At 27.0% G+C, this 115,343-nt stretch carries 69 protein-coding genes, 1 tRNA gene, 1 pseudogene and 1 riboswitch (2 of these 72 only partly in view); of the genes and pseudogenes, 49 read left to right on the top strand and 22 right to left on the bottom strand.

The window, feature by feature from the left end:
* The 7 genes from EXC58_RS00915 to EXC58_RS00885 all read left to right on the top strand — a co-directional run.
* A protein-coding gene (locus EXC58_RS00915) for a hypothetical protein (protein ID WP_129725193.1) crosses the window boundary here: on the top strand, positions 1-2,340 show its 3' portion. It extends 6,126 nt beyond the left edge of the window; only the last 2,340 of its 8,466 coding nucleotides appear in the window; its start codon lies beyond the left edge, outside the window; the stop codon is at positions 2,338-2,340.
* Positions 2,341-2,353: 13 nt separating this feature from the next.
* Positions 2,354-10,924, top strand: coding sequence for a coiled-coil domain-containing protein (locus tag EXC58_RS00910; protein ID WP_129725192.1), 8,571 nt, complete (start codon positions 2,354-2,356; stop codon positions 10,922-10,924).
* Between the two features lie 433 nt (positions 10,925-11,357).
* A complete protein-coding gene (locus EXC58_RS00905; protein WP_129725191.1) occupies positions 11,358-11,702 on the top strand; it encodes a hypothetical protein in 345 nt (114 codons plus the stop codon).
* A gap of 394 nt (positions 11,703-12,096) precedes the next feature.
* On the top strand, positions 12,097-19,824 hold the full coding sequence (locus EXC58_RS00900; RefSeq protein WP_129725190.1) for a hypothetical protein: 7,728 nt from the start codon (positions 12,097-12,099) through the stop codon (positions 19,822-19,824).
* 14 nt (positions 19,825-19,838) lie between these two features.
* On the top strand, positions 19,839-28,400 hold the full coding sequence (locus EXC58_RS00895; protein ID WP_129725189.1) for a coiled-coil domain-containing protein: 8,562 nt from the start codon (positions 19,839-19,841) through the stop codon (positions 28,398-28,400).
* A 266-nt stretch (positions 28,401-28,666) separates the two neighbouring features.
* Positions 28,667-29,059 carry a restriction endonuclease subunit S domain-containing protein gene (locus EXC58_RS00890; protein ID WP_129725188.1) on the top strand — a complete coding sequence of 131 codons (393 nt, stop codon included), beginning with the start codon at positions 28,667-28,669 and terminating at the stop codon, positions 29,057-29,059.
* Positions 29,060-29,240: 181 nt separating this feature from the next.
* The gene (locus EXC58_RS00885; RefSeq protein ID WP_129725187.1) at positions 29,241-30,512 is read left to right on the top strand and encodes a hypothetical protein; all 1,272 of its coding nucleotides are present in this window, start codon (positions 29,241-29,243) and stop codon (positions 30,510-30,512) included.
* Here EXC58_RS00885 and EXC58_RS00880 read toward each other — a convergent pair.
* Positions 30,509-30,817 carry a hypothetical protein gene (locus EXC58_RS00880; protein WP_129725186.1) on the bottom strand — a complete coding sequence of 103 codons (309 nt, stop codon included), beginning with the start codon at positions 30,815-30,817 and terminating at the stop codon, positions 30,509-30,511. The genes EXC58_RS00885 and EXC58_RS00880 overlap by 4 nt on opposite strands.
* A 148-nt stretch (positions 30,818-30,965) precedes the next feature.
* Between EXC58_RS00880 and EXC58_RS00875 the strand changes: the two genes are divergently transcribed.
* The 7 genes from EXC58_RS00875 (at position 30,966) to pepF (ending at position 42,663) form a co-directional block, all read left to right on the top strand.
* Positions 30,966-31,190, top strand: a complete 225-nt coding sequence (locus tag EXC58_RS00875; protein ID WP_129725185.1) for a hypothetical protein — start codon at positions 30,966-30,968, stop codon at positions 31,188-31,190.
* Positions 31,191-32,263: 1,073 nt separating this feature from the next.
* A complete protein-coding gene (locus tag EXC58_RS00870; RefSeq protein WP_129725184.1) occupies positions 32,264-34,384 on the top strand; it encodes an MIP family Ig-specific serine endopeptidase in 2,121 nt (706 codons plus the stop codon).
* Between the two features lie 196 nt (positions 34,385-34,580).
* A complete protein-coding gene (locus tag EXC58_RS00865; RefSeq protein WP_129725183.1) occupies positions 34,581-35,234 on the top strand; it encodes a hypothetical protein in 654 nt (217 codons plus the stop codon).
* Between the two features lie 2 nt (positions 35,235-35,236).
* Positions 35,237-36,067 (top strand): MAGa7180 family putative nuclease, encoded by an 831-nt coding sequence (locus tag EXC58_RS00860; protein WP_197723777.1) that lies wholly within the window; start codon positions 35,237-35,239, stop codon positions 36,065-36,067.
* Positions 36,068-36,130: 63 nt separating this feature from the next.
* Entirely contained in the window at positions 36,131-37,063 is a 933-nt protein-coding gene (locus EXC58_RS00855) for an MAG4940 family membrane protein (RefSeq protein WP_129725181.1), read from the top strand.
* 3 nt (positions 37,064-37,066) lie between these two features.
* Complete coding sequence (locus EXC58_RS00850; RefSeq protein WP_129725180.1) at positions 37,067-40,408, top strand: MSC_0775 family lipoprotein; 3,342 nt, start codon at positions 37,067-37,069, stop codon at positions 40,406-40,408.
* A 167-nt stretch (positions 40,409-40,575) separates the two neighbouring features.
* Positions 40,576-40,740: riboswitch (Lysine riboswitch) on the top strand.
* 93 nt (positions 40,741-40,833) lie between these two features.
* Complete coding sequence (pepF, locus tag EXC58_RS00845; protein ID WP_129725179.1) at positions 40,834-42,663, top strand: oligoendopeptidase F; 1,830 nt, start codon at positions 40,834-40,836, stop codon at positions 42,661-42,663.
* A 101-nt stretch (positions 42,664-42,764) separates the two neighbouring features.
* On the opposite strand, the gene EXC58_RS00840 is transcribed toward pepF, so the two are convergent.
* Both EXC58_RS00840 and EXC58_RS00835 read right to left on the bottom strand, forming a co-directional pair.
* Positions 42,765-42,857: transfer RNA gene (locus EXC58_RS00840), tRNA-Ser, on the bottom strand.
* A 110-nt stretch (positions 42,858-42,967) separates the two neighbouring features.
* Complete coding sequence (locus tag EXC58_RS00835; RefSeq protein ID WP_129725178.1) at positions 42,968-45,025, bottom strand: transglutaminase-like domain-containing protein; 2,058 nt, start codon at positions 45,023-45,025, stop codon at positions 42,968-42,970.
* 182 nt (positions 45,026-45,207) lie between these two features.
* Here EXC58_RS00835 and EXC58_RS00830 point away from each other — a divergent pair, with 182 nt between their 5' ends.
* The 15 genes from EXC58_RS00830 to lpdA all read left to right on the top strand — a co-directional run bounded on the left by EXC58_RS00830 (position 45,208) and on the right by lpdA (position 63,772).
* Positions 45,208-47,313, top strand: a complete 2,106-nt coding sequence (locus tag EXC58_RS00830) for a transglutaminase-like domain-containing protein (protein WP_129725177.1) — start codon at positions 45,208-45,210, stop codon at positions 47,311-47,313.
* A 202-nt stretch (positions 47,314-47,515) separates the two neighbouring features.
* Positions 47,516-47,854, top strand: coding sequence for a helix-turn-helix domain-containing protein (locus EXC58_RS04805; RefSeq protein ID WP_235666104.1), 339 nt, complete (start codon positions 47,516-47,518; stop codon positions 47,852-47,854).
* Positions 47,823-48,212, top strand: a complete 390-nt coding sequence (locus EXC58_RS04800; protein ID WP_129725175.1) for a DNA adenine methylase — start codon at positions 47,823-47,825, stop codon at positions 48,210-48,212. The genes EXC58_RS04805 and EXC58_RS04800 overlap by 32 nt, the downstream gene beginning before the upstream one ends.
* Before the next feature lie 19 nt (positions 48,213-48,231).
* Positions 48,232-51,174, top strand: coding sequence for a DNA polymerase III subunit alpha (dnaE, locus tag EXC58_RS00815; RefSeq protein ID WP_129725174.1), 2,943 nt, complete (start codon positions 48,232-48,234; stop codon positions 51,172-51,174).
* Positions 51,175-51,181: 7 nt separating this feature from the next.
* Positions 51,182-52,051 carry a 5'-3' exonuclease gene (locus EXC58_RS00810; RefSeq protein ID WP_223211610.1) on the top strand — a complete coding sequence of 290 codons (870 nt, stop codon included), beginning with the start codon at positions 51,182-51,184 and terminating at the stop codon, positions 52,049-52,051.
* On the top strand, positions 52,051-52,590 hold the full coding sequence (locus EXC58_RS00805; protein ID WP_129725172.1) for a dephospho-CoA kinase: 540 nt from the start codon (positions 52,051-52,053) through the stop codon (positions 52,588-52,590). The genes EXC58_RS00810 and EXC58_RS00805 overlap by 1 nt, the downstream gene beginning before the upstream one ends.
* A gap of 402 nt (positions 52,591-52,992) precedes the next feature.
* Positions 52,993-53,964: a replication initiation and membrane attachment family protein gene (locus tag EXC58_RS00800; protein WP_129725171.1), complete on the top strand. Its 972-nt coding sequence runs from the start codon at positions 52,993-52,995 to the stop codon at positions 53,962-53,964.
* Positions 53,965-53,976: 12 nt separating this feature from the next.
* Positions 53,977-54,834, top strand: coding sequence for a hypothetical protein (locus EXC58_RS00795; RefSeq protein WP_129725170.1), 858 nt, complete (start codon positions 53,977-53,979; stop codon positions 54,832-54,834).
* Positions 54,827-55,678 carry a methionyl-tRNA formyltransferase gene (fmt, locus tag EXC58_RS00790; RefSeq protein ID WP_197723776.1) on the top strand — a complete coding sequence of 284 codons (852 nt, stop codon included), beginning with the start codon at positions 54,827-54,829 and terminating at the stop codon, positions 55,676-55,678. Before EXC58_RS00795 ends, fmt begins: the two co-directional genes overlap by 8 nt.
* A 152-nt stretch (positions 55,679-55,830) precedes the next feature.
* Complete coding sequence (gap, locus tag EXC58_RS00785) at positions 55,831-56,835, top strand: type I glyceraldehyde-3-phosphate dehydrogenase (protein ID WP_129725169.1); 1,005 nt, start codon at positions 55,831-55,833, stop codon at positions 56,833-56,835.
* Between the two features lie 91 nt (positions 56,836-56,926).
* The gene (uvrC, locus tag EXC58_RS00780; RefSeq protein ID WP_129725168.1) at positions 56,927-58,672 is read left to right on the top strand and encodes an excinuclease ABC subunit UvrC; all 1,746 of its coding nucleotides are present in this window, start codon (positions 56,927-56,929) and stop codon (positions 58,670-58,672) included.
* Between the two features lie 128 nt (positions 58,673-58,800).
* Positions 58,801-59,904, top strand: coding sequence for a pyruvate dehydrogenase (acetyl-transferring) E1 component subunit alpha (pdhA, locus tag EXC58_RS00775; protein WP_129725167.1), 1,104 nt, complete (start codon positions 58,801-58,803; stop codon positions 59,902-59,904).
* Positions 59,905-59,924: 20 nt separating this feature from the next.
* The gene (locus EXC58_RS00770; protein WP_129725166.1) at positions 59,925-60,923 is read left to right on the top strand and encodes an alpha-ketoacid dehydrogenase subunit beta; all 999 of its coding nucleotides are present in this window, start codon (positions 59,925-59,927) and stop codon (positions 60,921-60,923) included.
* Positions 60,924-60,951: 28 nt separating this feature from the next.
* Positions 60,952-61,896: a 2-oxo acid dehydrogenase subunit E2 gene (locus EXC58_RS00765; RefSeq protein WP_129725165.1), complete on the top strand. Its 945-nt coding sequence runs from the start codon at positions 60,952-60,954 to the stop codon at positions 61,894-61,896.
* 1 nt (position 61,897) lies between these two features.
* Positions 61,898-63,772 carry a dihydrolipoyl dehydrogenase gene (gene lpdA, locus EXC58_RS00760; RefSeq protein WP_129725164.1) on the top strand — a complete coding sequence of 625 codons (1,875 nt, stop codon included), beginning with the start codon at positions 61,898-61,900 and terminating at the stop codon, positions 63,770-63,772.
* Positions 63,773-63,839: 67 nt separating this feature from the next.
* On the opposite strand, the gene EXC58_RS00755 is transcribed toward lpdA, so the two are convergent.
* Positions 63,840-65,191, bottom strand: a protein-coding gene (locus EXC58_RS00755) for an IS3 family transposase (protein ID WP_129725163.1) whose coding sequence is annotated in 2 segments (ribosomal slippage) — positions 63,840-64,750 and positions 64,750-65,191 — 1,353 coding nt in all. Because the reading frame shifts where the segments join, the coding sequence is not laid out codon by codon here.
* 153 nt (positions 65,192-65,344) lie between these two features.
* Here EXC58_RS00755 and EXC58_RS00750 point away from each other — a divergent pair.
* Entirely contained in the window at positions 65,345-67,447 is a 2,103-nt protein-coding gene (locus EXC58_RS00750) for a fructose-specific PTS transporter subunit EIIC (protein WP_129725162.1), read from the top strand.
* The gene (locus EXC58_RS00745; protein WP_129725161.1) at positions 67,447-68,364 is read left to right on the top strand and encodes a PfkB family carbohydrate kinase; all 918 of its coding nucleotides are present in this window, start codon (positions 67,447-67,449) and stop codon (positions 68,362-68,364) included. Before EXC58_RS00750 ends, EXC58_RS00745 begins: the two co-directional genes overlap by 1 nt.
* A 700-nt stretch (positions 68,365-69,064) precedes the next feature.
* Here EXC58_RS00745 and EXC58_RS00740 read toward each other — a convergent pair.
* From EXC58_RS00740 to lepA, 6 genes are all read right to left on the bottom strand, one after another.
* Entirely contained in the window at positions 69,065-69,394 is a 330-nt protein-coding gene (locus EXC58_RS00740) for an ArsR/SmtB family transcription factor (RefSeq protein ID WP_129725160.1), read from the bottom strand.
* Positions 69,395-72,571, bottom strand: coding sequence for a DEAD/DEAH box helicase (locus EXC58_RS00735; RefSeq protein ID WP_129725159.1), 3,177 nt, complete (start codon positions 72,569-72,571; stop codon positions 69,395-69,397).
* Positions 72,571-72,933, bottom strand: a complete 363-nt coding sequence (locus tag EXC58_RS00730; protein ID WP_129725158.1) for a PTS sugar transporter subunit IIABC — start codon at positions 72,931-72,933, stop codon at positions 72,571-72,573. Before EXC58_RS00730 ends, EXC58_RS00735 begins: the two co-directional genes overlap by 1 nt.
* Before the next feature lie 92 nt (positions 72,934-73,025).
* Positions 73,026-74,377 (bottom strand): IS3 family transposase gene (locus EXC58_RS00725; RefSeq protein ID WP_129725157.1). Its coding sequence is split into 2 segments (ribosomal slippage): positions 73,026-73,936 and positions 73,936-74,377, totalling 1,353 coding nucleotides; the frame shifts between segments, so codons are not numbered across the junction.
* 95 nt (positions 74,378-74,472) lie between these two features.
* The gene (locus EXC58_RS00720) at positions 74,473-76,371 is read right to left on the bottom strand and encodes a M13-type metalloendopeptidase (RefSeq protein WP_129725156.1); all 1,899 of its coding nucleotides are present in this window, start codon (positions 76,369-76,371) and stop codon (positions 74,473-74,475) included.
* 10 nt (positions 76,372-76,381) lie between these two features.
* Entirely contained in the window at positions 76,382-78,187 is a 1,806-nt protein-coding gene (lepA, locus tag EXC58_RS00715) for a translation elongation factor 4 (protein ID WP_129725155.1), read from the bottom strand.
* Positions 78,188-78,470: 283 nt separating this feature from the next.
* Between lepA and EXC58_RS00710 the strand changes: the two genes are divergently transcribed.
* Positions 78,471-79,430: a LacI family DNA-binding transcriptional regulator gene (locus tag EXC58_RS00710; RefSeq protein ID WP_129725154.1), complete on the top strand. Its 960-nt coding sequence runs from the start codon at positions 78,471-78,473 to the stop codon at positions 79,428-79,430.
* Between the two features lie 50 nt (positions 79,431-79,480).
* Here the strand turns inward: EXC58_RS00710 and EXC58_RS00705 are convergent, their stop codons facing one another.
* The 5 genes from EXC58_RS00705 to EXC58_RS00685 form a co-directional block, all read right to left on the bottom strand.
* Entirely contained in the window at positions 79,481-80,158 is a 678-nt protein-coding gene (locus EXC58_RS00705) for a 16S rRNA (uracil(1498)-N(3))-methyltransferase (RefSeq protein WP_129725153.1), read from the bottom strand.
* Positions 80,158-81,774 carry an ABC-F family ATP-binding cassette domain-containing protein gene (locus EXC58_RS00700; RefSeq protein WP_129725152.1) on the bottom strand — a complete coding sequence of 539 codons (1,617 nt, stop codon included), beginning with the start codon at positions 81,772-81,774 and terminating at the stop codon, positions 80,158-80,160. The genes EXC58_RS00705 and EXC58_RS00700 overlap by 1 nt, the downstream gene beginning before the upstream one ends.
* Positions 81,775-81,937: 163 nt before the next feature.
* Positions 81,938-84,760: a preprotein translocase subunit SecA gene (gene secA / locus EXC58_RS00695; protein ID WP_129725151.1), complete on the bottom strand. Its 2,823-nt coding sequence runs from the start codon at positions 84,758-84,760 to the stop codon at positions 81,938-81,940.
* Between the two features lie 137 nt (positions 84,761-84,897).
* Positions 84,898-86,883, bottom strand: coding sequence for a transglutaminase-like domain-containing protein (locus EXC58_RS00690; protein ID WP_129725150.1), 1,986 nt, complete (start codon positions 86,881-86,883; stop codon positions 84,898-84,900).
* An 80-nt stretch (positions 86,884-86,963) separates the two neighbouring features.
* Positions 86,964-90,629, bottom strand: coding sequence for a hypothetical protein (locus EXC58_RS00685; protein WP_129725149.1), 3,666 nt, complete (start codon positions 90,627-90,629; stop codon positions 86,964-86,966).
* A gap of 352 nt (positions 90,630-90,981) precedes the next feature.
* Here EXC58_RS00685 and EXC58_RS00680 point away from each other — a divergent pair, with 352 nt between their 5' ends.
* On the top strand, positions 90,982-91,857 hold the full coding sequence (locus EXC58_RS00680; RefSeq protein WP_129725148.1) for a hypothetical protein: 876 nt from the start codon (positions 90,982-90,984) through the stop codon (positions 91,855-91,857).
* 86 nt (positions 91,858-91,943) lie between these two features.
* Here EXC58_RS00680 and EXC58_RS00675 read toward each other — a convergent pair whose 3' ends face one another.
* Positions 91,944-92,711, bottom strand: a complete 768-nt coding sequence (locus EXC58_RS00675; protein ID WP_129725147.1) for a hypothetical protein — start codon at positions 92,709-92,711, stop codon at positions 91,944-91,946.
* Between the two features lie 228 nt (positions 92,712-92,939).
* Here EXC58_RS00675 and EXC58_RS04795 point away from each other — a divergent pair.
* A pseudogene (locus EXC58_RS04795) lies at positions 92,940-93,248 on the top strand (IS3 family transposase); the annotation flags it as partial.
* Positions 93,249-93,307: 59 nt separating this feature from the next.
* Here EXC58_RS04795 and EXC58_RS00665 read toward each other — a convergent pair.
* The 6 genes from EXC58_RS00665 to EXC58_RS00640 form a co-directional block, all read right to left on the bottom strand.
* Positions 93,308-97,339 (bottom strand): Mbov_0399 family ICE element protein, encoded by a 4,032-nt coding sequence (locus EXC58_RS00665; protein ID WP_129725145.1) that lies wholly within the window; start codon positions 97,337-97,339, stop codon positions 93,308-93,310.
* A 305-nt stretch (positions 97,340-97,644) separates the two neighbouring features.
* Positions 97,645-99,945, bottom strand: coding sequence for an Mbov_0397 family ICE element conjugal transfer ATPase (locus EXC58_RS00660; protein WP_129725144.1), 2,301 nt, complete (start codon positions 99,943-99,945; stop codon positions 97,645-97,647).
* A 53-nt stretch (positions 99,946-99,998) separates the two neighbouring features.
* Positions 99,999-100,310 carry a hypothetical protein gene (locus EXC58_RS00655; protein ID WP_129725143.1) on the bottom strand — a complete coding sequence of 104 codons (312 nt, stop codon included), beginning with the start codon at positions 100,308-100,310 and terminating at the stop codon, positions 99,999-100,001.
* A complete protein-coding gene (locus EXC58_RS00650) occupies positions 100,310-101,788 on the bottom strand; it encodes an Mbov_0396 family ICE element transmembrane protein (protein ID WP_129725142.1) in 1,479 nt (492 codons plus the stop codon). The genes EXC58_RS00655 and EXC58_RS00650 overlap by 1 nt, the downstream gene beginning before the upstream one ends.
* A gap of 3 nt (positions 101,789-101,791) precedes the next feature.
* Complete coding sequence (locus EXC58_RS00645; RefSeq protein WP_129725141.1) at positions 101,792-102,127, bottom strand: hypothetical protein; 336 nt, start codon at positions 102,125-102,127, stop codon at positions 101,792-101,794.
* A gap of 360 nt (positions 102,128-102,487) precedes the next feature.
* A complete protein-coding gene (locus tag EXC58_RS00640) occupies positions 102,488-103,570 on the bottom strand; it encodes a hypothetical protein (protein ID WP_129725140.1) in 1,083 nt (360 codons plus the stop codon).
* A 468-nt stretch (positions 103,571-104,038) separates the two neighbouring features.
* On the opposite strand from EXC58_RS00640, the gene EXC58_RS00635 reads away from it, so the two are divergent.
* The 15 genes from EXC58_RS00635 to EXC58_RS00570 form a co-directional block, all read left to right on the top strand.
* A complete protein-coding gene (locus tag EXC58_RS00635) occupies positions 104,039-104,761 on the top strand; it encodes a hypothetical protein (protein ID WP_129725139.1) in 723 nt (240 codons plus the stop codon).
* 277 nt (positions 104,762-105,038) lie between these two features.
* Positions 105,039-106,334 carry a relaxase MobL gene (gene mobL / locus EXC58_RS00630; RefSeq protein ID WP_129725138.1) on the top strand — a complete coding sequence of 432 codons (1,296 nt, stop codon included), beginning with the start codon at positions 105,039-105,041 and terminating at the stop codon, positions 106,332-106,334.
* Positions 106,313-106,783, top strand: a complete 471-nt coding sequence (locus EXC58_RS00625; RefSeq protein ID WP_129725137.1) for a single-stranded DNA-binding protein — start codon at positions 106,313-106,315, stop codon at positions 106,781-106,783. Before mobL ends, EXC58_RS00625 begins: the two co-directional genes overlap by 22 nt.
* Positions 106,784-106,815: 32 nt before the next feature.
* Positions 106,816-107,151 (top strand): hypothetical protein, encoded by a 336-nt coding sequence (locus EXC58_RS00620; protein ID WP_129725136.1) that lies wholly within the window; start codon positions 106,816-106,818, stop codon positions 107,149-107,151.
* Positions 107,152-107,161: 10 nt separating this feature from the next.
* Positions 107,162-107,731, top strand: coding sequence for a hypothetical protein (locus EXC58_RS00615; protein ID WP_129725135.1), 570 nt, complete (start codon positions 107,162-107,164; stop codon positions 107,729-107,731).
* Positions 107,732-107,790: 59 nt separating this feature from the next.
* Positions 107,791-107,928 (top strand): hypothetical protein, encoded by a 138-nt coding sequence (locus EXC58_RS04665; protein ID WP_165177504.1) that lies wholly within the window; start codon positions 107,791-107,793, stop codon positions 107,926-107,928.
* Positions 107,929-107,946: 18 nt separating this feature from the next.
* The gene (locus tag EXC58_RS00610; protein WP_129725134.1) at positions 107,947-108,534 is read left to right on the top strand and encodes a hypothetical protein; all 588 of its coding nucleotides are present in this window, start codon (positions 107,947-107,949) and stop codon (positions 108,532-108,534) included.
* A gap of 14 nt (positions 108,535-108,548) precedes the next feature.
* Positions 108,549-109,271 (top strand): hypothetical protein, encoded by a 723-nt coding sequence (locus tag EXC58_RS00605; RefSeq protein WP_129725133.1) that lies wholly within the window; start codon positions 108,549-108,551, stop codon positions 109,269-109,271.
* A 211-nt stretch (positions 109,272-109,482) separates the two neighbouring features.
* Positions 109,483-110,415: a hypothetical protein gene (locus tag EXC58_RS00600; RefSeq protein ID WP_129725132.1), complete on the top strand. Its 933-nt coding sequence runs from the start codon at positions 109,483-109,485 to the stop codon at positions 110,413-110,415.
* A 12-nt stretch (positions 110,416-110,427) separates the two neighbouring features.
* Positions 110,428-111,132: a hypothetical protein gene (locus EXC58_RS00595; protein ID WP_129725131.1), complete on the top strand. Its 705-nt coding sequence runs from the start codon at positions 110,428-110,430 to the stop codon at positions 111,130-111,132.
* Between the two features lie 16 nt (positions 111,133-111,148).
* On the top strand, positions 111,149-112,081 hold the full coding sequence (locus tag EXC58_RS00590) for an ATP-binding protein (RefSeq protein ID WP_129725130.1): 933 nt from the start codon (positions 111,149-111,151) through the stop codon (positions 112,079-112,081).
* Positions 112,068-112,757, top strand: a complete 690-nt coding sequence (locus tag EXC58_RS00585; RefSeq protein WP_129725129.1) for a hypothetical protein — start codon at positions 112,068-112,070, stop codon at positions 112,755-112,757. The genes EXC58_RS00590 and EXC58_RS00585 overlap by 14 nt, the downstream gene beginning before the upstream one ends.
* 18 nt (positions 112,758-112,775) lie before the next feature.
* Positions 112,776-112,994 (top strand): hypothetical protein, encoded by a 219-nt coding sequence (locus EXC58_RS00580; RefSeq protein ID WP_129725128.1) that lies wholly within the window; start codon positions 112,776-112,778, stop codon positions 112,992-112,994.
* Between the two features lie 17 nt (positions 112,995-113,011).
* Positions 113,012-113,206, top strand: a complete 195-nt coding sequence (locus tag EXC58_RS00575) for a hypothetical protein (protein WP_129725127.1) — start codon at positions 113,012-113,014, stop codon at positions 113,204-113,206.
* Positions 113,207-113,208: 2 nt separating this feature from the next.
* Positions 113,209-115,343, top strand: partial view of a type IV secretory system conjugative DNA transfer family protein gene (locus tag EXC58_RS00570; RefSeq protein WP_129725126.1) — the 5' portion only. The gene runs 475 nt beyond the window's last position; only the first 2,135 of its 2,610 coding nucleotides appear in the window; it begins with the start codon at positions 113,209-113,211; its stop codon lies off the right edge, out of view.

The raw sequence follows: 115,343 nt of genomic DNA, 5'->3' as shown, positions 1-115,343 counted from the left end.
AATGCTCAAAATACTAATGGAGCAACTAAAGAATTTATTTTAGAAGTCACTGGAATAACTCAAAATGATTTAAACAATTTTAATAACGCAGCTAACCCTAATGCAGTTGATACTTTACATACTAATGCTCAAAATTACGCTCAAAGAGCATCACAATCTCAAAGTGATATTAAAAGTTGAATAACAAACCAAAGTAATGATGTTATTGAAACTCTTGAAAATGTCGCAACCGAACTTGCCAGTTATTATCAAAATTTAATTTCAATTAAATCAATTCCTTCAATTTTACTTGCAATAAGTAATCTTGATCGTATTAAAGAAGAATTGCAAGATAGTTCCAATAATCACAATGTTCGTTTTGCTTTAAAAACTGCTAATTTAGAAAATAATGATTTAACAAGTAAAATTAATGCATACTTAACTGATATTGGATCATTAGCAACTAATGCTCAAAGTGATATTCGAACTGAAGCTGATGATTCAAATACTTCTTTTGCAAGTTCTAATAATGCTAATATTACAACTGCAAGAACTAATTACTTTAATAAGTATAAAGACATAGTTGTTGCTCTTGCAAAAGCAAAAGCTAATTTAGATAATTTAGTTTTTGGAAATACTCAAAATGACGTTAATACTTTGCAAAATGTTTTGCATAAATTTATTGAAGGTGTCACAGGGTTTGATGGAAGAGCAAGCGTTAATAACATCTTAAAATACATTGCTGATACTTCTCAACTTGCTATAAGCGGTCAAAATGATAAATTTAGTGCTGTTAAAAGCGAATATGAAAAAATTGCCAATCCTTCATTAGAAACTGAGCAAGCACTTAATAACTTACAAAAATCAGCTAGTGATTTTGACATTTATAGTACTTTAACTAGAGGATTTGGAACTGCATTACAACTTTTTGATTGAATGAATGATCAAAATAATTACACATTATTTTTTGATTGATTAAGCAAAAGTTCTCAAGGTATTTTAAATTATGAAAATATTAGTGCTAAAGATTCTACTTCACTTGAAAATTTTGCCAATGAACTTAATAATGTAAATATACCTGAAGAGAATTTAAATATTGATGGAACAACTTTTAAAGCCAAAAAACTTAATTCACAATTTAATAGTAATCTTGCAAATTCAATTGGAAATTTATTTGACAAATTTAACATTTTAAAAGGAAATGGAACTTTATTTAATACAGATAATATTGAAGTTTTTGTTTATAAATCAACTGTAGCTAATGCTCAATATGTAGTATCTCGTTTAACTGCTGATCCATCTATAAAACGTGGATTTGTGAATTTATATTTCAGATTTAACAAACCAACTTCATTAAATAATAATGCTAGTGCTTTTGGAACGGTAAATAACTTTGGGATTAAATTTGAAAATGTTGGAATTTCCTTTAAAACTTTAGATGAATTTATTATTCATAAAGAAAACATTCAAGATGTTGATCATTTAAATGAAACTCTTTTTACTGCCGAAGAAGCTGGATGAAATAACTTGCAAGCCCCTTCAAGATTATTAAGTTCATTTAATAAATACTCATTATTAAAATCAATTTCAGATAATACATATTTTTATACCGAGGATATCACTGAAGATATTAACGCCCCTTTATCAGGAACTACTAATTCTTCTCCAGATTTTAGAGTAAAAGTACAATTAACTGGTTTATACAAAGGATATCAACAAGTTGGAAGACAAATTTTCTGAAAAACTTTAAATCCAAATTTTGCTTCAGATACTGGAATTCAATATCAAAATCAAACAAGTTATTCTCAAGGTCTTATCGGGACATTTCACCAAAATCAATATCATTGAGCAGATACTTATCAATATCAATATGATGCTAATAAAGACTCGGGCAAAAATTTGTTGTTTTTACCAATAGTTATTGGAATTCCGGTCTTTAAAAATAATACAAACGATGGAACTTCATTAATGGTTATTTCATGACAAATTTTAAATAGATTTGATAAAAATCCTACGTCAGCTCCGCAAAATATCTCACTTGGAAGTGCTGATGTATTAAGACGAGTATTCTTCTTTAGAAGAACTAGAGAAGGAAAAAGAAACACTTCACCAACCTTCCAAAATGAAAGATTTTTTGAGTATGTAATGAGCAAAATTAGAATTAGAGATTTAGAAGGATTAACTTTTAAAGATTTAAGTCGAACTGCCCAAAATGGTCAAAATGGTTCAAGTTTATGAAGTGCTGATCGATATGTTGAATCAGTAGATGATATCTCTGGTAAAGGCGGAGTTGGAGATGCTGATTTTTATCAAGCAATTGGTTCAAATGGAAAATTTGATATTAAATTTAAATTACACTAATTAGGAGGAAGTTATGACTAAAATTAAAAACAAAAAATTAAGAAAAACCTTTATTTGAAGTTCAGCATTAGCAGTGCCTGCTGCCACTGGTTTGGGTGCAACTTTATTTCTAATTCACTCAAATGAAGCAGTAAATAGTTCCACTGTATACGGAAACTTCCTTGAAGGTGAAAATTTATTTAAACTCTATTCTCCATACATTAGTGCTTCAGAAAACCAAAAAAACCAAATAATTCAAGCATATAATGAAGCTAAAAATATTTGAAAAAGTAAAGATACAAAGCTTAATCAGAAATTAATTGCCCTTGACAAAGCTCAAGCAAGTGCATTTGATTTTTATATTAATAATCTTGATAAAGTTAAAACTGTAGAAAAAGAACCGTCGATTTTTTGAAACAAAATTCTTTCTAATCAAGAAGGTCGCATTAGAGAACTTGATTTAAAGGATCAGTTAACTCAACTTAAAAAAGATCAATCAACTAAGTTTTTTGATGTTCTTTATAGTTCTACAAATGAACAAAAACAAGAATATTTAAGAAACATTTCTTCTGAAATTACAAAATTGGTCGCATCTCAAAATGAGATTTTAAACCCATTTATTAATCTTCTTGAAGGAACCGCCACTAAACTTGATACCCTTCCTTTTGAAGGACTCAAAAAAGATGTTTCAAGTTCATTAACTCCACTTTATTCTCGTATTATTAGCAGCAATATTCGGTTAAATGAAGTTGAAATTGCTTCTCAAGATACCAATAAAGAAGTCTCAAAACTTGAAGAGATTCTAAATAGTTCGCAAAGTGAAATTAATGAAATAGAACAATATTTAAAATTAATAAAACCATACGAAAATAATGCCGGATATACCCAAGTTGAAAAAGATAATGTGAAAAAATTTCTTAATTCCACTCAAATTAATTTAAATATTGCTTTAAATAAAGGTGATATAAATCAAATTCGTAATAGTGTCGTTACTTTTTATGAACAAATTTCTGATACACAAAAAACTGTTGCAGAAATTAAGCAAGTAGTAAGTGGTTTAAATGTTTATGTTGATAAATTTGATTCTAAATTAAGATTTAACAAAGAATTAATTAACCAATTAATTGCTCAAGTACTATTGATAAATGACAAAAAAGCACTAATTAGTGCTAAATCAAATCTTTTTAGTGAATTTTATGCTTTAAAATTTTCAAATCAAATCATTAATGAAATTCAACAAAACGCAGCCCAAGCATTAAAAAATAACATTATCATTCCAACTAAAGAAATTTTGCTATCATCGCAAATAGATGCAATTATTAATAAAAACTTAAGGGCAAAAGAACTTGCAAATGAGTTATTCAAATTTTATAATGTTGAAAATAATGAGCTTGAAAACTTAGCATATTTAAATGATGAATTGAAATTAATTCAAGCACAGCTTTTAGATATAAATGGTTTAAAATTCACTAGTGATGATATTAAAAATCAACTTAAAGAATTAAACAATCAAGTTATTCAAACATATTCAAATTCTGTTTCTGCTGCATATTTAAATGCAGTTAAAAACAAGCTTAATGAATCTTTTAGAGAGATTTTAAAAACTAATTTAAAACAATTAATAAATTTAATGGACCAAGAAATTGTTTTAGTTACAAATTTAAATGATCCTATTAATAGCATTGTTGTTGATGAAGCTGAAAAATTAAATGCTTCTTCAAAAGTTATGATTGAAGATTTTAACCCTATTCCATCAACACAAATTATCAATCAAATCAAAACTTATGATATTAAACTTCAAAATTTAATTAATGCTAATAAACAAACAAAGGCAGAAAATGTTTCTGAGTTTACTGATAATTATTTAAATGTTGTCTTTTCAAATAATGATAATGCACATGTTTTTACAGATAAAGAACAAAAACGAATCAATTTGTATAATCAATACAAACACGATCTTGATCAACTTAGAGAAATGATTAATTCCGGAAATGGTGATGAAAAAGTTGCTTTAGAAATTGAAAAGCTTTCAAAAAAATTGCAAAATTTAATTGACACTGGAAATGATTTTCGTGCTTTATCACTTTTAGATCAACAAGCTCAAGCAACAATTAACACAAAACAAGATGGACCTACTTCGCTTATTTTAAAACCATATATTAATTCAGTAGAAAATGCTCGTTTAGAACTTAATTCTCTCTTTGCTAACCCTGATGCCAAAAGTGATCAAATCATAGCGGCCCATAAAAAGCTTCAAAAAGCTCTTAAAGAGTTAAATGAAGCTGATGCTAGAGTATTAATTCAACAAAAAATTACTCAACTTAAAAGTGAAATTGATATTAATTATCAAAATGATTTTTCTTCTCCAGGAGCTCAAGCACTTTTAAATCAATATAATGATTTATTAGCTCAAGCAAGGGATATCTCTAATGATCAAAAATCAGATATTTTACTTATTAGAGCTAATTCATTAATTGAAATTACTCCATATTTATATGATTTAGAATTAAACAAAAAACGTTTAATGAAAATTATAGGAGAGAAAAATTCAGCTAAATATACCGGTTCTAAAACAAATACTTCAATTAAACGTGGAAATGAAGAAATTCAAAATGCCAATGATTTAGTTGCAAGGTTAAATGATCCAAACAATATTCCAAATTTAGAAGCATTCAAAAACCAAAAAAGCGAATTATTCAATCGTGGGGACGAAATTTTACTTGCTTATGAGCAAGATAAAATTGAAATTCTCAATCAAGAAATCCAAAATACTAAAAATAGCCAAAGCGGTAGTGCTAATTTAAATTATGCAAATACTTTAGAGAAAGTTAATAATTATGCAATTGTACAAAAGTCTCAAATTAACTACCAAAAAGCTCAAGAAGCTGCTCAAAAAATGGAATTTCTTAAGAATTTAGCCGATCTTTCAGGAGACCTTTTAAATTCATATAATTTATATAAAGATAATTCAAAAACCACTCCTTTAGCTGATTATATTTCCAATTTATTATTAAATAATGAATTAAATACTGCTGATGAAAATGAACAAATTGTAACAAAAATTGAAAATTTAACTAAAGCAAAAAACATTATTCAAGCTAAAAAAGAGTTTTTAGATGTTTTTGAAAAACTCAAAGTTATTTTAGAAGAAAATAAAAATTGAAAAATTTATGCGCCACTAAAAAGTGAAATTAATTTAATTTTTCAACAGAGCAATTCAATAATTTTTGATAATGATTTAACTGTTGAACAAATTCAAGCTCAAAAAGATCTTTTTGAAAATAAAATTAATTTTTATAAAACTAAAAAACAAGATCTTTTAGATGCATTTAACCAAGCAATTGATAAGGTTAACCAAAAAGAAATATCTCTTGATGCTGATTTAACAACAATTAAAAACTCTAATACTACTTATAATTTCGACACTTACTATGCACAAGTTAAAGCTTCATATGCAAACGACAAAACAGAAGCTCAAAAAGTTAATGTTGATACTGATGATATAAACGCATATTTAAACAAACTTGAAGTTGGATATAACAAAGATTTAGCTCTAAATAAACTCAAAGATCTACAAGCAATTATTAATTCAGCAAGTTTTGGAAATACTAATTTACATAATAAAACCAAAATAGCTTGAAATAGTTTTGATACTTCGGTGAAAAATTCTCTTTCACTAAATAATTTAGCATTAGATAATGTTAAAGCAATTATTAATAAAATTAACCGCTCTTTAGATTTATTAGGGCTTCAAAAACGGATTGCAGATTATGTTGCAAGTCCTTCTCGTCAATCTCAAACCTTGTCAATTGAAGCATTAAAAGATGCTCTTGATACTTCTCTTCCACTTAATTCAGATAATTTTGATGAAATTAACGATAAATATAATAAGTTAAATGAGGTATATCTTAAAGAAGTTGATGCTCAAGAAATTCGTGAAAATATTATTGCAACATTAGAAAACGATAATTTAGCAAATGGGCCTTTTGGAATTGTTAAAAATCTCACTGATGCACTTGGAAGCACTTATGATAACGACGTTACAACTAAGTTAGACACTTTCATTGCAAACACCAAGGTGGTTGCAAACACTGCAACAGTCAAAGCAGATTTAGTGGATTTGCTTACTAAGGTAAATGTTATTAAAGATGAAGTTCCTTCAATTGCTCAGCTAGCAAAAGACGTTGCAAGTGCTAAAAATGTGGATTTAGCTGTAACTAATAAAAATTCAAATATTATTAATCAATTCTCACAATCACTTAATACTTTAATTAATGAAGCTAAAAATAGCTATTTTAAAGAAACTCAAAGTGGCTCAGCTAATAATATTGCTTTTTACACTAATTTAAGTAATCAGATTACTTTTACTGCTGCAAAAATTTCTGCTGCAGATGATTTGGCAACTAAGTTAAAAGAAATTCAAACAATTGTTAATAGTTCTGAATTTAATTTAAGAACATTAAATGGACAAGTGTCCTTAGATAAACTTAGTGAAATTAATGCTTATTTAGATAGTTTTGAAACTACTGCAATCAGCAATAATAACAAAGACCAGGCTGCTGTAGATCAAATTAATGTTTTAACTCAAAAAGCCACCGCATTTAAAAATATTATTAGTACTGATTTAGATGTTTTAAAATATGCTACCACTTTAGCTAATACTAACTCCACTACCGATGCAAGTGATTTAAACTCATTAATTTCAATAGTATGAGATAGCATTCCAAGAGCTAATGCATATAATAACTCTTCTCTTGGAGTTAAAGTTGGTAATACTTACAATGTTAATGATTTATTTAATTTAGATTCTCAAAATGGAATAACTTTAGACCAATACACACAACTTAGCGATAAAATCATCCAAGAAATTAGTGATTTAAAAGCTTTAATTTCAACTAAAAATACTTATCGAAACTTAACTCATACAAAAATTGAAGCTTTAAAAAACCAAAACTTTACACCAATAATTCAAAATGATTTAAAAAATGCTTTACTGACATTTTTAGAAACTTTAGATCATTCAAATAATACCGCCAATACTTTCACAATCGCTCCTGATGGAAGTGGAAATTTAAATACAATTCGCAATAAAGTCACTATTATTGAAAATAAACTTAATGCACTTAAAGATCTTGCTACTCAAGCTTATGAATTAAATAATTTAAACAGCACAATTGTAAGTAATGATCCATTAGTAACTGCAGCAAAGGCAAATATTGATCAATTAATTAATAAAGCGAAAGAATATTTCAACGACACTGATAAAATGTCTTTAACTGGTAGTGAATCTATTGAAAATGTTACTTTAAATCTTCAAGCACAAAAATTTAGATTAACACTACTGAGTGCTTATGATGAAGTTAAAGCTGAAGTTGATAGCGATGCAGTTTTACCTACTCAAGCTAAAAATGTTCTTTTAAGTAAATTAAACGAATTTAAAACTGCTTATAATGCTCAAAATGCTAATTTAGAGCAACTTTATGATACTTACTTTAAAAATGCTGCTGATGTAACTGATGTTAACGCACGAAATTCGATTATCAAATACATTCTAGAAAATGCTGTTAGTTTACAAAGAGAATTTAATAAAGCTTTAAGTTATGTTGCTTTAAAAAATACTAATTTAGATAATAATGCTGTTGAAACTAGTTTTAATCAACTTGAAGCTTTAATTAATAATGTCCAAAGCGGAGTGCAAGTAACTTTAAATAATACCCAAAATAATGAAGCAACTAAAATTCAATTGCGTAATACCATTGAAAATAATATTAATCAATTAATTAGTGCTAAAAAAGATCAACTAACTGAACAAAAAGATACTGATAATGAAGTTAAAAACTTCTTTGATACAGTTAATAATACTTTAGCACCAGGAACTGCTCCAAGTTATGTTGATAATTTCATTCAAAAAGGAATTAATGATTTAGAAAGTGCTATTAACACTAAAGACACTCTTTCTTATTCGGATGTAAATGTCTATTTAGCAAGTGCTAAAGCAGTTGCTTCATTACAAATTTTTGATTTATATAATCGAGCAATTAATGCTGTAGATAGCATTAAAACAACAGTGGCAGATTATTATAATGATTTTGCTTCAAGTAAAACTATTGTTCGATCTGGTTCGCTAGTTGATGATACTATTTATGCACCAATTTTGCAATTAAAAGATTCAATTGACCACGCTTTAAATGATAATGACTTTAATAATATTGAAAATTATGCAACTAAAATTAATGCTTTATTAGCCATTATTAATGGTAATTATCAAACTACAATTAATAATTTTGTAACTGCTATTAAAGATAAATTTGCACAAAAATTTGCTCCAACCCCTCAACAAGGTCAAGTTGGACAAGCTGGGTTTTATGTAAAATTAATTAATAAACTCGATCCACTTAAACAAAATATCAATGGTCAAACTTATAATTTATACCGTTATAATCAAGCTGAGGAACTTGAAAACCAATATGATGCTTTTAAAAATGAATTTGAAAATGTTAATCAAATTTATAATTCAATTATTTCAAAAAATGATTCAGGATCACTAGCTAATTTTGCTACTTTAGTTGATCATTTAAATAAAGAATTCTTAAAATTAGAAAATGGAATTAAAGATGCTATTAGCAAAGCTCTAAGCAAAAATCCTCTTGAAGAAGTTTTTGCTGATCTTTTTGAAACTATTAGATATTCAGATACTTCAAATGATACCAATGCTATTAAGGTTAAGTTCGATACTTTTAAACAATCAATTCAAACCCTTTCAAATAGCGTTAATGCGACTAATAGTTTTAATTTTGCAGACTTAAACCAAACTTCTTCTTTGGATCAAACTTTATTTGATTTAATTAATAAATTAACTGAATATAAAGATTGAGTTAAACAAGCTGAAAATAAAAACTTACTACTTACTCAACTTGATGATAACCCTAATAAAGCTAATCTATTTCCACCAATTGAAGCAAATTTAGATCGTGATTTTGATAAAAAGTATAAAGTTATTTCCACAAATAAAGAATATACACGGAAAAAATTCGTTCAAAATTTTGATGCAATTGTTGGCGCAAATCCAAATGCTAATACTTCTGAATTAGTTCAAATTGATAATAATGATGCTTTTTTAGCAATGTTTGATCAGTTTGCTTTTACTAAAAAAGATCTTAAAGATACAGGAGACTTAAAATCAATTTATTCACCAATTAAACTGAAAGTTTATATTAAAAAATATAATCAAAATGGATGATTTGATTTAGTTGCTCCAACTGCTGATGAAGTAGATCGCCAATCGCTTCGAGCTAAAGTTGTGTATTCTTATGAATCAAGTAATGTTGATATTGGTGGTCTTAAAACTGAAAAAGATGTGGTAATTACTTTTAAAACACTTGATAAAATTGAAGTTGCAAGCGGAACCTCAAGTATCTTTATTAAAGATGCAACTGATGTAGGTACTAATGCTAAATATGAAGTAATTGATGTTGATGAAGCCGGATGAAATATCCCACAAGTAGCTAATGCTCAAGATCCTAATTATCAAAGTGTTAAAGAACAAGTTATTGCTAAAGTTTATAACAAAATGAAGGCGTCAATTTTTAATTTAACTAATAATTCAACTGCTTTAAGCACTAATGTTATTAATCCGGATCAAAATTATTTAAATGCTCTTAATACTTCAAATGATCCAAATCTACAAAATGTTAGATACGTAACTTCTTCGCAAAACAATCGATTAAGTGCATATTTAGACCAAAATAATCGTAATAGTACCACTAAATATGGATTTGATTTTGATAATCAAGCATCAATTCCAATTACTTACAATGTGACTTTAACAACTAAAAAACAAGATGAAGTTTTAGATATTATTCCTGTTGATAGTGAAAAAGGATTTGCTTTTTTACAAATGCAAGCGGGATTTATTACCGGAATTGCTCCATATGGAAAAGATACTGCTGAAGTAGGGAGACCACAAAAATATGATTACACTCTAACAAAAGCCGGAAGTGGATTTCTAAATATTTATAATAATACTACTGATTGATGAACTGTAACTAATGACAAAATTCCTCCTGGTGTAAACTTTAACTTATATTCATTTAATTTTGATTATGATCCAGTAGCTCGAAAAGTGTATGTTTATAATTCATGAACAGAAAATATATTATTTGTTATTAACAACAGTTCTCTTAATAATAGTTTAAATTCAAATAGAAATAATGCTACTTTTAAACAAAGTGATCGAGATTTTTTAACAAACTTAAAAAATAAATTTGGAAATAATCCTCAAAATTATCGACCACTACCAAGTGAATTAGTTAAAGCATTTTCGCTTTTTGCTTCGCTACCTAATGCAATTTTTAATAATAGCGATAATTCACACTGACTTCCTTGAAGTTCGAGTTCTTCGTTTGGAGGTGGTCCTGTCTTCCCGCTTTCAGGAGGACAAAGTACCGTTTTTAGAACAAGTAGAACAACTCCAAATACTGCAACTTTAAGAAATGTTCCAGCTTCAGATTTTCCAAGAAATTTTGGAAATAATTTAATTAAAGCTTCGGCTCGTCAGGCCCTTTATTCAGCTTCAATTAATAAATTCTGATTTAAAATTAGATAATGATTTTTACAAAAAATATAGGATATTATATTCCTATATTTTTTTATACTTTATTTTAAGTGAAAATCTTATTTTTTACGAATTTTACTTATTTAATCTAAAAACGTGAATAAAATAGCTCATTTTAAAATAGCTTGTATAATTTACTAGTAAGTTATTATTTACCATTATTTATTCTATTTATTTTCTTAAAAATCTGTCCATATAATTCACAGAATTATATTTCAAAGAAGAATTTATTTTAAAGATTTGTAATTTAAAAATATTGGAAATATTTTTATTAATTGTCAAAAAATGCAATTTTTTGACTGTTTATGGTAAATTTATGACTAAAATCAATAAATTTAGTATTATATTAGTTAATAATATTCTTATTGTAAAGCATAAAAATGCTAATTAATATAATTGTTATAAATAATTTTGAGGTGTATTTATGAAAAATCCAAAAAAAGCAATTACTGCATTAGGAATTGCTACTGGTGCAACTGCAGGTGTAGCGCTTATATCTGTGGGAACTTTATTGTCACTGCACAATTCTTACCAAGTTCCTCGTGAACAAAATTACTTTTTTATGGAACTTAAAAATCAAGTAATCAAAACTCAAAATGCGTTAAAAAGTCTTTCACAAGAACAATTAAATAATGAACAGATTCAAAAGCTTTTCAAGGAAGTTGATTTTGCTAATCAATTACTAGCTAACGAAGATTCAAGTATTGCAAAAATGCTTCAACAACGAAACGAACTAAGGCACTCTACGCCTAAGGCACTCTACGCCTAAGGCACTACTTAATGTTTCTAAGGATCCACAAGAGAAAAGGAATTTAATTAATGAATATTATTCATTAGTTAAAGATGTTGATTTTCAAAATGCAATTAAAGGTGCTAAGGAGACAGTCCTTAGTGCTGTTTCGGATTCTTCAACCGCAAATAAAGCACTTGAAAGCTTTTATAAAGTTGTTGATCCGCTCATTAAAAAGCAAAATGAATTTTCGCTTGTTTTAGAAAATAAAATCTGAAATAACCATGAACAACTTATTAAAAATTCACAAAACCTTTTTAGCGCACAAGAAAAAAGTGCATTACTTTCAACTATTGATCAAATTTTATCTTTACTTGCTCAACCACAATATTCAAGAGATGCAATCGTAGAATATGAAAAAGTCTATGATCAAATGATTGATAAACTAAACATAACTAAAAATGAAGAAAATAAATCTTTGAATAACTTTTTAGAAAATGTTATTCGGGTAAAAAATGAAGTTAATACTTCAGATATTAACCAGTCACTAAAAGCAGATTTCTTAACTCGAATTGATAATTACAAAAAAATTGCTGGAAATGTTTCTCCATCTTTAGCAATTACTAAAGCTCAAGAAATTGATTATTTAAATAAGTTAGTTAACAATGAGCTAAAAACATTAATTCAAGAAACTCCTGATAAAAATAAGTTACTGCAAAATTTATCACAAAGATTAAACGCTTTAAAAGCAGAAAGTTTTGATAGCAATATCAAAAAGCTAGTTGCAATGCAAGTGCAAAAAATTCAAAATAATCCTACTGAAAGCGAAGGAGAGATTTTAAATAGTATTTCTCAAGTAACTAATTTAGCTACTAGTGCTGAAAACATTCAAGATTTTGCAAATGAAATTAATAAGCAAATTAATCAACATTTAAGTAATAATGATCTTAGTGTTAATGATGCAAAAAGTTTCAAAGATCAACTAGACAATATTACCGATTCAAGTTTTAATCAAATTAAACAATACTTAGAAAAGTTAAATAAACTTTATAATGATATTTATGATAATGTCTTACTTAGAAGAGTTTTTAAAAGTTCGCTTAAAAAGTTAGATGATCAGATTGTGAATGCACTTAATGACGAATTAGGCGTTAAAAAGAGCGATTTAACACAAATGTCTGCAGAAATTCAAGAAGCTTTAAATGGAAATGTTTCAATTAAAGAGCTTAATGATTTACTCAGAATTAAATCAAATGAACTTAGAGAAATTAATCGGATCGAGCTAAGAAATTGATATAAATTAGCTCTTACACTTGTAGAACCTGATAGTGATATCGATTTTAAAATTAAAGACACTTTAAACTTTTTAAATCAAAAAGCAGTTTTACTTATTCCCCAAGATTCAACAGCAATTCGTGAAGAAATGCAATTTTTAATTGCACAATATCAGGAACAACATCAAAAAGCTAACATTAGTCAAGGGTTGCAAGAAAGTTTATTAAAATTTGATAAAACCAAAGAAGCTATTAATTTAGTTTTTGGCAAAGTTAATGGCGAAATTTCTTCAGAATTTGGACAAAAACTTCAACAAGAAGCTTTAGAACTAAAAAAACAAGCCAAAATAGCTTCACAAAACCCTAATTTGACCCAAGAGCAAAAACAAACTAAATTTACTGAACTTATTAAGGCTTTAGATAACTTAGCCAAAAATACTCTAGCTTTTAAAGAACTTGAATTAAAAATAGCTCAAGGAGAACAGGCTCTTGCTTCTTCAATGGGTAAAAAATCAGAGCAAACTTTCTTAGAAAAAGAAGCTCTTAGAATTAAACAAATTAAAACTAATGCTTTAAGTGCTTTAAATGAAGCTTCAGGTAATCTTGATTTGCAAAACATTAACAATCAAATGGACGATGCAATTGTTGCTTACAAAGAAAAACAAGCTGAATATCAAAGTACTCAAGCACTCCAAGATAACTTTAATTTTATCAATCAAACTTTTGCTCCTTATTCACTTGGAGGAACTCCGACCCCAATACAAAAGAAAATTTTGGATAAACTTACTGGGTATCAAAAAGAACTTGGAAGCACTACTTTAACTAATGAACAAAGAGATAACATCAACGCTAATATTGCAGCATTAATTGAAGTTGTGCAAGCAGCTAAAGATTTAGAAGTGAAAAATAATTCACTCAAAGCTTTAGTTAATGATACTGAAAATGATGATTATGGAACTTTTAAACCAGATAGTAATTACAGCACCGCTAAAGCATTAAATTCTGAAGTGGATACCTTTTTATTAACTTTATTTAATCCTGATTTTAATAAGGAAGAAATTATCCAAAAAACTCAAAAGCTTGAAAGTAAAACCTTAGAATTAGGACTATCTATTTCGGTAGCTAAACTTAAAAAAACTAACAAAGAAATTCAAGATAATAAAGTTACTGGAGCCATTGCTTCGCAAAGACCTTATAATCAAATCAATGCTTCAATTGAAACAATTAATACCGTAACTGAAAATTTAATTAGTGATAACGACAAAACACAAGCTCAAGTGGATGAACTTGAAAATAACATTAAAAACTATCTTAAATTAGCTAAAGCGCTAAAAGCTAGTGCAACAAAATTGCAAAGCATTACCCAAAGTGATAATCCAATTACTTATGAACTTTTAGAGAAATCAATTTTAAATAAACCAAGTAGTGGCTCACAAAGTGAACCAACTGATACATTAATTCATTTTGGAGATAGTGTTAGCGTTATTGATTTCAAAACTCGAATTTTAACATCCGAATTATCAAAAACTTCAATTCGTATTGAAGCTGAAAATAATATTAAAACTTTTAAATCAGTATATACACAAACCGAGCGCAATGATGTTAATTATGATACAGCAATTGCTACATGAGAAAGCAAAATTAGTGATTATAAAGCTAAAATTGCTGAATTTTATGTTACAAATGCTAATTTGGCTACTCTTAAAGATGATATTAATTTTGCAACTCAAAAAGAAAACCAAATTAAAAGCAACATTAAAAAAGCTTATGATGATGCCGTAGCACTTAAAAATAAGCTTAAAACAGAATACGACCAGCGTAAAACCGCTGATGGTTTAGCTAATTCAACATTTACTGATGCAGTTTTTACTCAGTTTGAAAACTTACAAAATGCCACTGATGTAAATGGCAAAAAAACTACTTTAACTGTACAGCTTCTTACAAAACTAGACGAACTCTCTCTTTCGTATGCTAAAGACGGTTTTGTTCAAAGTGCTGATGAAATAGATACTAAATTCACACCATTTAATAATTATTCTACTGATGTTAAAAATAATTACAGTGATGGATGAAAAACTATCATTATCAATTGAAAAAATGCAATTAGAGATACTGTTAAAGGCTATAATAACGCATCTGATTTAGTTCAAATTAAGAGAGATTATCAAAAAATTTCATCTTTAAATGCACTAATTTCGCAATTAAAAACTCTTTTTGATTATTTTGACACTAATTCAAAAACCACTCAAGGTCAAAAAAATTGACAAACTTTAAATACTTCTCGCCCTGATAATGTTTTATTTGCAAGATTAAATAATAAATCCGAATATCAAAATGCCGATCAAAGTACTTTTTATTCTAAATCTTCAGATACAATTTTAGCTTTAAGAAACGAATTTAGAGATGCATACTTTGATGTTGTTTCGCTTGAAGAAGCAAAAGAAACTCAAACAAACAAAATCAATGAGTATAAAACAGCTGTTGATAATAAACTTGATACTTTGGTTGCTAATATTGATACAAATTTAAAAACTCAAATTGATGCTAAATTACAAAATCTTTTAACTCAAACAAATGCCGTTACTCATAAAGCTGATTTAATTAATATCGATAATGAATTAAGTGCTTTAGAATTTAAAGAAGAAAACTTAAAGCAACTAGCACTTAAGTCAAAAGAAGCAAATAACATTATTTCTCAAAATAATAGTCTTTCTCAAAATGAGACAGGCAAACAATCTATTATTACTGATTTAACCAATACTTACAATTCATACAAAGATGGATACTTAAATCTTTCAGCTATTGAAATAATTTCTAAAGAAAAAGGTCTTGAGAATAAAATTGCCTTGTTTAACAAATTTACTGCAGTGTATGCCCAAGTTCAAAGTGATAAAACAAATATTCCAGATGTTTCTAATTCAACTAATGGATATGCTACAGGAACTGGAGCTCAAGGAACTGCTCAAGATGGTAAGTTAAAAATACAAGGTTATTACGATCATTTAACTCAAATGTTAAATGAAATTCCAGTAACTCAAAACAAATTATTTAATGTTCAAAATACTCTTGCATCACTAAAAAAATTAATTGACTTACAAAAAGATAAATTAAATGAACAAAACCAAGTTTTAACTGATAATTCATATAATAATTTCACCTATAAAAGTCGCCAAAATGCCGCTAATTATGGTTTTGATCAAGATGCAAAATTACTTGCTGATGCTATTTTAAAAAGCATTCCTGACAATAATAAAACTGCTACCGAACTTGAAACTGAACTTATTCCTAATTTAGTTAATGAGTTCCAAAACGCTAAAGATTTATACCTTGCCCGTAAAGTAGCTTTGGATTCACTTTATAAAGATGATGCAAATCAAAAAGGAATTAAAGTTAAAGAAACTGAACAACTTTATAGTGCTAATACAACAACTGTTGATTCACAATTTACAGAATTAAAAGAAAAAGCAGATGATTTCTTCCATGCTCGTGCAGAAGAAATTAAAAATGCCACAAATAAAGCAGCTATTGACGAATCAATTCGAAATGCAATTGAAATTGATGTCTTTTTTGAAAAATATAAAATTCTTGCTGAACTTGTAGCTAAAGCCAATACTGCTAAAGCTACAGCTCAAAATAATACAGCAATAGCTCAAAACCCAAACATTACTGGTTCAATTGCTAAATTAGATGCAGAAATAACTAAAGCAACTGGATATTATTACACTCAAAAAGATTCTTCGCTTTTAGATAATAATATTTTTCTATTAGACACATTTATTGAACGTTTAAAATTTGCAACTCAAATCGCAACAACTCAAAATGATTTAAATAACTTTAATACAAATCCAGGGAATGATGATTATTTAACTTCTAATGCAAAAACACCGCTTGCAAATATTTTAAATAAACCTTTCGAAGAGTTAAATGCAAATCCAGCTCTTGAAAGCAAAGAAAATTATGCTCAACTGCTAGATAAGTATATTACTGGCTCTTCAAATGCTTCATACAATATCGCTTTTATTAATTCAAAAATTCTCCAAGCAAATATTCATAAAGCTCAAGAATATTTAACTTCATATAAAGCGAAAATTGCCTCAAATTCAAATTATGAACCACAAAATATTAAGGATTTATATACTGCTTTAGAAACTAAAATAACTGAAGCTACAAGAGTACTTGAAGCTTCTGATCATAATGAAGGTGATAAATTAAGATTTGCTTCAGAGCTTTATAATTCAAATAATGGAGCTTTAGATGAAATTTTAAAAGCTGAAAGTGCTAAAGTAAAAGCAGCTTATGCTCTTCATTTAGATTTAGATAAATATTTAACTAATAATTATCCAAATGCTCAAAGCACTCCAAGAATGAATGATTATGTGCAAACTGCAGTTGATGCAATTAAAAATATTGATATTTCTACTGCTATTAAATTAGAAACATTTAATACTACTTTAGCATCTGCAATAACTAAATATGAAGATCAACGTTTAGCAATATTTAAATGAGAAGCTAATCGTTATAACTCTTATAAAGCGAAATTTAATGAGTTTTATGACTTTTTAAATGCTTCAAACACCAATGGAGCATCCAAAGAATTTGTTCTTAAAGTTACTGGAATAACACAAGCAGAACTTGATAATTTTAATAGTGCAGCTAACCCTAGTGCAGCTGATGCTTTACACACTAATGCTCAAAGTTATGCTACTAAATCAACAGATACAGATGCAAATATTAAAACTTTCTTAGAAGCAAATGCTAATATTGATATTATCGGAACTCTCTCAAGTGTTGCTAATGAATTCTTTAATTACTATCAAAATCTTATTTCAATTAAATCAATTCCTTCGATTTTACTAGGAATTAGTAACTTTACTCGAATAAAAAATGAATTTACTGATAATTCCCAAGATCATAATGTTCGTTTTGCTTTAAAAAATACAAATTCTGAAACAGCAGGTTTAACTACTAAAATTACTGAGTATTTAGCTGATTTAGCAAATATTACCAATGATTCTGCAAATCAAGTTCAAACTCAAGCTGATGATAGTAATATTTCTTTTGCAAGCGCTACAGATGCACAAACAACCCAAGCACGAACAAGTTACTTTAATACTTATAAAGATATTGTGGTTGCAATAGCTAAAGCAAAAGAAAAACTAGATGAAATTGTTTTTGGAACAAACGCAAATGACAATGACACCTTGCAAAAAGTTCTTCATAAATTTATTGAGGGAGAAACTGGTTTTGATGGACGTGCTAATTTAGCTAATCTTTTAAAATTTATTGGTTCTAACTCTCAAAATGCAGCAAATTTAGCTTCTAATGACGATAAATTTACTTTAGTTAAAAATGAGTATTCAAAAATAGCAACCCCATCTATTGAAGGCGAAAATGCATTAAATACCCTAACAAAAAGTGCTACTGATATTGATATTTATAGCACCATCACTAGAGGATTTTCAATTGCACTGCAATTATTTAATTGAACTAACAATTCAAATAACACCAATTTATTCTTTGATTTCCTTTCTCAAAGCAATGCAGGAAAATTAAATTATGAGAATATTTCTCCAAAAGATACCACTTCACTAGAAACATTTAAAGAAAAATTAGATGGAATAAATGGTCTTGTAGAAGAAGATGTTGAAATTGACGGAACAATGTATAAAGCTAAAAAATTAAATTCTTCATTTGATGCAAATGGAGGTGGGCTTTTAGGAGATTTATTTGATAGCTTCAACATTTTAAAAGGAGTAAATAACTTCTTTAACACAACCAATGTAGAAGTATTTGCTTATAAATCAGCCGCTTTAGCTAACTCAGAATATGTAGCTAGCCGTTTAACTTCTGATCCATCAATAAAACGTGGATTTATGAATTTATTCTTTAGATTTACTAAACCAGCTTCATTAAATAATAATGATAGTGCTTTTGGTAGTGTAACTAACTTTGGAATTAAATTTGAAAATGTGGGAATTAATTTTAAAACTTTAGATGAATTTGTAATTTCTAAAGAAAATATTCAAGATACAGGTAAGTTGCAAGAAACTTTATTTAGTGCCGAGCAAGCTGGATGAAATAATTTACAAGCTCCAGTGCGTTTATTTGGAGCCTTCAACAAATATTCGACTTTAAAATTACTCAAAGATAATAAATACTACTTTACCGAAGGAGTTAACGAATCAATTGATGCTCCAGCATCAAATACCACTAATTCTTCACCTAACTTTAGAATTAAAGTTAAATTATCAAGTTCTTATAGAGGTTATACCCAATCTGGAACTACTATTTTCTGAAAAACTTTAAATCCAAACTTTGCTTCAGATAGCGGAATTCAACACCAAAACGGAAATAGTTATAAAAATGCAGTTTTATCTCAAGCAAATAGAAATACTTATATGTGAGAACAAAATTATCAATACCAATATCAACAAAATCTTGACCAAGGTAAAAATTTACTCTTTTTACCAATTGTAATTGGAATTCCTGCTTTTGATGCTCAAGGGAATGCAGCTATGATAGTAATTACCTGACAAATTTTAAATCGATTTGATAAAGAACCTTCAGCTGCAGTACAAAATATTTCTCTTGGAAACTCTGAAGTTCTTAGACATGTTGATATATATAAACGCACAACAGCCGGAATTAGTGCAGCAGCCACATCAACTTTACCTGCTTTTTATGATTATGTAATGACCAAAATAAAAATCAGAGATCTTGCAAGTTTAGCCTTTGATAATTTATCTAATTCAGGTTTATGAAGTGGCGATCGAAACATTCAAAAAGACAATAATAATTCTGGAAAAGGAAGAGGAATTGCAGAACAAGAGTTTATAACTGCAATTGGATCAAATGGAAGATTTGATATTAAATTCAAATTGCACTAAGATAAGGAGATATCATGATTAAAATGAAAAACACAAAATCAGCAAAAACTTTTGTTTTAACATCAGTATTAGCAGTTCCTGTAGCTGTCGGTTTGGGTGCAACTTTATTTCTAATTCACTCAAATGAATCAGTAAATAATTCAACAGTATTTGGAAATTTCCTTGAAGGAGAAAATCTATTTAAACTATACGCTCCATATATTGATGCTCCCCAAAATGAAAAAGACAAAGTTTTTCAAGCTTATAATCAAGCAAAAGATTCATGAACTAGCAAAAAGACAAATTTAGAAGCAAAATTAGTGGCTTTAGACCAAGCTCAAGCAAGTGCGTTTGATTTTTACATTCAAAACCTTGATAAAGTTCAAGCTCAAGATGAAGAACCGAGTGTTTTTTGAAATAAAATTCTTGCCAATCAAGAAGGTCGGATTAGAGAACTTGATTTAAAAAATCAACTAACTCAACTTAAAAAAGATCAGTCAATTAAATTTCTTGAAGATCTTTATTCTGCAACCAGCAAACAAAAACAAGAATATTTAAAAAATGTTTCTCAAGAAATTTCCAAACTGGTAGTTTTACAAAATCAAATTTTAGCTCCATTTATTAAACTTTTAGAAGGAACATCTGCTCAGCTTGATTCATTACCTTTTGAAGGACTTAAAAAAGATGTTTCAAACTCCTTAACTCCACTTTATTCACGTATTATTAGTGATAATATTCGACTTAATGAAGTACAAATCGCTTCTCAAGATACCACTAAAGAAGTCTCAAAACTTCAAGAAGTTTTACAAAATTCTCAAAGTGAAATTAACGAAATTCAGCAATATTTAAAACTAATAAAACCTTATGAAAATAATGCGGCTTACTCTCAAGCTGAAAAAGAAAATGTTAAAAAGTTCATTAGTTCAACTCAAATTAATTTAAATATTGCTCTTTCTAAGGCTGATATTAACCAAATTCACAATAGTGTAGTTACCTTTTATCAACAAATTTCTGATACTCAAAAAACTGTTGCTGAAATTAAGCAAGTTATTTCTGAGTTAAATACTTATGTGGATAAATTTGATTCTTCGCTTAGATTTAACAAAGAAATGTTATCCCAGCAAATAGCTCAGGTGCTTGCAGTTAATGATAAAAAAGATCTTATTAGTGCAAAAGCAAAACTTTTTAGTGAATTTTATGCTGTAAAATTTGCTAATTCGCTTATGGCTGAACTTTTAGAAAAAGCTAAAAATGCTAAAGAAAATAATGTTATTAGTCTAACTAAACAAACAATCATTCAATCAGAAATTCATAGAATTATTAATAAAAATCTCTCAGCTTCAAATCTTGCTAATCAGTTATTTAACTATTACAAAACTCAAGTTAAAGAAATTGAAGATTTAACTTACTTAAACAACGAGCTTAAACTCATAGAAACACAAATTAACGAAGTAAATGGATTATCTTTTACAAGTGAAGATATTAAAAGTAAGCTTAACGAATTACACAATCAAGTAAATAAAACTTATTCAGATAATGTTACAGTCTCGTTTTTAAATTCAATTAAAAACACTTTAAATGAAAATTTAAGAAATATTCTTAAAGACGATTTAAAGAATTTAATTCAACTAATGAACGAGAAAATCACTTTAGTAAAGAATTTACACAATCCGTTAAATAGTATTGTTGTCGATGAAGCAGTTAAGTTAAATGAAGCTTCCGAAAAAATGGTTGTTGATTTTAACCCAATTTCAAGTGTTGAACTAATTAAGCAAATAAAAATTTATGATTTAAAATTACAGAATTTAATTAATGCTAATAAACAAACAAAAGCTGAAAAAGATTCTGATTTTACCGATGATTATTTAAAAATTGTTTTTTCAGATAATAATGATAATTACGTCCCAACAGATAAAGAGCAAAAACGTATTGATTTATACAACCAATACAAAGCTGATTTAGACAAAATACGTGGTGAAATTAATTCCGGAAGTGGAAATGCACAGCTTGCAGTTGATATTGCAAATTTACAAACAAAACTTAATAATTTAAGTGATACTGGAAATGATTTTCGAAAATTATCACTCCTTGATAAACAAGCAAGCGATACTATCGCAACAAAACAAGAATCTTTAAATTCAATTGCCTTACAACCTTATATCAATAATTTACAAAAAGTTCGTGACCAACTTGATAGTCTTTATAGTAATGTTAATGCAACTAAAGAGCAAATTTTAGATGCTCAAAAAGCTCTTTCTAAAGCTTTAAAGGAGTTAAATGAGGCTGACACTAAGATTTTACTTGAGCAAAAAATTGCACAACTTAAAAATGAAATTGAAGCTAATTACCAAGGTGATTTAACCTCTCCAGGTGCTTTAGCACTTTTAAAAAATTACAATGATTTACTCCAAGAAGCTAAAGATACTTCAAATGAGCAAAATTCAAATGCATCAATTTCGAAAGCAAATCAATTAATTGCTATTACTCCTTATTTATTTGATGCTGAAATTAATAAAAAACGCTTACTTACAATTATTGGAGAAAAAACTTCAGCTCCTTATAGTGGAAACAAAACCGCTAAATCAATTTCTCGGGGAAGAGATGAAATCAAAAGCATTGATGAATTAATTACTAGGTTAAATAATCCTGATAATATTCCAAATTTAGAAGCTTTCGAAAATGCTAAGGCTAATCTTTTACAGCGAGGAGATGAAATTTTACTTGCTTATGAGCAAGAAAAAATCGAAAAAATTAACCAAAACATTCAAGCAACTAAAAAAACTACTGTTGGTGGAGCAAATGATAATTTTGCAAAAGCGCTAGAGAAAGTTAATGCTTATGCAACAGTACAAAAATCACAATTAAACTTCCAAAAAGCTAGTGCTTCGGCTACAAAAATGGAGTTTTTAGAAAAACTTGCTAATGTTTCTGGTGAATTGCTTGATGCGTACAATCTATACAATGTTAATCCAACTCAAACTTTATCTGATTATATTTCGAATTTATTGTTAAATAACGAATTAGGAGTTGGAGATTCTAATGAAGAAATTCAAAATAAAATTTTGAACTTAAATAAAGCTAAAGAAGTTATTATAGCCAAAAAAGAGTTTTTAGACGTTTATCTCCAATTAAAGAATGTTTTAGAAGAAAATAAAGATTGAAAAATTTACGCTCCACTTAAGAGAGATATTAACTTAATTTTACAAGAAAGCAATGCAATTATTTTCAATAATGATTTAACTATTGATCAAATTAATGCCAAAAAAGCTGAGTTTCAAAACAAAATTAAGTTATACCAAATCCAAAAACAAGATTTACTTGACTTATTTAGCCAAGCAATTACTCAAGTTGATGCTAAACAAACTTCTTTAAATGCAGACGTAGTTGCTTTAATTGGAAGTAATCCAAATTATGATTTTGATACTTACTTTAAAAAAGCTAAAGAAGCTTATGCTCATGATAAACAATTAGATCAAAAAGTTAATGTTGATACAGATGATATAAACGCATACTCAAGTAAACTTGAAATTGCTTTTAATAAAGATATAGTTTTAAATAAACTCAAAGATATTAACACTACTGCTACTGTTTCAAATTTTGGTAGTTCGGATCTACATAATAAAGTAAAAAGTGGATGAGATACTTTTAATGGTAGTGTTAAAAATAATTTAAATTTAAATACTTTATCACTTGAAGATGTTTTAGATATTAACAAAAAAGTTAACCGCTTTAGCGATTTATTTACTTTACAAAAACGAATTACTGATTATCTTGCTAAAAATCGTTCACAAATTACTTCACAAACACTTTCGCTTGAAACTCTTAAGGATGCAGTTGAGCAATCTCTTCCAATTGCTTCAGATGGATTTACTGAAATAGATAATAAATACAAAGAGTTACTTAAAACTTATGAACAAGAAATTGAAATTCAAGAAATTCGAGAAAATATTATCTCAACTTTAGAAAATCAAGATCTTGCAAATGGACAACTAGGACTTATTAAATCACTTGAAAATGCCCTTGGAGCTACTTATGATAGTGACGTTACAAGCAAGTTAAATAGTTATGTTGCAGCAACTAAAACCTCCGCAGCAACCAGTACATCTAGAGAAGAATTAATTAAATTACTTCATCAAGTTAACACTATTAGAGATGAAGTGCCTGCGATAGCTACGCTTGCAAAAAATGTAGCTGGAGCTAGAAATATTTTGGATAATTTAACAAATGGTAGTTCAAATTTAATTAATTCTTACGCTCAAAAGCTCAATGCTTTTCTTACTGAAGCAAAAAATAATTACTTTAAATTACCAAGTAACTCTCAACCAAGTAACCTTGAATTTTACAATCAGTTAAGCAACAAAATAGACTTTACTGCTAAAAAAATCTTTGCTTCAGATGCCCTTGCAACTAAATTGCAAGAAATTAAAGATATTTTAAGTAATAATAACTTCAATTTACGCAGTGTAAATGGGGAAGTAGGTTTATCTAAACAGGCAGAAATAAATGCTTACTTAGATAGTTTTGAAAACACAGCTCAAAATGACGATTATACACAAGAATCAGTTCAAAAAATTAATATTTTAACTCAAAAAGCCACTGCATATAAAAATGTTATTAGCACTAATTTAGATGTTCTTACTTATGCAAATACTCTTGCTAATAACAATGATGCTACATCAGCAAATGATTTAGAAGCAACTTTACTTTTAGTATGAGATAGCGTTCCTCGAGCAACAGCTTATGCAAATTCTGTTCTTGGGAAAGTACAAGGAAATATTTATAATGTTAATGATTTATTTGACATTACTTCCGCAAGTTCTAAAAACGTAGCAGAATATAACGCTTTAACCCAGCAAATTATCACTGAAATTAACAATCAAAAAGATTATATTCAAGCAAGAAATGCCTACCGTGTAACCACTGAAACTAAAATAAATGCTCTCAGAGCAAAAGATTTTACTCCACTAGTTCATAATGATTTAAAAAATGATTTATTTAATCTTTTAAATACTTTAGAATCTCAAAATAATGTTCAAAATTCTTGAACCATTAACAATCAAAGTGGAGATTTAAATGTTATTCGTAGCAAAGTTAATCTCATCGAAAATAAATTAGATGGACTTAAAAATTTAGCTCAGAAAGCTTATGAATTAAATGCACTTGATAATACTATTATTAGTAATGAAGCATTGCTTAATAATGAAAAAACTCAAGCTCAAACCTTAATAAGCAAAGCAAAAAGTTATTTTGGTGACACAAACAAAATGTCTTTAACTGGTAATGATTCAATTGAAAATGTTGCTTTAGAATTAGAAGCTCAACGATTTAAATTAAACTTATTGGTTAAATTTGAAGAAGTTAAAAATCAATATAATAGTGAAGCTATTTTAGCAACATCATCTAAAAACGTTATTAAAGCTAAACTCGATACTTTTGAAAATGAGTATAACAATAACATTTTAACTCCTGAACAACTTTTTAACAAATACTTTAGAGATGCTGCTGATATTCCAAATAGCGAACCTGCAAGTGTTAAAAACACATTGATTAAATATGTCCTTGAAAATTCGATCAATTTACAAAAAGAATTTGTTCGAGCTGAAAGTTTTATTGCTTTAGAGGATCAAAATTTAGATAGTACAGAAGTAGCAAGTAAAATTGCTGATCTTAGAAATTTAATCAATAATAACCAAAGTGGAGTTGCAGCTACTTTAAATGAAAATCAAAATAATGAAGTTACAAAAATTCAACTTTTAAATACTATTAAAGATCACATCCAATCGCTAATTAGTGCTAAAAAAGATCAACTTACTACTCAACTTAATGCTAATAATCAAATTAAAAATTTCTTTGATAGCACAAAAAATAACTTTGCAGTTAATGGAGTAGCTCCAAGTTATGTTGATAACTTTGAAGCAAAAGGTATTAATGATTTAACAACTGCAATTAGTAATAAAGATGATCTTTCGTACTCACAAGTTAATGTTTATTTAGCAAATGCTAAATCAGTAGCTAATTTACAGATTTTTGATTTATATACCAAAGCAACTAACACTGTTGAAAATATTCAAACTACTGTTGCAGATTATGTAAATGATTTTGCACCAAGTAAAACAAATGTGCTTGCTGGAAGCGAACTAGGAAGTGCTGAATATACTCCGCTTTTAACACTAAAAAACACTATTGATAATGCGTTAGGAGCTGATTTTAACAGTACAGAAAACTTTGAAACTAAAATTAATGCATTAGTAAATATTATTAATGGAAATTACCAAAATATTATCACTACTTTTGTTAACGCAATTAAAGCTCATTTTGAAGAAAAATTTGCTCCTGCTCCGCAACAAGGACAACTAGGACAAAGTGGATTTTATGTAAAATTAATTAGCACTTTGAATGCACTTAAGCAAAACGTTACAGGACAAAACGTTAATTTATTTAAATACAATCAAATTGAAAGTTTAGAAAACCAATATGATGCTTTTAAAAATCAATTCGAATTATTAAATAATCTTTATACTGCACTTACAAGTAAAACTGATTCTGGATCAATTGCAAATTTCGCAACATTACTTAATACTTTTAATCAAAGTTTTTTAAATCTAGTTAATAGCATTAAAGATGCAGTGACTAATGCACTGGCAAAAAACCCACTTGAAGAAGTTTTTGCTGATCTTTTTGAAACTATTAGATATAATGTTTCTTCAAGTGATACTGATAAAATTAAAAATGCTTTTAATACCTTTAAACAAGGAATTTTAAATACTTTAAACAACGTAACTACTGCAAATTTTGATTTTACTATCTTAAATAAAACCAATTCTTTAGATAGCACTCTAAGCACATTATTAAATAAAATCACTGAATATAACAATTGAATCAAAGAAGATAACAACAAACAAATGTTGCTTGATTCGCTAAACAATGATCCAAATGAACAAAATCCACTAACTCCTATTGAAGCAGGGTTAGACGGAACTTTTGACCATAAATATAAAGTCGCAATTGCTAAAGATGAGATAACCCGAAAAGAGTTTATCAAAAGGTTTGAAGCATTAACTAATAATGCTCAAAATAATTTAGTGCAAATAGATAATAATGATGCCTTTTTAGATATGTTTCAACAATTTGCATATACTAAAAAAGATGTTTTAAATGCTAGTGATTTAAAATCAATTTATTCACCAATTAAATTTAAAGTTTATATTAAAAAATATGATCAAAATGGGTGATTTAATGTTGTTGCTCCAACTGCTTCAGAAGTAGATCGACAATCATTAAAAGCCAAAATTGTTTATGCATATGAATCAAATGCCACTGATATTGGTCAATTAGAAGTTGAAAAAGAAGTAGTGTTAACTTTTAAAACTCTTGATACAGTAAAAATTACTAATGGAACCACAAGTATTTTTATTAACTCACAAAATCAAGGAGCATTACAATCAAAACTTGAAGTTTTAGATGTAGATGAAGCTGGCTGAAATATTACTCAAGTTGCTAATATGCAAGATGCTAGTTATAATACTGTTAAGCAAGAAGTTATTACTAAAGTGTATAACAAACTCAAAGCAGCAGTTTTTGCTTTAAACGATAATAATTCGACCATAAATCAAAGTGGAATTATTACTCCTAACAATTCATATTTGGCATCACTTAGAACTGCCACTGATGCAAATTTAGCGAATTTAAACTATACAACTACAGGACAAAATAATCGTTTAAGTGCATTTTTAGATAAAGATAATCGTGATAGTACCACTAAATATGGATTTGATTTTGGAAACCAAGAATCTGTAGCAGTTACTTATAATATTTCATTAACTACTTCTAAAGAAGATGAAAGATTAGTTATTTTCCCTCTTGATAGTGAAAAAGGATTTACCTTTTTACAACTTCAGGGAGGATATTTAACTGGATTTCCAACTTACGGATCTGGTCAAGGTCAATTTCAGCCTCAATGGTATGATGATATTTTAAAAGGTAGCGATCCAGGATATTCAAATATTTATAATGATAGTGCAACTTGATGAAATACACCAAACAATCGAATTCCAACAGGATTAAATGTTAATTTATATTCATTTAATGTTGATTATGATCCGATTGCACGAAAAGTTTACTTATACAACTCATGAACGGAAAATACCTTATTTGTTATTAATAGATATAAATTGAGAGATGAATTAAATAATTTAAAAAACAATAACAACAATAATTTAAAAGCCTCAGATATAGCCTTTATTGATTCTTTATTAGCTAAATTAGGAAATGCTCCTCAAAATTATGTTCCAACTCCTTCAGAACTTTCAAGAACCTTTGAAATTCATTCAACTCTTTATAATCGAATATTTAATAATTCTTTAAGTAGTTGATTACCTACTTCACAAAACATAGGATATGGAGCTGGACCTATTTATCCAATTACCGGTGGTCAACAAACAGTCTTTCGTACAACTCCAACTGATCCTACTACTGCTCAATTAAGAGCAACCCCAGCAAGAGACTTTAACCAACAGGCTAACCAACTAGTTAAATCATCAGCACGTGAAAGTTTATACTCAGCAATAATTAACAAGTTCTTCTTTAAAATACGTTAATTATTTTAAAAAGAAAATAAAAATTTATATTTTATCTCTCAATAATTTTGAGAGATTTTTTATTAATTTATGAACTTCTTTTTTACATTTTTACTTATTAAAGCTAAAAATGTAGTTAAAATAGCTTATTTAATTTATCTAAATTAACTAATTCTTTATTATTTATAATAAATCTTAAAAAGAAAATATTAAAAATATCTCCGCAAAAATAGAGATATCTATTTATAATCATAGGAACTACAAATTCTATAAAAGTGATTAAAAATGTGAAAAATATTTTCATAAAAATCAAAAAAGCAATTTCTAGCTTAGCAATTGGTATTGGAGTGACCGCTGGTGCAGCTCTTGTGTCAGTTGGTGTACTTTTATCGTTGCATAATTATTATCAAGTACCACGTGAGCAAAGTTACTTTTTCACAGAATTACAAAATCAAGTAATTAAAACTCAAAATACCTTAAAAAATCTTTCAGCTGAAGATTTAAAAAATCCAGAAATTGAGAAGCTTTCTAAAGAAGTAGATTACGCTAATCAATCACTTTCAAGTGAAGATTCAAGCATCGCAACAATGCTTCAACAAAGAAACAAACTAAGGCACTGCTTAATGTTGCTAAAGACTCGGACGAAGAAAAGAATCTTATTGAAGAATACTATTCTTTAGTTAAAGATGTTGATTTTCAAAATGATGTTAAAGAAGCAAAAGATAAAGTTTTAAAAGAACTTCATCACAAAACAAACAAGTTGTTTTAAATGCATTTTATCAAGTTATTGACCCACTTATTGAACAACAAAATGACTTTTCATTAGGTCTTGAAACTAAAATTTGAACCAATCATGAGCAGTTGATTAAAAATAGCAAAACACTTTTTAGTACTCAAGAAAAAAGTGTGCTTCTTTCAACTATTGACCAAATTTTAAATTTACTTTCTCAACCACAATATTCTCGTGATGCAGTAGTAAAATATGAAGAAGTTTATGATCAAATGATTGATAAACTTTCAAAGAGCAAAGTTGAAGAAAATCAATTCCTAAATAACTTTTTAGAAAATGTTATTCGGGTTCGGAATGAAGTAGGAATTTTAAACATTGATTCAAAAATAAAAAATAATTTTTTACAAAGAATTGATAATTATAAAGAAACTGCTTTAAATGCTTCGCCTACTTTAGCAATTGATAAAGCTAAAGAAATAACTTATTTGAATGATTTAGTCAATAATGAGCTAAAAACTTTAATTTTACAAATACCCGAAAATAACAAGTTATTGCAAATTCTATCGGAAAATCTGAATAATTTAAAAACATTTTCTAAAGATTTAAATATTCAAAAATTAGTTCAAATGCAAATTGAGAATATTCAAAAAAATTCTAAAGAAACTCAGAGTGATTTATTAAATAGCATCTCTCAATCCACAAATTTATTAACCACAGTTAAAAATATTGAAAGTTTAATTACTGAAATTAAAGATAATATTAGCCGTAATTTGAACTCAAAAAGCTTGAGTTCACTTGATGCTGAACGCTTTTTAGGTCAACTAGATAAAATTGTTGAAACAAATTTTGATAATATCCAAGAATACTTGCAAAAACTAAATACTTTGAACAATAACATTTATGATAATGTTCTTTTAGGAACAGTTTTTAAAAATTCCCTTAAAAAATTAAATCATCAAATTTTAGAAGCTTTAAATAAAAGTCTTTTATCCAGAATGTCTTCTGAAGTATCGTCGCTTTTAAATGATAATGCATCAGTTAAGGAACTAAATGATGCCCTAAGAATTCAAAGTAATAATCTTAGAGAAATAAATCGTTCAGAATTAAAAAATTGATATGAATATTCAAAATCAATTCTTGATGAAAATATTGAAATTGATCAAAAAATAAAAGATAAACTTCAGCTTTTAAATTCCAAAGCGATTTTACTTATTCCACAAAATTCAACTGCAATTAGACAAGAATTGCAATTTTTAATTGAGCAATACCGTGAAGAACATAAAAAAGCTAATGTTAGTGAAGGATTACAAAATACTTTAAAAAAATACGGTGAAACTGAAGAACAATTACTTAATGTTTTTGGAAGCAATGCTCAAAAAGTTATTAACACTCCTTTTGTTTAAAAACTGCTAGAACAAGTCAAAGAACTTAAAAAACAAGCTAAAATTGCTGCACAAAATCCAAACTTAAAAGAACCACAAAAGGAAAATCGTTTTGACGAAATTCAAAAACAACTTGATAATATTACTAAAAATGCTCAAGCATTCAAAAGTCTTCAAGATTCTATTGCTTTAGCAGAAAGTGCAATTGCTTCTTCAAAAGGCAAAAAAGCAGAGCAAGCATTCTTAGATAAAGAAGAATTAAAAATTAAACAAGCTAGAGTTAGTGCTTTAGAATCCTTAAATGATGCTTCAAATAGTACAAACATCCAAGAATTAGTTGATCAGATCAATCAAGCAACTAAAGATTACAAAGATAAACAAGCTGAATATCAAAGCGGACAAGCGTTAGTTGATAATTTTAATCAAATTAACGAAATTTTTGCTCCTTATTCATTAAATGGAGCTCCAACCCAAATGCAAAAGAAAATTTCGGATAAACTTTCTGATTATCAACAACAATTATCAGCTCCAACTTTAACCAATGAACAAAGAGAAGAAATTAATTCTAATATCGCTTTATTAATGGATGCAGTTCTTTCGGCTAAGGATTTAGAAGTTAAAAATAATAATTTAAAAACTTTAGTTAGACAATCATTATTTTCAGCTGTTATTAATAATTTCTGATTTAAAATTCGCTAAAAAATAATTACAATAAAAGACAGAGAATTTTTCTGTCTTTTATTTATTCAAGAAATAAATGATTGATACTTAAGTTTTTAACTTATTAAATATACTGATAAAACATTTTTGAATTTTTTAAAAATATTAAAAATAAAGGATTAATGACTAACGATTTTTTGGGTAAATATTTCAGTGAAAATGCTCGAAAAAGATAAAAATAACAAATTCTTCAAAACATCCACCCATTATAGTAATAAAGATTTAATAAAAATTTTAAAAAATGGAAAATTCCCGTATTTTTCCATTTTTTGATTGTTTTATAGATTTTTTTATTATCTAAGAGTAAAAAAGAAAATTATCAACCTTTTACTAAAAGGAAATATATTATGAGTAAATTAGAACTTAAAGAACTTATTCAAAATTACAAAAAATTAATTTGGAATCTAAAAGTTTACAAAATAAGCTTAGCAAAGATATTTATGATACTATTTGTGCTTTTAACAATCTCATCGGAGACAATTTGGTTTTAGGAGTAAGTGATAATAAAGAAATTTAGAAATAGATGAAAAAATATTAATAAATATAACTATCATTCTACTTAAAAAATAGCAACATTAAAATTGGGAGTTCAAAATCAACAAAAAATAAAATATGAAAATCTTTCGGATTTTATAAAGCAATGTATAAAAGAAAAAATATATCACTCGAAAGAAAATAGCTTTTAAAGCATGGGTAAACGAAAAAACTGTAGAAAGATCGTTTAAGAAAATCCCTAATTTAAATCACGAAGGACGTGGGAACAAGTGTTATTGAAAATTAAAAAAATAATAAAAATTAGAATATTTAATAAAAAGTGCAGTCACTAATGAGAAGATAATATATCTCATATCATCCTAAAAAATATAAGCAAATAAATTTTTTAATTTTTAAAATACTAAAACAATATAAATATAAAACAAAACTTAAAAATTTATGAAAAATTATTACTTATAAGTAATTTTATCGATAATTATTTACCTATTTTTTGTGTATTTTGGATTTTATAAATAAAAAATTTGGAAAAAACGGTAAAAAGGATTTTATTTTAATTTATGCTACAAAAAATTTATAATATATATACTGTGTTAAAAATTAAAAAATTCTTACTTATTTTGAGTTCTATTTTACCAATTGGTTTAATAGGATGTACTTTAAATAACCAATTTGAAAGCGGTGATTCTGGATCAAAAATTGTAGTTGGTGCAAATCCTGCAAATCCTGCAAATCCTGCAAATCCTGCAAATCCTGCAAATCCTGCAAATCCTGCAAATCCTGCAAATCCTGCAAATCCTGCAAATCCTGCAAATCCTGCAAATCCTGCAAATCCTGCAAATCCTGCAAATCCTGCAAATCCTGCAAATCCTGCAAATGATAAAAAGAAAAATACTTTTAACATAACTCCTGAAAATAGTGTTGAAAAACCAAATGAAAAAATCGTTCCTTTTAAACCTGAAAATAAAGACGAAAAAATCGATTCTTCAACTCAAAAAAATAAAGAAAATAAAGTTTCTATAATTTCAAACCAACCAGTTAAATCTATTGATTCTGAAAAACCAAAAAGCGTCAATGTTCCAAAAAAACCAGCAGAAAATAAATCTGCAATGTCTTCAGTAGTTACAACTCCAAAACAACCTGTTTCTGTTGCTTTGCCAAGTACTGAAAAACTAAAAATAACAAATTCAGAACCTAAAACTGACATTAAACCAAAGCAAAAAACAACTAAAATAGATGAAACTAATCAAATTAATAAACCAGACACAAAAAAAGAGCAAGAAAATAAATCTCAAAGCGAAAGTAAACAAGAAGAAATTTTATCTAAATTTCAACCTACAGTTGCAAATAAAGAAACTTTTTTAAAAAGTAATGATGAATATATTCAATCAATTAAGCGTAGAACTTTATCACTTCGATGAATTGTGCAAGAAAAGTCTAACGGACAACAAGGTGTGAAAGTTATTTACAATACAGGAACTATGTGATTGTTGGATTATATGTATGTTAAAAATAGCAAATTTAGATTATATTTTGCAACTAATTTTCATGTAGCATCTAATCTTTTTTCACAAAGAGATTATAAAATTTACCAACAACCTGAAAAACTCAAAAAATTCGATCCGTTATATTATACTTTATCGTGAGCTGGTGATGCTTATGATAAAAGCGATCAAGCAGCTAATTACAATTGAAATAGCGTTAGAGTTAATTTTAATTCGTGAGGAATTAAATTTAGAAACTTTTACTTAGCTCAAGATTTTATGGATACAAAAGCTGTTCCGGCTGCATATGGTTCGTATTTTTCTGATTTTGCTGTCATTGAAATGGAAGTTGATTTAAATTCGTTAAATGATCCATTTAGCTGAGCTGCATTACTTTTACGTAAAAAATTAATTAATGCAATTAATGAAGTTACTAAAAGTGTCCAAAAATTTAAAAATCCCGATAATAAACATCCTTATTTATTGAATGACAAAACTATTCCATATGCTACATTAGATTATGCAACTATAAATAGAATTAATACTGATTCAAAATTTAGTGGACCAAAACAAATTAGTAATTTGGTTAACACATATTTAAAAGATTATCATTATGAACTTGAACCAAAATATTTATATAGTTTTGGGTATCCAGCAGGAAAAAGAGGAACATTAGATATTTTCAACACTGTTACAGCTTCTGAAAAGAACTCTATAGGTCCAAGCGAAGGAACTGTCCCACTTAGTTTTGGTTTACTTGATAGTTTTAACTTAAGACCTTTTGATAAAGATTCGCATTATTTCAACAATAAAGTAGCAATGAAATTTTATGGACTTATGAATAGTTTTGATTTAGAAAATGGACCCCTTCCAGGTTCAAGTGGATCATTAATTGTCAATGAACAAGCTCTTCCAGTAGGATTATTGCTAGGGCATTTGAATGTTGATGATAATTATATTGATCAAAATGGTCAAAGAAAAGAAGTTACTCGCACATTATTTCAGCCTTTTAGTCAAAACATTCCGATTTATTCAAATTTAACTAATACTGTTATTGAACCATATAATTTAATCGATCACACTTCAAGCGATCTATATAAACATCAAAAAATTTCATACCGTTCGCGGTTAGAAGATGTATATGGAAAAGATGTAAAAACAGCTATTTTTGGTGGAAATTTAGTTGCTTTTTGATAATTAAAAAATAATAAAAACTTAATTTTTAAATTAAGTTTTTAGTTCTTTTTAAGTTTAATTCTAAAAATGCTTTAAAATTTCTAATTTTCTCATTTTTAGCTAATATAAAAACTTTTTATTTTGTTTAATTTAAATTAAAAAACATTAATTTATAATACTAAAAATATCATTAATAATTTTATAGAAGGAACAATTTATGGAAACTAAAAAAAACAGACACTCAATTATTTTAATTAACGGAAAACGTCGTAGTGGAAAAGGGCTTTTATCAAAAGCAATTAAAGAATTGGCAGAAAAAAAAGACTATAAAGATAACGTCTATATTTTATCTTTTGCTCAAGCAATTAAGAAAATTACCGAATCAATTTTAGTCGAATTAAAATGAGATGGAGAAAACAAAGAAATTGTTCGTCCATTGTGAATTGCTATGGGTGAAGTTGGTAGAAATATTGACAATAATATTTGATGTTCAAGGGTAATGGAAAAAATCAAAGAAATTATTAAAAAAGTTAATAAAGAAGGAAAAAATTCACTCTTTTTAATTGATGATTTACGCTTTCCCAATGAACTTGATTTTTTCAAGGGTTCCCTTCCAGAACTCCAAGAAATAGCTGGCCCAAATGCTAAAGTTTCAGTTAATGCAATTCGAATTCAAAAGTTTTTTGATGCAACAAAATTTGTTGTTGGAGTTGATGACAACTCAACTGAAACTAGTTTTGATAAAATTGTTAATTTATGTTTTGATCACATTATTCCAGAAAATATTTTAATTGATCAGCATTGAACTGCAAATTTCGAAAAAGTAAATATGTACGCAAAAATTATTTATGACAATTACTTAGGTAGATAAAAATGGTAAAACGAAAATTTTATAATAATATTCACTATGTAGTAGATGAAGAAAATAAAGTAGTAAGGTTAAATCCGGATTTTCATTCGGATTTACTTAGTTTTGATAAATATAAAGGATTTAAAAAAATTGGTGGAAGTACCATTGGAGATGTATTGTTAACTGGTGGATTTAAATCACAATTTTCTGCTTTTTGTCATATTTCTCGACTAAAACTTCCGGTCCTTTCCAAAAAATATGTAAATGCTGGAACTATTTTAGAGCCACGAGTTTTTGAAGCGTTTCGTGCCGCTTATCCAAATGAAGAAATTTTAAATTATGAAGCTTCTAAATATAATTACAACTTTTTTGAAGGAAAAAACGATTATATTATTGGAGTTCCTGATGGATATTTACCAAGTAAAAATTGTGTTTTAGAAATTAAGACTGCTGGAGAATCAAAAATTGATAAATGAGAAAAAGAAGTTGACCCTTCTTATCGTAAGCAAGCACAATTATATGGGTATTTAATGCAAGCGGATTTTTATAAAATTATCGCTTTATTTTTAAAAGAGCAAGAAGGTGATTATTTACACCCAGAATTAGTTGATTTAAAAAAACGTAAAATCAAAGCTTTTGATTTTAAGGTTAATTACCAAGAAGCTGAGGATGACATTTTAAAAGTTAAAAATTGATTTTTGTATTATACTCAAAGCGGAGTATCGCCACAATATAATTTATCAATTGACGCTGACCAAATTGAATATTTAAAATGTTCAACCCCCCAAGAATGAGAACAATTGCTTCAACATTGAATAGAGGTCGGAAAAGCTGATCCTGATTGTGAAGCTTAGAAGCGAAATTTTCGCTTTTTTTTTTTTTTTTTAGGACCTAATTGATTATAATTTTTCTAATTTATGACACCAAAACAATTAATTTCAACCTGATGAAGTACTCAAGGATTTTTTGTAGAAGTACTGGCTTCGTTTTTATTAGTTTTTCTTGTTTTGTTGTTTATGTTTATCGCTAAGGCGTTTAAAATTAAATGAAAAAATATGTTTCTTTCACTTGCTTTTACATTAGCTACTTTTGTAATGTATATCCAAGTATGAGCATCAGCTAAGTATGCTTTTAATAATTCGCCTTCTCCAATTGGAAACCCTATTTTTGTGTTAATGATTTCGATATTACAAGGTCATAGTAAAGCACAAGGATTAGTTAGAGGATATTCATTTACTTGACAATACAAGGGAATTGCATATTTAATATTTGGAGAGTTTTTCGGTTTTCTTTTGGCAATAACGTGCTTTTTAGTCTTGTTAAATCCGATGAAAAAATACTTAAGCAAAATTAACCCTCATTTAGAGAATGTTAAATCAATTAAACTCATTGATATTTTCAAAAAAGAGGACTGCACTTTAATAGGATATTCAGTTAAAGAGACTATCTTTTTATTTGTTTTTTGTACTCTTTTAGGATATGTTTTTTATATTCAAAAACCACAATATGGTGCTACTAATTTTGATGCAGTTCTTGCTTTAAGTATAGTAGTGTTTGTTTTACTTGCAATTTCAAGTTATTTTGGTTTTTTTGCTTTTAATATTTTCATTGATTTATTTGTTAGTGGGGTTAATTTTTTCAGCGAAACATCTATTTTTAACTCAAAAACAAAAGAAGCTTCAGAAGATTGAACTTTGCTAAAAGAATCCAAATTTAAACAAAAAATTAACTTAATTTATATATATCAAATGCTTATTTCAAGCTCAATTACAATTATTGCACCAATTGTAATTAGTTTTATTAGCATTGGAATTTATCAATTATCTGGGGGAGATGGTTTAAACTTTTAACTTATGAAAAAGACCAAAATTTTTAAAAAATTTATTTTACCCACTTCTGTATTAAGTGGGCTTTCAACAACTTTTATTTTAGCATCATGTCAAAGTAATGTTCAAGTAACTTCAGCTGATGTTGAAAAATTTATTCAAAATAATTACTCAATTGGGCTTAATGCTCAAGCAAAAAGTGCTTTTGATGTAACTGAAAACGATTTACAAGTTACCAATAGCACCAAAGAGAAAAATTTATCTTTTAAAGTCACTTTGCTCAATAATATTCAATCGCTAGCTCATGGCGGAGTTAATGGAATGACATTTCAACAAATTTTAACTAAAATGCTTGCTGGAGAAGTGCTTGTTAAAGTTGATGCAACTTTTAAAAATTATCAAAATAATGTTACTTTTAGTCAATATCAGTTTGTTCCAGGTGCACTATCATATGAAAATGCACTTACAAAAATTAGTGATACATTACCAATGGAAGAACCTAAATTAAATGTTTCAATTCTTCCGCTTACAAAAAACTTATCAAATCTAAATCACAACTTAGTTCAGACTAAGTATGATTTTTCATCAGTGAACTTAAAAGTAGACGATCATACTAAATGAATAATTGAGGAAAATAATATTTTAACAGGAGTTGTTAAATTACAATTAGTAAGATATTTCTCAGAAAATTCAAAAGATTATCTCTTTAAAAAATTAAATAAACAAATCACTTTACATCTTGAAAAATATTTGCCAGATTTAGACTTACTTCTTAATTCTCCGAATTGAAAAACTTCATTAAATGTTGATTTAAGTAAAATTAATCGCTTTAAAGATACTGATTTATCTACTTTAAATCCATCACAATTAACTTTAGAGGAATTTAAATCAGCTTTATCATTAAATGATTTGATCAATGTACAAACCAATGAAATAGTTCAGCTTCCTGATTTTTACAAAAAAACAGCTATTACTAACGTTGAATTTGTTAATGTAAATGATTTAAACGGAACAATTGAAGCTCAAGTTAAATTAAATCTTCCTTTCTTAGAAAATTCTCTTTACGTTTCAAAAGAAGGAGTTGTTAAATATGTTCCACAAACTTTAACTGCAAAAATTGTAGCTGGTGGTTTTAAAAATAATATAACCAAAGAACAAAAACCAACCAAACCAACATCAATATTTAAAGATTCAAAAAATGTAACTAATGAAATTTCTTCAAGTAATATGCTTGATATGATGCAAGATAAGCTTAATTTAACTTCTTCGTCAAAATTCTTTATTTTTCCTAAAGATGTAGATGTAACTCAAATAAAAACTCGGGATTTCCTTCAGAACAATTATATTGGTCAATACGTAAATTTTAATAAACAAAACTTAAAAAATCTTTTAAAGAATCAATTTCCAAATGCAAATAATTTAATTAAAAATCTTGATTTTGAAATTAGATATCATGATATACATCAAAATATTGATAATCCAAACCAAATTATTCTTCCTATTGATGTAAAACATTACGTTAATCCAGAAAAATTTCTATATGAATATAGAACTATCAATTTTGTCATTGATAATTTAGGTTCTAATACTTTTATTCCAAAATTTATTAAATTAACTAAAGATTTAGATAATTTAATGGAATTAATCAAGCAAAATAAAGTTGTAATTGAAAGTAGTAACTCATTACAAGTAGCTAGTGTATTACAAGACTATTCACTTGAAGAATTATCAGTAGAACAATTAAATAAACTTTTCAAAGTAAAAATTTCCTCAGCAGTTGCGGATGCGATTAACAAGTTATGAGATGATAACCATATTGTTGCTAAAATTTTTGTAGATAAAGTAAATTTTGACGGACCTCTTAATAATACTAAGCTTTCAATAAGAGTTGCTCTTTCGGATAATTCAGATGAAGTAGATAAACTTATAAAAGCTGCACAAAAAGAAAAACCTGATTTTGTTCCTACAAAAACACAACTTCTTAAATCCTTAAATAATTTTTCACAAATTAATCTTGGAAAAAATTTCAATGTAAACTTTAATTATCAAAATACTCCTTTAGAAACATTTTTACGCAATGCTCAACTTGCTTCACTTGTGCAAGTTAACATTAAAAATGCCACTGTCGCAAATTATAATTTTGAAAAAATGAAAATTGATGATTTTACTTTCTATAAACCAATTCAACTTCAAGCATTACAACTAGTAGGTTTTAAAGTTGTTAATGCTAAAAATGTGGACTTTACTTTTAAAGCAATTGATTCAGTTAATCAAAAAGAATACACTTTTATAAAACACTTTGGGCTTGGAAGATATGCAAATGTCTTTGAAAAAAGTTTTACTGAATCTAATGAAAACACTTTTAACTTTATTACCGGGCCACTTACTAAAGAAAATCTTTCAAGAGTAAATGCTTCAATTTTTAACCTTTATGGAACTGATATTTTAAGTGGTGGATACGATGAACTTAGAGGTTTTTATGCCGATTCTCCAGTGTATCCGTATCAAATTCACCTTGGAGAAGATTATTTAGCTCCTAAAAAAACTCCAATTATAGCTCCTTATGATGGAGAAATCTTAGGAATTGTATATCATCGAAATGCTGACAAAACTAAAGACACCGCTGAAGGAATAGGAACTACTTTACAAATGAGAGTTAAAGTAGAAGATTTACATTTAACTCCAAAAGATAAAGAATTATATTTTAAAGATTCTGAATATGCTTATATTGGAATAATTCACCTTGATCAAGAATTTACTTTTAAAAATCAAGCTTTAGGAATTTCTTCAGCAGAATTACAGCAAAGCAAAGGAAAAAATACAACAATTGATACCTATGCAACTGTACTTGATCACGAAACTAACCAACAAGTTCCAATTACTCCCGAACATCCACTTAAAGTTAAAAAAGGACAAATTATCGCTTATGTTGGTGATACCCATGAAAATGGAGGATGAATGACTCATGCTCACTTTGCTTTAGTTGCTTCAGGAACTAAAAGTTGAAATGCTAATGGTTTTTGAAAAACAAAATCTGATTATTACGGAGCAAGATTAAAATCATACAATCCTGCTGATCCAGCAAAACATAATTGAGGCGGAATTAGAGTTAATGGAGTGTTTTTCAGTCAGAGTGATTTTAGTCGTCAAGCTAATCCTGTTTCTCCAAAAATTGATAAAAAAACCGGAAAATTAGTCCAACCTAAAGCAAACGGAGTGGGAAATTATTCATTTCCTATATTGCCAATTACTGATCGTGAAATGATATGAGGTCTTAGAAATCCAAATATCTTATTTAAGGTTCGTACCAAAGAAACTTATACTTTCGATATTAATGCTTTGTTTAAACTTCAACAACAAAATAAGTAGTGATAACAAGGATATATTTGAATTAAAATTCAAAAAAAAGCATTTTAAAATGCTTTTTTTGTAAAAAATTAACTTTTTACTTTGAAAAAATCTTTTTTTACATATAATTAAATATGAAAAAACAAACAAATAACCTTTTGTTTAAGGGGCAACCTTTAGGTTTTATGCAAAACATTAGAGGAGCTTTTAACATGAGTAATTAATCTAGCAGGCATGCGTAAATTAGTGAAAGGGTATAAAAGCCGAAACACAATAAAGTGGCAGCTTTATGTGTTGGTAGAAAAACATAAAAGATTTCTACTCTTTGGGAAACCATTGGCGCTAAATATTTGTAAAAGATTTTGTTAAATAATTGTTTAACAAGGATTTTTTGCAACATTTACCGCTTGCAAAAATCCTTGTTTTTTCACATTTTAAGGTGTTATATGAAAATAAAACAATATAGTAAATATGAAGATGTTCCACAACAATATCGCTTTGATTTAGAAGATATTTTGGGCGGATTAACCATCGAAGATTTAATTAATCAATATGAACATTTATACAATCAGCGAATTGCAGTTAAAGATTCTAAATATAATTCATTACAAGATTATTTAGCTGATTTAAAGCTTTCAGAACAATTAAGCGGACTTACTTTCAAAATTCATAATTATATTTCTAACCACATTTCAACAAATGTAGTTGATCCACGCTTTAAAAAACTTGATGAAGATTTTGCTTTTTTAAATGAAGGGTTAAGTGAACGATTTGGAAGTGAAACAAATCGATTTTATGCCAATATTGACAAAATGAAGCTTTGAAAAGAAGATCCAGCACTAAAAGAATATAAGCATTCAATAGAAAATTTAATTTTAGATTTTGAACATAAACTTTCAGATGAAGTGGAAGAATTTATTCAAAAAGAAAGTTTTGGAAAACCTTCACTTTATTCAATTTTTTCAATTTTAACTAATAGTGAATTTGATTATGGAACTATTAAAGATTCTAAAGGGAAAGTTCATAAATTAAATCCGACTAATCGAATTGAATTTTTAAAATCTAGCGATGGTTCACTTCGTAAAGGGGCGTATAAAAACTATATTAAAGCATACTTAAAGCACAAAGAATCGCTTTCTTCACTTTTATATCAACACTTTAAAAGTATTACTGTTGAAGCTAAACTTAGAAATTTCAAAAGTGCAACTGAAATGCTTACTTATGGCGATAAAGTAAGTGATGAGATTTTGCAACGCTTATATGCAGAAGTTTCGCATAAAAAAGCAATTTTTTATAAATTTAAAAGTGCTCGCAGTAAGTTTTACCAACGTAAATTTAAGCAACAATATCATCCTTGAGATTCACGTCGAGAATTAGTGAAAGTTAAAAGTGCTTACAGCGTTGAAGAAGCCAAAGATCTTGTTTTAAAAGCACTGCAACCTTTTGGTGAAGAATACATAAACCAAATTACTAAAGCTTTAAACGAAAACTGAATTGACTTTATGCCAGTAAATTCAAAACGTTCAGGGGCTTATTCAATTGGTTCTTCATATGGGATTGCTAAAAAATACATTTTAATGAACTTTAAAGGTGATTTAGATAGTGTTGAAACTTTAGCGCACGAATTAGGGCATTCGTTGCACTCATATTTTTCTGACACTTATCAAAGTATTGCTAATAGTGAATATCCAATTTTTCTTGCTGAAATTGCTTCCATTTTTAATGAATTGATGCTTTTTGATTATTTATTAACTAACTCAACTAACGATAAATTAAAATTCCAAATTTTAGAAAACACAATTAATGGATTTATGGCGACTGTACTGCGTCAAGTAGAATGATCCAATTATGAATATAACTTATACAAAGCAATTGAAAATGGTCAAGCATCCTCAAGTTTTGATAGTTTAAGTAAATTGTATTTTGAAAACACTAAAAAATATACTTTATCAAAAAATTTAAAATACTCTCAAGAAAATACCTTTGGAAGTATTTATGTTCCACATTTTTATTATGATTTTTACGTGTATAAATACGCTATTGGACAACTTGTTGCAAATTATTTCTTTGCTCAATACAAACAAGAAGGTCCAAGTGCATTGCAAAATTATATTAAAAACTTCCTCAGTGCTGGAGGAAGCGATGATCCGCTAAAAATTCTTGCTCAAGTAGGGGTTAATTTAGAACAAAGTAATTTTTATGAACTTGGATTTAATTATGTGGAAAATCTTATTAATCAATATATTAACTTAGGAAATAAACTTTTTAAAAAATAATTTACTTTTAAAAAAGCATTCATTAGAATGCTTTTTTTGCGAAAGGGGTCGCATGTTAAAAATGATAATAAAAATATCAGAAGATAAAAAGTAAAAAACATTGGCGGATGATGGGGGATTCGAACCCCCGCGGGCTGTAAAGCCCCTGCTAGTTTTCGAGACTAGTCCCTTCAGCCAGACTTGGGTAATCATCCATTTGAATATAAATATATTTTACCATTATTAATATTTTTTGTTGTAAATACGCAAAAGAAAACCAATAATTTTAAGTATATATAAAATCTCAAATTCTTTGAAGTTATTTTTAAATGCTATCAGGTAGATCTTGATATTCATATTGTTTTGGGTTTTTAAAATACAACAAAGTCGTTTCATATGAGTTTAAATCTAATCGAAAATATTTTCGTAATTTATGCTCAGAATTACGTTCTAAAAATAAATCAAGATCATCTTGAAGTTCATATGTTTTATCTTTTGATGCTCCATATTCTAAGTAATCAAATCAGGTTAAATCTATAATTTTTCATCGCCCATCAACAAAAACTTCATTTCAAGCATGATATCCACTTGGAACTACTGCCGTTGAATTTCCAAAGTATGCCCCACCTAAGATTCGCACCGGAATATTTAAAATGGTTAGAGCTGCTGCTAAATTCATAACATATCCAACACATTGAATTTCAGGGTCATTGGTAAAAATTTGCGTTGGATTATAAAACCCATATCCATTGTAATTGTATTGTGTTCAATTAGGAGCATGCAAATATAAAGAATTAGTCGCAATATAGTAAGAGATAGCTTTAATTTTGGTTTTGGTGTCTCATTTTTTGTTGATAATATTTGGTAAGATTTCTTTTCATTTGTTAAATCATCTTTGATATTCTGGGATTGGATTAAACCAGGGATCCTTAGATAATTTTTTAGCTTCCTGAATAGTTATTGGAGTTGTTTTGTGATAATAAATTTTATCTGCAGTTAATTTATTATCTTGGATTTGAGTATGTTTTGGAGTAACCAAATCTTCGTTAAAAGTTCGATAAAGAGCTTCTGAAAACAAATTTGGTTGTTGAAACAGTAAGTTATCGTAAATATTTTTGTATTCAAAAACATAATTATAAGTTTTAACATCAGCATATTTTTGATATTTATTAAATTTTTCAAAATCAAAGTTTTTAATTGAACTGCTTTTTCAATATTTATATTGCTTATTATCTATTGTTACAGCACCTTTTCCTTGGGATTTGTTAATTGCAAACTGCTGTTGCAAACTTAATTTATTAATATTATCTAACACTTCATTTATTTTATATTTGGTTTTTTCAATTTTGATTCTGTTTTTAGGCTCTAAAGTATCTTTATAATTGACTTTTTGAGGATGTTGAGAATTAATTAATCAAAAATTAGAATATTTATCTGAAGCAAAGCGGATTTGTCTTTGGATATAGTCGCTGATTATTTTGTTGTCCTTAAATTGTGGATTAATTTGTAAAGACTTAATATTTTTGTCTTCAATTTTATTAATTTGTTCATCTTTATTTATAAAGATTCAATTTCAACGCTTATAATATTTTAATCAATTATGAATGTATTTATTGTTTATCTTAACTTGCTGAAAATTTCCGCTGTAATATTTGTTGGGACTCAAAGAAAATTTGTTATTTTTATCAATTCCTCATTGTAAAATAACATTTTTATTGTAATTATTTTGGTAGTGATATAACAATTTTTTAAGTCTTTCAAGCGGTTGAAAATAATAAGGATGTTCTTCGTATAGATTGATTTGTTCTTTTAATTTCTCGATATAAAAATCTTTTAATAATTTTTTTAATTTATCTGTAATATTTAACCCTTCATTTCATTTTTTCACATTAATTAGCATTTCATTAAGCTTATTAATTCATTTTTGTTTCTCTTGATTTGATCAAAATAACTCATTAATGTTTAAAAAAATTTCTTTTCAAGCATCAAAATTACCAAAGAAAATATTGTAATTTAAATTAAATATTTTTAAATATTTATTTTCTGTTTTTGAGTCATCAATTTTACTAATTAAATTGTTTAAATATGTTAAAAATTCCTTTGAAACTGGCAAATCTTGACTTTCTAAAATAATTTTTTTAAATTTAGATTTAATAGCTTGTAAATTCTTTTTCTGTTCTGAGTTTAATAGTTTTTCTGATGTTTTATTTTTGATATTATTTTCTTTTATTTCTGATTTTGGTGGATTTGTGTTTTTAGGCAATTTAGAAAAAGCCAGATTATTTTTTGGATCAAAAACAACTTTTGAATTGTCTTTTTTAACAAAAATAAGCAACAAAATAATCGATGATGCTAAAGTTCCTACACCGATTAAAATTAACATCGCTCTAATTTTTTTCGAAACAAAAAATTTGTTCAATTTCACGTTACTTAAATTATAAATGTAATTTTATATTTTAATTTAATGAATTTGTTTTTAGAAATATTTAGTAAATATAGAAATAAAATTCAAAATATGCAATAAAAATTAACTTAACTTAAATTAAATTTTATAATTTAAATAGTATGAAATTAAGTAAATTTTTTAGTTCTAAAAAATCAAAGTTAGCACTTGTTTCTTTAAGTGGAACTATTTTTGGTTTATCGATTATTTTGCCCTTAGTTTTTGTTTATTCTAAAAATCCAAAATCAAAAGAAAATAGATTTTTTCCAGAAAACAATAATTTAACAAATTCAAATATTGAAAATAATAACGAAAACCAAGAACAAAATAATAAAATGTTAAACATTGATAATAATGTATCAGCATCAAATTCTCTTGAAAAGGAATTTAACGAACTAGAAAATAAATTTAAATTATTAATTTCAAATAAAGAAGATCTTCCGCTTTCAGATGATTCTTTAAAATATATTAATTCTCTTGAAAATCAAATCAAAAGCTCTAAAAATAAAGTTAACTTTTCAAAGTTAACTAATGATGTTTTAAAAACTTTTTTAGCAAATTTTAGCACTTGAAAAAATTTGTTCTTAAATAATAATGAACTAATTGTATCCCCTGAAGATAAACAAAATTGAATTGAAACATTCAAAAAATCTTCAACACTTTTAAGTCCAAAATCAAATGATAAAAGCATTATTTCAGCTAGTGAATTTAAAAATCAATTAAAAGATTTTTATATTTACAAATTAAAACAACAAATTAACTTATACGAACAACATCCATACTATCTTCAACCGCTTGAAAGACTTAAAAAATTGTTATATCACTACGAAAATAATTATAACAAATACGTTGATTTTCAATGGGGCATAGATAAAAACAATAAGTTTTCTTTAGAACCAAGCAAATATTACAGCGGAAATTTTAAACAAATATTAATTAATGATGAATTTATTATTAATTGATTAAAATACTATCAAAATTGAAACTGAATTTTTGTTAATAACGAAGATAAACTTGCTAGAATTGAAGATAAAAATATTAAGGCTTTGCAAGCAGATTCTAAATTCAAAGATAATCCAGTTCTTAGAAATTACATGCAAAGACAGTTTAATTTTTTGCCAGATTTTTATGATGAACTTTGAACTATTGATGAACAAAATGCCTCAAAAATAAATTATAAGCAATTTATAAACCATGTTTCTGAAACTAATTTTTCAAAATATAAAAAAGAGCAAGTAGATATTGCAAATGCTATTAACAAGATTCAATCAAAATACACTTTCTTGTGAAAAGGATATCCAGAAATATCTCTAAAAATCGATAATAATGAATATAAATTTGTAGATTGAAGTTTAATTAAAGACTTTAATTATCGAAAGTTTTATAAATATCAAAAATTAGTTGATCTTCAAAATCCTGAATTTTCAGGTTCGTATGAACCTTTTAACATTTATAATAATTTAATTTTTAATGAACCTAATTTATTTTCTGATGCTGTTTATAGAAATTATTGAGAAGATTTAGTTAATGTTAAACATTCTCGCTTTAATGATGCACCTAGTAAATTTGGGAATTATACTATTGATATATCTGAGCCATTAACTGAAGAAGAAGCTTCAAATTTAGGAGTGGATCCTTGAAAAAATCCAATTTCTGATTACAGAAAGTGATTTAATCACTGAAAAGAAGTGCTACCAAATATTATTAGTAAAAAATGAACAATTAAAGAACAAATCAAAGCGATTGCTTATTATATAGCAACTAATTCTATCTATTTAACATCTCCTAAAAATACAGATTTTAATTACAATGGATATGGATTTTATAATCCGACACAAATTTTTACCAATGATCCTGAAATTCAATGCGTTGGATATTCGATGAATTTAGCAGCGGCTTTAACCATTTTAAACATACCAGTTAGAATTGTAAGCGGAGCATATTTAGGAGATCCTAAATCTACTATTGTTAGCGGATATCACGCTTGAAATGAAGTGTTTGTTGATGGACGATGAAAAGCAATTGATTTAACTAATTTTGATTTATTTGAAGGTCTAGTTGAAAAAACACTAACATATGAACTTAAAGATGATCTTGATTTATTTTTAGAGCGTAGTTCAGAATATATGAATCAATTTAAACTTAACTTAGGTTCTTATGAAACTACCATAATGTTTTTTAAAAATCCAAAAGAGTATGAGTATTTAGATCTTCCAGATAATCTTTAATAAATAACCTAAAGAAAGTTAAGCTTATTTATATGCTTAATAGTACTTAGAATTTAAAAAAATAAAGTTTACTATAATACACATAGCATCTATTTTATTTTTGGGGTATAAATGTTAAGAACAATATTTGGTAAAAATTTAAAAATGTATCGTATTCAAAAAGGATATTCACAGATATTCACAAGAAAAATTAGCTAAATTAGTGGAAATTGATCGCACCAATATTTCAAAAATTGAGCAAGGGCAAATTAATATTACTATTGATAAAATCGAAAAAATTAAGAAAGCTTTATCTATTGAAATTAGTAAATCATTTCAAGATAATCAAATCAAACCTTTTATTAAATGAGCTGGTGGTAAAGCTCAAATTTTAGAACATTTAAAAACATATATGCCCAAAAGTTTTGATCACTACTATGAGACTTTTGTTGGGGGAGGAGCTTTTTTCTTTGAGATAGCTCCTTTTAAAGCAACCATTAATGATTTAAATAAAGAATTAATGCTAGCTTATAATTGCTTCCAAAACCAAGAAACTTTTTAATTACTTTAAAAATTCTAAAATTAACATTTTAAGCCAAGATTTTGAAAAAGTACTTCAAAAAGCAAAAAAAGGAGATTTTGTTTATTTAGATCCACCATATGATCAAATTAAAAATAAAAATTCATTTATATCATATACAAATGAAATTTTTGATAGAGACCAACAGGAAAGATTATTTCAAACCTTTGAAAAATTATCTGCAAAAGGTGCTCAAGTTATGCTCAGTAACCATAATACTGAATTTATTAATCAACTATATAAAAATACAATATTTATGTTATATAAAGCGAAAAGAATGATTAATTCTAAAGGAACTGGACGCGGTTTTATTGAAGAAGTTGTTATTACAAATTACTAAAAATTGTAAAATATAAAATATGAAACATCCAATCATTTTGCATACCAATACTGAATATTCTTTTTTATCTTCAACTATTAAGGTAAATGAACTTTTTGAGTTAATTTTAGAACAAAAAAGTCCTTACTTAACATTAACTGATAAAGAAAATTTCTTTGCTTTACCAATGTTTTTAGATTTTGCTAAAGAACATAATTTAAAATTAATTGCTGGAATTGAATTAACTTTAGAAAATCAAAAAAATGTTATAGTTTATGCTAAAAATTATCAAGGATACATTTTTATTAATGAACTGATTTTAAAGCGTTCTTATAATGAAACTGTATCATTGGAGCAATTAAATAACGAAAATATTTTAATTATTAATCACCCTGAAAATGGGTATGAAATTGAGGAATTAGAAAATATTTTTGATAATTTTTATTTTAATTCAAAAAAACAAGTTTCAGATTTTAAGACTGTTTATGCTCCACTTAAAAAAGTTTTATATGAGCAAGAAAGTGAAATTTTACATATTTTAAATCAAATTGCTCAAAAAAAAGAACTTGAAAGCATTCAGGAATATGGAGATTATTTTGACTTAACTGAATTTGAGGATGTTGATGATAAAGTTTTAGCACAAATGGAAGCCTTTGTTAATTTGATTGAACCTTTTAGTCTTTCAAGTGAGATTAAACTAGCTTCTTTTGAGAACCCGAAATTATTGCTCAAGCAAAAAATAAATCAAGATAAATATACAAAATTAATTAAACGTCACGGTAAAGATATTGTTGATGAGCGAATTAAATATGAGCTTGAAACAATTGAGAAATCAAACTTTATTAACTATTTTTTAGTTATTAAGGATGTCCTTGATTTTGCAAGAGAACAAAGAATCGAAATTGGACCAGGAAGAGGTTCTTCTTCAGGGTCAATTATTGCTTTTTTATTGGATATAACAAATGTTAATCCCATTGAATATGGACTTTTATTTGAACGCTTTTTAAATGTAGCTCGTGTTTCGCTCCCTGATATTGATTTAGATATTCAAGATGATCGTCGTAATGAACTTTTAGAATACATTGGAAAACGTTTTGGCATCGAAAAATGTGCATTAATATCAACATTTCAAACTTTAGCACTTAAATCTTCACTGCGTGATGTTGCTAGAGTTTTAAAAATCCCTCTTAGCGATGTTGATAAAGTTTGTGATTCGTTAACTAAATTTGATACTTCTTTAGATATAGCTTATCAACGTAATGCTAAATACAAAATGTTAGTTGATAAACACGAAAAATTACACCAATATGCTCGAAAAATTGAAGGAATGCCTCGGCAAAGCGGAATTCATGCTGCCGGAGTTATTATTAGTGATCGACCTTTAACTGATGTAGTGCCAGTTCGTCATTCAAACGCACCTTTAAATCAAGTAGAATTTGAAATGAATTATTTAGAAAAATATGGACTAATTAAAATTGATTTTTTGGGTTTAAAAAATCTTACTGTTATTAATCAAATTGAAAGTCATATCGGTGAACCGTATCGCTTTGATCAAGTTATTAATTTAAACTTCAATCCTTTTAATGATAAGTCAACTTTTGATTTAATTAATTCACTTAATACTGATGGAATTTTTCAACTTGAATCTCCTGGAATGAAAGGTGTTATTAAGCAAGTTCAGGTTGACACTTTTGAAGACATTTATGCGATTATTTCCCTTTTTAGACCAGGTCCTAAAGATTTTATTCCTGATTATGCTAATGTTAAATTTCATAAACAAAAAGTGGATAAAATCCACCCTATTTATGATCAAATTGTCGCACCAACTCATGGAATTATTGTTTATCAAGAGCAAATTATGCAAATTGCTCAGCAAGTTGCTAAAATGAGCTTTATTGAAGCTGATTTATTACGTCGAGCTATCTCTAAAAAGAATGCTCACGATTTAAGCACATATTCGGAAATTTTTTATAAACGTGGAGTTGAAAATAATATTAAAATGGAAATACTAAAGCAAATTTATGCTCAAATTGAAAAATTTGCTTTATATGGATTTAATAAAGCACATGCAGTTGCTTATTCATTTATTAGTTATAAGCTAGCTTTTTATAAAGCTCGTTATCCAGAAATTTTTTATAAAGTTATTATTGATAATGCTACCGGAGATTTAACAAGCATTAAAAATAGTGCATTACATGCTTCAAAACAAAATATTATTGTTCATTCTCCACATATTAATCATGCACTTTTTAAAAGTGAAATTATTTTTAAAAATGCTCAAAATGTTAAATCACAACTTTATTTACCACTTTTAATTATCAAAGGAATTGGACCAAGTGCAATTGCGAAAATTTCTGAAGAATTACAACGTGGCGGAAAAATTGATAACTTTTTTACCGGAATTTTGAGACTAAAAGCTTCTGGAGTTGGAGATGCAGTTATTGAAACACTTATTAAAGCCAATGTTTTTAGAGACTTTGGAAATGTTGTTGAGTTAATTAACGCACTTCCAGCAATTAATAATGGAGCTGAAATTTTCAAAAAAATTTATGCAAAATCTGAAGAACCTCTTGAAACTAAGCTTCAAAAATTTATTAGTGATACTGGATTTGACCAAAAACGAATCCAAACTTTTGATATGGATATTAACTTAGAAATTAAACTTGAAAAAGAATTATTAGGATCTGTTTATAATGCTTATCCAACCAAAAAATACGAACGTGACTTAAAATTAGAAGATCTTAGAGAAAATCAAAATAATTTCTTTTACGTTTTTTTAGAAAGTATTAAGAAAAACCCAAAAGGTCAAGTAATTGTGAAAATTTCAGATTCTTCAAGTGCAATTTCAGCTTTCATTTTTGAACATTCAGCTATGGATTTAGTCAATTATCCACAGTCTAGAGTTATTTTAGTAAATTTATCACTATCAGCAAAGGGGTATTATTCAATTAAGAGTTGAGAGGAAGTTTCACATGCGGAATAAGGAGATAATGCTTTTAATTGATGGGAACTATTTAATGTTTCAATCATTTTATGCGACATATCGTGGAGATTTAAATACGATTATGCGTTCTTCTAAAGGAGTAGCCACAAACGCAATTAACTTATTTTTACTTCAAGTAATTAAGTTAATTCGTTTTTATAATCCGAAATATTTATTTATCGCTTTTGATGCAGCGACTAAAACTGCTCGTCATCTTGCTTATCCACAATATAAAGCTAATCGAATAAAAGCTCCAAATGAAATTTTTTTACAATTTGATCTAATTAAGCAACTTTTAAATAAATTAAATCTCGTTCATTTGGAAATAGATGGAGCTGAAGCTGATGATTTAATCGCTACAGCATCAAAAAAATTTAATTTCGATAATTTAGAAAAGCTCATTTTTTCACGAGACAAAGATTTATTACAATTAGTAAATTCAACCACAAGTGTAATTGATAAAGATAATCAAAGTAACTATCAACTCATTACAAATGAAAATTTTTACGATATTTACAATCTTTATCCTGCTCAAATTGTTGATTATAAAGCCTTAAAAGGTGATCCAAGTGATAATTTACCAGGAATTAAAGGAATTGGAGATAAAACCGCAATTAAGCTTTTAGATGAATTCAAAACCTTTAAAGGAATTTATGAACATTTAGATGAATTAAGCACTTCACTTAAAAATAAATTATTAGCTAGTAAAGATCAAGGTCAAATGTGCTATGATTTAGCAAAATTAAATCCTAATGTTCTTGAATTTCATTTAAATAAAGAAGATTTAGTCTTAAATATCAGTGTTGAAAAAGCATTACAAATGCTTGAAGAACTAGAACTTAATGTTGTTACTAAATATTTAAAGGAAATTAGTTAATGGTTGCTATTTGTGGAACAATTTGCTCAGGGAAAAGTACTTTACTTGCAAAATTGCAAGCTAAAGGATTTAAAGTTTTTAATAGTGATGAATTTGTTAATGAAATTTATGAAAGTATTGAATTTATAAACGAAATTAAGTATTCCAAATTAAAAGTAATTTTAAGTGATAATTTAATTGACAAGAAAAAAATTTTAAATTTAATAAAAAACAATTACGCCTTGTTTAAGGAATTAGAACAAAAAGTTCATCAAAAAATCTATGAACATTTATTACAAAATAATTATGACTATGCTGAAATTCCTGTCTTAAATAGCGAGCATGCAAATTTTTTAAATATTATCAAAGAAATTATTGTAGTAAATTTAACTTTTGAAATACGGGAAAATTTTTGTAAAAAACGCAATATAAATTCAAAAAAATTCCTTTTATTAAATAATATGAATAATTTATCTTTTTTAAAGGATAAATCTTTTAAAAAAATTAAGCAAATTTGGCTTAATTCTATTGAAGAAATCGAAGAATTTTTGTCGAAATAATTCCATAAAAATATCTAGATTTTAATAAATTTAATATTACTTTTAGTTAGTGAGAGCCACGTAAAATTTTTTTATTAACATTTTAAGGGATAATTAAAATTTTTACTGGTTTTTAAAGTCAAAAAAATAAAAAATTCAAGCTAAAAAGTCAAAATTTTACTTGCAATTTTAAAAATTTTTATCTTGTGAATAACTGGGATAAATAATCAAAAATACTAAATTATGCTCAATTTTTAAACAAAAACAAACTTTTTGATTTTTAGAAACTGTGAATATCTACTGTGTTTAAAGTGATTAAATCATAAAAATAATTTTTTTAAATAATTCCGCTTTTTTCTCTTTTAAAATTAAGTATACAAGGACCAAAAATGTCCTAAATTAATTTAAGAAGGGAGCATCAAAATGCAAAACATTACTTACAATTATTTTACTATCGAAAGAAGCGAGGATTTAACTCCAAGCGACCAAGATAATGTTTTAAAATTTTATCTCCCTATTATAGGATCTGGAGCAGTTACTTTATATAATTTTTTATATAATAAAATCAAAGTTGATAAGCTTTATCATTCAGAATTTACTTTTTCAGGATTGTGTTCATTTTTAAATCTTGATTTAGCATTATTAGCTGAAAGTCGTTCAAAACTTGAAGGAATTGGATTGCTTAAAACATATTTTAATGAACAAACAAATAAGTTAATGTTTTTAATCAAGCGTCCTTTAAATAAAGAAGAAGTTAAAAGCAATCGTTTATTAAAAAATGCTTTAATTAATGTTTTAGGAAATGATATTGTTGAAAATTTACTTGAAAGCAATGTTGTTAAAAGAACCATTATTAGTGAACATATGCAAGATATTAGTGCTAATTTCTTTGAGGTTTTTGGTGAAATCAAACCTCCAAAAGTTCCTCGAAGTATCGATTTAGTTATTGAAGCTGGAAAAAGAATTGAAGAAAGTGTCAAAAACAATTCATTTTCAAGTTTTAAAAATATTGAATTAAAAATGCCTCTTCATTTTCTAGATAAAGAGATTCAGAATGAGTATCAAGCATTACATGCATATAAACCCTTAGATTTTTATAATTATTTAGCTAAAAATCAACCGCAAGAAAATGCTAATGAAATAATCAAAGAATTTGAATCATTAGGATTTGAATATAAAGTAATTAATTTTGCAATGCTTATTAGTTATTTATCTTCGAAAGTTGTTTTATTAAAACAAGTAAGTAGCATTTTAAAAGAACTTAAAGGAAAAGATATTTTATCTTTTGAACTTGCCGAAAATTATTTAGATGGAAAATATTCAAATCATAAAATTTATAAAAAATCAATTCAATCAAAAAACTACATTAAAAGAATTTACCTTAATTCAATTTAATAATGAGGTATTATGAACAAAAACCACCCTGTCTCTAAAGAGCAATTAATTGAAAATGCTAAAAGCGATGAGACTTTAAAAAAAATCATTGATAAACTTCATCTTAGTGATGAAGAGATTTTTTATAAATTTATTGATTTAATGAATATTAAATTGCGAGAACTTAATCCAGATGATTACATTGATCAAATTGAACTTATTCGGAATGAAAAAGGATTGCTAGAAACTAAACGTTATTTTGCCAATAATAACAAATATCGAAAATATTTAATTTATAATAACATTATTTTTAAAAACTTAGGTTTTATTATGTACAATAAAACCTTTTCAGAATTAATTTTTAAAGAAGAAGAATTTTATGATTTGTATAATTATCAAAAAGATTTTAAAGAAACTTTAGAAAATCCCGAAAAATTCAAAAAGCTAAAAGGATTCTTTTTACATTCATTTAAGTGAAACGATCGATGCAAACTTTTTTCAGGATTAGCTCAAGAAATAGCTCTTAGCGATAGAAAAGTCGCCTATGTAAATGTTGAATATTTACTAGATGAAATTAAGTCTTCTTTTAGCAAAAATTCTGAAAAAGAACCTGATTTTATCATTAATGAAATTATGAAATGTGATGTGGTAATTTTTGATAATTTAGGCTATGATAAGCTACCAAAGTGATTTTTTAAAAGTTTAACTAAAATTTTAAATTATCGCAGTTTATACAATAAATTAACTTATTTTGGATCAAAAATCCCTTTAAATGAAATTGCGAGTATTTTTGAAGAATCTCATAATAAAGATATTTTTATCAGAGGTCAAATTCAAGATTTTGTGCTTGCAATTAAAAATCTAATAGAATGTGAGGCTTGAATTGAATAAAAATATTAAAATCGTACTTGCAGGAACTCCACAATTTTCTGTTCCTATTTTTGAGCAATTAATTAAAAATTTTCATGTAGTTGCCATTGTTTCTCAACCAGATAAGCCGGCAAATCGTGGTTATAAGTTAGAACCTACACCCGTAAAACTTTTAGCTCAAAAATATAATATTCCCTTATTTCAGCCTGAAAAAATTGCTCAAATTTACGATCAGCTAGCTGAGATGGATTATGATATTTTTCTTTCTTGTGCTTTTGGACAATTTGTTCCAACTAAAGTTTTAAATTTAGCTAAAAAAGCATCTTTAAATATTCATGGATCTTTATTACCTAAATATCGAGGTGCTGCTCCTATTCAACATGCAATTTGAAACGGAGAAGTTGAAACTGGATTAAATTTAATTTATATGATCAATAAAATGGATGCAGGAAATATACTTAAGGAAGTAAAAATAGAGATTTTACAAACCGATACTTCAGATATTATGTTTGATAAATTATCTTCTTTAGGACAAAAGCACATTGTTAGTTGAATTAACGAATTTATTTCAGGAAATTTTAACGAAATCATCCAAGATGAAGAAAAAGTAACCTTAGCTCCTAAATTAAATAAAGAAGAAGCTTTTTTAGATGCAAGTTTAACTATAGAGCAAGCTTTTAATAAGATTCGAGCTTTTTCAAGCAACCCTGGAGCATATTTATTTGTTGATAATAGGCGTTTAAAAGTTTTTTATGCCACTAAAACATCTCATCCAAATGCAATTAAACTTCCTTTTAGTAATGGATTTTTATATGCAATTGATTATCAATACGAATCTAAAAAAAGAGTAACCTTTAAAAAATAATATTTTCACCCACAAAAATCGTTTTTTAGCGTTTTTTGTGGGTGAAAAATCTTTATATACGTAAATTTTAAAATTATAATGTATTATAATATATTATAATATTAATAATATATAAGTTACTAAAAAAATACTTTGATGAAAGGATAATATTTATGAAAAAAGTAGCCATTAATGGTTTTGGAAGAATCGGAAGATTATTCTTAAGAAGATTACTTGAAACAAAAAGTAAAGATTTAGAAGTTGTAGCAGTTAATGATTTAACTGATGCAAAAACTTTGGCACATTTATTAAAATATGATTCAGCTTTTGGGATGTTAGATGCTGAAGTTAAAGCAGAAGAAAGTGCTATTGTTGTAAACGGAAAAAGAATTGAAGTTTACGCAGAAAAAGATCCAAAAGCACTTCCATGGGGTAAATTAGGAGTTGACTTAGTAGTTGAATCTACCGGAAGATTCGTTAAAAAAGATCTTGCTTCTTTACACTTAGAAGCAGGTGCTAAATCAGTAGTTATTTCTGCACCAGCTGGATCAGATTTAAAAACTATTGTTTATAATGTTAACCACCAAACCCTTACTAAAGAAGATAGTGTTATTTCAGCCGCTTCATGTACAACTAACTGTTTAGCGCCTGTTGTTGACGTGCTTGTAAAAAACTTTGGTGTTACAAAAGGATGAATGACTACTGTTCACTCATATACTGGAGATCAAAGACTTCAAGATGCTCCACACAGCGACTTACGTCGTTCACGTGCAGCAGCATATAACATGATCCCTACTTCAACAGGGGCAGCAAAAGCACTTGGACTTGTAGTTCCTGAAGCAGCCGGAATTTTAGATGGATCAGCAGTTAGAGTTCCAACTATTACTGGTTCGCTTGTTGAGCTTGTTGTTGAACTTAAAGAACAACCTACAGTAGCTGAAGTTAATGCCGCTTTTGAAAAAGCAGCAAATGAAAGTTTAAAATATGAAACTGATCCTATTGTTTCTTCTGATGTGATCGGATCACACTATGGATCAATTTATGATTCAGAACTTACAAAAATTGTTCACTCAGCTGATGGAAAAAATCTTTACCACATTTCTGCATGATATGATAATGAAATGTCATATGTTTCACAACTTGTAAGAACTGTCTCACACTTTGCAAAATTAAAATAATGTTGCTTAATTTGTTTATAAAAAGATAAGTAAACTTATCTTTTTATGTACTTTTTGAAACCTAAAAATTCAACTTTAATATAATTGTTTTATGAACAACTATCATCTATCTTTGCTTCAAAGATTAAATAATGTACCTAAAAAACCAGGAGTTTATTTATGAAAAAACTCCTTAAATGAAGTTATTTATGTCGGAAAAGCAATTAATTTATTTAAGCGAATGAAGCAATACTTTAAAGGAAGTATTAATTCGTATAAAACCACAAAATTAGTTAGCGAAATAAGTGATTTTGATTTTGTAATTAAAGATAGTGAACAAAGCACGCTAGTTTTAGAAAAGCAATACATTGAAAAATACAAACCTAAATATAATATTAAATTAAAAGATGATAAAACTTATAGCTACATTAAAGTAGCTCTTAAAAGTAAAAAAATTGAAATTGGGCCATCTCCAAAAATTAATATAAATGCTCCAAATACTTTTTATTATGGTCCAATTACAGCTGGTTTTAAGCGACATGAATTAATTAACGTATTGCAAAGAAATTTTTTATATAAAGATGGATTGCCAATTGAATATAAAAATGATGAAACTTTAAAAGAAACCTATAATCAAATTATTGATGTTTTAAAGCTCAAAAACAGCAATTTCATCAAAGAACTATATCAAAAACGTGATCAAGCAGCTCAAAGAACTAATTTTGAAGTTGCAATCGAGTATCGAGATTCAATTCAACTGCTTGAAGAGATGAAACAACGACAAGTCACTGAAATATCCAATAAAAAAAATATTGATATTTTTGCCTTTAAACATTTAAATAATATCACTCACGTTTTTGTGATGAGCTTTCGTTTTGGGGTACAAGTTTCGCATCGATATTTTTTTATTGATTCGCTGGTTGATGAAGAAAGCGATATTACCGAGATTTTAGAGCAATATTATTTAAAACATGAAAGTGCTGATGTAATTGTGCTAAGCGAAAAATATGATAGTGTTGATTTTGGATTTTTAAGTAAAAAAGTTGCTTTTCCTAAAATTGGATCTCTTAAAAACTTAGTTAATCAAGCATATGAAAACTTAGAATATTCCTTTGAACAAAAATTTCTCAAAACTCAACAGCAGCAGTTTCAAATTCAACAATGTTTTGAAAAGTTGCAAAGTTTATTGCAAATCAAACTCCCTATTAATCGGATTTTTATTTTTGATAATTCAAATTTAAATAATACCTTTGTTGTTGGAGTTGGAATGGCTTTTGATGTTCAAGGAAATATTAAAAACTTAAATCGTAAATTCAATATTAATAAACTTTTAACTGCAAAAAACAAACTTGCAGATAGCGAATATATGTTTTATAATGTTAAAAACTACCTTAATATTAATGAATTTATCTTTAATAATTATCAATACAATGATTTATTTATCGTTGATGGAGCAGCTGCTCAAATTAGTGCTTTTATTAAAGCTTTAAAAACAGTTAAATTTTTAGATTATAAAAAAATTAATCTAATTGGTCTTGTTAAAGATGAAAAACATTTAACTAGAGAAATTGTTCTAAAAAATAAAACCAATTTAAAAATTGAGGATTTAGATTTATTCAATTATTTAAGTTTTTTACAAGCTAAAGTCGATCAATATGCTAAAGAATATTTTCGATCAAAACATCGAAATGCTTCAATTGAAAGTAAACTTTCTCAAATTAAAGGAGTTGGACTTACTTCAGAAATAAAACTTCTTAAGCACTTTAAAGATTTTGCTTCTATTTATAATGCCTCCGAAGCAGAACTAGCGAAAGTTGTGGGTTTAAGAATTGCTAAAATTATCAAACTGAATATGTAAATATTTTCCACATTTAGGATTTTTTAGGTAATTCAAAGCTCTTTTAGGAGAAAAAAACCTAATAAAGTAGTAAAATAGCTTTAGGTAATTCTATTACCTTTACTTAATTAAAAACGAAAGGAAATTAGATGTCACAAACTTATAAATACGCATTAGATAAAGACGGTAAACTTAACATTATGTCTGATCCTAATGAAATGATTAGAGTTTTAGATATTAATGGTGATTTAATTGATAAAAACTACAAATCACCACTTACTAAAGAACAATTAGTTGAAGCATACAAATGGATGGTATTATCTAGACAACAAGATACCTACATGATGCAACTTCAAAGACAAGGACGTATGCTAACTTTTGCTCCAAACTTCGGAGAAGAAGCACTTCAAGTAGCAACTGCTTATGCAATGAATCCTAAAGTGGATTGATTTCTTCCAGCCTTTAGATCAAATGCAACTATGTTAGCTCTTGGTGTTCCTATGGTAAATCAATTACTTTACTGAAATGGAAACGAATGAGGATGCAACATTCCTGAAGGTGTTAATGTAACTCCGGTAAACATTGTTATAGGTTCACAAATTTCGCATGCAGCCGGAGTGGCATATGCAATGAAACATAAAAAAACTGGAGGAGTAGCTGTTACATTTATAGGTAACGGAGGAACAACAGAAGGAGAATTCTCAGAAGGAATTAACTTTGCTGCTGTCCAACAATGACCAGCAGTATTTTGTGTAAACAACAATCAATGAGCTATCTCAACTCCAAATCACTTTGAATCAGTTTCTTCAACAATTTCAGCTAAAGCTCACGCTTATGGATGTGCAGGAATTAGAGTTGATGGTAATGACTTTTTAGCTAGTTATGAAGCTATTAAAGATGCTATTGAATACTCAAGAAATGAAAGTAAACCAATTCTTGTTGAATTTGTAACCTGAAGACAAGGTGTTCATACAACTTCAGATAACCCACGTGTGTATAGAACTGAAGCTGAAGAAAAAGAACACGAAAAATGAGAACCAATGCACCGTTTTGAAAACTACCTTTACAGCATTGGAGCTATGGATGAAGCTACCAAAACTAAAATTTGAGAAGAATCACTTGATTTTGTGAAAAAAGCTTACGAAGAAAGTATGACCAAAATTAACGCTAAATTAGAAGATGTCTTTGATTATACTTATGAAAAACTTCCAGAATACTTACAAGAGCAAAAACAAGAAGCAATTGAATTTTAATCAAAGAAAGGAGTTAAATAATGGCTGAAACTAAAGTTGTTAATAATATTGAAGCCTTAACTCACGCTCTTGACCTTGCTATGGAAAGAGATCCAAATGTAGTTTTATTTGGAGAAGATGCAGGTTTTGAGGGTGGAGTTTTCCGTGCTACACAAGGTCTTCAAGCAAAATACGGAGTTCATAGAGTTTTTGATACTCCTATTTCTGAAGCTGCTATTGCTGGGGTTGCTATTGGAGCTTCGATGATGGGTCTTAAACCAATTGGGGAAATTCAATTTCAAGGATTTTCATACCCAGCAATGCAACAAATTTTCACTCATGCTGCAAGATACAGAAACCGTTCAAGAGGTCGTTTACATGTACCGCTTGTTATTAGAATGCCTATGGGTGGAGGAATTAGAGCTTTGGAACACCACTCTGAAGCTTTAGAAGCTATTTACTCTCATGTTCCAGGGTTAAAAGTAGTTATGCCAGCGTTCCCTTACGATACTAAAGGACTTCTTTTAGCAGCTATTAATGATCCTGATCCAGTTATTTTCTTAGAAAATAAAAAAATCTATCGTGCTGGAAAACAAGAAATTCCTGCTGAATACTATGAAGTTGAAATTGGAAAAGCTAATGTTTTAGTTGAAGGAACCGATTTAACATTAGTAACTTATGGAGCGCAAGTTCATGAATCGCTTTCAGCAATGAAAAAACTTAGAGAAACAAATCCTGAAATTTCAATTGAGCTTATTGATCTTAGAACCATTAAACCTTTAGATCATACAACCATTATTGAATCAGTGAAAAAAACTGGAAGATTACTTGTAGTTCATGAAGCTGTTAGAAGCTTTTCTGTTTCTGCAGAAATTATGGCTAGAGTTAACGAAAAAGCTTTTGAATATCTACAAGCTCCAATGGCTCGTTTAACCGGATATGATATTACTGTTCCGCTTCCTAAGGGAGAAAGTTTCCACGCAATTAATGATGACAAAATTGTTGAAAAAGTTAAAGAAGTAATGTCATTTAATATGTAAGAATAAATTAATAAAAGGAGATGAATAAATAATGATTAAAACTACCCCTATTGTTCGTGCAAAAGCAGCAAAACTAGGAATTGATTTATCTTTAGTTAAAGGTTCTGGAGAAAACGGAAGAATTTTATTAGCTGATTTAGATGCATATTTAGCACAACCTAAAGCTAGCACTCCTGCACCTACTCAAGCTTCAGAACAAAAAGTTACTGCTACTCCCGCAAGTTCAGCTCCAGTAGCTGCACCAAAACCTGTAGCCCCAAGAGTTGTGAGCGGAGAACCATATTCAGAACCAGTAACCCCAATTAGAAAAGCTATTGCAAAAGCAATGACTAATTCATGGGATAATGTTGCTTATGTGAACTTAGTTCATGAAATTGACATGACTAGATTATGAGACCTACGTTCATCGATTAAAGATTTAGTTTTAAAAAGCGAAAATGTTAAACTTACCTTTTTACCTTATATCTTAAAAGCTGTAGCTGTAGCACTTAAAGAGTTTCCTAAATTTACTGCTAAATACAATGAAACAAAATCAACTTTAGATTTTCCTGGAGTAATTAACTTAGGATTTGCTGTTGATACTGAAGCTGGACTTATGGTTCCGGTTATTCCCGGAGCTGATCAATTATCAGTAATAGATTTAGCTAAAGAAATTATGCGTTTAGCTCAAGCGGCAAGAACCAAAACCATTAAACCTGCAGAAATGAAAGGTGCCGGATTTACTGTAACTAACTACGGAAGTGTTGGAAGTTTATTTGGAGTTCCAGTTATTAACTATCCAGAGCTTGCTATTGCCGGAGTTGGTGCTATTGTTGATAAACCAGTTGTTAAAAATGGAGCTGTAGTTCCTGGAAAAGTAATGTACATTACCGTTGCAGCTGATCACCGTTGAATTGATGGTGCAGAAATTGGTCGTTTTGCTTCAAGAGTTAAAGAATTACTTGAAAAACCTGAAGTTTTAGGAGTGTACTAATATGTATAAATTTCAATTCGCTGATATTGGTGAAGGACTTCACGAAGGTACAGTTGCTGAAGTTTATGTAAAAGAAGGACAAGAAATTAAAGAGGGTGATAACCTTTTTAGTGTTGAAACTGATAAAGTAACCTCAGACATTACCTCTCCAGTTGATGGTAAAATCGTTAAAATTATGATGGCTGTAGGTGATGTAATTCACGTAGGACAAGAAATTTTTTTAATTGATGATGGTTCAGGGGATAGTGTCGCTGAAGAAGCTCCAGTTGCAGAAAATTCAAAAACAGAAGATAAACCAAAAGAAGGTGCAGCTAGTGTTGTTGGTGAATTATCAGTTAATGATGATTTAATTGATTTAAGTTTTTTCAAAAAATCAACCCCTCCAATTGTTCAACAAAAAGTTGAAACTCCAGTCTCAACACAAGCAACTCCTAGCGGAGATGTTAAACCTTACAACGGAAAAGTTGATGAAGAATTTGACGTAATTGTTGTTGGATCAGGTCCAGGAGGATATTTAGCGGCTTCAGAAGCTGGTAAAAGCGGACTTAAAACTCTTATTATCGAAAAGTCATTCTGAGGTGGAGTTTGTTTAAATACTGGATGTATTCCAACTAAAACACTACTTAAAACCGCAGAAATAGTGCAAAATATTAAGCATGTAAGTGAATATGGAATTGTTCTTAAAAAAGAACAAGAAGTTGCTGAAGATAAAACTTGAGTAGCAATGCATCAAAGAAAAGAAGAAGTTGTAAGCAAAATTTCTAAATCAGTAGAAATGCTTATGAAATTCTCAAAAGCTAAAACTGTTGTTGGAGAAGCAAAAGTTTTAGGCGATCGTGTTGTTGAAGTTAATGGAAAAGTGTATAGAACCAAAAACTTAATTTTAGCTACTGGTTCAAGTGCTAATAAATTACTTAAAGTTCCTGGATTTGAACAAGGATATAAAGACAATAAAATTATCACCTCTAGAGAAGCGATTAACTGAAAAGAAAAACGTCCAAAATCAGTTACTATTATTGGTGGTGGGGTTATTGGACTTGAATTTGCAAGTATTTTCTCAGTTTTAGGAGCTAAAGTTGTTATTATTCAAAATACTGACAGATTGCTTCCAGCTGCAGATAAAGAAGTTTCAGTTGAAGTTAACAAAATGCTTGAAAAACTTGGAGTTGAAGTTCTTTTTGAAGCTCAAACTCAAAAATATGAAAAGAACAAACTTTATGTTGATGTAAAAGGTCAAGAAAGAGTTCTTGAACAAGAACTTATTCTTACAGCTACAGGTAGAACACCAAATTCACAAGGACTTGCTGAAGCGGGTATTAAACTTGGGGAACGTGGTGAAGTGCTTGTTGATGAACATCAAAGAACTAATGTTCCTGGAGTTTATGCAATTGGAGATGTTACCGGACAAGCGATGCTTGCTCATGTAGCATACGCTCATTCACTAACAGCTATTTATGATATTTTAGGTGATAAAGTTAAATCTGTTTATAAACCTAAATCGGTAGCTGGATGTATTTACACCAATCCAGAAATTGCCTTTATTGGACTTACTGAAGAACAAGCTCGTGCACAAGGGAAAAATGTTTTTAGCACTAAATATACCTTTGATCACCTTGGAAAATCGATTGCTTCAGTTAACACAAGTGGATTTGCTAAACTAGTAGTTGATAAAGAATTTGGAGAAATTTTAGGAGCATGAATTGTTGGCCCACACGCAACTGATTATATTGCTGAAGTTGCTCTTGCGATGGAACAAGAAATTAGTGTTCACGAAATTGCTCACACCATTCACCCTCATCCTACTTATGGAGAAATTCTTTGGGAAGTAGCTCGTGATGCAAGTTTTAAACTTACTCTTCCAAACCTTAAAAAATAATTTTTAAATAAAAAGTACCCACGATAAAATCGCAAATTGATATGAACCCCAAAAGTTAGACAAAAAATTATTGAAGGAACTTAGTTCTGTATTGGACAGGGCTAAGTCCTTTTAATCTAACTTTAATTCTTTTGTTATTGTAGTAATCAATGTAATTGATAATAGCTTTTTCTAATTGTTCAAGCGATTTAAAAGTATGTTCCTTGCCATAAAACATTTCTGTTTTTAAAACTCCAAAAAATGATTCCATCATCCCATTATCTGGACTATTACCTTTTCGGGACATTGAAGCTTTTATCTCTTTAGAATTTAAAAATTTGTGATAACTATTATGTTGATATTGTCAACCTTGATCACTGTGTAAAATTGTTCCACTATATTTAGCTTTTGTGAAAGCCTTTTTAAGCATTTTTTCAACTTGCAATAAATTTGGGGAGCGAGATATAGTAAAACTGATAATTTCGCTATTATAACCATCTAAAATAGCTGACAAATAAAGTTTTTGAGAATGACTAGGTAAAGCAAATTCAGTAATGTCAGTGTAACATTTTTGCAATGGTTTTTTAGAATAAAAATCTCGATTAATAAGGTTTGGAGCTTTTTTGTCCACTTCGCCTTTGTATGATTTATATTTTTTACGCTTACGATTTCCGCCAATTAAATTTAGCAAATTCATAAGTCTTTTTACTTTTTTATGATTTACCAAATATCCACGATTTTTGAGTTCTAAAGTAATACGACGATATCCATAACTGCCTCTATGTTCATTATATATAGATATAATTTCGTCTTTAAAATTTTTATTTTTATCAGCTGAATTGATTTTTTTAAGATGATAATAATAAGTTGAACGTGATAGTTGAGCAATTTTTAATAAAATTTTTAATGAGAATCCTTCGTCGACCATTTCTTTAACTTTTTGGCTTTTATATTCTGTAAGTCTTTTTGATCCAACGGGATCCCTTTTAACTTTTTTAGGAAAATCACCTCAGTTCTAAGATATTCAATCTCTTGTTTAGCTTTTTCAAGTGATGTTAATTCTTCTCAAGTTTTCTTTGGCTTACGTCACATTTTTGATGGCCTTCCTTTTTTCTTTTCAACAATAGTATACCCATTTTTCTTGTATTGAATAATTCAATTTGAAAGAATCCCTCAATTAGGTAATCCATATTGAAGTGAAATTTCTCTTGTAGAATGTCCTTTAAGAAGAACTTGATTAATCATTTCTAATTTTAGTTGTGGAGAATAATATTGATTTTTAGTCTTTTTAACAATTTCAATCCCGTGAAGATTTATCAGTGCGACAATATAATTTATAATTGCACGATTTACTCTAAATTTTATTGTTAAAGATTTTTCAGTAAATCCTTTTTTGCGTAATTGATATATTTTGATTTTGTCTTCGTAACTTAGTTTCATAAAAATGAACCCCTTAATTTTGGATTTTAATGTCCAACTTTTGGGGTTCATATCAAATTAACTTTGCGATTTTTCTTTTTTTATTTGTAAAATGTGGAAATAATTCTTAATCAAATTTTGTATAATTTATAGACAAAAAAAGAAAGGAATTAAATGAAAATTACAAGTTTATTTCAAAAATCAGACACTATTTTCTTTGATGATAAAATCACTTCCAAAGAAGAAGCGCTTTTATTTTTAAGTGAACAGCTTAAAATAAAAGGATATGTTTCTGAAACTCAAAAAACTAACGAGTTATTTTGAGAACGCGAAAAACAAGCTTCAACTGGAATTGGCGATGCAATTGCTATGCCCCATATTGGTTCAGAAATTGTGCTTGAAAGTACTTTAGCTTTTATTAAAGTACAAGATCTAGATTGACAATCTTTAGATAATCAGCCAGTTAAATATATTTTTGCAATTGTTTTATCAAAAAATGAGCGCGAAAATACTCATTTAGCAATTATGCAGAAACTTTCAACTTTACTTATTAATGAACAATTTAAAGAAAAACTTGCTTTAATTAATACCTCAGAACAATTTCTTGAATTACTTAATAACTATGATGTTGATTCAACTTTAGAGCAAAGTAATCCAAAAGATTCAGTTTATGATGTTGTTGCAGTTACTGCTTGTCCCACTGGGATAGCTCATACCTTTATGGCTAAAGAAAAATTGTTTCAACAAGCACAAAAAATGAACGTTTCAATTAAAATCGAAACCCAAGGAGCTGAAGGGATTGATAATAAATTAACCAATACTGAAATTGCTGGTGCTAAAGGAATTATTTTAGCTGTTGATCGCGAAATTGAAAAATCAAGATTTGCAAATAGTGATAATGTGCTAGAAATTTCGACCCAAAAAGCAATTCATAAACCTGAAGAACAAATTACTAAAGTTTTAAACAAGCAAGGAACAAAATTACAAGGAATTACCAAAACTGAAGATAATTCAGAAGCTCAAATGAGTTTTGATGGATTTACTAAAAAAATGTGACGCTCGTTAATGTCAGGAATTTCGCATATGCTTCCATTTATTATTTTTGGCGGAATTATGCTAGCAATTGCGTTTGTAATTGACATGATTATCGGAGCTTCGCAAGGAGTTGATCTTAATTCAAAAGAATTCCTTGGAAGCTTTGGATTTAATTCTTCAGTTTCAAATATTGTCTTTAAAATCGGAAAAATCGCACTTGGATTAGCAGTTCCGATGCTAGCTGCTTATATTACTTATGCTCTCGTAGGACGTCAAGGATTACTTCCAGGATTTGTTATAGGAGCTATTGCTAGTGGTCAAGTCGCTGATACTTATAGCTTTTTACAAGGTTCAATTGACAGTGCAGGAGTGGATGCAAGCAAGTTTTTAGGAACTGGATCAGGATTTGTTGGAGGAATTTTTGGTGCCTTTTTTGCAGCGGCAATGGTTATTGTTTTTGCAAAATATGTTTTTGGAAATTTACCACAATCAATGCAAGGGATTAAAAACATTCTCTTTATTCCGTTGCTTGGAACTTTAGCAATTTCAATTCTATTTTGAGGAGTAAATATTATTTTAATTTACGTTAACTTAGGATTGGTGCTATTTTTACAACTTTTTGAAGGTAAACCTTATTTAGCTTGATTGCTTGGAATCATTTTAGGACTTATGATGGCTAGTGATTTGGGTGGGCCAATTAATAAATCAGCCTATATTTTTGGAACTTTATCAATTGCTAACGGAGCAAGTACCCTTTCAATGGCTGCGGTTATGATAGCTGGAATGGTTCCGCCACTTGGAATTTCATTATCAATGTTTTTAAGCAAAAAACTTTGAAGCAAAGAAGATCGCGATGCCGGGAAATGATCTAATGTCCTTTTTGGAATGTCTTTTATTTCTGAAGGAGCAATTCCTTATACATCAAAAAACCCAAAAGTATTAGTTCCAGCTAACTTAGTTGGAGGAGCTGTTGCTGGTCTTGTTTCAGCTCTTTTAGGTGTTAATATTATTGCACCACACGGAGGGATTTTTGTAGTCTTTTTAGCTAAAACCAATTTAATTAGTGAAAATTTAGGATTATCAATAGGACTTGGAATTGTCTTCTTTATTGTTGCTTTAATTGCTGGAAGTTTTGCTCAAGCAGGAACAATTTGACTAATTAATCATATTCATACCAAAAACCCAAATTGAGCAAGTAAATTAAAATTTAAAAAAATCAAACCAACTAAGGCAACAAAATAATGATTTATACCTTAACATTATCTCCATCAGTAGATTTATTTATTAGTTCAGAAGATTTTGAGTTATCTAAAGTTAATCGTTATACTAAACATGAAATTCTTCCTGGTGGCAAAGGATTAAATGCTTCAGTTATTTTAACTCGCCATAACTTTAAAAACAAGGCAATTACTCTTTTTGATCCTAATACTTTTAGACAGCTTGCTCCTATTTTTGAAGCTGAACAATTAGATATTGTCAATATTAATACAGAGCAACCAACTCGTATTAATATTAAATATTATGGAGCAAAATCTAATTTTGAACTTAATGGTCCTCGTACCAACATAACTGAAAAATTATTCAAGCAAGTGCTTAATGTTATTAGTACTTTTAAGGAAAATGATGTTTTAATGTTAATGGGAGTTTCTTCAGAAGAACATTTGGTTAAAATTTTAAGTTTATGTAAGGAAAAGAAAGTTAAAGTTGTTTTGGATCTGGAATCATCGAACTTTTTAGAGCTTCTAAAATATCAACCTTTTGTAATTAAACCTAATATTGATGAACTTAAAAAAATTTTTCCAACCATCAATTTTAATGGAACCGAAAACCTAATCAATGCGATGAGGAAATTACAAAATAGTGGTGCATTAAATGTAATTGTCTCTCTTGGTAAAGATGGTTCTTATTTACTTACTCAAAGTCAAGAAATTTTTGTAGCTGAAAACAAGGAAACCACTAGTGTGGTTTCAGCTACTGGTGCCGGAGATACATTAATTTCAATTTTTGCTGCTGAATATTTAAATAACCAAAACGCAAGTTATTGCTTGCAAAAAGCAAGTGCAGCAGCAACAGGAACTGTTCAATCAAGTTGATTAGGAGATCAAAATTTAACTAATTTAGCTTTTGATTTAATTTATCTTAAAAAAATAAAATCTTAAAACTTTATATTATTTGATAATAATCAATATATTTTAAAAGGAGATTATAAATTGATATTATTTATTTTGGCATTTTTTATAATTTTAATACTTATTATTGGTGCACTTATTAAAGCCGGAATTCATTTGATAAAAGGTATATTTTTTATTGCGATAGCTTTTGGTTTAATTTATTTTATAACCGGTTGAAAACTGGGTATAATCTAAACTAAGAATACCTTTTTATTCTCCAATTTAATTTTTGAACTCTTAAAAAATCACAAATTAAAATTGTGATTTTTTAATTATTTTTAAAATTCTTATTTCAAAATTTTTTTAAATATATTAGAAAATTTTTCTAATTTATCCATAAAATGTGGATATAAAACAGTCAAAAAACTCTTTTTTTAAAAAACTATTGTAATTCCAGCACATATTTTAACAAACAGATAAGCTGCTAATAAAACTTCACTTAAAGCAAAATAACAGAAATTTTAAAATTGTAAAAGAAACAAAAAAAGTAAAGAAGTTTATAAAAATCGAAGAAATAAAATAGCATTTTTTATAATAAAATTCCATTAAATTTCTTGTGCTTATTAAAAAAATATCATCTCAAAAATATTGAGATGTTTTTTATAAAATAAAAAATCATACAAGCCCTTAAATTTTGATTTTCTATGTCTAATTTTCGTACTTCATATGATTTTTGAACTTCTTATTTTTAATGAGTATGAACAAGATCTGAATTGCAAGAACAAACATATTTTTGTAGGCATTCTTGATTGGCTAAAAGATCGAGTAATTCGTGATATTTATTACAAAAATCTTTGTTTATGTAATAATAGACATAAATTCCTTTAGTTTTTGTTTTGATAATATTGGCACTTCGCAAAACACTTAAGTGTTTTGATAAATTTGCTTGTCGAATATTAAATAGTGAGCATAAAGTTTGTACGTCACATTCAGCTTTAGAACACATATATAGATGAATGATGATTTTAAGTTTTGATTGACTTGATAAAAATTTAAATAGAGTGGTTAAATTAGTCATTTAATAAACTTTCTTATCTTGATTATTTTCTTTTAAAAATGGTGTTTTTGCATACTTAACTCATCATTTGAATTTTTTAATCATATCAAGGTAATTAAGTGGGTTTACTAAAAAAGCATCATATTTTTTACTTGCTAAAAATTTCATTTTATCTTTTACGCTAGCAAAATCGGCATAACCATTTTCGTATTCAAACACGTCAACAATTAAACATTTATAAATAATGTCATTATAAGTGATTATATAATCAATAGTAAGAGAACCGATGCAGTAATTTCTTAAAATTTTAAATTCTGGTTCAAAAAATATTTGTTCTAATTTCTTTGTTAAGATATTTTCAAATCATTGTTTTGAAGGCGATGATACAATATCTTGCTTATTTTTAATAAAAGATTCATTTAATAAGTTCAAGCGTCTTTGTGGTGAAGATTCTAAAAATTCAAGTCAATTTTTAAAGATTATTAAATCTTCAGAAGATGTAGGAGTAATATTAACTTCATAAGATTTAATACTTTTAATAACAATAATTTTTTCTTTAGCACGAGTTATAGCTACATTTAAAGCGTTTTTTCCGCCTGATCTAGCTACATAAGTAGAAGTTAGTTTAGCGTTTTTGTCATATGCTACTGTAGCAATAACTAAATCAGCTTCATCTCCTTGGATGTTTTCGAGATTTTTAACCATTAATTTATCATTTTGCGAAGCTTCTTCTAATTCTGGATAATGAAGAAAAATTTGCTCTTTTAAATAATCAAATTGCTTTGCATTAAAAGCTAATAAGATTATTTTTGAATAATTTGATAGTTGTTCTTTAGTTATTTTAAGTGCTAAATCACCTTCTAATTCGTTTTTATTATCATCTCAAATTCCATCAACTTCATGCACTTCAATAGGATTTTGAGTTTTATTATTTGCTTTATCAACTACATCTAATTTGGAATTATAAAAAGTCTTACTTGAAAAAGTCATTAAACTGGCATAATCTGAACGATAATTTTTATTTAATAGCACTTGATAAACACCTAAACCCATGCAATAATCAAGCATCGAATCTACTTGCCCATAAATAGTATCATCAGTAACTCTAATTCCAAATCAATTACTAGGACGCATTTGCATTTGATCTCCAGCTAGAATTTTAGTTTTAGCTAGATAAAGTAAAGTTAATCCGTTTTCAATGAAAATTTGGCTTGATTCATCTAAAATTCCATAATCAAATTCTTCTTTATTTCAACCAGATAAATCTGAATCAGGAGTCGCAATAACAATTGGGAAGACTTTTTTGATAATCGAAGCATAACGCTTCACAAATCTTTGAGGTGTTAAATTCTTAATTCGAACTGAAGCTGAAAATTCTTTATACATTCTTTTTTCTTCGATAGTTAATTGATCAAGTCTTTGATTAATTCTTTGTAAAATGATATTTTTAATTTCTTGAGAATTGATTGTCTCTGCAGGGTTGGTTAAGTTTTTAAATTTACTATTTAAATCTTTAATTGCATACAAAGGGTTTGAATAATCATTTAACCATCATTCATATGGTGATAGATTTTTAAACTTATTTGCTAGTTCATTTAAATTTCCTTCAAAACCAATAAACTCTTCATCAAGTTTATTTCCTAATTTTTTTAAGGTACGATATTTTCTACTAAGAGGGAATTTTAATTTAGCTAAATTAAGCAGTTTTTTAGATGTCAGTCCGTATTCAATTTTATCTGGAAAAATCACATTTTTAGGTAATTGAGCAGCAAGTAAAATGTCTTTTTCTCCATTAAAATCTTTTTTATGATCATTAAGATAATAAATTGCTTCAAATGCCTCTTTAGTTTGAGAGTTGTCAATAAGACCTTTAACTTTGTTTGCTCATTCAATTTCACTTTCAGATACAAGAGCAGGAAAATGATTTTGTGTTTGTCCTCTGAAGTATTCAATTTGATGTAAATATTCTTTAATTGGTTTGTAAAATTCTCTTTTTCTTTTATTTTTAGAATTAAGAATAAATAAACAAAACATTGAAAGTTCATTCATTCTTTTTTTAATAACTTCTAACGCAACTCTTTTTTGTGAACCAACAATAGCAGTTTTGTTATTAATTAAAATATTAATTATTAAATTAACGATTGTTTGTGATTTCCCAGTCCCTGGAGGTCCTCAAATGATAGTGTGTTGATTTAGTGCTGAAATAATAGCTTTATCTTGTGATAAGTTCGAAGCAGTTAACCTTATAATTGATTTTTGTGGATTAAAAATATTTTGATCAACAAAATCTTGATATTTATTTTTGTTAATTTCAACATCAATAATACTTTCAAGTTCGTTATTTTCTATAATTTGCTTCATTCGATTACGAGCATATCCACCTGAGGGTTGAAAAATCCCTAAAACAGCTCCACCGTGAAACTTAATATTTACGTTAGTGATATCCTCATTTTTAAATTGATCAAAAGGCATGATGATATCTTCAGGAAGATGATAAACGTCTTTTCACTTTTCTTTGATTTTTTCAATAATGTTAAAAATTTTATTTTCTTGCTCTAAAATTGATTCGATATTAATGCTAAAACCATAATTGTTTAATAAAAATAACAGCTTTTCATTAACTTTTATTTCTCCATTGCTTGATAAAAATAAATTTCCCTTTTCGTTTTCAATTTGCACTTCTTTAAAAATTAACGGGGCATAAATTGCTTTTTCTTCTTTTCTAAGAGAAACCATTAAAAAACCAATATGAAGAGGTCACATGTTAGTTTCTTCGAGAGTTGTTTCAGAAAAATCTTTAATTCTTTTTCAGTTAAATAATGATTTTTGAATTAATCTTTGTAAATGTTCAGTAAGCTTTTCCTTAGTTTCTAAAAATGGATATTCTTGTTTTAAAAAAGCTGAACCCTTTAAAATTTGATGTTGGTGCAATTTCTCAATTAATTTTTGCAATGTTGGTAAATCTGATACTTTTTGAGCAATATCATATGCTTTTAAGAGAAATTGTTCAATTAAATGAAATTTAAAATTATCGTTTTTTAAAATATAATCGAAATTTTCTGCTCCAAAAAGTTTATATAAATCAAAAAAATTAGTTTCACCTGCAGCATTTCTTTTAATTTGGGTAAAAATAGAAGAATCTGAACGATTAATGTTCAGTAAGTTGTCTAAAATTGTTTTGTACTTTTGATAATCCATTAAAACTCCTTTTTATTTTTTAATAGCAAATAAGTAGCTTGAGAAAACTCCCCTAAAATAATTGATATTTTATTAGAACTCACTAAAATACCGCTAATCCCTTTTAATTTTTTAAGTTTTTCTACATTTACTTGCGGAGATGAATTAAAAAATACATTCACTCTTGAAGGTTTAAGTTCAATATTGATTATTTGCTCTAAATTATCAAAGCATCCTAAAAAAACTTCTTCATTAAAGGGTAATTTATCTACTTGATAAATAGTGTTTTTTTGGTGTTTAATTTGTTTTTTTCATTTAATTCAAATTAACCCAAAAGTAATTAGGCTATAAAAAATTAACTTAAATTTGCTCTTTGTATACATAATTTATATTATAATACATCAAGCACAAAATATCGATATAAACGAATAAAAAACCCCGAAAATGATATGAACCCCAAAAGTTAGACAAAAAATTATTGAAGGAACTTAGTTCTGTATTGGACAGGGCTAAGTCCTTTTAATCTAACTTTAATTCTTTTGTTATTGTAGTAATCAATGTAATTGATAATAGCTTTTTCTAATTGTTCAAGCGATTTAAAAGTATGTTCCTTGCCATAAAACATTTCTGTTTTTAAAACTCCAAAAAATGATTCCATCATCCCATTATCTGGACTATTACCTTTTCGGGACATTGAAGCTTTTATCTCTTTAGAATTTAAAAATTTGTGATAACTATTATGTTGATATTGTCAACCTTGATCACTGTGTAAAATTGTTCCACTATATTTAGCTTTTGTGAAAGCCTTTTTAAGCATTTTTTCAACTTGCAATAAATTTGGGGAGCGAGATATAGTAAAACTGATAATTTCGCTATTATAACCATCTAAAATAGCTGACAAATAAAGTTTTTGAGAATGACTAGTTAAAGCAAATTCGGTAATGTCAGTGTAACATTTTTGCAATGGTTTTTTAGAATAAAAATCTCGATTAATAAGGTTTGGAGCTTTTTTGCCCACTTCGCCTTTGTATGATTTATATTTTTTACGCTTACGATTTCCACCAATTAAATTTAGCAAATTCATAAGTCTTTTTACTTTTTTATGATTTACCAAATATCCACGATTTTTGAGTTCTAAAGTAATACGACGATATCCATAACTGCCTCTATGTTCATTATATATAGATATAATTTCGTCTTTAAAATTTTTATTTTTATCAGCTGAATTGATTTTTTTAAGATGATAATAATAAGTTGAACGTGATAGTTGAGCAATTTTTAATAAAATTTTTAATGAGAATCCTTCGTCGACCATTTCTTTAACTTTTTGGCTTTTATATTCTGTAAGTCTTTTTGATCCAACGGGATCCCTTTTAACTTTTTTAGGAAAATCACCTCAGTTCTAAGATATTCGTTCTCTTTTTCAAGTCGTTCAAGTGGTGTTAATTTTTCTCAAGTTTTCTTTGGTTTACGTCCCATTTTTGATGGCCTTCCTTTTTTCTTTTCAACAATAGTATACCCATTTTTCTTGTATTGAATAATTCAATTTGAAAGAATTCCTCAATTAGGTAATCCATATTGAAGTGAAATTTCTCTTGTAGAATGTCCTTTAAGAAGAACTTGATTAATCATTTCTAATTTTATTTGTGGAGAATAATATTGATTTTTAGTCTTTTTAACAATTTCAATTCCGTGACGATTTATCAGTGCGACAATATATTTTATAATTGCACGATTTACTCTAAATTTTATTGTTAAAGATTTTTCAGTAAATCCTTTTTTACGTAATTGATATATTTTGATTTTATCTTCGTAACTTAGTTTCATAAAAATGAACCCCCTTAATTTTGGATTTTATTGTCCAACTTTAGGGGTTCATATCAAAAATTTTATATTTTTTGGGGTTTTTACTAAATTTATAATTATCAGATTTTAACTCTTTTTTCTGGAGCTAAATACATGTTATCTTTATTTGTTATATGATAAACTTCATGGAATAAATCTGAGTTTTTTAAGTGAACATTTGCTCGAGCTTTTCCTGGTGCGTGAACATCGGTTTTAAGTAATAATGTCATATATTCAGGTTTGGCTTTATTACGTCAAATAGTAGCTCAGTTTTCGAAAAATTCTTTAGCATTAAAATCTTTTTGTTGCGACGCGACTTCTAAAGCACATTGAAATCCACCTAAATCAGCAATATTTTCTGAAACAGTCAATTTCCCATTTACAAGTCCCATTCCAGTATCAAATCCTTCAAAAAGTTCAATAACTTGTTCTTTTCGTTGTTCAAATTTAGCACGATCTTCATCAGTTCATCAATTATTTAATGAACCGTTTTCATCAAACTGAGAACCATTATTATCAAAAGCATGTGAAATTTCATGAGCAATAACTGCTCCAATTCCACCATAATTTTTCGAAGCTCCTTGAGCAATATTATAAAATGGAGCTTGTAAAATAGCTGCTGGAAAAACAATATGATTTTTAATTGGGTGAAAGTAAGCATTAATCATCGCTGGAGACATTTCTCAGTATTCTTTAGCTTCGCTTTTTAAATATAATGAATCATGATATTGTTGCATGATTTTTTTAAAGTTTAAAACATTTTCAAGTAAGTTTGATTTTTCTTTATAAGTTTTTACTTTAAAAAGTTCATAATAAGGACGAATTTTTTCTGGATATCCAACCATTACATCAAGTTTTGAGAGTTTTAAAATTGCCTTTTCCTTGGTTTTTTGCGACAATCAGGTATTTTGGCTTAAGCGTTCTTTGTAAATTCCAATCATTTTAGCAATCATGCTTTCAACATCTGCTTTAGCTTGTGGACCGAAGTATTTTTGAGCATATGCTAAGCCCAATGGTTTCGAAAAGAAACTTTCTGCTTTTTCAAAAGCATATTTTTTATTGCTCATGGCTCGATCAATTCCTGTAATTGATTTTCTTAATTCAGTAGCAATAATTCTAAGCTCGTCACTTAAATACGCACTTGCACTAATAAGGTTTTTAATAATTAACATTGCTTTATATCCTGGAAAAGTTTGTGGATTATAAAGTTTATTTAAATTTTCCACATAATTCTTATTAGTTACAACAATGCTTGAAATATTTTCCCCGACAATTTCTTTAGCTAAAGCTTCTAAATTAAAGTATGTTGAAACACTTTGAAGTTCACTTAAATTTACGACATTATATAAACTAGTATAATCAGCTTTTTGTAGTGACGAAAGAACATAATCTTTAACTAAATTATCAAATTCAACTGCTAATTTAATTAATTTATTAGCTTTATTTTCTGAATATCCATATGCTTTGAGTAACTTTAAACTCATTGATTTAAAGACTTTAAGGTGTTTTTTAGCATCTGCTTTTTCATAATATTCTTTTGAAGGTAAAATAATTGATTGTTCTCCCATTCAAAGAACTTTAATTGAAGAATTTACGAAGTCATCTTCAACATCCAAGTTAATTGGTAAATATTCTCATTGCGAACGTTTTGAGGTTAATTTTTGTGCCAATTCTTCAAAACTACTTAATTGTTCAATTTCAGAAATAAGTACTTTTGCTGGTTGCATTGCTAGTTTATTACGCATTGAATAGTTTTTAAACATTTTATAAAACTTCGCAAATTCACTAAGTGGTCCCTTTAATTGTTTTTCTTGAATTGCTAGTTGATCTGCTAGGGAAATTAATTGTTTTTTTAGTTGTTTGTCTAATTCTCCAAAAGCTGAAATTGAGGGTTTATCAGGAGCAATTTTTGCTTTTTTAAATCATCCTGCATTAACATATTCGTAAAAATCGTTTTTCAAATTATTTTTGTTCATTTTTTATCTCCTATTTTTGTGGTTCAGTATTGGTTTTTAATATTGATAAAAAGGCTTCTTGGGGTACTTCAATTGAACCAAGTTTCTTCATTCGTTTTTTACCTTCTTTTTGTTTTTTAAGTAGCTTTTGTCTTCGAGTAACATCTCCACCATAAAGTTTTGCGGTAACATCTTTTCGAAAAGCTTTAATCGTTTCCCGAGCAATAATTTTTCCTCCAATTGTTGCTTGAACAGGAACTTCAAAGTTTTGGCGAGGAATGGCATCTTTAAGTTTTTTAGTTAACTCACGGGCTGCTTCATAAGCTTTATCGCGATGAGTAATAATTGAAAAAGCATCTACTTTATCACCATTAAGCAAAATATCGACTTTCACTAAATCACTTACCCGATATCCGAGTCATTCGTATTCAAAAGATGCATATCCTTTGGTGGAACTTTTTAAGCGATCAAAAAAGTTAAAAATTGTTTCTGCGAGTGGAAGATCATAAATAATTCGAGTTCGCTTTTCATCAATAACTTCTAAAGCTTTATAAATTCCTCGTTGGTTTTGACACAGTTCCATAACATTTCCAATATATTCGTTTGGAACAAAAATACTTGCTTCAATATAAGGTTCTTCAATATACTCAATAAAAGTACGATCTGGAAGTAAAGTTGGATTGGAAATAAATTCATAATTTCCATTTGTTAAAGTAACTTTATATTCAACTGAAGGAGCAGTGGCAATAATTCCTACTTGATATTCCCTATCAAGACGTTCTTGGAGTATTTCCATATGAAGCATCCCTAAAAAACCGACTCTAAATCCAAATCCAAGTGCTTTAGAAGTTTCTTGTTCTCAAGTAATTGACGAATCTGAAAGTGAAATTTTTTCAAGGGATTCTTTAAGTTGTGAGTAATCACGAGTATCAATTGGATAAAATCCAGTAAAAACAACCGGTTTCATTTTTTTATACCCTGGAAGAGCTTCGCTTGTAGGGTTTTCAACTAAAGTGATAGTATCTCCAACTGAAACCTCTTTAGCATCTCGAATAGCTGCACTAACTCATCCAACTTCTCCAGCTTTTAAAACCTCTTTTTTGCTTTCGTGTGGATTCCGGACTCCTAAATCAATTACATGATATTCGCTTTTGGTGTTATGAGACATAAATTTAAATTTATCTCCCACTTTAAGCATTCCTTCAAAGATTCTAATTAATAGAACTACCCCTCGATATGGATCAAAATAACTATCAAAAATTAATGCTTTTAATGGTTTATTATCATCAGCATTTTGTGGAGAGGGGATATATTTCACAATTGCTTCAAGTAAATTATCAACTCCCATTCCAGTTTTAGCCGAAACTAAAATAGCATTATCAGTAGGAATTCCAATTACATCTTCAATTTCTTGTTTAACTCGTTCCACATCAGCACTTGGAAGGTCAATTTTATTAATTACTGGAATAATTTCTAAGTTATTTTCAAGGGCTAAATAAACATTAGCAAGTGTTTGAGCCTCAATTCCTTGGGTTGCATCTACTAGTAGCAGGGCTCCTTCGCTAGCAGCTAACGAACGAGAAACTTCATAGGTAAAATCCACATGTCCAGGAGTGTCAATTAAATGAAAAACATAATCTTTATATTTTAATTGCACCGCATTAAGTTTAATGGTAATTCCTCGTTCTTTTTCCAGTTCCATTGAATCAAGAAATTGAGCTGTTAATTCACGCTTAGCTACTGTATTAGTTAATTCTAAGATCCGATCAGCAAGTGTGCTTTTTCCATGATCAATGTGGGCAATAATTGAAAAGTTTTTGATCTTATTTTTATCCATATTAGTTATATTTTACTAAATTTACTTTTTAAATGTATTAAGAAAGCAAAACCTTTAAAAAAGATTAAAAATATTTTTTACTTTTCTAAAAAGACGTGTTATAATATTTTCAGTGCTTGTTTGAAAAAACAAGAATGAGATTTGGAAAAAATCGCTGCTTGGCTAGTTATTTAGGGCCCTTTCACGTTAATAATGCAAAAACCTTCTGTATAGAAGGTTTTTCTTTGCTCAAGAAAATGTGGAAATTTCCACATTAATTTATTTCATATATAATATACCTAGTATGAGTAAACAGATTTCATATAAAGATATTTCCAAAAAAGCCGGAGTGTCAATTTCAACTATTTCAAGATACTACAACGATGGTTATGTATCAGATAAAACTAAAAAGAAAATTGAAGAAGTAGTTAAAACACATAAATATTATCCTAACCATGGAGCTAGATTAATTCGTGGACGAGATCATTCAATTTTTATTATTATGCCTGAATGAACTCAAAATATTTACTTTTCAATTGTTAATGGAATTGTCGCTGCTTGCAAAAAAAACAATCGCAAGGTTACTATAACTTTTACTGGAAAAAGCACTGAAGAATATATCGAAACTGTGCGTTATATTTTATCATGAAGACCTACTGCGATGGTAATTTTTAATCCCGATCGGGATGATAATTTGTTTGATTTTTTAAAAACCATTGGTGATGTCTCAATAGTGATTTATGATCATCAAGTTAGCGGATTGAGTTGGATTAAAGTTGATGAAACCAACGCTTTTTACGAGCTAACTTTATCGCTAATTGATAGCTTGCGACCTTCAGAAAAAGCCCAAGCACAAATGCTCTTTTTAGAAGATTCAAAGCTTTATCCAATCCAAAAAAAGGACCGTTTTGCAGGGTTTGAACGTGCATGTAAAGAAAGAGGGATTAATTACGAAAAAACTGAAGTGTCTTTTGGTAATTCCAATACCATTAAAACATTTGTTAACTTAACCCGCAATAAAGAAATTTCTAATGTGGTGTGTTCAACTCACGAATCATATATTTCATTAACTGTTCAAGGAATTCCCGATTTACGCTTAACAGATATTGGATATCAATCTATTTATGATCGTATCAAAAATTATAAAGCAAAAATTTTCATTGATTTTCCATCAATAGGAATTGAAATTGAGAAAATGCTAATTCTTCATTCAGTAGATAGAAAAGTTCAAAGTAAATTTATCAAAGCACGTATTATTACTTAAATTATTTGAATATAAAAAACCATTTTTCTTTTAATTTGAAAAATGGTTTTTTAATACATTTTTACTTGTGAAAGCAAATATATTGCAGCAGTTTCGGCTCGCATAATTCGACTACCTAAAGATATAATTTCCACATTTTGAGCCTGTGCTTGAATTATTTCTTGGTTTGAAAATCCACCTTCAGGCCCAACAAAAAACATGCATGCATCATTTATTTGATTTGCAAGTGTTTTTGAAAGGTTGATCTTTTCATGAGCTAAATATTTACTTTCAATTGGATATTGAAGCGCTTCTTCAAAAGTGTGAATTTTTTCTAAAATCGGGATTTTATTGCGAAAAGATTGTTCAGCTGCATTTTGAATAATACTTTCAAAACGCTGGATTTTTTTGTTAAATTTATATTTAATCAAATCCCCATCACAATAAGTACTATGAACTGGAATAATTTTTGAAACTCCAAGTTCAGTAGCTTTTTGTAAGATTCATTCAAAGCGTTCAAGTTTAATAACCGAAATAGCTAAAACCACTTCAAAAGGCAATTCATGATTTTCCTCTATTTTTTGAAGAATTTTAGCAACATTATTTTCTAAAATACATAAATAAAATTCTTGATCATAAACACAAATAAATTGCTTATTTTGCCCTCGAATCACTTGTAAGTGTTTAAGCGTTTCCTTGGGTAAAATGAAGGTATTATTTATTTTTTGGTTAACAAAAAAGCGATTCACTAATACTCCATTGCTTTTTCGTATTCTTCTAATGTTCCTCTAAATAAAAAACTTTCTTGAGGATTTTTTAGCTCTAAAATAACATCAGCACATTGGTTAACAAAAGCACGATTATAAGTGGTAAATACTGCTCCTCCGCGATATTGTTTTACTCCTTCAATAACTGAATCGATGCTTTCGGTATCTAAGTGGTCTAAAGGTTGATCTAAGATGATAAAATTACTTTCTAAAAGCATCATTCGAGAAAACATTAAACGAGCTTTTTCTCCCCCGCTAGTTACGTTGACTTTTTTAAATACTGAATCAGCAGAAAAAAGCATTCTTCCCAAAAATCCTCGCATACGTGAATCAGATACATCTTTATTTTCTTCTAAGGTATTTTCAAGTGGTCATTTTGAAATTCATTCTAAAATGTTCATATCGCTATCAAAATATTTGGCATTATCATTTGGGAAATAACTAGTTTTAATTGTTTGTCCTCATTCAACTTTTCCGCTAGTAGGTTGAAGCTCTCCAGCAAGAATTGCTAAAAGCTTGGTTTTAGCGATATCATCTTCTCCAATAACGACCATTTTTTCTCCTGGTGTTAAAGTAAAATTAAGATTTTCAAATAATGTTTCTCCATTTTCGTTAGTGTAAGTGAGATTTTCTACAGTTAAGATTTGTTTCCCGTGATCGCGATTCATCTCTCATCGAACATATGGATATTTACGATTTGAAGGTTTAATTTCATCAAGTTGAATTTTTTCAAGGGATTTTTTCCGTGAGGTAGCTTGACGAGATTTAGAAGCATTAGCACTAAAACGAGCAATAAAGTCCTTAAGTTTTTCAATTTGAGCTTCTTTTTTAAGGTTTGATTGTTTCATCATTTCGCGAGCAAGCTCTGATGATTGTTTTCAAAATGAATAATTTCCGGTATAAATTTTAGCTTCATTAAAATCAATATCAACTATATGAGTACAAATTGAATCAAGAAAATCACTATCGTGAGAAACAACAATAACCACATTATTGTATTCAATTAGAAAATTTTCAAGCCACTTAATACTACGTAAATCTAAATGGTTAGTTGGTTCATCCATAATTAAAATATCTGGATTTCCAAAAAGAGCTTTAGCTAATAAAACTTTAATTTTTTGATTAGCAGTTAGATCTTTCATTTGAACGTATCATTTATCTTTAGGTATGCTTAAATTTGATAATAATTCTTGAGCATCATTTTCAGCTGTTCAACCGCCTAATTCACCGAATTTTTCTTCAAGTTCTGCTGCTTTTTCATAATCTTGCATGGTTGCTTCAGGATTGGCGTAAATTTGATCTTTTTGTTCTTTTATTGCATACAGTTGGGTATTTCCCATAATTACTACTTCAGTTACAATTAAATTATCATAAGCGTTGTGATCTTGAGAAAGCACCGAAATTCGCTTGTTTTTTTCAATAACTACGTTTCCACTAGTTGGTTCAACTTGACCTGAAAGAATTTTTAAAAAAGTTGACTTTCCAGCTCCATTAGCTCCAATTATTCCATAAGTATTGCCTTCAGTAAATTTTAAATTTACTCCTTCAAAAAGTTTCTTATCACTAAAAATCTTGCTTAAATTTTGTACTTCTAACATATTTTTTATCTCCTTAAACCTAATTACCTTTTATTATATTAAAATGTCCTTAAAATGTAAAGAAAAAGTCTGAAACATCAGACTTATTTGACACTAATTTTGAAATATTCAAAACTCGATATCGGCTCAAAAAAATTGTAACATAACTCATTAAAAAATATTATTAATTGTTAGCATCTAAATTATCTTGATTTTTCTCAGTAAAATTATCTATGCTTTCTTGATTGTTATCTTGTGAAATTTCCTTATTTACAGAATTTTCGGTTAAATCAGCATTTTGCTCAAAATTTTCAAATGGTAAAAAACTTTCTTGATCAAAAATATTAAATGGACCTTTGTTTTCTTGGTTGTTTTCAAGAACAAAATCATTTTCAGTGTGTTCTAGAGTTTTAATTTCTTCTATAGTTTCAGTATCATCTAAAGATTGATTAACTTGAAGAGGCTCTTGTGGAGTAGGGTTATAATCATGCATACTTAAGCTAGCAGTAATTTCTTCCATACGAGCTTTAACGCTTTTATAAACTTCAATAATTTCTTGTTCACGTTCAGCTGGAGATTTACTTAAATCATTATTAGTAAATGATTGATAAATTTCTTGGAAAATTGGATCTTCTTCCATTTCACGAGTAATTAGCGAATGAGCTCCAAGACGGTTTGAAAAAATTTGCAACATAACATCAAATGCAATATTTTCAACCATATCTTCAAACATTCTAGTTCCTTCTTGGGTATAAATTTGATATGGATTTTTTTGCGAATATTGAACCAAATTGACATTTGAACGTAACTTTTCCATTCGATTTATGTGGCGTTTTCACTTTTGATCTAAAGTCGATAAAATAATTTGTTTTTCAATTTGGAAAATTTCTTGCTCTAAATACGATTTTAGAGCATTTGCTCGTCATTTATCATAAGCTTGAATAATGACATTAGAAATATACTCAGGAAGATCTTTTTCATAGATACGACTAATTTTTTTAAGCGAAAAATTAAAAGCAATTAATGAACCAATATTTTTATTTAAAAAATCAACTAATTCATTGTAATTATATGAATGCTTTCCTTTATAGGCGGGAAAATTAACAATGGAATTAGTAGTATGCTTAATCATTTTTTCAATGATAAATTTAGGATCAACAGCATCTAAAATCAAATCTCTTTGAGAGTAAATTAAATCCCTTTGTTGGCGAATAACATCATCATAATTAAGGACTGATTTTCTTGAATCATAATTAAATCCTTCAATTTTCTTTTGAGCATGATTAAATGCAAAACGCAAGTTTTTATTAGTCACTTCTTTCCCGTGTGAATCTGAATAAGCTTCTTTAAAAGAATCATAATTTGAAAAACGTTGCATTAAAGGATCATCAATTGAAATATAAAACTTACTTGTTCCAATATCGCCTTGACGCCCTGAACGACCCCTAAGTTGGTTATCAATGCGACGTGATTCGGCTTTATCAGTTCCAATTACATATAATCCACCCAGAGCAAGAGCTTCAGGAGAAGGTTTAATGTCAGTTCCTCTTCCAGCCATGTTAGTAGCAATTGTAACGGCTTTAACTTGACCAGCATGAGAAATAATTTCAGCTTCAGAGGCATTTTGTTTGGCATTTAAAACTGTATGAGGAATTCCAGCTTTAAGTAAGTGTTTGTGCAATTCTTCAGAATCTTCAATTTGAGCAGTTCCAATTAATACTGGCTGACCTTTGGTGTATAATTGAGCCACTTTTTCTGTAACGGCATTTCATTTATCTTCATATGAAGCAAAAATGGCATCAGGTTCATCAATTCGAATTACTGGTTTATTAGTTGGAACGACATTTACCCGCATATTATAAATATCGATAAATTCTTGCTCTTCAGTTTTACCAGTTCCAGTCATCCCACATAATTTACTAAACATTCTGAAAAAGTTTTGGTAAGTAATAGTAGCTAAAGTTTGGGTTTCCGGCTCAACTTCGACCATTTCTTTAGCCTGGATTGCTTGTTGCAATCCTTCAGAATAACTACGACCTTCCATAATTCTTCCAGTAAATCCATCAACAAGTTCAATTTTACCTTCACGGACAATATATTCGACATTATTACGCATAATTTTATGAGCTCGTAAAGCGTTTTGAACTAAATGAACTGTTTCAGAATTTTCAATATGATAAATACTTTCAACATTAAAAAATTTATTGGCTTTAGCTATTCCAGAGTGTGTCAAAGTAATGGCTTTAGATTCCTCATCAATTAAATAATCTTCTTTGGCTAAAGTTCGTACAAATTGATCAGCAAAAAAATATGCCGAAGAATCTTGAGTTTGTCCTCCGGAAATAATTAGTGGTGTTTTGGCTTCATCAATTAAAATTGAATCCACTTCATCAACTAAACAAAAATGTAATCCCCTTTGGACTTTTTCGTTCATATTTTCGACCATATTATCACGCAGATAATCAAATCCAAGTTCTGAATGTACCGAATAAGTAATATCAGCAGCATAAGCTTTACGCTTTTCATTAGGATTCATTTGAGCTTTATTTATTCCTACACTTAAACCTAAGAAATTAAACACTTCTCCCATCTCTTTAGCGTCCCGCTCACTAAGGTACTCATTAACTGTTGAAACAATGGCTCCTTTACCTAAAAGCGCATTTAAATACACTGGAGCTATGGAAGTAATGGTTTTTCCTTCTCCAGTTTTCATTTCTGCTACTGATCCTAAATCAAGTAAAATTCCACCTAACATTTGCACATCATAAGGTCGTTTCCCAAGTACTCGTTTAGTTGCTTCGCGAGCAACGGCAAATACATCGCTACGAATTTGCTCTAAAGTATAGCCTTCAGCAAGCATACTTTTAAAAATATTGGTAGTTTCTTTAAGTTCAGCATCACTTAATTTGCTAACATTTTTTTCAAGTTTATTAATTTCTTTTAATGCTCGCTGAGCAATACGCATTTCGGTGGTTTTAAAATCAAATAATTCTCTAACAGATTTCATAGTTTCTTTATATTATACTTAATTATTTTTATTTTACATTGCCTGTATTAAGGTGTTAAATAAACAAACTTTTAAATAAAAAGTTTGTTTATTTAATAACCTAAAAAATTAATTATTGTTTAGATATAATTTTGGTTTTAAATACTATCAGGAAGGCCTATATATTCATATTCTTTAGGGTTTTTGAAAAACATTAAAGTGGTTTGATATGAACTAATATCAAGTTTTAATTGGTTCATCCACTCTGAATTGCGTTCTAAGAATAAATCTTCATCATCTTTAAGTTCATAAGTAATTTTATTATCAAATGTTTTTTCATTTAAATCTCAATTGGTTAAATCAATAACCTTTCATCTTCCATCAACATACACTTCATTTCAAGCGTGTCCACCCTCTGCAAATGTTGCAGTTGGAGTTCCTACAACAGGACCAGATAAAATTCGAACTGGAATGTTTAAAATTGTTAGGGCAGCGGCTAGATTCATCGAATATCCTACACACTGAATTTCAGGGTCATTAGTAAAAATTTGAGCCGGATTATAAAATCCATATCCATTGTAGTTAAATTGTTTTTTTATAGGGAACAAATATAAAGAATTAGTTGCAATATAATAAGCAACAGCTTTAATTTTGGTTTTGGTTTCTCAATTTTTGTTGATGACATTTGGCAAAACTTCTTTTCAATGATTAAATCATCTTTTGTATTCAGAAATTGGATTAATTCAATGAGCATCTTTAATAGTGCTTTTACCTTGTTTAATTTCTTCGTCAGTTAATGAGGTTGTGTTGTCCAATAGATAATCATTACCTTCTTTTTTTGTTCTTCTATGAACAGGATTTATTAGTTCTGAATAAAAGGAGCGGTAATGAGCATCTGAAAATAAGTTAGGGTCATTTCACAATAAATTATTATAAGAATTAAAGGCAGAATCAGAACCAAATGCTCCGTTTTTTGATATTTCTACAAAATTTTGGTATTTAAAAAATTTTTCATAGTTAAAGTTTTTAATAACACTTTGGTCAAAAAATTCGTATTCTTTGTCGATTATTTTTTTATTCATTAAATTAAAATCGGTAATTTGAAAATTTGTAAATTTCGAATTTAATTTGTTAATTTCTTCAACTGTTTTGGTTTGGATGTTTTTGTATTTTGGATACAAATATACAGGGTCTTGCTTTTTAACGTCATTTATATTTACTTTTTCTGGATGCTGTGGGTTTATAGTTCAAAGATCATGATAATCATCTGGAGCAAAGTTAATTTGCCTTTTTATATAATCGCCAATTATTTTATTGTTTTTAAATTTTTCATCAATTTGTAAAGCTTTAATATCTTTGTCTTCAATTTTAGAAATTTGATCTTCTGGTTTTACAAAAACTCAATTCCATCTTTGGTAGTATTTTAATCAGTTTTTAATGTATTCATCATTAATTTTAATTTTTTGATAATTTCCACTATAGTACTTACTAGAGTCTAGAGAAAATTTTCCATCTTTATCAATTCCTCATTGTAAACTAACATATTCTTCATAGTTGTTTTGATAATAATTTAAAAGTTTTTGCAAACGTTCTAAAGGTTGAAGATAATATGAGTATTTTTCATATAACTTAATTTGTTCTTTTATTTTATAGATATAAAAATCTTTGTTGTAGTTCCAGGTTTCTATTTTTTTATTAAGTCCAGGCATGAAAATACTCTTAGATTTTTCAAAAAAAAGTTTGTTTCACATTTGTTTATCTTCTTGAGATACAACTAATTCAGATTTATTTTCAAATGCTTGTTTTCAAAAATCGTAATTTTTAAAAAATAACCCTCAATTTTCTCAAAAAATTTTTCAATAATCAGAAGATGTTTTTACTTTATTGACTTTATTATATTGATCATTTAGATTTTTTAAAAATTCTTCTGAAACTGGAAGATTTTTGCTTGTTTTAACAATATTATTAAGGTTAGTTTTAATGTATTTCAAATAATTCTGTTGGGTTGGTGATAAATTATATTTTTGGTTTGGGTTAAGAAAAATAAAAATCGGTATTAAAACAAAAGATATTAAAGCTAAACTACTTATCAAAATTGATGATAATTTTACTTTTTTGTTGTTAAAAACTTTTTTAATATTCATATTAATTATTATAACGCTAATTAGTTTAGCTATTTAAAATTACAAAAACATCGCTCTTATAAAAGGAGTGATGCTTAATTTTAATTAATTTTTTCAACACCAACCACAGGAGTTATCGCAGATACTTTAATATTTCTATAATCTACGCCACCTATTGATGTGCTGGTTGATTCTTTATATCAAACAACAACTACATTACTAAATTCAAGATTACCATCATAACTATATTTTGAAGGAAAAATAAACTCTTGGATGGTTGCTGAACCATTTGAAGCATATTTTGTGGTTGAAGATAAAAGGAATAGTTTTGGGGAAATGGTGATATCATCAATATCAAGAGTGCTTAATTCTATTTCCTTATCTTTTAGTTTTTTTGCATCATCTGTTTCGCTAATATCAATATAAGAAACTTTAAATTTATATTTTTTGTTTGGGGCATATTCTGGGTCCCATGAATGAGGAAATTCTGGTTTAATAACAATTTTATTAATAACAGAAATTGTTTTTTGATATGAATTATTAGGATTAAACTTATAAAAGGTAGTGTCGTATTCTTTTTGATCTTCATTAGAGCTATATGCTGTTTTTATGTGATTTTCCACTCCAGAATGAATGGGGAATCTTGAGCCAACATATATGTTTGCGTTAGAAACTAATTTAGTTGCTTTTTTAATTACATCTGAATTTAAGATTAAATCTTTATATTTTACAAAATCTCCTGCGTTTTCAGCTATTTGTTGTATGAGTTTTGATATTTCGAGTTTTGCTGCATCTAATTGATTTTTAGTTCGAATTAAATCTGCTTGAGTGGAAATTAAAGAATTTTGAGCATTTTGCAGATTTTTATTTTCAGTATTTAAAGAATTTATTCGGTTATTAAGAGATAAAATTTCTGAATTTAAATTATTTATTCTAGAGAGTGAATTTTGGTATTGATTTTGTTTTGAAGATAGTTGTTGTTCAAGTGATGATTTTTGAACATTTAAGGCATTAAAATTTGAAGTAATAGTTTTTAAGTTATTGTTTGTTGTTGTTAATTGATTTTGAGTGTTTTGATATTTTTGTTGGTTTTTAGCAATAATTTGCTCCTGTAATTTAAAAATTTCTTGAGTTAATTGATCAATTCTTTGTGAGTATTCATTTAATAAATTAATTTGCTCATCTACATTATCTGAACTTGTAGACAACCGAGCTTTATCAATTAAACTCTTAAGAGTTGAAGTATTTAATGATAGTGCTTTTGCTTGATTTATTACACTTTGAGCTGATGTTTTACGTTGATTGTACTCTTGCTGAGCTTGGGTTAAATTAGTGGTTAAAGCATTCTTAAATTGAGCTTGTTTTTCATTTAAAGAATTTAATTCTCTTTCAAATTGCTGTTTTGATGATTGTAATGTTGTGATGGTTTGAGATTGTTTTTGGGCCTTAGCATCATAATCTTGTTGTAAGGTATTTCTGTAAGCATCATTAAGAGTTGTAGAAGATTCAATTAATTCTTTAATGCTTGCTTGTTGTTCTTCTAAATTAGCGTTTTCATCAAAAGTTACAATTGGTTTTGCTAATTCTTGGTTTAACTTATCACTATTAACACTATTATCTAATTGACTAAGAAAGTTTTGAGCTTTACTTTTAAGGGTATCATAGACAGTTTTAACAGCCTCATAAGAACTTTTGGCTTTGGTTTTGTTGTTAGCTAGTTCAGAATTTAAAGAATTTAATTCTCTTTGGATTTGTTCTTTTGATGTTTGCAATGAAGCAATGGTTTGAGTTTGTTTTTGAGCTTGAGAATCGTAATCTTTTTGTAAAACATCACCATAAGCATTATTAAGCGATGTTGAAAAATCAATTAATTCTTTAATGCTTGCTTGCATTTGGTCTAAAGTAGCATCTTCATCAAAGTTTGGAATACTTTGAGCAAGTTGATTTTGTAAAGTTGTTAAATCCACATCACTTTGAACTACTCCAAGTAAAGTAGTTGCTTTAGCTTTAAGATTATCATATACATCTTTAAAAGCATTATAAGTAGTACGAGCAGTAGTTTTGTTAGTAGCGATTTGATTATTTAAAGAATTAAGAGAATTTTGAGCCGAAGCTAAATCATCTTGAGTTTTTTGTAAATTCTCTTTGTTTTTAGCTAGTTCTGCTTGAACTGCTGTTAAAGAACTTTGGATATTTTGAAGTTCTTGGTTTTTTAGACCTAAATCAGATTTTGTAGTAGTAAGTTCTTTCTTAGTGTTAGTTAAATTTTCTAAAGTACTTTGATATTCAGATTTAAGCTTATCTAAAACACTGCGTTTATATTCTTCGATAACTTCTTGAGCTGATGTAAGTGCTTGATTAATTGTTGGAGCAAAGGTTTCGGTGTAATTATCAGCTGTGTATTGATTTTTAAGATTTTCTAAAGCAGTAATTTGAATCTTTAAACGATCAGCTAAGTTAGTAGCATCATTAGTATTTGAGGATCTAATAGAGCTTTCAATCCCGTTTAAGGATGTAATTTGATTATTAAGCATTGAACCTAAGTTATTTTTTAAATCATTTTTAATTGCAACAATATTAGCTTCTAAAGTTGTTTTTGTTTTGGCTAAATTATCAACTTGGGTTTGTAAACTTTCAGATTGATTTTTAAGGGCTTGAATTTGTTTTTGTTGAGTCATAATTTGTAGTGTTTTATCTTGATTTTCGCTAGCATAAAGCGGAATAACAGCACTACGGATAAATTCATAGTCTCTAACAATTTCTTCAAAAGAATTTGAAACATTCACAGCATCATAGCTAAAAATATCAGAATAATCATTTTTTGCTTGTGCTTGTTCTAAGGATGAATTCATTTTATTAAATAGTTCATTAAAAACATTTTCCTTAATAGTTAAACGTTCTAAAGTTTGAAGAACTTTAGCTTTAATTTCTTGAGCTTTAGTTGGATTAATTTGCTCTAAATTTAATTTATTAAAATCATTTAAAGTTTCTTTAAATTGTGAAATTAATTTTAAGTAAAAACTTAATGTTTGAATTAGTTTTTGAGCTAATTCTTTGATTTTTCCATCGCGATTGGTAATTTGAGTTTGTAAAGCATTTGTTTGTTGCTCATGTTGTGAGATTTGATTATTCATTAAATCAATACTATTATTTAATTGAGCAAAGTAAATTTTTTGGGCTTTAGATAAATTATCAAAAGCATTTACCGCATCTTTTAAATTTTTAAAACCACTTTTGTTAACTAATTCAAGAAGCTCTTGAGCTTTAGCAATTGATTTTTTGAGTTCTTCTTTAGTTCCAGGGGTTAAATTTGAATTATCTTTTAATGCTTGATTTAACATCGAACTAAGCTTCAAAATTCTAGATGCTAAGGATTTTTCAAAATCTAAAATTGAAGCTTTAAATTCTTTATATCCTACATTAGCGATAATATCTTGGGTTCTTTTTCCATCTTTAAGTTCATTCTTAAATGCTTTTAATACTTCAGAAAAATCATCTTTGTTAACTGATGATCCTTGCAAATCTGAAACTAATAATTCTAAACGTGTTTTTTCAGATTGAAGGAGTTGTAGTTTTAATTTATCATCTTTATTTTGATCTTTATATTTTTGCAGTTCTAAATTAACTTGATTTAATTGTTTTTGAAGTAATGAAACTTGTGATTTATAAGGAATAGCTCCGGATAAAAAGCCACCAACAAATCCTATACCTAATGCAGTAACTGTTGGAGTTCCAATAAGTAGAAATTTTTTAGTATTTGCTTTCATATTGTTCCTTTGTATATTTATTTATTTATTTAATCTTGCACTTTAAATTGCAAAATTATTTCTTAAAAAAGCTTTTAAAGATCAATTAAAATGTAGGCTTAAGATCTTTCTTTGCTTCATAATAGATAATAAAAATATGCTCATTTAAATACTAAAAATGGACAAATCATAAGAATTGTCTTTTTTAAAACATTAAAAATATTAGTTAATGGATATATGTTAATCTATTTTAATATAAGTAAGATTTTGAAACTTTTTAAATTCTGGTTCTTAAAAAGTATTTTTGTATACTATTTATAAATATTTATTATGTTCATTATATTTTTTTAAAAAGGTAATAAAGGAGAAAAGTATGTATACAGAAAATCAAAATAATAAAGAAACTTTTGATTATTTGAATAAGCATTTTAATTTTAAAATTAATCAATTTTTAAACACAATTAATGAATATATAAGGGTTTTGGATCAAACACATAAACAAATCTATATTGAACTTTTAGATAAAATTTTAAGTTCGAATAATTATTTATTTACTAAACAAAATGAAGCACCAAAAAGAGCTATAAAACTTCATTTAGCTATACAAATATTAATTTTAAATCCAGATTTATACTTTCTTAGGGTTGTTGAAAGATTACTAGAAAATCAACTTGAGTATGATCAAGATTTTTGATTTATTCAAGATTATTTAAATTTAATTAAGGTTGATAGTGGAAAAAACTGATTAGAATATTTAAATGGGAATTTAACAAAAAACAAAATTAAAAGCGATTTGTTTTTACTTAGTTTTCAAGTTCAAAATTTACACTTTACTCGGTATTATCAGCTTAAAAATAATAATTTCCAATGAGTTTTAAAAGATGATTTAGCTATAGAAATATTAAATACTCTTAAAAAGGTTTTACTCTTTTTAAATGGAGATAATTGGTGAGAAGAAAGTCAAACACTTGCTAATAATTTAAAATTTTTAAAGGAAAAATATGATTTTGATATTTTAATAAGCTCTAAAAACTTTTTAGAGCAAGTATCTGGTTTAGATATAGGTGAACAAATGATTTTTATAAAGAATTTTGAAGATATTATAAATTCAGAGTTTATTAAAGATGAGAATTTTAACTTAAAAATAATTAAAGTTTTAAATCAAAATTCTTCAGCTGAAATAATTTTTAAATTAGCTAGTTCTTTAGAAGATAAAAATATCTTGCTTAAATTTTTGCAAGATATTTAAAATACATATATAAATTTAAAGTATTTTTTAAGTTAGTTTTTTGTCTGACTTTAGGGTGCGTTTTAATTCCTTGATATATTAAATTATTATTTTTCAGATATAAAAGAATCCATAAAATTCAAAATTTTAGTTAATTTTTGATTTTTCTTAATTCTATGTCATTTTTTAATCAAAAATTTCTTTATAAAAATAACGATTTTTGATTTTATAAGAGGATCATTAATAATTAAATTAGCAACTTTTTTCAACACATTTAATATAAATTTTTCTAAAAGCATTAGAATATTCCCTACTCTTAATAATTTAACTAAAACAAAAACAATGATTAGAAAAAATACAAAAATAAGTCCAAAAATTATAATAATGTATTGATTTTTTTCAATAGATTTATTTTTTTGTAAATCTATATTTTGGTTTAATATTTTATAATTACTTTTTCGTTTTAACTCAAAAGCAATTTTATTAACTAAATCATCAGAATTATTATTTTTAACTAATTTTTCTGATGAATCCTTTTTAGAATTATTTTTGATATTGTTTTCAAAATTTCATTCATATTTTAATCTTACTAATTCTAATTTATTAGTTTTTATATTTTTTAAATTATTATTGCTTAAAATATAAACTGATTTAGACAAAGTTTTTAATGTAGGATTTAATTGTAAATCGCTATATGTTTGCTCAATTTCATTTGGTTTTTCACTAGAACAATTAATTAGAATCTTAAAATTTTTAATACATTCTTTTTCTTGCTCTAATTGTTTTTTAAGTATTTTGGTTATTAAATCCATAGAATCATTTTCTTGATTGTATAAAGATTCATTAAGTATTTTTTCGATATTATTTAAGGTCATAAGTTTCTCCTTTAGTTTGTTTATGTATATGTTGAGTATAACGGGTTCATAAACAAAGTCTAAAAAGTAACAAAAAAACGCATAAAAAAATGCATTTTTTAAAATGAAACAAATATTTGATAAAAAATCTTTAGATGATATTAAAAATATAAAACTTAAATAAATTAAATATTTGAGTTTTATAAAAAGACTTGAAAAGATTACCAATAGAAAAAATAAGAAAAAAATCTTCACAGTAATAAAGGTTTACAATATCAACATAACAGTTATCACAATTTTTAAAATCTAAAGAACTGGAAGCTTCAATGTTACAAAAAGAAAAGTAGCACCGATAAAGGTATGGTAAAATCATTTTTTGCAATTTTAAAATCAAAAATGTTTTATAGAAGAGAACACACTTTTAAATCACTTAAACAATTAGAAAAAGCTATTATCAATTACATTGATTACTACAATAACAAAAGAATTAAAGTTAGATTAAAAGTACTTACCCTTGGTGAATATAGAACTAAGTTCTTTCAATCATTTTTTGTCTAACTTTCGGGGTTCATATCAGTAAAAAAAGCAACATTTTTAAAAATGTTGCTTTTAAAATTTTATCTAATCGGAGGACGAAAGTATCTATAATAAATTATTACTAAAAGCAATAATACTCCCAGTCCTGATATGATCATTAAAGGAATAAATCAACTTTTATTTTTTTCAACAAACCCTTGTTCTTTAGGTTTATTTACTCCAATTTGAGCTGTTCCATTTATCGCTGGAAGATTTTTAAAAATCTCTTCAACGCCTTTTGGTTTGACGTATCCGATTTCTCATTCATTTTTGACTTGATTATTTTTAAAATCTTCTGCTTCTTCAGGAAAATTTCGACTATTAATAAAATCTTGATCTTGCTTTAATTTTTCTTCTGCAAGTTTTTGATAATCAATTTCTTTAATAATTGGTTTTCCATTTTCATCTACATCAGGGGATGAATTTACGCTAGTATTATCATTGATAACTTCAATAGTTTTAGATCCGCTTAAAATCTTATTTAAAGGAACTATTTTAATTTCGATTTTATTAATTTTCTTTGGAATAATTAATTTTGCAATGTCTTGTGGATTTTCAAAAGTTAAATAATCTTTAAAATTTATTCCATAACTTTGTAAATCGCTATTAATTTCATCAATTAAATTTTTATACATATCATCAATTGTGTTAATGTTATAAAACTTTTTATCGGAGATATTGTAATTGCTTAAATTTTCTTCATGAGGAATGAAATTATTGGCAACCACATTAGAAACTTTAATGGTTTTAAATCCAAGTAATTTATTTGATTTATCAGTATTGGCACTTAGATTTAATTCAAATTCCAGTGGTTGATTAGGTGTTGAAAGAGACTTTATTATATTATCACTTATACTATCTAAATTATTAATTACATAATCATCTTTTAATTTAAAATGATTATTCATTGCTTTTAAAATTGCATCAGTAATAAAGTTTTTGGCGTCCTTTGCGTTAGTAATTCCATTTAAATTGATTTCTTTTAAATTAAAATTAGCAAATGGATTAATATAAGGACTTTGATAGTTTGGATTAATTTTTTCATTCTCGTAATATAAAATTGCTTGATCTCGTGGAATATAATAATCTTTATAAAATTCTTCTTTAACACTAAAAATAAATCTAAGTTTATTATCTAATGTTTTTTCGATAATATATTTAACTTTATCTTTATTATCAAAATTAAGTAATAAATTATCCTCAATATCATCTAAAATATCTTTATATGATGTAGCATTTTCAAACAACGAATCTAAATATTCCTTTGAAAGAGATGGAGTAATTGGGGTTTTTTGAGTTTTAGATTCAAATTCGACATCCTCTTTTCATTTAACAGGTGTTATTTGAACAGGTTCACTAAACTTTAATCCAGGATAATTTTTCAAATCCTTTGCACTTAAAAATGTTTTTATTTCATTTTTATCTCTAACGACTTTAAAATCAATAACTTCATTAAATTTATCTTTTTCTACTTTGTTATCATCTATTAATAACTCTTTTAACTCTTCTTCAGAAAGTGCATCAAATTCTTTTGCAGTGTGAATTTTAGCAAAATCTTTTAATTTATCAGTTTCTATAGGTAAAATTGTCGAAAAATCCCTTAATCTCGTATTCAAATTCCCGGTTTTATCAATAAAACTTATTCCATTGTCTCTATCCTTGTTTCCGTCATTAAATTCATCTCCTGAAGATATTTTATAAGTTGATGAAACATATCTTTTTCAAAAATTAATAACTTGATCATAAGGAAGTTTTTTAATGTCACTTTCTGTTACTAATTTGTTATTAATTAAATACTCTTGTAAATGTTTTCCATGATAAGTACTTCAAAAAGGTTTTATCTGAGTATTTTTGTATACTTGTGTAAATTGTTCTTGCGGAGATATATTTCCGATATAAAACATTTTATAAATATCGATGTTTTCTTTATCTCTTAGAGTGTATAATCAAAGACCACTATTACTAAAATAATCATTATCATTATTTGTAATATCTACTTCTGATTTGTTTATAACAGAGAAAGTATTTCCTCCATTTTGTTGATTTACTTTAAAACGTTGTGCTAATTCAATGTTATTGGTATTAGAAGATAAATTTACCCCTTTTCCAACTACTGATCCGCTAGCGATAAATCCATACCTAACATCTCTTTTAAAATTTCCATATTTATCTAATAATCTTCCATCTCTAACATCATATTCTAATAATTCACCATTATAATTTCTTGGATCTTGCAAGAATCTTGTATTTTCAGGTAATTTATCATATCCTGTATAATCAACTCACAAAATTTCTTCCTTAGTTCCTGTTTTGGGATTAATCAGCGGATCATACTTGGGATTAGGGATTTTTTCTTTGCGAGAATTTAAAATATATTCTCCAGTTTCGTTTTTTAAATATGGTTCAATCAATTCTCTTTGATGCGGATTATTCTCTGGATCTCATCCGTATCATTTTCCTTGCAAATCACTACCAAGAGAATTAATTACTAGTTCAGTTTCATATCTATAAAGCTCTCTTCTATTGCTTTGATTTACGTTAGCTTTATCATATTTAACAATTGCAATTTTATATACATTTGATAATTTATCTTTTTGTTCCTTATCTTCATTTTTACTTGAAGATTTTCTTAAATCTTTTAAATCATAATGAAAATTTTGATCCAAAACATCAATTTTATTCCCATTAATAATTAATGCTTCGTCTTCTCTTAAAGTAGTATTAAAATTTACTGAAGCATCAGTATGATAAAATCATCTTCCACCTCATTGTTCATTAATTGGTTTTGTGTCTTGTAGATCTCTAGTTGGAACGTCATTAATTAATTTATAAGAAAAAGGGCGAGTTAAATCTAAAAATTTCCCCGGAATTATTCTTAAACGACTGGATAAATTTTTATTATAAAATTTTTGAGTTGGATTATAAATAATCGGAAGGTTTTTAATTATAATATTTTCCTTTTGATTACTTTCTGGATTAAAAATACTATAATAAAATTGTAAATTTTGACCATTATTAATCACTTTATAATCTAATTTACCTAATTTATTTAATTCTGAATTACTATATTTTTTATAAAAAGAATCATTATTTAGCTCTTGTTCTAAATATTCTTTATTTGATTTATCATCAGAAGCAATTTTGTAGTTTGTAATTCCTCAATTAGATCCAACATCAGTGGATATTTCAATTGTATTTTTTCTTTTTAAATTAGAGTTCTCAAAATCTTTTTTAAGTTCTAGGATATGCTTAATAAAATTGTTTTCTTTATATTGTTTGTTTATCTCTAAATTTATTTCTATGTTTGCTCGAATATTACTAATTGTTGCAGCTAGATTTATATTAGGATTATTAACATTTCCTAAAAATTTTGTCCAATGAGTTTCTGTTTGATTTACATCTAAATCATAAGAAATCTTAAAAGATTTTACAACTGCATTAGAATTGTTTTCTTTGTCTTTTAATAAATAATTATTAAGATTATTAATTTGAGTTTTTAAATATGGTTTATTTATTGACATATTTATTGGAATAGTTTTTTCACTATGAGTTTTTCCGTCTCTATCGTAATATCCAATTACAAATTCAAAAGTAGAATTATCTAATTTTTCTAAAAATTCATATCCATCCATACTATTTACATTAAAATTTATTTCGTTAAAATTTTTATGATTTATTTTCGATTCTGCTTGATAAGCTATACCTCCTCATGTTGTTCCAGAACCCAAAAAACTAAATGGAGTCCCCTCAAAATCACCGCCATTTTTACTAAAGGTAGTTTTAAATTTTGTATTTAGTGTTTCTATTTTATTGATCGAATTATCGTTAAAATTAAATTTAGAGCCTGCAAATATACTGTAAACGTTTGGTGATCATTGTATTTTATTTGATAATAAAGATATAGAAGTTGTTATTTTTTCTGGAGTGATTTTGATTTTTTTGTGATCTTCTATTACTTTATCTAAAGTTGTTTCATAAACCTCTTTATTGTCATTTAAATCTACTGATACTCCAATAATAGAAAAAACAGTAATGGGGGGTATTATTAATGGTAATAATTTATTTTTTTTCATTTTGATACATTCCTTTCAAATCTAAATTATTTTGTGATCTATACTGCATAATTGAATAAACTTTGGTTATATGTTTATTTAATTGATTTTCTTTACTTTTATCTAATTTTTCACATCAGTCAAAAATATTTCAAGCATTTTTTTGCTTTGATAAAAGTAAGTAATTTATTATATAAAGTTAATTGTTTATTTATTTTTTTGCAAATATCCAGTAAAACGATTTTGATAACACTTGCTTTCTTGTTTTTATAGCTATATTGTCAATTTATTATTGATTTTTTAAGTTATCTTTTTCTTGTTAAACATTACTCATATTTTCTTAAATCGCCACTTTCAAAAAATAATTCTTTTTCAACATCATTATAATAAGTATCGATTGCAATTCGTGAACTTGAATTAAGTGAAATAATCCCTTGTCCAACGGAAGCGTGTACAAGAAAACTTTTTTCCGTTTCACTAAGTCCACCACTAGCTTCAAAAAGATCATTAACCGATTCAACTGAAGTTGGAGTAAGTTTTAAAAATACTGAATATTGACAATTTTCTAAAATTGCTTGACCTTTAGCTTTAATAGCTTCAGTTTTAGTAAAATCTTGTGGATTTTGTGTTGTGATAATAGTTCCACAATTATATTTGCGACCTTCTTTAACTACTTGATAGATAAAATCTAAAGTAGAAATGGAGTTTTCATCAATAAATTTATGAGCTTCATCAATTAATAATCAAATCCGATAATCCTTTTTATATGTTTCAGAAATCAGACCCTTTATAAACGAAATAATCAAGTAAAATGAACTGTTTTTTACTTCGATTTTTTGATTCATTAGTGCGGAAGTATCAAAGACAATTAAATTATCATTTAAATCAATGTTAGTATATTGATTATAAAGCTTATTGAAGCGTCCATTTGCTTGAAAATCTAACTCTAAGGTCTTAAGAATTCTGATTGTATTTTGAAAAAATAAATCATTTTTATTAACTTTTTTAAGTTCATTAATTAAATCGCTCATAAGCGGATATTGATTATTATCTCATTTAGTAATGTCGCTTTGAGAATTAAAAAACCCAAATTTTTCTCAGACTTTTTTAAGAGATGAAACAATGATTTGAATATCAAGTGCTTCAAAGTGTGGATATAGCAAACTAAATCACTCTCTAATGAAGTCTTCATTTAACGTTAAAACTTCTTCATTTTGTAATTGTATATCTACATTGGTGTAATACGAAGGATCTTGCTTTGGATTAAATAACTTAATAATTTGCAGTGGATTAAAACGTAAATCTTCTGCAACCCCTAATTTAATGGTTTTTCCACCCAAAGCATTCATTGTTTTCTTGTATTCTCCTTGAGGATCTAAAATGATAACTTTATCATTAATTGCAACCCGTGGAGCAAGTAATTTCTTACAAAATGTACTTTTTCCACTTCCACTAGTTCCAAGAACAAACATATTTTGGTTAATTCTTTTTGCAGACTTAATTGACGGATCGAAAAACACTGGAGTATTTTTATTAAAAATTGAAAAACCTAGCAATGAAAAGTTCGAATCATTTAAATACTGATTTGAAAATACTCAACCATATCCAATGTTTCCACTAAGTTGCTCAGTGTATTCTTGTAATATATCAGTGTCTTTTAGAAGCAGTGCAGAATAAGCTTCAATTTGTCGATATCTTAAATTATTTACAACACCTTTTCATTTTTTAATGTTAATTTCATTTTCCTTTTCTTGTGCTTTTAAAGTTTCTAAATCAAAAGCACGATTTCATAACATTAATGAACTTTCAAAAAGTTGTTCACTATTAGAAGCAACTGCTTCAGAAACATTTTCTAAAGCTTCTTGGTTATTTTGTTGTCTTCTTTTTAACATTTTGTTAAAAATACCTTCTGCATTAACTGCCATATTAGTTTCAACAGCATTTAAAATCTTATCCTTTTTCTTTTCGTCTAAAGGAGTTAAGCTTCATACAATCGTTGAATCGCTATTAAAAGTTTCCTTAATTCAATTTTGAGATAATTTTAAAGGAAAAGATGCAATACTTTGAACTGAATTATATATTCCATTAGTTAAAAAATGTTTTTCTTTAAAATCGATATTTTCATAAGCAAAAAATTTTGATAAATCTCCTGTTTCCAAGATTTCTTCTATGTCTTCATTGCTCAAATCATTTCCAAATAAATACAAATCATTTAAAAAATTAATTAGTTTTCTTTTGCTTAAAATTTCGCTTTCGATTTCAGATTGATGTAAATTAAATTGAATCGAATAAAGCTCTTGCTTTAGTTTATCTTTATCGGCATTTAAAATTACAATGTAATATTTATCAATTTTTTGATAATTATCAACTATTTTTAAATCATTTTCTCAATTAATTTTTAATTGCTCAAAATATTTATTATTTGTAATTTTTTCTAAATTTTTTTGATTTTTCTTAATTGGTGCAAATTTAGGAATTTTTATAATAAATATTTTATTGTCAATTGCAGTAAAAGCATCAGTAAGTTTTTGCAAATATAATTCTTGCTCTTCAATTTTGCTGACAGTAATATCCTTTCCGAATACCTCTAAAACCATTGCATTTGATTTATTTTTTAAATTTAGCAATCCATTTAAATAACTAATTTGAAATATGTTATTTTCAATTTTATATAAAGTATTTAAGTTTTGTGTGCTAAATCATTTTTGGTTTTCTTTTTGAATTTTTTAACTCTAATTAAATGAATAAAAATTCAAGCTAAAACAACATATCCGCGAGCATTTTTACCTGGAATTTCTATAAACAATGGAGCATTAAGGATAACTATCGAACTAAAAATGGCAATTTTTAGTAAATTAGAAACAGGTGAATAATAAGCAATTGAACCAGCAATAAAAAGAATTACAATCAAAAGAGCAAAATCAAAGAAATTGAAGTTTTTTCAAAGTTTTAAGCTTTTATACTTTTTAAATTTATCCGTTTGAAGCTTCATTATTTTTCCTTACCATTTTGATTGTTTCTCTTTTTATAATTTAATGGATTTCTTTTTAATTCTCATCTTTTATTGTCTTCTTTATCTCTTTTATCAATTGTTTTCATTGCTTTTGAGATTTTGCTATCGAAAGTATCAGAATTGATTTTTCCTTTTTTATAATTTTTATCTGCACGATTTAATTTAAAATGATTAAGTCTTGAACTTGTAGATCTAAATTTGTCTTCAACTCAACCACCAATACCAGTTCTAGATGCGTAATCTGATCTTCTTAAATTTTTGCGTTTAATTTCTTCTTTTTGATCTCGAACCTTATCTCAGTATTCTTTACTTGAAATTTTTCCAGCTTTCATGTCTGCCTTTCAACCTTTACGAGCTAAATTATCTCCAATTAAACTTCCTTTGGATGCTTGTAAAAATTTAAAAGCTCCTTGAGTTGCTCCTTTAGCAAATCCAACACCACCAGCAACAGCAAAAGCAGTTTTCTGAGCTCCATTTGCAATGTCACGAGCTACTCTAAAACCAGATTTTACTGATTCGCGACCTCCAAAAAGTTCGCTAATATCTCCAATTAAAACCTGCACTCCTGCAAGGGAACCTCCAATTAATATTAATTTAATGACTGCTAAAGCAAAAAAGTTATTTACTTGAAAATCAATATTATTTAAAAATCCAATGACTAATATAAATATATTTAAAGAAAAAGTATAAAAAAGAATTATCGACAATTTCTTGTAATATATTCGTTTTCATTTGCCATATAGTCTTTCTTCATCATAAAATCTTGAAACATTTACAATTGGTTGTAAAAAGAAAAATGCTACTGTTGATAGTAAATGCGATACCAATGAGATAGAAAGGGATAAAAGTTGTAATAAAATTGCAATTCCTATTACTGCCAAAAGAACCATAGTAATTGCAAAATTAAATTTAGTTGAATATGGTAATCATAAAGCTATATAGCCATTATTTGCAACCGCTTCTCAATCATTGTATTCAATTCCTGTTGGTTTTAATGATAAAAAAGTGCTTTTACCTAAATCAAAATTAAATCCTTTATCATGTCCAAAGAAAACAATGTATAGCAGTGATTGTAGATTAAAAATCATCATTAATAATAAGAATGTAAGTGATGGAAAAGCGACAATTGAAACAGTTGCAGGAATAATTTTCTTATAAATACCAATTCTTTTTTCGTTTCCTTTTTGAGCATCAAAAAATGTTTTTATGAGCGAAATTATTATAACTAAAGAAAAGGCTGTTCCAGCTAAAATACTCATTACAACATAAATATAATGAACCTTAAAAACTCCCTTTTCAAAAGCTTGATCTCCAAAAAGCAAACGAATAATTAATTCAATTCCAATTTTATTAAAGATATTGGACATAAATTCAATAATTGAAAATGGAATAACGACAAAAACTTTCCAAATTGCTAGTAGTAATGGAGCAAAAATTGCGTTAAGTATTCAAGCCATATTCTATGAAGGTTTTATTTTAATGCTATCTCCGATTGATTTTCCTACATTTATCGATCCACCAATAATAAGACCTGCTAAAGAAGCTATTACAAAAATTGCTAAAATCGCAACTAAAGAATGTTTAATGCTCTTGATAACGGCAGGTTTTTTCTCTTCTGTAGCTCATTTATATCTAAAAAAGCTAATAATTGCTCATAAAACAATAGAAATTCCTAAACCAACTCCAATTCATTGAAAAATTACTGGAAGGTAGCTAGTTGTTTTGGTTCCTATTGCATTAAGAGTGTCGTTAAACACATCATTATCTGCAAAATATTTTGTTATTTGTTGTATCATGTATTCTCCTTAAATTAATTTATTAATTTTTGTAGTAATGCACCGTGTATTAAAATAAAAAAGATTCCGATGCATACTTTACGTCATACTTTTAATGTTTTAAATTTTTGTTTATTTTTGTGCAATTTGTATCATTGAACAAAAACTGCAATTCAATAAATAATTACAAATATAATCATTCAAATTAAAACTAATGATGACTCGTTCATATTATTTTCTTAAACTCCGTGAACTTATTGCACAGAAGATTAAAAATCCGCTAGCCAATAAAAATCTTAGATCCATAATTTGTTCCTTTATTTTTCTTTTTAACATTATTAAATATATTTAATTAAAGATATTTTTATCTTTAGTATATTGTTAGTTTTTAAAATTAATTAGTTTAATTGATTTTAAAAAATTTAAGTATGATTTTGCTTTATTTTCGTAGTCATCCGAATTAAATTCGGAATATTTTAAATTATTTTGTTCATTTAAAATATATTCATTTATTAAATTTCCTTGCTCTTTTCACAAATCTTCTAACTGAATATTAGTTTCTTTAAAAATAAAGTAATAAAGTTGATTTAAATCTTGTGAAATTCATTTAAATAAATCTAAATAAAAATTTTTGTAATAATCAGAATCATTTTGTCCAACAAAAATAGCGTCTGGTTCTCTTAAAGATAAATAATTATTTAAGCTTAGCATTTTTGAAATTTCCCTTAGAAGTTCATTAAAAACTTCTTTGAAGTTATGAAATTTTTGCGATTTTTTGTTTTCGTTCAGTTGAACATCAATACTTTTATTTGCATTATTAAAAAAATCATTAATACTTTTAATTCAATTAATAATTGATTTAAACAAAATTAATTGACTTGTATTTATTTCATTTTGAATCACTGCTTGCATTCCTGACATAAAAATAGTAATTAAAAGCAAATATTTAGGATTTTCTTGCTCAAGTTTTTTTAATTTTTCTCCTGCTTGTTCCTCTGTTCCACTGTAAATAAATAAACGTTTTTTAAGTTTTAAAAAACCCACAATATCTTCATAATATAATTTTTGATTTTTAAATTCATCTGGTAATTTTTCAAATTCTTCATCACTTTGATTAATTTTGCTCTTTTGTTTTTTGTATTGTTCAATAATTCTTGATTCGTTTTTAGTTAAAGAATTTTCAATTTTATCTAATAAATTTTTATCATATTTTTTAATAAAAATTTTTTGTAATTCTTTTCAATAAATTAAAATACTCTTACTTTCTTGATCAGGATCAATTGGATAATCTTTCGAAATATCATTATATTCATCTGATTGTTTTAAAATTTCTAGATTTTCTTCTGTTTGAGAAGAAGATTGAACTAAATTATTTTGATTATTATCAGGTATATAAACACATGAAATAAGTGAAAAAATACTAGAAATTAAACCAATTAAAAAAGAAATTTTGATCTTTTCCATAGAAATCTTTCTTGAGTAAATTATTATATTTTATTAAAAATTGAATTTTAAAGTTAAAAACGGTTTTATGATTTTATTTCAAAATAATAAAAATACATTAAATATATTTTGACAAATTTAAAATAAAAATTTTAATAAAAAACTAAAGAACAATTATTTCTTAAGTTTTATCTTATTCTTAACTTATAGTTTACATCTTTATAATTATGTTAAAAAGGCTAATTTATTATGAATTTCTAAACTTTTCAATTTAACTTTTTAAAGAAATATTAATTTTTTACAATCTTAAAATTTTCATTATCTTATCCTCCTTTTTATCTTTTAAGTAATTAAAATCTATTTTATTAATTTATACCATTGTTTTGCATAAATTTACCAAAAAAAATTTGATAGTTGTAAAAAATCGGTTGGTATAGCCTAAACACATCCTTAGCGATGTGTTTTTATTTTTTAAGCAAAGGAGAAAAAATGGAGTACTTGCTAAAAACTGATCAACTCAAAATTGATTATCAAATTTTTGAAAAGATCTATACCAAGAGAAATGCGTTTGTTTTGCATTGTTTGATTGACAGATATTTTGATAAAAACTCTCAAGCGAAATTTTTATATATTTCAGAAGCAAGAAAATTAATTTTCGGTGACTGAAATGAAAATGAAGCTAAAAAACTTTCTAAATCAAGTTTTTATCAAGCTTTAAATGATTTGATCGAATTAAACTACATCAAAGTTGAAGATTCTAAAATTTATCTTCAAAGACCCTTGCATTGCAAAGGATTAAAATATTTTTCAATTAAGCAAGAAAAAATTTTAATGCAAATCGGAAACATTAATCCAAGATTTCTTTATTTTCTTTTACTGGGTACTAAATTAGCAAACAAAAATTCTTTAGTAAAAACTCAGAAAAGAATTTGAGAAGGAGATGAGTTTGATTGAAAGTTTAAAGGTCAGGTTTGAAGAAGATATAAAAGAATTACAAAAACTTATCAAACTTGACTATCATATGGTTTTTACAAATTACGCGGATTTAAAACTAACACTATTAGATTGTTTTTTAAATCTGAAAAATTTGCACAACTAATCAAATGTTTTTTTAATAGTTGAAAAATAATTGCAAAAGTAGTTTGAAAAGAGCAGAAGTTCAAAACGCAAAGAGAAGTGTTTATTTCAATAAGAAAAGAATTTGTTTATTAGTTAATTTTAAAAACAAAAAAGTTTCACAGGGTGTTCGATGAAAGAAAGAGAAAATATTTTTTCTCATTTGTGATAATTTTATTTTGAAACTTTTTTGAAAGTAAAAATTTTCTATTTTATATTTTGAATTTTTAGATACCTCATTTAATTAGTCCAAAAACTGATGATTAAAAGTTTAAACAGGGTGTTCTTCTGAAAGAATTAAGTAACAAAAAATATATTTGTTTAAAATAATGATTATTTGATAATCTTCAAATATTTTTAACAGGTATTAAAAATGAGTAATTTTGTTTTTAAGGTGTCACGTTTTGTAAATAAAGCAAATGCACATTTTCAAAAAGATAAAAATAATCAAAATTTAAATTGAAATTATTACACTTGTAAAAGCAAACGCAATATTATCGATTACATTACAAGAAAAAATGCTTGTTTTAAAAGCTCACTGAACAAAGAACAAATGCAGGAGTTAATTCAACAGAATAATTTTAACGTTGTAAAAACTTTTAATAACTTGATGGATTCAAAAGAAAATTTAAATAGTGGGTTGTTCCAAATTAAATCTAAAGATGATTTTGAAATAGTTTCTAAAACAGATGCAAAGAAAACTTTTAATAAATTAAACCCAAAACAATATGTTTGAGATAGTGTTATTAGTTTTGACAATGAAATTTTAAAAAAACATGAACTATACTCTCAAGAAGAAATTATCAAATTTGTTGCTAAGCAAATGGATTGAATTTTAAAAAAAGAAAAAATTCCTTTTGAAAATTTAAATTTCTTTGCAAGTATACATGCAAACACCCAAAACCCACATGTACATTTAGTCTTTTTTGAAAAAGAGAAAAAGTTTATCAACTCAAAAAACGGAGAAGTATCATATCGTGGAAAAGGAAAATTTGATTTTAAAAACATTCAGGCATTCCTAAATCATTTAAATTCTCTCCCAAGTTCAAAAGAACAAGAACAAGTTTATAAAGACAAAAAAGATTTTTGAGATATTAAAAACAAAATCAGAAATATTTACAAAGAAAGTATTCGACACAATACATTGCAAACGACTTTTGAGTTTGAACAAAAGTTTTATGAATTTAGTGATGAGTTAAAAAAAACTAATGTTAAAAAGTTAAAAGATCTTAGCATTGAACAAAAAACAAAACTTTCTTCAATGGTTAATGAGTTAATTAGCAAAGATAAAAAACTCTCAATCGAAATGAAAACACTTTATCAAAAATTAGAAGATATTTCAAAATTACAAGAAAATGAAAATTTCAAAAACAAAGAGCTTATAAGTTTACAAACTAATTTAGAAAACGCTTTACTTAAAGAAATGATAAAAACAAATCAATTTAACAAAATTGATAATTATCAGTTTTTAAAAAATTACAATCCAAATTTAAATTTCATTAGCAACAATTCAAGTACTTTAAAATTTACAAAACAAAAACAATATAAAAAACTTCCATATTTGATTTGAAAAATTATTCAAAATTACAAAAAAGGACTCTCATTCTTTTCTCCAACTGAAGATAACGCAAAATACAAAGGAACAACATGAAAGCACAAGTCACTTTAATTGGACGCATTTCAAAAATCGGAAATCTCATTCAAAGTAAATACAATCCCGAAATTGAAATATTACCTTTTCAAATTGGAGTTAATGGTGTCAATAAAGGACAAGAAATAAAAATGTATTATGACTGTTTAGCTTTTAGTGCTAAAGCAAATTATATTTTTAAAAATTTGCAAGTTGGAGATCAGGTTTATTTTGAAGGAACTTTAGAGCCAAGAACTATTTTAGATAAAAATCAAAGTGGAATGTATTCAATTATCACTCAATCAATTATGGGTTTAGAATCTAAGGCGGCAAAAGAAGATCGTAAAAAAAGACAGGCAAAAGTATCAAAATTAATGGACCAAGACACTTTTATGCAAGAAACAAATAATTCTGTAATATCTTCAAAGTCAAACAGTTCAATTTTTGGTGATGATGAAGATAATGAAATGCTAGGAACATCTTTATAAAATTCTTTAATTAAACAAACCAAAGGAATAATATGAAAGATTTATTTGATAAGAATGGAATACAAAATTTTGCTTTTTTAAAAAGTTTTTATCAATGAGAAAAAATTGAACAGTTTTCAAAGAACATGGAAAATGAAATTAATTTTTTAAAGAATGCCACTCAAAGAGCAATTTATGTTATGCAAATAAAAGTAATTTTGAATTATCCATATACTTACAAAGAAGTTTTAATGTTTTTTATGGATTTATTAGCTGAAAGCACAAGCATAAAAAGAGTAAGCAAAATTCATGCTCTTTTAACTGAAAATGGAAAAATTCTTCAAAGCAAAGAATCATTATTAAAATATTTATTATTTAACGAGATCTAAGGAGACAAACATGATAAAAATTAATGAACAAGGTAAACAAAATTTAGACCTTTTAAAACAATGAAACATTAATGTTGATGCTTTAATGAATCAATTAAACAAAAATATCACTCAATATACTGAAGATAATATTAATAAATTAAATAATTTTATTAATTTAGATTTTGAAGACAACAAATCATTTAAAGTTCAAACATTTGAAATTTTAAGTTATGATGCATCCGAAAAAACCTTTGAAAAACTCACAAATATTTGAAATAAAAATTTTGATGATTATAAAAATCAAAAAGATGAATATATGTCAGATTACTCAATTATGCTAGGTTTTCAATTTAAGGATGAACTTGATCGAGATTTAAAACAAAACGGAATAGAAACTAAATATTCATATGTTTTTAATGCTATTTTAAATTGTGATGATGATACATATTACAACTTAAATGATGCTGTAAATGAGTTAAATAAAGAAGATTGATTTGATTTCCAAATGGAGCTACTTGATAATTTACTAAATGAAGTTAAGGAAAATTCTAAAGAGCAAAAATTAGAAAATAATAATGCTCAGGGAATTAAAATGTAGCAAAATGATAATAAACTAATTCATAGAATGTTTATATGGAAGTAGCTTAAAGGAGAATTATGAAAGATAAAAAAGAACTACCAAAGTTAACTTGAGAAGTATTTATGGAAAACGTAGAAAGACAAGATGCAGCCTTTGAAAAACATCCAGCCAAAGAAGTTTACGCTAAAGTATTAAATGAATTAGCTAAAATGTAAAAATTACTAAGGAGAAAAATGTTAAGACTTAATGATCAAGGTTTAAATAATTTAAAGTCTTTGGAAAAACAAGGATTTAACATTGATGAATTTATAAAAAATATGGATGAGATTGAAAAAGAAAAAAACAATAAAAAATATTGACAAAAAATGAATAAATTTATCAATATGGAATTTGATAATGAAAAAATATTGCTAACTTCTTTTGAAATTTTAAATTATGATTCATCTTATTCTGAATTGAAATTTTTACATAAAGTCAATACTGGAAACTTTGAAAAGTCAAATGATAAAGATTTAGATAAATATATACGTAAGAACAAAATTATGAAAGGAAGTGTTTTTAAGAAAATTGTTGATTTGGACTATAAAACCCAAGGTTCAGAAACCAAATACAAAAATATCAGAGAAGAGATTTTGAAATGCAATGATAATGAATATTACAAAGTAAATAAAGATTTAACTAAATTTTCAAAAGAAAAATTTACTCAATATAAACAAGATTGATTGAACCAAGAATGATATCAATTACATATGGATTTTTATGAACCAACTGAAGAAGAAATTAAACACCACAAAGCAAAAAATCCTGTTCCTGGGATATAGAAAGGGAATTTAATATGTCAAATAAATCAAATAAAGTTAAGCAAATGCCTGTAAATGAAGGAACATCCTTAATATTTAGTGATAACGGAAGAGAAAACTTAAACCATTTTGCAACCTTATATGAGTTTCCGAAACATGATTTTTTAAAAAAGATTCAAACAGAAATTGAATCTTTAAGTGGAAACGAAAAATTAAATTATATCCATAAAATAACAAGTGTTATTAATGGTAATTTTGGTGGTGAAAACAATGTTTTGTGAAGATTATTAATTTTATTTGTTAATTGTACACCAGAGATTGTTGAAGAACTTTTTAATCTTATGAAAGGAAATTTTAAATCTTCAGTGTATGCTAAAAAATATTTTATTAAAAATAATATTTTCTGGGGTTTTGATATTTATAAACTAATTCAAAGAGATTTAGAAAAATATCAAAATAAAAGCAAATACATATCTATGAAACCTTGATATGAAAATATATATAAATTAGCTTATTATCAAATCAATAAAGAGTTTACACATTTAGAAATGATTCATCAACATAAACTAGAATTTGATATTTTAAATTTTCTGAAATTACAAACAAAAAATATCAAAGTCCCTAAAATTAAAATTAAAAAACTAAATGTAAATGAAGCAAGTAAAAACTTTGACGTATTACTTGAAAACCTTAAGGACATGTCAAAAATAGTTCAAATACCAAAAAACAAAAAGCCAACAACAAATACAAAAAATTAATGAACAAGGCAAACAAAATTTACAAACTTTAGAAAAAAGAGGATTTGACACAAAAAGTTTTCTTAACAAAATTGATACTCAATATTCAAATCTTTCGACAAAAGAACAAAAACAGCAATATGCTAAAGCTTTTGTAAATGTTATAAATTATAGTTTTGATTATTTTGAACCATTTTATATTTTAAATGTAAATTGTTCGTTAGATATATTATTGCAAGTTGATGCAATTAGAGATAGAAAATATAAAAAATCTGAATTTGCTCAAAAATTTTTAAAAAATAAAGGTTTTTACAAAGGAAACATTTGAAAAGAAAAGGCATCATTAGATATTGAAAAATATCCATTTCATAGTAATTATTTAGAACAAGCAAGAGACATATATTGACTTTATAATGATACATATTACAAAAATGATTACAACATTAAAAAATTCCTTGCTTTTCATCATGTTTATAAAACAAAAGACATTTTTGATAGTTTTTTAGGTGAAGAAATTTCAAAGCAAATTAAAGATGAAAATGAATTTTTATATTATTCAGATTTTTTTGAAATAAATGACAATAAAAATTTACAAGCTTTAGAAATAAAAACAAATATTAGTGTTGAGAATTTTTTAACTAAAATTGAACAACAAATATCTCAATTAAATAATAAAGAAAAAGAAGATTATATTTCAAAATTTGAAAATCTAATAAATTATTATGGTGGCACAATTTCCAATAGAGCTAAAGCATTAGAAATTTTAAATTACGACACAAGTAAAAATATGCTTGATCAAATAATTGCAATTACTACAAGTGAATTTAAAGAATCTGAATATGCAAGAGAATATATGTCAGACAATGACATTTATTCTGCAGAAGGTTTTGTAGATGAAATTGCTTTTGATTTAAAAGAATATGGGATAGAAACTCATTATGCTTCGTATCTTAAAGATTATTTTGACGGTTTATATGATAAAGATTATTGTTACGATGTTTATTATCAATTTGATAGAGAAGATAATGGTGCAAAATATCTAAGAAGTAAAACCGAAGAAGAAATTAAATCAGAAGTGTTTGATTATGTTTTAGAAAAATTGCTTAAAGAAAATAAAATCCAAGAAGAACATACTAAAGATTATCAAAATACTTTAGCAATGTAAAAAAAGATTAATATGGATATAGAACCAAGTTTAGAAGAAAAAGCTTATGATAAATTATGCAATTTTCTAAATAAATATCAAATAGCTAAAGATTACGCAAATTTTATCTTTAAAAATTTAATAAAAAACTTTTATGGTAATAAGAATGATTATTACGATCTTTTAATAATTACTATTGATAAACTTATTTTTAAAATTGAAAGCTTTCAGTTAGAAAATAACTTTAACAAAAAGGATTATATCAATATCTTATCATCGATTTTTTGACACAAAAATCTTTCTCTTTCAGAAGTTGGTTCGCTTGAATATCAAGGTCATTTATTTAAAGAAATTATAGAAACCTTAAATTTGGATTTCTCTTTCAACACTTTAAGACAAATCCTAGAAATTTTAGAAGATAATTTTAAAAATCAATATGTCAAAAAATATTTTGAAAAATATGAAACCAGATTAATTAATTATGAAAATCTAATTGATATTGTTAATAATGATTTAAAACTTAAAGGATTCAAAAGTCCTTATATTGATATGGCTTATGACTTAAAAAATAATGACGATTTTAAAACAAAATACAAAATTTATTTTGAAGTGTATAAAAATAAACCACCATACCCTGTAAAATGACTATGAGGTAATAATCAAAGAGAAATAATTTTGCATTTTTTAAAAAAAGATTTAAAAAAACACAGCAATAATACGGTAAAGAACTTAAATTAATTGAAGATGATTTGTGATGAGCAAAAGCAAAATATGAGGAAGAGTAATGTTAATTAATAATAATGAAATTATAAAAAACTTTGATTTTCTAAAAAAAGTACAAATTGATAATAAAAAATTATTAATCCCAGAAGTAATAAATTTAGATATTTTAGGAATAATCAATGCAATTGACCGCAAAATGGGAATAAATAAATTCTTGTTTCAAGGTCCTCCTGGAACCGGAAAAACCGAAAGCGCAAAACAAATTGCAAAAAGTTTAAATAGAGATCTTTATATGGTTGATTTTACAATTTTAATTGATAGCAAATTAGGTCAAACTGGAAAAAATATTGCTGAATTATTTGAACAAATAAATTATTTGTCTAACCCTGAAAAAATAGTGATTTTATTTGATGAAATTGATGCTTTAGCAATGGATAGAATTAATTCTGATGATCATAGAGAAATAGGAAGAGCAACCACAACGATTTTAAATGCATTGGATAATTTAAACGAAAAAATTATTTTAATTGCTACAACAAATTTATATAAATATTTTGAAAAAGCTCTAATTAGAAGATTTGATTTTGTTATTGATTTTAGCAAATATACAACTGAAGAATTAATTAAAAGTGCTGATTTTATTTTTAAATTATATGCAACTAAATTCAAAATTACCAATAAAAATATTCCTTTATTTAAAAAAATAATTAGTTTGCTAGAACCAATTTATTATCCATCAGAAATGGAAAATTTAATTAAAACATCCCTAGCTTTTAGTGATTTAAACAATCCGAATGATTATTTAAAAAGATTATATAGAAATGTTTGCAAAGATAAATGCAACGACTTAGAACGCTTAAAGAATAAAGATTTTACTGAAGAAGAAATTCAGTTATTAACTACTGATAATTTAAAGAAGATTTCTTTGAAAACCACAAAGGAGCAAACAAGTGATAACAATTAATAAAGTTGGAGAAAGAAATTTAAAGTATTTAGAAAGAGAAAATTTTGATGTAAAAAACTTATTTGAAAAGATAAACAAACACATTGAATTTCTTAAACCAGAATTTAAAGATAATTACACGAATGCATTGCAAGAAATTTTTAATTATGATTTTGATTCTTTTTCTGGAGATGTTTCTCAAAAAGTTGAAAAAAATAATTGAGAAATGGCAATAAAGATAATTAATAATAATTGTTCGATTAATTATGTATATGATATTGTAAATACTTTTCTGGGAATGTATCGAAATATTGCTAATGCATCAAATTTTTTCGAAGATACAAAAATATCTTCAGGCTCTAAATTTTTAGAAAAGAATATTTTGTTTGATGAAGATCAAAAACCGATTGAATCAGATAAATATTATCAAGTTGATTCGGATAATGAAATTTATAAAGTTCCTGAACATTATTTAAGAAAAAAACTTTTAAATTGACAATTTGAAAACCAAAAAGTTGATTTATCAATGAATTCAGTTATTGAAAATGTTTTCGAAATAGATAATGATACTTTAGATTTAGAAACTAAACCAATGATGTACACAAAAGTGGATTTAAGGTCATTAAAAAATTTAAGAGAAGAAAACAAAAAAGAATCGAAACAAGAACAAGCAAAAGCCACTGCTTTTGGAGTGTAAAAAATAAAAAGGAAATAAATGATTACATATCAAATTTTAGATTTAACAACTGCACAAAGCAAAAAGTTTTTAATTGATAATTTTTATTTTTTATCATGCTTTAATATTAATAAAAACAATATTGAAGATATTATCAAACAACGAAAACTTAAAATTTCAGAACACAAAATTTTATTTATTGATAAAACATTTTCAAATATCAAAGAACTAAGTGCTATTAAGGATTGATTATCTTAAAACTAAGGAGAATTTAAATGCAAAAAGATTTTTTTGAAAAGCTTAAGGCAGAATATTTGAAAGCACTAAGAGAAAAAGAAAAAATTGAAAAACGCAAAGAAAAGTTAAAATCAGAACTTGATCAAATTGATAAAGAATATATTTATTGAAATAAATTAACTAAAAAAATTGATAATTTTGCAAATGGCTATAATGAACAAAAAGAAGAATAAAAATGGATTTTTTAAAATTAAAAATCACCAAACAAGAATTTAAAAAAGAAATATTTTTTGCTTTTGTGTGAACTATATTTCTTTATGCGGTGATTTTATTTGGGTATACAGCATTTATCTTTGTTTTTGAAAGGCATTTAGATTTAGATCCAAATAAGAGTATCAATATTTACTTTAATTTAATGTGAGAGTTAATTCAAAAACATTGATATTACATTTTAACAAGTAGTTTTTTAGCATCATTGATATTAACAATTATTTGGTATTCTCGCAAAAAAGATAAAAAATACGAAAAAGAAATCAAAGGACAAAAACTTTGATTTTATGACCAAGAAAAAAATATGGGTTCTATTAAAGAATATAATAAAGAATACTCATTAGATAATTTAAACCCGGGTTGAGTAATTAATTATTCAAAAACAAAAGGAAAAATAAATTATAAAGGGATAAATTTATCACTTCATCCAATTAATTTTAAAATTCTTGGAGGAACCCGTTCAGGGAAAACTCAAAAATTTGTTATTCCAATTTTAAAATATAACATAAATTTACTTAATCAAAAAAACAAACCAAATTTAGTGGTTGCAGATCCAAAGGGAGAATTAAATTTAAGCGCTAAAGAAGATTTAAAGAAAAATAATTATCGTGAAATTATTTTAGATATTACAAATCCACTTTCATCAATTGGTTTTAATATGCTAAATATGGTATGAGATACTTTTCATTCAACAGAAGGTAAAATATCTAAAAATCATGCATTAGCAATTCGTATGTTAAATGAAATTATTGAATCTTTAAAAAACTGGAGCACACAAGGAGAAAACTCCATGTGAGATAATAATGCTAAAAACGCAATTTTAGGCATTGGAAAGTTTATGTTGTTTTATTCATTATATGAACCAAGCAAACTTAAAAGAGAGAATTTTAATTTAGCATCTTTTGCACAATTTTTAAATATTTCAATGTTTAGTAAAAATTCTAATTGAGCAAAATTTTTTGAAGATTTATTAAAAACAAAAGAAAGTGAAATAAAGCCAATTTTTTCACTTAGAGACTATGCTAAAGAATCGTTGATTAATTTATACCGCGATGAACTTTTTGGTCTTTTTAATACAGTTGAAACAACATTAACAGGAATTTTAACAAATGCTTATAGTGTAATGAATTTATTTTCTTCAAATGCAGAACTTAAAAGTTTTACATCACGCGGAGACTTAGATGTACGCGAATTATTAATGCTTAGCGATCCCAAGTATATAAATTCTAATCAATGAAGAGAAAAAATTAATTATTTTAAAGATGAAATTAATCATTATCAAAGTGAAAATAAAAATACTTTAACTAAATTTAAAAATCCAATGAGTTTTCTTAATTTATGTTCTTTATATAAGAAAAATATTGATTTGCTAGAAAATTCAGATAAGTATTTAAATGAAATTGGACGTGATATTGCTAAAGTAAATGAATTTAAGAAGCAATATGAGCAGGAAGTGCAAACGCTTGAAAATGAAATAAATTTGTTTATTAAAATAGAAGAATTAAATTTATCTTCTTTAGAATTGAAACAACTAATTAAAAAGTATTTTCACAATATCAAAATGCTTGACTATTACGAAGCTAAAATTAATCTTTATAATGAAGAATCTAAGCCTTTTGCATTATTTATTAAATTTCCTGATCATGAAAAAAGTAAGAATTTAATGGTTAATATTATCATTGATCAAATTTATAAAATTGCTATTGAAATTGCAAATGCAAATAATGGAAGTTTAAACCGATTTTTACTTAATATTTTTGATGAATTTGGAAATCTACCAGTTCTAAACGATTTTGGGAGTAAATTATCGATTGCTTTGTCAAGGAAAGTGGCTTTTTTAATTATTTTGCAAGCATATTCACAACTTGATAAATACAAAAAAGATCAAAAGGGCATCATATTAGAAAATACCGGTCTAAGTGCTTTTATTAGTTCTGATAATGATGATACTGTTAAAGCAATTTCTGATGCACTAGGAAAAATAAAATTAGAAAAAATAAGTTATACAAAAAACGCAGATTCAAAAGATTCGCAAAACTCTTCATTAGGAGAAAAAGAACTAATGACCACTTCAGAAATTAAACAACTTGATAAAAACAC

Source organism: Mycoplasmopsis citelli, from assembly GCF_900660645.1.
GTDB classification, from domain to species: Bacteria; Bacillota_I; Bacilli_A; order Mycoplasmatales; family Metamycoplasmataceae; genus Mycoplasmopsis; species Mycoplasmopsis citelli.
Note: the sequence above shows the minus strand (reverse complement) of the source record. Positions and strands in the feature narration are given on the sequence as shown.